General features: G+C 69.6%; 96 protein-coding genes and 1 pseudogene (1 of these 97 cut by a window edge). 58 read left to right on the top strand and 39 right to left on the bottom strand.

The window, feature by feature from the left end:
• On the bottom strand, positions 1-688 hold the 5' portion of the coding sequence (locus M1D55_RS14015; RefSeq protein ID WP_064575868.1) for a BaiN/RdsA family NAD(P)/FAD-dependent oxidoreductase. Its footprint begins 560 nt before the window's first position; the window shows 688 of its 1,248 coding nt (coding positions 1-688); the start codon lies at positions 686-688; its stop codon lies beyond the left edge, outside the window.
• Between the two features lie 238 nt (positions 689-926).
• On the opposite strand from M1D55_RS14015, the gene tsaD reads away from it, so the two are divergent.
• Complete coding sequence (gene tsaD, locus M1D55_RS14010; protein ID WP_064575865.1) at positions 927-1,961, top strand: tRNA (adenosine(37)-N6)-threonylcarbamoyltransferase complex transferase subunit TsaD; 1,035 nt, start codon at positions 927-929, stop codon at positions 1,959-1,961.
• A gap of 117 nt (positions 1,962-2,078) precedes the next feature.
• Here the strand turns inward: tsaD and folE2 are convergent, their stop codons facing one another.
• The 4 genes from folE2 to M1D55_RS13990 all read right to left on the bottom strand — a co-directional run bounded on the left by folE2 (position 2,079) and on the right by M1D55_RS13990 (position 6,264).
• A complete protein-coding gene (folE2, locus tag M1D55_RS14005; protein WP_456282421.1) occupies positions 2,079-2,882 on the bottom strand; it encodes a GTP cyclohydrolase FolE2 in 804 nt (267 codons plus the stop codon).
• 207 nt (positions 2,883-3,089) lie between these two features.
• Positions 3,090-5,027, bottom strand: a complete 1,938-nt coding sequence (gene dxs / locus M1D55_RS14000) for a 1-deoxy-D-xylulose-5-phosphate synthase (RefSeq protein WP_064575859.1) — start codon at positions 5,025-5,027, stop codon at positions 3,090-3,092.
• A gap of 71 nt (positions 5,028-5,098) precedes the next feature.
• The gene (locus M1D55_RS13995) at positions 5,099-5,983 is read right to left on the bottom strand and encodes a polyprenyl synthetase family protein (RefSeq protein WP_064575856.1); all 885 of its coding nucleotides are present in this window, start codon (positions 5,981-5,983) and stop codon (positions 5,099-5,101) included.
• Entirely contained in the window at positions 5,980-6,264 is a 285-nt protein-coding gene (locus tag M1D55_RS13990) for an exodeoxyribonuclease VII small subunit (RefSeq protein WP_006578972.1), read from the bottom strand. Before M1D55_RS13990 ends, M1D55_RS13995 begins: the two co-directional genes overlap by 4 nt.
• 337 nt (positions 6,265-6,601) lie before the next feature.
• On the opposite strand from M1D55_RS13990, the gene M1D55_RS13985 reads away from it, so the two are divergent.
• From M1D55_RS13985 to M1D55_RS13975, 3 genes are all read left to right on the top strand, one after another.
• Positions 6,602-7,705, top strand: a complete 1,104-nt coding sequence (locus tag M1D55_RS13985) for an aromatic ring-hydroxylating oxygenase subunit alpha (RefSeq protein ID WP_006578973.1) — start codon at positions 6,602-6,604, stop codon at positions 7,703-7,705.
• Between the two features lie 309 nt (positions 7,706-8,014).
• Positions 8,015-8,935: a DMT family transporter gene (locus M1D55_RS13980; RefSeq protein ID WP_006578974.1), complete on the top strand. Its 921-nt coding sequence runs from the start codon at positions 8,015-8,017 to the stop codon at positions 8,933-8,935.
• A 282-nt stretch (positions 8,936-9,217) separates the two neighbouring features.
• A complete protein-coding gene (locus M1D55_RS13975; RefSeq protein WP_064575849.1) occupies positions 9,218-10,096 on the top strand; it encodes a sulfurtransferase in 879 nt (292 codons plus the stop codon).
• A 50-nt stretch (positions 10,097-10,146) separates the two neighbouring features.
• Here the strand turns inward: M1D55_RS13975 and M1D55_RS13970 are convergent, their stop codons facing one another.
• From M1D55_RS13970 to polA, 4 genes are all read right to left on the bottom strand, one after another.
• Positions 10,147-10,971 carry a ZIP family metal transporter gene (locus M1D55_RS13970; protein ID WP_006579668.1) on the bottom strand — a complete coding sequence of 275 codons (825 nt, stop codon included), beginning with the start codon at positions 10,969-10,971 and terminating at the stop codon, positions 10,147-10,149.
• Between the two features lie 261 nt (positions 10,972-11,232).
• Positions 11,233-12,108, bottom strand: a complete 876-nt coding sequence (locus M1D55_RS13965) for a dienelactone hydrolase family protein (protein WP_064575847.1) — start codon at positions 12,106-12,108, stop codon at positions 11,233-11,235.
• Positions 12,109-12,259: 151 nt separating this feature from the next.
• A complete protein-coding gene (locus M1D55_RS13960) occupies positions 12,260-13,588 on the bottom strand; it encodes an NAD(P)/FAD-dependent oxidoreductase (RefSeq protein ID WP_064575844.1) in 1,329 nt (442 codons plus the stop codon).
• Positions 13,589-13,746: 158 nt separating this feature from the next.
• Positions 13,747-16,554 (bottom strand): DNA polymerase I, encoded by a 2,808-nt coding sequence (polA, locus tag M1D55_RS13955; RefSeq protein WP_064575841.1) that lies wholly within the window; start codon positions 16,552-16,554, stop codon positions 13,747-13,749.
• A gap of 4 nt (positions 16,555-16,558) precedes the next feature.
• Here polA and M1D55_RS13950 point away from each other — a divergent pair, with 4 nt between their 5' ends.
• The 4 genes from M1D55_RS13950 (at position 16,559) to M1D55_RS13935 (ending at position 20,172) form a co-directional block, all read left to right on the top strand.
• On the top strand, positions 16,559-17,527 hold the full coding sequence (locus M1D55_RS13950; protein WP_023263557.1) for an LOG family protein: 969 nt from the start codon (positions 16,559-16,561) through the stop codon (positions 17,525-17,527).
• A 178-nt stretch (positions 17,528-17,705) separates the two neighbouring features.
• Positions 17,706-18,146, top strand: a complete 441-nt coding sequence (locus tag M1D55_RS13945) for a hypothetical protein (protein ID WP_064576136.1) — start codon at positions 17,706-17,708, stop codon at positions 18,144-18,146.
• A gap of 179 nt (positions 18,147-18,325) precedes the next feature.
• Positions 18,326-19,309 carry a homoserine kinase gene (locus tag M1D55_RS13940; protein ID WP_064575838.1) on the top strand — a complete coding sequence of 328 codons (984 nt, stop codon included), beginning with the start codon at positions 18,326-18,328 and terminating at the stop codon, positions 19,307-19,309.
• Positions 19,310-19,377: 68 nt separating this feature from the next.
• Positions 19,378-20,172, top strand: a complete 795-nt coding sequence (locus M1D55_RS13935; protein WP_006579445.1) for a BPSS1780 family membrane protein — start codon at positions 19,378-19,380, stop codon at positions 20,170-20,172.
• 174 nt (positions 20,173-20,346) lie between these two features.
• Here M1D55_RS13935 and M1D55_RS13930 read toward each other — a convergent pair whose 3' ends face one another.
• Positions 20,347-22,707, bottom strand: coding sequence for a UvrD-helicase domain-containing protein (locus M1D55_RS13930; RefSeq protein ID WP_064575835.1), 2,361 nt, complete (start codon positions 22,705-22,707; stop codon positions 20,347-20,349).
• A 100-nt stretch (positions 22,708-22,807) separates the two neighbouring features.
• Complete coding sequence (locus tag M1D55_RS13925; protein ID WP_172682429.1) at positions 22,808-23,506, bottom strand: TetR/AcrR family transcriptional regulator; 699 nt, start codon at positions 23,504-23,506, stop codon at positions 22,808-22,810.
• A gap of 369 nt (positions 23,507-23,875) precedes the next feature.
• Here M1D55_RS13925 and M1D55_RS13920 point away from each other — a divergent pair, with 369 nt between their 5' ends.
• The 4 genes from M1D55_RS13920 to M1D55_RS13905 all read left to right on the top strand — a co-directional run bounded on the left by M1D55_RS13920 (position 23,876) and on the right by M1D55_RS13905 (position 28,682).
• Positions 23,876-26,743 carry a valine--tRNA ligase gene (locus M1D55_RS13920; protein ID WP_064575832.1) on the top strand — a complete coding sequence of 956 codons (2,868 nt, stop codon included), beginning with the start codon at positions 23,876-23,878 and terminating at the stop codon, positions 26,741-26,743.
• A 145-nt stretch (positions 26,744-26,888) separates the two neighbouring features.
• Complete coding sequence (galU, locus tag M1D55_RS13915; RefSeq protein WP_006578933.1) at positions 26,889-27,758, top strand: UTP--glucose-1-phosphate uridylyltransferase GalU; 870 nt, start codon at positions 26,889-26,891, stop codon at positions 27,756-27,758.
• A 160-nt stretch (positions 27,759-27,918) separates the two neighbouring features.
• Positions 27,919-28,257, top strand: a complete 339-nt coding sequence (locus M1D55_RS13910; RefSeq protein WP_064576133.1) for a nucleotidyltransferase domain-containing protein — start codon at positions 27,919-27,921, stop codon at positions 28,255-28,257.
• Complete coding sequence (locus M1D55_RS13905) at positions 28,254-28,682, top strand: HEPN domain-containing protein (RefSeq protein WP_231906425.1); 429 nt, start codon at positions 28,254-28,256, stop codon at positions 28,680-28,682. Before M1D55_RS13910 ends, M1D55_RS13905 begins: the two co-directional genes overlap by 4 nt.
• A gap of 67 nt (positions 28,683-28,749) precedes the next feature.
• Here the strand turns inward: M1D55_RS13905 and M1D55_RS13900 are convergent, their stop codons facing one another.
• From M1D55_RS13900 to M1D55_RS13875, 6 genes are all read right to left on the bottom strand, one after another.
• Positions 28,750-28,977, bottom strand: a complete 228-nt coding sequence (locus M1D55_RS13900) for a sulfurtransferase TusA family protein (protein ID WP_006578930.1) — start codon at positions 28,975-28,977, stop codon at positions 28,750-28,752.
• Positions 28,978-29,032: 55 nt separating this feature from the next.
• Entirely contained in the window at positions 29,033-29,620 is a 588-nt protein-coding gene (locus tag M1D55_RS13895; RefSeq protein WP_006578929.1) for an NUDIX hydrolase, read from the bottom strand.
• 70 nt (positions 29,621-29,690) lie between these two features.
• On the bottom strand, positions 29,691-30,722 hold the full coding sequence (locus M1D55_RS13890; RefSeq protein ID WP_006578928.1) for a threonine aldolase family protein: 1,032 nt from the start codon (positions 30,720-30,722) through the stop codon (positions 29,691-29,693).
• An 88-nt stretch (positions 30,723-30,810) separates the two neighbouring features.
• On the bottom strand, positions 30,811-30,999 hold the full coding sequence (locus tag M1D55_RS13885) for a 4-oxalocrotonate tautomerase (RefSeq protein WP_006578927.1): 189 nt from the start codon (positions 30,997-30,999) through the stop codon (positions 30,811-30,813).
• A 55-nt stretch (positions 31,000-31,054) separates the two neighbouring features.
• Positions 31,055-31,840: a class II aldolase/adducin family protein gene (locus M1D55_RS13880; protein ID WP_064576130.1), complete on the bottom strand. Its 786-nt coding sequence runs from the start codon at positions 31,838-31,840 to the stop codon at positions 31,055-31,057.
• Between the two features lie 122 nt (positions 31,841-31,962).
• Positions 31,963-33,219 carry a YbfB/YjiJ family MFS transporter gene (locus M1D55_RS13875; protein WP_440268233.1) on the bottom strand — a complete coding sequence of 419 codons (1,257 nt, stop codon included), beginning with the start codon at positions 33,217-33,219 and terminating at the stop codon, positions 31,963-31,965.
• A 209-nt stretch (positions 33,220-33,428) separates the two neighbouring features.
• Between M1D55_RS13875 and M1D55_RS13870 the strand changes: the two genes are divergently transcribed.
• Complete coding sequence (locus tag M1D55_RS13870) at positions 33,429-34,988, top strand: NfeD family protein (RefSeq protein WP_456282420.1); 1,560 nt, start codon at positions 33,429-33,431, stop codon at positions 34,986-34,988.
• Positions 34,985-35,722: pseudogene (locus M1D55_RS13865) on the top strand (slipin family protein); the annotation flags it as partial. The gene M1D55_RS13870 and the pseudogene M1D55_RS13865, both read left to right, overlap by 4 nt.
• Positions 35,723-35,916: 194 nt before the next feature.
• Here the strand turns inward: M1D55_RS13865 and M1D55_RS13860 are convergent.
• Together M1D55_RS13860 and M1D55_RS13855 are read right to left on the bottom strand one after the other, a co-directional pair.
• Positions 35,917-38,112, bottom strand: a complete 2,196-nt coding sequence (locus M1D55_RS13860; protein WP_064575826.1) for a hypothetical protein — start codon at positions 38,110-38,112, stop codon at positions 35,917-35,919.
• Positions 38,001-41,189, bottom strand: a complete 3,189-nt coding sequence (locus tag M1D55_RS13855) for a putative nucleotidyltransferase substrate binding domain-containing protein (protein WP_456282419.1) — start codon at positions 41,187-41,189, stop codon at positions 38,001-38,003. The genes M1D55_RS13860 and M1D55_RS13855 overlap by 112 nt, the downstream gene beginning before the upstream one ends.
• 313 nt (positions 41,190-41,502) lie before the next feature.
• Between M1D55_RS13855 and M1D55_RS13850 the strand changes: the two genes are divergently transcribed.
• The gene (locus M1D55_RS13850) at positions 41,503-43,074 is read left to right on the top strand and encodes an ankyrin repeat domain-containing protein (protein ID WP_456282418.1); all 1,572 of its coding nucleotides are present in this window, start codon (positions 41,503-41,505) and stop codon (positions 43,072-43,074) included.
• A gap of 42 nt (positions 43,075-43,116) precedes the next feature.
• Here the strand turns inward: M1D55_RS13850 and ppa are convergent, their stop codons facing one another.
• Positions 43,117-43,644 carry an inorganic diphosphatase gene (gene ppa / locus M1D55_RS13845; protein WP_006577062.1) on the bottom strand — a complete coding sequence of 176 codons (528 nt, stop codon included), beginning with the start codon at positions 43,642-43,644 and terminating at the stop codon, positions 43,117-43,119.
• 206 nt (positions 43,645-43,850) lie between these two features.
• On the opposite strand from ppa, the gene M1D55_RS13840 reads away from it, so the two are divergent.
• Positions 43,851-45,287, top strand: coding sequence for an aldehyde dehydrogenase family protein (locus M1D55_RS13840; protein WP_064576124.1), 1,437 nt, complete (start codon positions 43,851-43,853; stop codon positions 45,285-45,287).
• Positions 45,280-45,522, top strand: a complete 243-nt coding sequence (locus tag M1D55_RS13835; RefSeq protein WP_006577064.1) for a hypothetical protein — start codon at positions 45,280-45,282, stop codon at positions 45,520-45,522. Before M1D55_RS13840 ends, M1D55_RS13835 begins: the two co-directional genes overlap by 8 nt.
• Positions 45,523-45,632: 110 nt before the next feature.
• Here M1D55_RS13835 and M1D55_RS13830 read toward each other — a convergent pair whose 3' ends face one another.
• Positions 45,633-45,803: a rubredoxin gene (locus M1D55_RS13830; protein WP_006577065.1), complete on the bottom strand. Its 171-nt coding sequence runs from the start codon at positions 45,801-45,803 to the stop codon at positions 45,633-45,635.
• 202 nt (positions 45,804-46,005) lie between these two features.
• Between M1D55_RS13830 and hemL the strand changes: the two genes are divergently transcribed.
• From hemL to M1D55_RS13810, 4 genes are all read left to right on the top strand, one after another.
• A complete protein-coding gene (hemL, locus tag M1D55_RS13825) occupies positions 46,006-47,298 on the top strand; it encodes a glutamate-1-semialdehyde 2,1-aminomutase (RefSeq protein WP_023265209.1) in 1,293 nt (430 codons plus the stop codon).
• Between the two features lie 118 nt (positions 47,299-47,416).
• Positions 47,417-48,061: a LemA family protein gene (locus tag M1D55_RS13820; protein ID WP_006577066.1), complete on the top strand. Its 645-nt coding sequence runs from the start codon at positions 47,417-47,419 to the stop codon at positions 48,059-48,061.
• Between the two features lie 62 nt (positions 48,062-48,123).
• Positions 48,124-48,981 (top strand): TPM domain-containing protein, encoded by an 858-nt coding sequence (locus M1D55_RS13815; RefSeq protein WP_064576121.1) that lies wholly within the window; start codon positions 48,124-48,126, stop codon positions 48,979-48,981.
• 11 nt (positions 48,982-48,992) lie between these two features.
• Positions 48,993-49,526 (top strand): TPM domain-containing protein, encoded by a 534-nt coding sequence (locus tag M1D55_RS13810; RefSeq protein ID WP_064575815.1) that lies wholly within the window; start codon positions 48,993-48,995, stop codon positions 49,524-49,526.
• A gap of 12 nt (positions 49,527-49,538) precedes the next feature.
• Here the strand turns inward: M1D55_RS13810 and M1D55_RS13805 are convergent, their stop codons facing one another.
• Entirely contained in the window at positions 49,539-50,816 is a 1,278-nt protein-coding gene (locus tag M1D55_RS13805; RefSeq protein ID WP_064575811.1) for an MFS transporter, read from the bottom strand.
• A gap of 134 nt (positions 50,817-50,950) precedes the next feature.
• Between M1D55_RS13805 and M1D55_RS13800 the strand changes: the two genes are divergently transcribed.
• From M1D55_RS13800 to M1D55_RS13785, 4 genes are all read left to right on the top strand, one after another.
• Positions 50,951-51,901: a LysR substrate-binding domain-containing protein gene (locus tag M1D55_RS13800; protein WP_064575809.1), complete on the top strand. Its 951-nt coding sequence runs from the start codon at positions 50,951-50,953 to the stop codon at positions 51,899-51,901.
• A 905-nt stretch (positions 51,902-52,806) separates the two neighbouring features.
• Complete coding sequence (locus M1D55_RS13795; protein WP_456282417.1) at positions 52,807-54,183, top strand: sigma 54-interacting transcriptional regulator; 1,377 nt, start codon at positions 52,807-52,809, stop codon at positions 54,181-54,183.
• A gap of 52 nt (positions 54,184-54,235) precedes the next feature.
• Positions 54,236-56,587: a GtrA family protein gene (locus tag M1D55_RS13790; protein ID WP_456282416.1), complete on the top strand. Its 2,352-nt coding sequence runs from the start codon at positions 54,236-54,238 to the stop codon at positions 56,585-56,587.
• A 9-nt stretch (positions 56,588-56,596) separates the two neighbouring features.
• Entirely contained in the window at positions 56,597-57,373 is a 777-nt protein-coding gene (locus M1D55_RS13785) for a class I SAM-dependent methyltransferase (protein ID WP_456282415.1), read from the top strand.
• A gap of 80 nt (positions 57,374-57,453) precedes the next feature.
• On the opposite strand, the gene M1D55_RS13780 is transcribed toward M1D55_RS13785, so the two are convergent.
• Both M1D55_RS13780 and M1D55_RS13775 read right to left on the bottom strand, forming a co-directional pair.
• Positions 57,454-58,497, bottom strand: a complete 1,044-nt coding sequence (locus M1D55_RS13780; protein ID WP_023264417.1) for a glycosyltransferase family 2 protein — start codon at positions 58,495-58,497, stop codon at positions 57,454-57,456.
• 199 nt (positions 58,498-58,696) lie between these two features.
• A complete protein-coding gene (locus tag M1D55_RS13775; protein ID WP_456282414.1) occupies positions 58,697-59,989 on the bottom strand; it encodes a glycosyltransferase family 87 protein in 1,293 nt (430 codons plus the stop codon).
• Here M1D55_RS13775 and M1D55_RS13770 point away from each other — a divergent pair.
• The 16 genes from M1D55_RS13770 (at position 59,967) to M1D55_RS13695 (ending at position 75,067) form a co-directional block, all read left to right on the top strand.
• The gene (locus tag M1D55_RS13770) at positions 59,967-60,365 is read left to right on the top strand and encodes a hypothetical protein (RefSeq protein ID WP_456282413.1); all 399 of its coding nucleotides are present in this window, start codon (positions 59,967-59,969) and stop codon (positions 60,363-60,365) included. The genes M1D55_RS13775 and M1D55_RS13770 overlap by 23 nt on opposite strands.
• An 804-nt stretch (positions 60,366-61,169) precedes the next feature.
• Positions 61,170-61,343 carry a Flp family type IVb pilin gene (locus M1D55_RS13765; protein ID WP_456282412.1) on the top strand — a complete coding sequence of 58 codons (174 nt, stop codon included), beginning with the start codon at positions 61,170-61,172 and terminating at the stop codon, positions 61,341-61,343.
• 93 nt (positions 61,344-61,436) lie between these two features.
• Positions 61,437-61,607 (top strand): Flp family type IVb pilin, encoded by a 171-nt coding sequence (locus M1D55_RS13760; protein WP_082928505.1) that lies wholly within the window; start codon positions 61,437-61,439, stop codon positions 61,605-61,607.
• 53 nt (positions 61,608-61,660) lie between these two features.
• Positions 61,661-62,218, top strand: coding sequence for an A24 family peptidase (locus M1D55_RS13755; RefSeq protein WP_456282411.1), 558 nt, complete (start codon positions 61,661-61,663; stop codon positions 62,216-62,218).
• 25 nt (positions 62,219-62,243) lie between these two features.
• Positions 62,244-63,683, top strand: coding sequence for an ATP-binding protein (locus M1D55_RS13750; protein WP_456282410.1), 1,440 nt, complete (start codon positions 62,244-62,246; stop codon positions 63,681-63,683).
• A gap of 78 nt (positions 63,684-63,761) precedes the next feature.
• Positions 63,762-64,613 carry a Flp pilus assembly protein CpaB gene (gene cpaB, locus M1D55_RS13745; RefSeq protein ID WP_456282409.1) on the top strand — a complete coding sequence of 284 codons (852 nt, stop codon included), beginning with the start codon at positions 63,762-63,764 and terminating at the stop codon, positions 64,611-64,613.
• Between the two features lie 83 nt (positions 64,614-64,696).
• Positions 64,697-66,619 (top strand): type II and III secretion system protein family protein, encoded by a 1,923-nt coding sequence (locus M1D55_RS13740; RefSeq protein ID WP_456282408.1) that lies wholly within the window; start codon positions 64,697-64,699, stop codon positions 66,617-66,619.
• Between the two features lie 21 nt (positions 66,620-66,640).
• Positions 66,641-66,982, top strand: a complete 342-nt coding sequence (locus M1D55_RS13735; RefSeq protein WP_456282407.1) for a hypothetical protein — start codon at positions 66,641-66,643, stop codon at positions 66,980-66,982.
• A 67-nt stretch (positions 66,983-67,049) separates the two neighbouring features.
• Positions 67,050-68,315, top strand: coding sequence for a pilus assembly protein TadG-related protein (locus M1D55_RS13730; protein ID WP_006577578.1), 1,266 nt, complete (start codon positions 67,050-67,052; stop codon positions 68,313-68,315).
• Between the two features lie 104 nt (positions 68,316-68,419).
• A complete protein-coding gene (locus M1D55_RS13725) occupies positions 68,420-68,926 on the top strand; it encodes a TadE/TadG family type IV pilus assembly protein (RefSeq protein WP_006580052.1) in 507 nt (168 codons plus the stop codon).
• Positions 68,923-69,393 carry a TadE family protein gene (locus M1D55_RS13720; protein ID WP_456282406.1) on the top strand — a complete coding sequence of 157 codons (471 nt, stop codon included), beginning with the start codon at positions 68,923-68,925 and terminating at the stop codon, positions 69,391-69,393. Before M1D55_RS13725 ends, M1D55_RS13720 begins: the two co-directional genes overlap by 4 nt.
• A gap of 35 nt (positions 69,394-69,428) precedes the next feature.
• Positions 69,429-70,616: an AAA family ATPase gene (locus M1D55_RS13715; RefSeq protein WP_456282405.1), complete on the top strand. Its 1,188-nt coding sequence runs from the start codon at positions 69,429-69,431 to the stop codon at positions 70,614-70,616.
• Between the two features lie 61 nt (positions 70,617-70,677).
• Entirely contained in the window at positions 70,678-72,057 is a 1,380-nt protein-coding gene (locus M1D55_RS13710) for a CpaF family protein (protein WP_456282404.1), read from the top strand.
• 12 nt (positions 72,058-72,069) lie between these two features.
• Positions 72,070-73,083 carry a type II secretion system F family protein gene (locus M1D55_RS13705; RefSeq protein ID WP_456282403.1) on the top strand — a complete coding sequence of 338 codons (1,014 nt, stop codon included), beginning with the start codon at positions 72,070-72,072 and terminating at the stop codon, positions 73,081-73,083.
• 9 nt (positions 73,084-73,092) lie between these two features.
• Positions 73,093-74,076, top strand: a complete 984-nt coding sequence (locus M1D55_RS13700) for a type II secretion system F family protein (RefSeq protein WP_232205818.1) — start codon at positions 73,093-73,095, stop codon at positions 74,074-74,076.
• A gap of 190 nt (positions 74,077-74,266) precedes the next feature.
• Positions 74,267-75,067 (top strand): metallophosphoesterase, encoded by an 801-nt coding sequence (locus M1D55_RS13695; RefSeq protein WP_064575796.1) that lies wholly within the window; start codon positions 74,267-74,269, stop codon positions 75,065-75,067.
• Positions 75,068-75,281: 214 nt separating this feature from the next.
• Here the strand turns inward: M1D55_RS13695 and groL are convergent, their stop codons facing one another.
• The 7 genes from groL to M1D55_RS13660 all read right to left on the bottom strand — a co-directional run bounded on the left by groL (position 75,282) and on the right by M1D55_RS13660 (position 83,010).
• A complete protein-coding gene (gene groL, locus M1D55_RS13690; protein ID WP_023265060.1) occupies positions 75,282-76,925 on the bottom strand; it encodes a chaperonin GroEL in 1,644 nt (547 codons plus the stop codon).
• Between the two features lie 108 nt (positions 76,926-77,033).
• On the bottom strand, positions 77,034-77,324 hold the full coding sequence (groES, locus tag M1D55_RS13685) for a co-chaperone GroES (RefSeq protein WP_006578153.1): 291 nt from the start codon (positions 77,322-77,324) through the stop codon (positions 77,034-77,036).
• A 304-nt stretch (positions 77,325-77,628) separates the two neighbouring features.
• Positions 77,629-78,606, bottom strand: coding sequence for a TIGR03885 family FMN-dependent LLM class oxidoreductase (locus tag M1D55_RS13680; RefSeq protein WP_232205814.1), 978 nt, complete (start codon positions 78,604-78,606; stop codon positions 77,629-77,631).
• 40 nt (positions 78,607-78,646) lie between these two features.
• Positions 78,647-79,045 carry a sensory rhodopsin transducer gene (locus M1D55_RS13675; RefSeq protein WP_006578150.1) on the bottom strand — a complete coding sequence of 133 codons (399 nt, stop codon included), beginning with the start codon at positions 79,043-79,045 and terminating at the stop codon, positions 78,647-78,649.
• 48 nt (positions 79,046-79,093) lie between these two features.
• Positions 79,094-80,719 carry an alpha-amylase family protein gene (locus M1D55_RS13670; protein WP_232205813.1) on the bottom strand — a complete coding sequence of 542 codons (1,626 nt, stop codon included), beginning with the start codon at positions 80,717-80,719 and terminating at the stop codon, positions 79,094-79,096.
• Positions 80,720-80,782: 63 nt separating this feature from the next.
• Positions 80,783-82,420, bottom strand: coding sequence for an alpha-amylase family glycosyl hydrolase (locus M1D55_RS13665; protein ID WP_456282402.1), 1,638 nt, complete (start codon positions 82,418-82,420; stop codon positions 80,783-80,785).
• Between the two features lie 299 nt (positions 82,421-82,719).
• On the bottom strand, positions 82,720-83,010 hold the full coding sequence (locus M1D55_RS13660; RefSeq protein ID WP_006578193.1) for a helix-turn-helix domain-containing protein: 291 nt from the start codon (positions 83,008-83,010) through the stop codon (positions 82,720-82,722).
• A 224-nt stretch (positions 83,011-83,234) separates the two neighbouring features.
• Here M1D55_RS13660 and M1D55_RS13655 point away from each other — a divergent pair, with 224 nt between their 5' ends.
• Positions 83,235-85,154 (top strand): hypothetical protein, encoded by a 1,920-nt coding sequence (locus tag M1D55_RS13655; protein ID WP_456282401.1) that lies wholly within the window; start codon positions 83,235-83,237, stop codon positions 85,152-85,154.
• A gap of 141 nt (positions 85,155-85,295) precedes the next feature.
• Here the strand turns inward: M1D55_RS13655 and M1D55_RS13650 are convergent, their stop codons facing one another.
• The 3 genes from M1D55_RS13650 to M1D55_RS13640 all read right to left on the bottom strand — a co-directional run bounded on the left by M1D55_RS13650 (position 85,296) and on the right by M1D55_RS13640 (position 88,820).
• Positions 85,296-87,548, bottom strand: a complete 2,253-nt coding sequence (locus M1D55_RS13650; RefSeq protein WP_456282400.1) for a molybdopterin cofactor-binding domain-containing protein — start codon at positions 87,546-87,548, stop codon at positions 85,296-85,298.
• A gap of 25 nt (positions 87,549-87,573) precedes the next feature.
• On the bottom strand, positions 87,574-88,032 hold the full coding sequence (locus tag M1D55_RS13645; protein ID WP_023265065.1) for a (2Fe-2S)-binding protein: 459 nt from the start codon (positions 88,030-88,032) through the stop codon (positions 87,574-87,576).
• Positions 88,033-88,409: 377 nt separating this feature from the next.
• Positions 88,410-88,820 (bottom strand): hypothetical protein, encoded by a 411-nt coding sequence (locus tag M1D55_RS13640; RefSeq protein WP_006578197.1) that lies wholly within the window; start codon positions 88,818-88,820, stop codon positions 88,410-88,412.
• A gap of 511 nt (positions 88,821-89,331) precedes the next feature.
• Between M1D55_RS13640 and M1D55_RS13635 the strand changes: the two genes are divergently transcribed.
• Positions 89,332-92,778 (top strand): diguanylate cyclase, encoded by a 3,447-nt coding sequence (locus M1D55_RS13635; protein ID WP_456282399.1) that lies wholly within the window; start codon positions 89,332-89,334, stop codon positions 92,776-92,778.
• A gap of 28 nt (positions 92,779-92,806) precedes the next feature.
• On the opposite strand, the gene M1D55_RS13630 is transcribed toward M1D55_RS13635, so the two are convergent.
• Positions 92,807-94,609 (bottom strand): hypothetical protein, encoded by a 1,803-nt coding sequence (locus tag M1D55_RS13630; protein WP_456282398.1) that lies wholly within the window; start codon positions 94,607-94,609, stop codon positions 92,807-92,809.
• Between the two features lie 332 nt (positions 94,610-94,941).
• Between M1D55_RS13630 and M1D55_RS13625 the strand changes: the two genes are divergently transcribed.
• The 5 genes from M1D55_RS13625 to M1D55_RS13605 all read left to right on the top strand — a co-directional run bounded on the left by M1D55_RS13625 (position 94,942) and on the right by M1D55_RS13605 (position 101,160).
• Positions 94,942-95,454, top strand: coding sequence for a cupin domain-containing protein (locus tag M1D55_RS13625; protein WP_006578823.1), 513 nt, complete (start codon positions 94,942-94,944; stop codon positions 95,452-95,454).
• A 420-nt stretch (positions 95,455-95,874) separates the two neighbouring features.
• The gene (locus M1D55_RS13620) at positions 95,875-97,185 is read left to right on the top strand and encodes a dicarboxylate/amino acid:cation symporter (RefSeq protein ID WP_064575781.1); all 1,311 of its coding nucleotides are present in this window, start codon (positions 95,875-95,877) and stop codon (positions 97,183-97,185) included.
• A gap of 235 nt (positions 97,186-97,420) precedes the next feature.
• Positions 97,421-99,283, top strand: a complete 1,863-nt coding sequence (locus tag M1D55_RS13615; RefSeq protein ID WP_064575779.1) for a sensor histidine kinase — start codon at positions 97,421-97,423, stop codon at positions 99,281-99,283.
• On the top strand, positions 99,264-100,592 hold the full coding sequence (locus tag M1D55_RS13610) for a sigma-54-dependent transcriptional regulator (RefSeq protein WP_232205804.1): 1,329 nt from the start codon (positions 99,264-99,266) through the stop codon (positions 100,590-100,592). Before M1D55_RS13615 ends, M1D55_RS13610 begins: the two co-directional genes overlap by 20 nt.
• A gap of 196 nt (positions 100,593-100,788) precedes the next feature.
• A complete protein-coding gene (locus M1D55_RS13605; RefSeq protein ID WP_052511248.1) occupies positions 100,789-101,160 on the top strand; it encodes a hypothetical protein in 372 nt (123 codons plus the stop codon).
• A 112-nt stretch (positions 101,161-101,272) separates the two neighbouring features.
• Here M1D55_RS13605 and M1D55_RS13600 read toward each other — a convergent pair whose 3' ends face one another.
• Together M1D55_RS13600 and M1D55_RS13595 are read right to left on the bottom strand one after the other, a co-directional pair.
• On the bottom strand, positions 101,273-102,352 hold the full coding sequence (locus M1D55_RS13600) for an ornithine cyclodeaminase (protein WP_456282397.1): 1,080 nt from the start codon (positions 102,350-102,352) through the stop codon (positions 101,273-101,275).
• A 42-nt stretch (positions 102,353-102,394) separates the two neighbouring features.
• A complete protein-coding gene (locus tag M1D55_RS13595; RefSeq protein ID WP_456282396.1) occupies positions 102,395-103,315 on the bottom strand; it encodes a dimethylarginine dimethylaminohydrolase family protein in 921 nt (306 codons plus the stop codon).
• A gap of 175 nt (positions 103,316-103,490) precedes the next feature.
• On the opposite strand from M1D55_RS13595, the gene M1D55_RS13590 reads away from it, so the two are divergent.
• From M1D55_RS13590 to M1D55_RS13570, 5 genes are all read left to right on the top strand, one after another.
• A complete protein-coding gene (locus M1D55_RS13590; RefSeq protein ID WP_064575770.1) occupies positions 103,491-103,913 on the top strand; it encodes an Lrp/AsnC family transcriptional regulator in 423 nt (140 codons plus the stop codon).
• A gap of 199 nt (positions 103,914-104,112) precedes the next feature.
• Positions 104,113-104,802, top strand: a complete 690-nt coding sequence (locus M1D55_RS13585; protein WP_370646785.1) for a paraquat-inducible protein A — start codon at positions 104,113-104,115, stop codon at positions 104,800-104,802.
• Positions 104,799-105,602: a paraquat-inducible protein A gene (locus M1D55_RS13580; protein ID WP_456282395.1), complete on the top strand. Its 804-nt coding sequence runs from the start codon at positions 104,799-104,801 to the stop codon at positions 105,600-105,602. Before M1D55_RS13585 ends, M1D55_RS13580 begins: the two co-directional genes overlap by 4 nt.
• Positions 105,603-105,716: 114 nt before the next feature.
• Positions 105,717-107,366, top strand: coding sequence for a PqiB family protein (locus M1D55_RS13575; RefSeq protein WP_006577949.1), 1,650 nt, complete (start codon positions 105,717-105,719; stop codon positions 107,364-107,366).
• Positions 107,363-108,058: a PqiC family protein gene (locus M1D55_RS13570; protein WP_456282394.1), complete on the top strand. Its 696-nt coding sequence runs from the start codon at positions 107,363-107,365 to the stop codon at positions 108,056-108,058. The genes M1D55_RS13575 and M1D55_RS13570 overlap by 4 nt, the downstream gene beginning before the upstream one ends.
• Positions 108,059-108,071: 13 nt before the next feature.
• Here M1D55_RS13570 and M1D55_RS13565 read toward each other — a convergent pair whose 3' ends face one another.
• Positions 108,072-108,590, bottom strand: a complete 519-nt coding sequence (locus M1D55_RS13565) for a nucleoside 2-deoxyribosyltransferase (protein WP_456282393.1) — start codon at positions 108,588-108,590, stop codon at positions 108,072-108,074.
• 210 nt (positions 108,591-108,800) lie between these two features.
• Here M1D55_RS13565 and M1D55_RS13560 point away from each other — a divergent pair, with 210 nt between their 5' ends.
• The 5 genes from M1D55_RS13560 to M1D55_RS13540 all read left to right on the top strand — a co-directional run bounded on the left by M1D55_RS13560 (position 108,801) and on the right by M1D55_RS13540 (position 112,834).
• Complete coding sequence (locus tag M1D55_RS13560) at positions 108,801-109,742, top strand: 2-hydroxyacid dehydrogenase (RefSeq protein WP_023264046.1); 942 nt, start codon at positions 108,801-108,803, stop codon at positions 109,740-109,742.
• Between the two features lie 102 nt (positions 109,743-109,844).
• Complete coding sequence (locus tag M1D55_RS13555; protein ID WP_006579122.1) at positions 109,845-110,345, top strand: helix-turn-helix transcriptional regulator; 501 nt, start codon at positions 109,845-109,847, stop codon at positions 110,343-110,345.
• 205 nt (positions 110,346-110,550) lie between these two features.
• Positions 110,551-111,363: a molybdate ABC transporter substrate-binding protein gene (gene modA, locus M1D55_RS13550; RefSeq protein WP_456282392.1), complete on the top strand. Its 813-nt coding sequence runs from the start codon at positions 110,551-110,553 to the stop codon at positions 111,361-111,363.
• 26 nt (positions 111,364-111,389) lie between these two features.
• Positions 111,390-112,061, top strand: a complete 672-nt coding sequence (gene modB, locus M1D55_RS13545) for a molybdate ABC transporter permease subunit (RefSeq protein WP_006579124.1) — start codon at positions 111,390-111,392, stop codon at positions 112,059-112,061.
• A 92-nt stretch (positions 112,062-112,153) separates the two neighbouring features.
• Positions 112,154-112,834 (top strand): sulfate/molybdate ABC transporter ATP-binding protein, encoded by a 681-nt coding sequence (locus M1D55_RS13540; protein WP_064575757.1) that lies wholly within the window; start codon positions 112,154-112,156, stop codon positions 112,832-112,834.
• Positions 112,835-113,069: 235 nt separating this feature from the next.
• Here the strand turns inward: M1D55_RS13540 and M1D55_RS13535 are convergent, their stop codons facing one another.
• Positions 113,070-113,888, bottom strand: coding sequence for a TOBE domain-containing protein (locus M1D55_RS13535; protein WP_064575755.1), 819 nt, complete (start codon positions 113,886-113,888; stop codon positions 113,070-113,072).
• Positions 113,889-113,926: the final 38 nt, after the last annotated feature.

Here is a 113,926-nt window from a genome sequence, read left to right as displayed (position 1 = left end):
GCGTCCACAGCAGGTCCTCACGAAAGGCGCCGGCCTCCTTGCCCTTGCCGGTGGCGATATCGACCTCGCGGGACAGTCCCGCCAGCGGCGCGAACGGCTGCCAGGCGGCGCCGTCGAAGGTCAGCGGCACCAGCGCGGGCCGCGTTTCGACCACCGGCAGGCCGAACTGGCGAGCGATCCGGTAGCCGAAATCGGTGGCACCGATCTTGGGGATCGACAGCCCGCCGGTGGCGACCACGAGGGCACCCGCCCGCACCGGGCCATCGGGCGTCAGCAGCAGAAAGTCGTCGCCTTCCCGGCGAATCTCGGCGACCGTGCAGCCGGTGCGCCAATGGACCTGTCCCGCGCCGCACTCGGCCCGTAGCATCTCGATGACCTGCTCGGCGCTGTCGTTGCAGAACAGCTGGCCGCGATGCTTTTCGTGCCAGTCGATCTGATGGCGCCGCATCAGCGCGAGGAAATCCTGGGGCGTATAGCGCGCCAGCGCCGAGCGGCAGAAATGCGGATTGTCGGACAGGTAGTTGGCCGGCCCGGCGTGCAGATTGGTGAAATTGCAGCGCCCGCCGCCGGAGATGCGGATCTTCTCGGCGAGCCGCGTGGCATGGTCGATCAGCACGACGCGGGCGCCCTGCTGGCCCGCGACCGCGGCACACATCATGCCGGCCGCCCCGGCGCCGAGCACCGCCACGTCGTAACGTCCGGCCCCGGAGGACGGCGAGGACGGCGAGGACGGCGAGGACGGCGACGACGGCGACGGGCGGCGCGATAATGGGCGCGCCGCTGGCTGCGCTGCTGAGTGCGACTCTGACATGACGATCCTGCTGGAGAATCGGCGATTGTAGCGAAAAGCGCGCAGCGGCCCCCTGTGCTACCCTCGCAGGCTTTGCGCCGCGGCCCTGGCGCTTCGTCTCCATCCGCACCACACCATGCTCGTTCTCGGCATCGAATCCTCCTGTGACGAAACCGGCCTGGCCCTCTACGACACCGAGGCCGGCCTGCTCGCGCACGCGCTGCACTCGCAGATCGCGATGCATCGGGACTACGGCGGCGTGGTACCCGAACTGGCCTCGCGCGACCATATCCGGCGCGTGCTGCCGCTGCTGCAACAGGTGCTGGACGAGGCCGGACGCCAGCGCGGCGACATCGACGCAATCGCCTTCACGCAGGGGCCGGGACTGGCCGGCGCGCTGCTGGTCGGCGCCTCGGTGGCCAACGCGCTGGGATTCGCCCTCGATGTGCCGATGCTCGGCGTGCACCATCTGGAGGGCCATCTGCTGTCGCCGCTGCTGACGCCAAATCCGCCCGCCTTCCCCTTCGTCGCGCTGCTGGTATCGGGCGGCCACACGCAGCTGATGGAGGTGCGCGGCATCGGCGACTACGCGCTGCTCGGCGAGACGCTGGACGACGCGGCCGGCGAGGCCTTCGACAAGACCGCCAAGCTGCTGGGCCTGGGCTACCCCGGTGGCCCCGAAGTGTCGCGGCTGGCCGAGTTCGGGCTGCCCGGGGCGTACGAACTGCCGCGGCCGATGCTGCATTCGGGCAATCTCGACTTTTCGTTCGCCGGCCTGAAGACCGCGGTGCTGACGCAGGCGCGCAAGCTCGGCAACATCTGCGAGCAGGATCGCGCCAATCTGGCGCGCGCCTTCGTCGATGCGATCGTCGACGTGCTCGCGGCCAAGTCGATGGCGGCGCTGAAGGCAACCGGCCACAAGCGGCTGGTCGTCGCCGGCGGCGTCGGCGCCAATCGCCAGCTGCGCGAGCGGCTCGACGAACTGGCGGCCAGGCGGCGCGCGCAGGTCTTCTATCCGGACCTGGCCTTCTGCACCGACAACGGCGCGATGATTGCCTTCGCCGGCGCGATGCGGCTGCAGGCCGCGCCGCAACTGGCGCAGCGCGAATACGGCTACGGCGTCACGCCGCGCTGGGACCTGGCGGATCTGCGGCTGCCGGCTGCGCAGTGATCCGCGCCCTGGCCAGTTGACAGGGCAGGACGGCAAAAAAAGACGCCACCCATCGGGGTGGCGTCGTCTTTTGAAGTCCCTGGGTCCCCGCGTGCGCGGGGACGACAGGTTCGGCAACTAGCTCAGCCGCTTGTCGCGCTCGATCACCGCGTAGGCGCTGTGGTTGTGGATCGACTCGAAGTTCTCGGCCTCGAGCACGTAGGCCACGATGCGCTCGTCGGCATTGAGCCGCATCGCGATATCGCGCACCAGATCCTCGACGAACTTCGGATTCTCGTAGGCGCGCTCGGTCACGTACTTCTCGTCCGGACGCTTGAGCAAACCCCACAGTTCGCACGAGGCCTCTTCCTCGGCCATCCGCACCAGCGCCTCAACCGGCAGGTCGGCCGCCAGCTCGACGCACATCGTGATGTGCGAGCGCTGGTTGTGCGCGCCGTACTGCGAGATCTTCTTCGAGCACGGGCACAGGCTGGTGACCGGCACCAGCGCCTTCAGCCAGACCCGGGTGACGCCATCGCGCGCTTCGCCGATCAGCGTGACCTCGTAGTCCATCAGCGAAGCGACGCCCGACACCGGTGCGACCTTGTTGATGAAATAGGGGAAGGTGACCTCGATACGGCCGGCCTGCGCCTCGAGCCGCTGCAGCATCTTGCCGAGCAGTTCGCGGAACGACGCCAGGTCGAGCGGCTCGCGCTCGTCCTCGAGCAGCGCAACGAAGCGCGACATGTGGGTGCCCTTCTGGTCGGCGGGCAGGTGCACGTCGAGGTTGAAGGTGCCGACGGTCGGATGCACGCCGCTGGGGGTACGCATCGTGAGCGGATAGCGCACGCCACGCACGCCGACACGCTGGATCGGGATCTGGCGCGTGTCCAGGCTCGATTGCACGTCGGGCATCACGAAGGCCGGATTGATGTCATTCATGACGGATTTCCTCGGTTTCCTTTACGGTCGCGGCATCTTCGCAGTCCACCTTGCCGCGCAACGAGTGTGAAACCACGGGCGCGCCGGAAAACACGGCGGCGCCAGCCCGCAGCTGCGAACACGAAAACCAGCGATTCTAAGGGAATTCGGGTGATGCCGCCCGCACCGGGCTGGCAGCCGCCGGTGCGGGGGCGTGCGGACGACCGCTCAGGCGGCCTTGGTTGCCGCCGCGGATGCGGCGGACGCGGCCGTGGCGGCGGGCGTCGTCAGGCCGAAACGCTCGCGTACCGAGCGCTCGATGCCGGCCGCGTCGAGGCCGCATTGCGACAGCAGGAAGGCGGGGTCGCCGTGGTCGACGAAGTGGTCGGGCAGACCCAGCTGCAGCACCGGGATCTCGATGCCGGCCGCGGCCAGCGCCTCGAGCACCGCGCTGCCGGCGCCGCCCATCACGACGCCCTCTTCCACCGTGACCAGGTAGTCGTGCTCGCGCGCCAGCGTCTTCACCAGCTCCACATCGAGCGGCTTGACGAAGCGCATGTTGGCCACCGCGGCGTCGAGCTTGTCGGCCGCGCCCAAGGCGGGATGCAGCATCGAGCCGAACGCCAGCACGGCGACCCGCTGGCCGGCGCGCGCGCCGCAGCTGCGGCGCATCTCGCCCTTGCCGACCGGCAGCGTGTCGAGCGAGGCCTGCGTCGCCACGCCCGGGCCCGCGCCGCGCGGATAGCGCACCGCGGTCGGGCAGTCCTGCGCGAAGGCCGTGCTCAGCAGCTGGCGACACTCGTTCTCGTCCGCCGGCGTCATCACCATCATGTTGGGGATGCAGCGCAGATAGGGAATGTCGTAGGCACCGGCGTGGGTCGCGCCATCGGCGCCGACCAGGCCGGCGCGATCCAGTGCGAACACCACCGGCAGGTTCTGCAGCGCGACGTCGTGGATCAGCTGGTCGTAACCGCGCTGCAGGAAGGTCGAGTAGATCGCGACCACCGGCTTCAGGCCCTCGCACGCCATGCCGCCGGCGAAGGTCACCGCATGCTGCTCGGCGATGCCGACGTCGTAGTAGCGGTCCGGAAAACGCTGCTCGAATTCGACCAGACCCGAACCTTCGCGCATCGCCGGCGTGATGCCGATCAGCCGCGGATCGGCCGCGGCCTGGTCGCACAGCCATTCGCCGAACACCTGCGTATAGGTCTTGCGCGCCGGCTTGGCGGCCGGGCGGATGCCTTCGGCCGGATTGAACTTGCCGGGGCCGTGATACAGGATCGGGTCGGCCTCGGCCAGCTTGTAGCCCTGGCCCTTCTTGGTGACGACATGCAGGAACTGCGGGCCGGCGCCTTCCAGCGCGCGGCGGCGGATGTTCTGCAGCGTCGGTACCAGCGAATCGAGATCGTGGCCGTCGATCGGCCCGATGTAGTTGAAGCCGAATTCCTCGAACAGCGTGGCCGGCACCACCATGCCCTTCGCATGTTCCTCGAAGCGCTTGGCGAACTCGAGCACCGGCGGCGCGACCGACAGCACGCGCTCGATGCCCTTCTTGGTCGCCGCATAGAACTGGCCGCTGAGCAGGCGCGCCAGATGGCGGTTCAGCGCGCCGACCGGCGGCGAGATCGACATGTCGTTGTCGTTGAGCACCACCACCAGCGGCAGGTCCTTGTAGACGCCGGCGTTGTTCATCGCCTCGAAGGCCATGCCGGCGGTCATCGCGCCGTCGCCGATCACCGCGATCGACACGCGCTGCTCGCCCAGCGTGCGGGCGCCGAGCGCCATGCCGAGCGCGGCCGAGATCGAGGTCGACGAGTGCGCGGTACCGAAGGTGTCGTACTCGCTTTCGCTGCGGCGGGGAAAGCCCGAGATGCCGTTCCACTGGCGCAGCGTGTTCATGCGCTCGCGCCGCCCGGTCAGGATCTTGTGCGGATAGCTTTGATGGCCGACGTCCCACACCAGCCGGTCCACCGGGGTGTCGAACACATAGTGCAGCGCGATCGTCAGTTCGACCGTGCCGAGATTGGACGACAGGTGGCCACCGGTCTGCGAGACCGACTCCAGCACGAAGGCGCGCAGTTCGTCGGCCAGCGTGGCCAGCTGGCGGCGGTCGAGCTTGCGCAGGTCCGCGGGGTCGTCGATGGTATTGAGCAATGCGTAAGTCATGGTATCCGTCCTGCCGCCGGATTCTCCCGTCCGGCTCGTCGTTTTACGGCGATCGGTCGCGCGGCCCGCTGTCAATGCGTGCGCAGCACGATCAGGTCGGCCAGGTCCGCCAGCCTTGCCGCGCGGTCGCCGAATTCGCCCAGCGCCTTGCGGGCGTCGTCGCGCAGCCGGGCGGCCAGTTCGCGGGCCGGTTCCAGGCCAAGCAGCGACACATAGGTCGGCTTGTGGTGCTCGGCATCCTTGCCGGCGGTCTTGCCCAGTGTGGCGGTATCGGCGGTAACGTCCAGAATATCGTCTACCACCTGGAACGCCAAACCGATCGCGGCGGCGTAGCGGTCCAGCGCCGCCAAGCCCGCCTCGTCGATGCGGCCGCACAGCGCGCCCATGCGGATGCTCGCGCGCAGCAATGCGCCGGTCTTCATCCGGTGCATCGTCTCCAACTGGTCCAGCGACATCGCCTGGCCGACGTGCTGCAGGTCGATCGCCTGGCCGCCGGCCATGCCGACCGAGCCCGAGGCGCGCGCCAGTTCGCCGACCAGCCGCAGCCGCGCGGCCGGTTCCAGCGTATCCGCCTCGGCCAGCACGATGAACGCCTGGGTCTGCAGCGCATCGCCGACCAGCAACGCGGTGGCCTCGTCATAGGCCTTGTGCACGGTCGGCCGGCCACGGCGCAGGTCGTCGTCGTCCATGCAGGGCATGTCGTCGTGCACCAGCGAATACGCGTGGATCATCTCGACCGCGCAGGCCGCGGCATCGCAGGCGCGCGGGTCGGCGCCGCCAACCTCGCCGGCCGCATGGACCAGCAGCGGGCGCACCCGCTTGCCGCCGCCCATGGCCGCGTAGCGCATCGCCTCGTGCAGCCGCGCCGGCAGCCGGTCCGCGGCCGGCAACGCGGCCGCCAGCGCCGCCTCGGTACGGGCGGCGCGGTCCTGCATCCACTGCGCGAAGGCGGTCATTCGGTATCTGCCTGGCTGCCGGGCTCGGCCAGGGGCTTGAGCGCGTCGCCCTCGAGCACCTTGACCTGCTGCTCGATGCGCTCGAGCATCTGCTGGCAATACTTGACCAGTTCGGCACCGCGCCGGTAGGCCGCCAGCGATTCCTCCAGCGGCAACGCCCCGCTTTCCATGCTGGTGACCAGCGCTTCGAGCTCGGCCATGGCGGCCTCGTACGAGGCTGGCGGCGCGCTGGTGGGAACCTGGTCGCCGTCGCCGGCCGGCACGGTGGTTGTCTTTGGCATATGGGGTTTTGATCCAGAAACCGCGATTTTACGGCAAATCGTCCCGGCCAAGCCCGAACCGATGGGGGGATCGGCGCGGCCCGGCCGGCACACCGGGCGGCATCGCGTGTTCGTGAGCACAAAACGCCACATCGAGGCCGGCCAATGTTCGCGGCCGCGCCAAAAAGGCAAAAAAATCAGGCCCTTATCCCCGGGCTGGGGTACAATCCCCGGTTCGTCAGCGAAAACCGCGGCACCATGCCACGGGCTCCCGGTCTGACCGTCTTTCCCATATCGATTTCAATTTCGATGGTTGGGTTGTTCACTGCTTTCGCCTGTTTATTAGGGAGTGGGGATAATGTCCAATCTCAGCACCGCGCTGAAGCTTGCGCCGGCTGATACACAGCTGCCCGTCCGTGCGTACTTCGACGAGGCGTTGCATCAACAGGAACTGGATCTGCTGTTCAAGAAGGGCCCCGCCTATGTCGGCCACGCGCTGATGGTGCCCGAAGTCGGCGACTACCATACGCTGGCCGCCGAGGAAGAAGGCCGCATGCTGGTGCGCAATCCGGAGGGCATCGAGCTGATGTCCAACGTCTGCCGCCACCGCCAGGCCATCATGCTGAACGGCCGCGGCAACGCCTCCAATATCGTCTGCCCGCTGCACCGCTGGACCTACGATCTGAAGGGCGAGCTGCTCGGCGCGCCGCATTTCGCCCAGCAGCCCTGCCTGCACCTGAAACGTTCGCCGCTGCAGAACTGGAACGGCCTGCTGTTCGAGGGCGAGCGCGACGTGCGGGCCGATCTCGCACGCCTCGGCGTCTCGCAGGACCTGAACTTCGACGGCTACATGCTGGACCACGTCGAGGTCCATGACTGCGACTACAACTGGAAGACCTTCATCGAGGTCTATCTCGAGGACTACCACGTCGTGCCCTTCCACCCGGGCCTGGGCAGCTTCGTCTCCTGCGACGACCTGAAGTGGGAGTTCGGCGAGCAGTACAGCGTGCAGACCGTCGGCCTGCACGCCGGCCTGAAGCGGCCCGGCAGCGCGACCTACCAGAAGTGGCACGACGCGGTGCTGCGCTTCAACAACGGCGAGCTGCCCAAGCATGGCGCGATCTGGCTGACCTACTACCCGAACGTGATGGTCGAGTGGTACCCCAACGTGCTGGTCATCTCGACGCTGCACCCGATGGGCCCGCGCAAGACCCGCAACGTCGTGGAGTTCTACTACCCCGAGGAAATCGTGCTGTTCGAGCGCGAGTTCGTCGAGGCCGAGCGGGCCGCCTATATGGAGACCTGCATCGAGGACGACGAGATCGCCGAGCGCATGGATGCCGGGCGGCTGGCGCTGATGAAGCGCGGCGAGAACGAGGTCGGCCCGTACCAGTCGCCGATGGAAGACGGCATGCAGCACTTCCACGAGTGGTATCGGCGCGCGATGGGATCGGCTGCTTGAGCGTCAAATGAGCGTCGACGAGCGTCGAATGAGCGCCAAATGAGCATCAAATGAGCGGCGGGCACCGTGCCCCGCGCTCCGGCAAAACGGACCGCCACGGCGGTCCGTTTTCATTCGCGGCCGCGTAGCTGCCGCTTCCAAGCACGCAATGGGCGGTGACCGCCCACCGGGCTTTGGTGCAATGCATCAGCACTGCTACAATCGGCTCGCCAAAGCGGCTGCCACCTCACTTGCCGCCCGGCACGCTGCCGCGCCGCCAGGCGCCGCGCCGCGGTTCCCGAATCCCCGCTGTCCTCGCCTTCCCTCGCCATGCAATCGCTCTGGATGCTGTTCGCCGCCTTCTCGTTCTCGCTGATGGGGGTGGGCGTCAAGCTGGCTTCCGAGATGTACACCACCGGCGAGATCGTCTTCTACCGCAGCCTGATCAGCATGCTGATCATCTGGGCGATCCTGGCCTCCAGCGGCATCTCGGTGCGAACGCCGCATATGACCACGCATATCAAGCGCAGCCTGTTCGGCGTGACCGCGCTGATGCTGTGGTTCACCTCGATCAGCCTGCTGCCGCTGGCCACGGCGATGACGCTGAACTACATGTCGCCGGTCTGGATCGCGCTGATCGTCGGCGCCGGCGCGGCGCTGGCGGGCACCGCCGGCGGCGCGGACCGCAAGCTGATCGGCGCCATCGTGATGTCGTTCGCCGGGGTGATCTGCCTGCTGCAGCCGTCGGTCGGCAAGGATCAGCTGACCGGCGGCCTGGTCGGGCTGATCTCCGGCATGTTCACGGCCCTGGCCTATGTCGAGGTGCGGCAACTCGGCCAGTTGGGCGAGCCCGAAGGCCGCATCGTGTTCTATTTCTCGCTGGTCGGCACGCTGGCCGGGGTGGTCTGGATGATGTTCTCGGGCGTCAGCAGCCACACCTGGCACGGCGCCGGCCTGCTGCTTGGCATCGGCATCCTCGCCACCCTCGGCCAGACCGCGATGACGCGCGCCTACAAGCGCGGCAACACGCTGCTGACCGCCAATCTGCAATACGCCGGCATCGTGTTCTCGAGCCTGTGGGGCATGATGATCTGGGACGACGCGCTGAACTGGCTGTCGTGGCTCGGCATGGGCCTGATCATCGCCAGCGGCATCGCCACCACGCTGACCCGCGCGCGCGAGAGCACCAGCCAGCCGACGGCGGCGACGCCGGTCAAGTCGGCCGAGGCGGAGGTGCATCCCGAGGTGTAGGTCTCAAGGCCCTGGAACTCCCCTCTCCCGCTTGTGGCAGAGGGCTTGGGGGAGAGGGATGCGGCGGTGGATCCGCGAACGTCAGCGGCAATGGCCAACGCCCTGTCCCTCTCCCCGGCCCTCTCTCGCAAGCGGGAGAGGGAGAACACCCCGGCGAATGGGCTAGGCGAGCAGGCCTGCCCCCCCCCCCCCCGCGTCAGCCTCGCTCCGATGGCGGCAGGCGCCACTTTCGGCGATCATCGGGATTCCTCGACGATCCGTCGCCACTAGACAGGTTTTACGATGCCCCAAGCCGTTTGGACCACGCTGATCTCCTGCGCCGATCTGCAGGCGCTGCGCCAGGATGCGGGCCGGCACAGCGTGCTGATCGATTGCTCCTTCGACCTGGCCGATCCGGCCGCCGGCCGCGCGGCCTACCACCAGAGCCATCTGCCCGGCGCCTTCTACCTGCATCTGGACAACGAGCTGTCGGGCGAGAAGACCGGCCGCAACGGCCGTCATCCGCTGCCCGATCCCGACGCGCTGACCGCGCGCCTGCGCGCGCTCGGCGTCAACGACGACACCCAGGTGGTCGTCTACGACGCGCAGGGCGGCATGTACGCCGCGCGCGCCTGGTGGCTGCTGCGCTGGATCGGCCATCAAGCGGTGGCCGTGCTCGACGGCGGCAAGCAGGCCTGGGTCGCCGCCGGCCTGCCGCTGGAGAGCGGCACCACGCCGGAACCGGAAGCGCACGCGGGCGGCCATCTGACGCGCCGGCCGTCGCTGGTCGGCACGGTCGATGCCGATACGCTGATGGCCAATCTGCAGTCGCCGAGCCTGCAGGTGGTCGATGCCCGCGCGCCGGATCGCTTCCGCGGCGAGAACGAAACGCTGGACCCGGTCGGCGGCCATATTCCCGGCGCGGTCAACCGCTGCTTCAAGGACAATCTGCAGCCCGACGGCCGCTTCAAGCCGGCCGAGACGCTGCGCGGCGAATTTGGCGGCGTGCTGGGCGCGACCCCGGCCGAGCGCGCGGTGATGCAGTGCGGCTCCGGTGTCACCGCCTGCCACAACCTGCTGGCGCTGGAAGTGGCGGGACTATCGGGCGCGGCGCTCTACCCCGGCTCGTGGAGCGAGTGGTGCGCCGATCCGGCGCGGCCGGTCGCGACCGGCGAGCGGTAAGCCGGCGCTAGCGACGGCAGCCGCCCGCGTGGCGCGGCGGCTGCAACAGCTCAGTGGTCGGCATGCGCGTGCGCATGGCCGGCTCCGCCATGGCCCGCCTCGCCGTGGCCGTGGTGATCGTGGACGCCGTCGGTCACCCAGACGATCGCCGCGATGCCGGCGGCCACCAGCACCACCTGCACGATCGACTCGCGCCAGCGCGGCTTGCGCTGCATCTGCGGCATCAGGTCGCTGACCGCGATATAGAGGAAGCTGCTGGCGGCGATCACCAGCACATACGGCACCCAGCCGCTCATCTCGTCGAGCAGGAAATACCCGACCAGCCCGCCCGCCACCGCGGCCAGGCTCGACAGCAGATTGAAGGCAAACGCGCGCGCCTTCGAGAATCCGGCATTGAGCAGCACGATGAAGTCGCCGACTTCCTGCGGGATCTCGTGGGCGGCGATCGCCAGCGCGGTGACGATGCCGATCTTGGGATCGGCCAGGAACGCCGCGGCGATCACGATGCCATCGGCGAAATTGTGGAAGGTATCGCCGACCAGGATCGTCAGGCCGCTGCGGCCAGCCTCCTCGCGATCATGGCCGTGATGGTGATGATGGCCGTCGCCCTCGTGGTGGTGCGAATGGCGCAGCAGCGAGATCTTTTCCAGCAGGAAGAAGCCGAGCAGGCCCGCGAGCAGCGTGCCGAACAGCGCGCGCGGATCGGCGCCCGAGGCGAACGCCTCCGGCAGCGAATGCAGCAAGGCGGTGGCCAGCAGCACGCCGACCGAAAAGCTGACCATGCGCTCCACCGCGCGCGACGCCGCGGTCAGCGACAGCAAGGCGGCACCGAGAATGCTGCCCACGCCGGAAATCGTGGTGGCCAGCAGGATCAAGACGAGCGTGGAAAAGATGATGGGCTCCCGGAGGGTTCGCCCCTGCCCGTGTCGCGGACCGCGCGGCCAGGCCGCATCGGTCCGTATAAACGCAACACTGTTGCAAGAGGCGCAAAGCCCGCATTGTACGGAGGTCGGGGGATTTTGCAATGGGCCGGGCTTCCGTTGCGGAAGCCGGCGCGTCACCGGGAACCGCCTGCTGCCGCGGATATCCCCAAAATGGGTACGAACGTACCGAATCTGGGGATATGCCGGGAAGCGCTACGCCACCCCGTGCTCCTTGAACCACGCCAGGCACTTCTGCCATCCGTCCTTCGCGTCCGCCTCGCGGTAGCTCGGCCGGTAGTCGGCATGGAAGGCGTGGCCGGACTCGGGGTAGACGATGAACTTCGAGGCCTTGGCGGCCGGATTGCTGGCCGCCGCCAGCGCCGCCTTCATCCTGTCGACGGCTTCCAGCGGGATGCCGGTGTCCTTGCCGCCGTACAAACCCAGCACCGGCGCCTTCAGTTGCGCCGTGATATCGATCGGATGGCGGGGCTGCAGCGGCGTGGTGTCGCCGCCGAGCCGGCCATACCAGGCGACGCCGGCCTTCAGCTGCCTGCTGTGCGCGGCGTAGAGCCAGACGATGCGGCCGCCCCAGCAGAAGCCGGTGATGCCGAGCTTGCCGACATTGCCGCCGTTGGCGCCGGCCCATGCGACCGCCGCATCGAGGTCGCCCAGCACCTCGCTGTCCGGCGTCTTGGCGATGATCTCGCGCTGCAGTTCCTGGATCGTGCCGAAGCTGGTCGGATCGCCCTGGCGCGCGAACAGCTCGGGGGCGATCGCCAGATAGCCCTGCTTGGCCAGGCGCCGGCAGGTGTCGGCGATGTATTCGTGCACGCCGAAGATCTCGCTGATCACCAGCACCACCGGCAGGTCGCGCTTGCCTTGCGGCATCGCCCGGTAGATCGGCATCTTGAAGTCGCCGGACGGAATCGTGACCTCGCCGGCCGTCAGCCCTTCGAAATCGGTCTTGATCGCCTGCGCGGTGACCGGCAGCGCGGCGGCGGCGAAGGCCGAGCCGAGGGCGGTCTTGACGAAGCTGCGCCGGTCGAACGTCTGGCCGGGAACGAGGCTTTCCACTTCGGGCTTGAGCATGCGGGTCTCCTGATGTTGGCGAACGGGCGGACGCTGCGCCAGCGGACGGGCCGGGGCATCAGGAAGGCGATTCTAAGCAAACATGGTGTCCAGCGCACGCTGCGGGGCGGCGCGGCCGTGCCTGCACGGCCTCGGCCGGGCCGCGCGCCGTTCAGTGCAGCTTCACGCGCGGATGGGTCTTGCTGCGCAGCCAGTGGGCGACGGTATCGAGGCCCATGCGCACGGCGCCGTGCAGCGCCATCACATGCATCCGGTACAGCGAGGTGTACATCAGCCGCGCCATCAGCCCCTCGATGAACATCGAGCCGCCGATCAGCCCGCCCATCAGATTGCCGACCGCGGTAAAGCGGCCCAGCGACACCAGCGAGCCAAGATCCTTGAACTGGAATTCCGGCAATGGCCGTCCTTCCAGCCGCGCGCGCAGCGCGTCGTACAGGAAGCTGGCCTGCTGGTGCGCGGCCTGCGCGCGCGGCGGCACCGTGGTCTGCTTGGCGGGCCACGGGCAGCTGGCGCAATCGCCGAACGCAAAGATGTCCGGGTCGCCCTCGCTCTGCAGCGTCTGCTTGACGACGATCTGGCCCTGCCGGCTCAACGGCAGGTCGAGCGTCTTCAGCACCGGCGGCGCCGTGATGCCCGCCGCCCAGACCGTCAGCTCGGCGGGGATCCGCTTGCCGCTGGCCGTCAGTACCGCATCGGGCGCGATCTCGGTGACCCGCTCGCCGACCAGCATGCGCACGTCCAGCTTGCGCAGCAGCTCGGCGGTTTCCTTCGACACGCGCTCGGACAGCGCGGGCAGGATGCGCGGGCCGCCCTCGATCAGCGTGATATGGATGTCGCGGCGCGGGTCCAGGCGATGCAGCCCGTAGGCGTTCAGCACCTGCGCGGTGTTGCGCAGCTCGGCGGACAGCTCGACGCCGGTTGCGCCGGCGCCGACGATCACGACATCGACGTCGGGGCGTCCATCGCCATCGTCGTCGTTCCGCGCCAGCCCGTTCTGGGCCCGCACGCAGGCGGAAATCAGCCGGCGGCGGAAGCGCTCCGCCTGCTCGACGGTGTCGAGCGCGATCGCGTGCTCGGCCGCTCCCGGCGTGCCGAAGAAATGCGTGATCGATCCGATTGCCAGCACCAGCGTGTCATACGGAATCTCGCGCGCGGGCAGCAGTTCGATGCCGTCCTGGTCGACGCAGGCCGCGACCGAGATCGTCTTGCGCGTGCGATCGAGGCCGGTCAGCTCGCCCTGCTGGAACTCGAAGTGGTGCCAGAGCGCCTGCGCGGCATATTCGAGCTGGTGCGTGTTCTGGTCCATGCTGCCGGCGGCGACCTCATGCAGCAGCGGTTTCCAGATATGCGTGGGCGAACGGTCGACCAGCGTGACATGCGCGGCGCCGCGCTTGCCCAGCTTGTCGCCGAGACGCGTTACCAGTTCCAGCCCACCTGCTCCACCGCCGACTACGACAATCCGATGCGCGCTTGTTTGCATGTTCTATCCGTTCTGGATGGTCGGACCGCCGGCATGCCGGCGGGTACTGCCGCTTGCTTCCGTATTGCTTCCGTTTTGCTTCTGTCTCGCTTCCGTTTGCGTCAGTTTGCTGCAATGCAGCAAGATTGGCAAGGCGGGGCCCGGCAGGCCCCTTTCGCTCAGTGGGCTTCTTCCCAGTTCGCGCCGACGCCGGTTTCAGCGACCAGCGGCACGCGCAGCTCGGCCACACCGCACATCAGTTCGGGCAGGCGCGCACGCACCAGTTCCAGCTCGGCCGTCGGCACCTCGAGCACCAGCTCGTCATGCACCTGCATGATCTGGCGCGTGCCGAGCGACTCGCGTTCGATCCAGTCCTGCACGGCGATCATCGACAGCTTGATCAGGTCGGCCGCCGTGCCCTGCATCGGCGCGTTGATTGCCGCGCGCTCGGCGGCCTGGCGGCGCGGGCCGTTGCCGCCGTTGATGTCCGGCAGCCACAGGCGGCGGCCGAACACGGTCTCGACATAGCCCTGCTCGCGCGCCGTCTGCCGCGTTTCTTCCATGTAGCGCGCCACGCCCGGATAGCGCATGAAATAGCGGTCGATATAGTGCTTGGCCGCCTCGCGTTCGATGCCGAGATTGCTCGCCAGTCCGAACGCGCTCATGCCGTAGATCAGGCCGAAGTTGATGACCTTGGCATAGCGGCGCTGCTCGCTGCTGACCGCATCGGCCGCCACGCCGAAGATCTCGGCCGCGGTGGCGCGGTGGATGTCGTCGCCGCGCGCGAAGGCGCCGAGCAGGTTCTCGTCGCCCGAGATATGGGCCATGATGCGCAGCTCGATCTGCGAATAGTCGGCCGACACGATCGCATGGTCCGGCGACGCGATGAAGGCCTCGCGAATGCGCCGGCCCTCTTCGGTACGCACCGGGATGTTCTGCAGGTTCGGCTCGGTCGATGCCAGACGGCCGGTCACCGCGGTGGCCTGGCCGTAGCTGGTATGCACCCGGCCGGTGGCCGGATTGACCATGCGCGGCAGCTTGTCGGTGTAGGTCGACTTCAGCTTGGACAGCGCGCGATAGTCGAGCAGCAGCCGCGGCAGCGGATAGTCCTCGGCCAGCTTCTGCAGCACCTCTTCGTCGGTCGACGGTGCGCCGCTGCTGGTCTTCTTGACGACCGGCAGCTGCATCCGCCCGAACAGGATCTCGCCGATCTGCTTCGGCGAGCCCAGATTGAACGGCTGGCCGGCGGCCTCGTAGGCGCGCTGCTCCAGTTCCATCATGCGCTGACCCAATTCGGCGCTCTGCGCGGCGAGGCGCGGCGCGTCGATCAGCACGCCGTTGCGCTCGATCTTCTGCAGCACCACCGACACCGGCATCTCGATGCGCTCGTAGACGTAGCGCAGGCCGTCGGCCGCCTCCAGCTGCGGATACATCTTGCGATGCAGGCGCAGCGTCACGTCGGCGTCCTCGGCCGCGTACTCGGTCGCGCGCGCCAGATCGATCTGGTCGAAGCACAGCTGGTTGACGCCCTTGCCGCAGACCTCTTCGTAGGTCAGCGTCTTCAGGTTCAGCAGCCGTTCGGCGAGGCTGTCCATGCCGTGATTGCGGTGCGAGGCCAGCACGTAGCTCTGCAGCATCGTGTCATGGCGAATGCCGCGCAGCGCGATGCCGTGGTTGGCGAACACATGGACGTCGTACTTCAGATGCTGGCCGACCTTGTAGCGCGCCGGATCTTCGAGCCACGCGCGCAGCCGCGCCAGCACGACGTCGCGCGGCAACTGGCCGCGGCCTTCCATGCCGGCCACGTCGGGCCCCTGGTGCGCGACCGGGATATAGCAGGCGATGCCGGGCTCGACCGACAGCGAGATGCCGACCAGCTGCGCCTGCATCGGATCGATCGACGTGGTCTCGGTATCGATGCAGGTCAGCTCGGCGCGCTCGATCCGGCGCGCCCATTCCTCGAGCGCGGACTCGGTGACCACGGTCTCGTAGCGGATCTCGGCGGGGGGCGCTTCGGCCGGTGCTTGGTCTCCCGCTGCCGCGCCTGGACCATCGAACAGGCTGCCCTGGCCCGCGCCGTTGCGCGAGGCCGCGGCTTGCGCGCGCGCGTCGGGCAGCTTCTCGCCGGTCAGCTCGCGCAGCCAGGTCTTGAAGCCGTAGCGCGAGAAGAACGCGATCAGCTTCTCCTTGTCTTCGCCCATGTCGCGCAGCGCATGGAAGTCGGGGATCGGCTCGGACAGGTCGCAGTCGATCTTCACCGTCACCAGCTCGCGCGCACGCGGCAGCCACTCGAGCGTGTTGCGCAGGTTCTCGCCGACCACGCCCTTGATCTTGTCCGCATTGGCCATGATGCCGTCGAGCGTGCCGTATTCGGTCAGCCATTTGACCGCGGTCTTGGGACCGACCTTGGGCACGCCGGGCACGTTGTCGACCGCATCGCCGATCAGCGACAGATAGTCGACGATGCGCTCGGGCGGTACGCCGAACTTGGCCACCACGCCCGGCGGATCGAGGACTTCGCCGCTCATCGTATTGACCAGCGTGACGCTGTCGTTCACCAGCTGCGCCAGGTCCTTGTCGCCGGTGGACACCACGGTGCGGATGCCCTCGGCGGTGGCCTGGCAGGCGAGCGAGCCGATCACGTCATCGGCCTCGACACCATCGACCACGACGATCGGCCAGCCCAGCGCGCGCACCGCCTCGTGGATCGGCTCGATCTGCCTGGCGAGATCGTCGGGCATCGACGGGCGATGCTCCTTGTATGCGGGGTACAGCGCATCGCGGAAGGTCTTGCCCTTGGCGTCGAACACGCAGGCGCTATACTCTGCCGGGTAATCGTTGCGCAGCTTGCGCAGCATGTTGATCATGCCGTAGATGGCCCCCGTGGGCAGGCCTTCGCCGTTGCGCAGATCCGGCAGCGCGTGATAAGCGCGATACAGATAGCTCGACCCATCGACGAGCAGCAGTGTTTTAGGACTATCCGACATTCCCATGGACTCGAAATTGACTGGTGCCGCGGCAAGCGGTGATCCCACCGCCCCCGACCACGCCAACGGCGTGGCCGGCAGCCGCAGCAACCCCGTGACCGCGGCGGTCCGTGCCAACGAAGGCAAGATCACCACGGCTGCGGATATGGATGTGAACGTCACCGTCGGCCCCGCCGACGATGGCCCGGGCGATACCGCCTCGCCCGCCGATGCACCGGCGTCCGCCAAGGCGGCGCGGTCCAACCCGCGCAAGATGATTCCCAGCCTGCGTGCGCTGGCCGACGAAGACCGCGCGACCGCCAAGAAGGCGCGCGCCTCGTGGCAAATGTTCACGATTATGGCAGAGTTCATCGAGGCGACCGAGTACCTGTCCGAGGTCCGGCCGGCCGTCTCGATCTACGGCAGCGCGCGCCTGCGCGAGGATTCGCCGTACTACCAGCAGACCATCGATATCGCGCGGCTGTTCTCCGACGCGGGCTTCGCCGTGATCTCCGGCGGCGGCCCCGGCATCATGGAAGCGGCCAACAAGGGCGCGCACGCGGGCAAGTCCGCCAGCGTCGGTCTCAATATCGAACTGCCGCACGAGCAGCAGGGCAATCCGTATCAGGACATCGCCATGCGCTTCCGCCATTTCTTCACGCGCAAGGTGACCTTCGTCAAGAACTCGGACGCCTTCATCGTGATGCCGGGCGGCTTCGGCACGCTCGACGAACTGGCCGAGGTGCTGACGCTGGTGCAGACCGGCAAGTCGCGCGCGGTGCCGGTGGTGATGGTCGGCAGCCGCTTCTGGAAGGGCCTGCTCGACTGGTTCCGCTTCACGCTGCTGCCGATGGGCCTGATCGCCGAGCACGACCTCGATCTGATGCAGATCGTCGACGAGCCGCACGAGGTGCTCGAAGCGGTCTACGACTACTACGAGCGCCGCGGCGGCGATACGCCGATCCCGCCGAAGGAAGAGATGTTCTACCTGTGAGTGGCGCCGGCGGGCCGCTGCCCGCTTGCTCCGAGTGCCCGAACCGCCTCGCCACGGGCCCGCGGACGGCAGGAATTGCTAGAATGCAAGCCTGATGCCCGAGTCGCGCCTGGCCCTGCCGTCCGCGACGCCCATTCGGATGCGCCGGCACGCCGCGCGCATCGCACAGGAGCCCGAGATGACCTCCCAATCCTTTCCGGCCGCCGGCGCGGACGAGCCGGAGCCCCTGCCCGGGGTTGCGCGACGCGGCCTGACGTTGGCCGCGGCGGTGCTCGCGCTGATCGCCGCGCCGGCCGCGCTGGCCCAGCAGTCGTCCCAGCAGGCCGCCGACGACAACGGCGCGCTGTCCCAGCAGGAACTGAACGAGATCAACAACCAGCCCATCGCGCCGTCGGCGAAGACCCAGCTCAATCATCCGCGCGAGCCGAGCTTCCAGCTGAACGAGGCCGATGGCACGCAGGTGCGCGAATACCGCGACCGCCGCGGCCAGCAGGTCGATATCGAAGTGAGGTCCGGCGCGGGCACGCAGTACCAGATGAGCCGTCCCGAGGACAGCTCGCCGCGCATCCGCGAACGCGAAGTCAATCGCGTGCCTTCGGTGCGCGTGCTGCAGTTCTGAGCCTGCCGCGGACGGGGCCGCCCCATCCGCGCGCGCCATCCGACGTTTCACCGCTCCCGGCCCGGGGGTTCGCTTCCGGGCCGCGCCGGACGCCGCTGCCCGCGGCGCCACGGCATGCCGCGGGCCCTGCCCGCCGGCGCCATCCGGCTTTACATCCGGTTCCAACCAGACAAGACAGTATGGCTGTATTCACCACGGTCTCGCACGACGAGATCGCGCAATGGCTGCTCGACTATGACCTTGGTACGCTGCGCGCGCTGCGCGGCATTCCCTCGGGCATCGAGAACAGCAATTTCTTCGTGACGATGGAGCAAGACGGCCAGACGCGCGACTACGTGCTGACCATCTTCGAGCGCCTGCGCTTCGAACAGCTGCCGTACTACCTGCACCTGATGGCGCATCTGGCCGAGCGCGGCATCCGCGTACCGGCGCCGATGCCGGGCAAGGACGGCGAGATCCTGCGCGCGCTCAAGGGCAAGCCCGCCACCATCGTCACGCGGCTGCCGGGCAGCTCGCAGCTGTCGCCGAACGCGCAGCAATGCGCCGAGGTCGGCGACATGCTGGCGCGCATGCACCTGGCGGGCCGCGGCTATCCGCGCCAGCAGCCGAACCTGCGCAGCCTCGCGTGGTGGCGCGAGACCGAGGGCGAGATCCTGCCCTTCCTCGACGACAGCCAGCGCGCGCTGCTGCAGGACGAACTCGCGTTCCAGGGCGCGTTCTTCGGCGGCGCCGACTATGCGGCGCTGCCGGGCGGCCCCTGCCATTGCGACCTGTTCCGCGACAACGTGCTGTTCGAGGACGCCGGCAACGGCCAGTCGCGGCTGGGCGGCTTCTTCGATTTCTACTTCGCCGGCGACGACAAGTGGCTGTTCGACCTGGCCGTGACCGTCAACGACTGGTGCATCGACCTGGCCAGCGGCGAACTGGATGCGCCGCGCGCGACGGCGCTGCTGCGGGCTTATCATGCGGTCAGACCGCTGGACGCGGTCGAGGCCGCGCACTGGCAGCACATGCTGCGCGCCGGCGCGCTGCGGTTCTGGGTCTCGCGGCTGTGGGACTACCACCTGCCGCGCGAGGCCGACATGCTGCAGCCGCACGACCCGACCCACTTCGAACGCATCCTGCGCCGGCGCATCGCCGCCACCGCGCTCCCCTGGACCTGACGGGCGCCGCCGATGGCAGCCCCGCTTGTCGCACCTGATTGCCGCACCTGATTCGGACCCGATTCGTCATGCAACTACTGGAAGTTCCCGCCAAGGAAGGCTACGTCTGGTTTCGCCAGGGTCTGTGGCTGTTCCGCAAGAACCCGCTGACCTTCCTGATGCTGCTGTTCATTTATCTGATCGCCGCGCAGATCGCGATCTTCATTCCGCTGATCGGCATCGTCGCGCTGCTGGTGCTGACGCCTGGCCTGTCGGTCGGCATCATGACCGCGTGCCGCGAGGTGATCCAGAACCGCAAGGTCATGCCCACCGTGCTGCTGGCCGGCTTTCGCAGCAACGGCAAGCAGGCCGCGCGCCATCTGCTGATGCTGGGCGGCATCTATGCGGGACTGGTGTTCGTGCTCAGCCTGATCGCGGGTACGCTGGTCGACATGCGCGCGCTGCTGCCGGTGCTGCTCAAGGAAGAGCCGCCGACCGAGGAGGCGATCCGCCAGCTGTATTACGCGCTGCTGATCGGTGCGGCGCTGTACACGCCGATCGCGATGTTGTTCTGGTTCGCGCCGCTGCTGGCCGCCTGGCACAACGTGCCGCCGGTCAAGGCGCTGTTCTTCAGCTGGACCGCCTGCTGGCGCAACCGCGGAGCCTTCTTCACCTATGCGCTGCTGTTCGCGCTGCTGCTGGTGGCGGTGCCGTTCTTCCTGGAGGCGATCTTCAGCGCCTTCGGCGCCGAGGGCGTGCTGTCGTTCCTCGTCACGCCGTATTCGCTGCTGATGCTGGCGGTCCTGTACTGCTCGTTCTACGCGACCTATCGCGGCTGCTTCAATATCGCGCCGCCGGAGGGGAACGGCGAGGCGGCCGCCTGACTTTCGCTGAAACCACCCCCTCTCCCCAGCCCTCTCCCCCTGAGGGGGAGAGGGGGAACACCAGGGGCAAACTCAACGCCCGCGGATTTTCGGAGACCTCATGCTTGCTCCCCTCTCCCGCTTGCGCGGAGAGGAGCCGGGGGAGAGGGCAAGCGACGCCCGCCCGCCCCCATCTCAATCGATCGCGTCCAGCTTCGCCACCGACAGCGCCAGCCACTTGGCGCCGTGGCGCTTGAATTCGATGTTGGCGCGCGCGTCGGCGCCCTCGCCTTCCAGCGCCTTGATCACGCCCTCGCCGAACTTGTTGTGGAAGACCTGCTGGCCGATGCGCCAGCCCGATTCGGCCTGCCGCTTCTGGTCGGCGTAGCCGTTGCCGGTGTCCATGCCGCCGGTCGAGCGGCTGCCGGTATAGGGCACGTCCTCGGCGCGCTTGTACCAGTCGCGGCCCCACGCGCTTTCCGATGACTGGCGCCGCTGCGCGCCGTAGCTCTGCGCCGGCGGCGTCAGCCACTTCAGCGCGCCCTCGGGCAACTCGTCGAAGAAGCGCGAGCGGATGTGGTAGCGCACCTGGCCATGCAGCACGCGGCTCTGCGCGAACGACAGATACAGCCGCTCGCGCGCCCGCGTGATCGCCACGTACATCAGCCGGCGCTCTTCCTCGAGGCCATCGGCGTCGAGCATGCTGTTCTCGTGCGGGAACAGCCCTTCTTCGAGTCCGGTGATGAACACCACATTGAATTCGAGGCCCTTGGCCGCGTGCACGGTCATCATCTGCACCGCGTCCTGGCCGGCCTGGGCCTGGTTGTCGCCGGCCTCCAGCGACGCGTGGGTCAGGAAGGCGACCAGCGGCGTCATCACCTCGGGCAGCGCCTCGGGGTCCAGCACCTGCTGCTCCTGGTCGCCCTCGGCCAGCGCGGGCAGCGGACGATCGAGGCTCTGCCGGCGGCTGACCGGGATCGCGTTGGCCGGCGCGTCGAGGCCGTAGCCCTCCTCGACCACGAAGGCCTGCGCCGCGGTCACCAGTTCGCGCAGGTTCTCGATGCGGTCCTGGCCTTCCTTCTCGGCCTGGTAATGCGTGATCAGCCCGCTGGTATTGATCACGTATTCGACGGTCTCGGCCAGCGTCATCTGCCGGGTCTCGAAGCGCATCTGGTCGATCAGCCGGACGAACGACGCCAGCTTGCCGCCGGCCGCGCCGGCGACATAGGCGACCGCCTCCGACAGCGCGCAGTTGTACTGCCGCGCGGCGTCCTGCAGCGACTCGATCGAGCGCGCGCCGATGCCGCGGGCCGGGAAGTTGACCACACGGGCGAAGGCGGCGTCGTTGCGCGGATTCTCCAGCAGCTGCAGATAGGCCAGCGCGTGCTTGACCTCGGCTCGCTCGAAGAAGCGCAGGCCGCCATAGACGCGGTACGGAATGCCGGACGAGAACAGCGCGTGCTCGATCACGCGCGACTGCGCGTTGCTGCGATAGAGGATCGCGATCTCCGCGCGGCTGGCCCCCTGCGCGATCTGGTCGCGGATCTCCTCGACCAGCCAGCTGGCCTCCTGCCCGTCGGTGCCGGCCTGGAACACCCGCACCGGCTCGCCATGGCCCGCGTCGGTACGCAGGTTCTTGCCGAGCCGGCGCGCATTGTGGGCGATCAGGTGGTTGGCCGAGTCGAGGATATGGCCGTGCGAGCGGTAGTTCTGCTCGAGCTTGATCAGATGGCGCACGCGGAATTCGTGCTCGAAGTCGCGCATGTTGCCGACATTGGCGCCGCGGAACGCGTAGATGCTCTGGTCGTCGTCGCCGACCGCGAACACCGCCGCGGCATTGCCGGTGCCGAAGCCCGCCAGCAGCTTCAGCCACTGGTACTGCAGCACGTTGGTGTCCTGGAACTCGTCGACCAGCACGTGGCGGAAGCGGTGCTGATAGTGCTGGCGGATCGCGTCGTTGTAGCGCAGCAGCTCGTAGCAGCGCAGCAGCAGCTCGGCGAAATCGACCACGCCCTCGCGCTGGCACTGCTCGTCGTAGGCGGCATACAGATCGACGAAGCGGCGGTTGAAGTCGTCGTTGGCCTCGACGTCGGCCGCGCGCAGGCCCTGCTCCTTCGCGCTGTTGATGAAGTACTGCAGGTTCTTGGCCGGGTACTTCTCGTCGTCTACGTTCAGCGACTTCAGCAGGCGCTTGAGCGCGGACAGCTGGTCCTGGCTGTCGAGGATCGAGAAGGTCTGCGGCAGGCCGGCATCGCGGAAATGCGCGCGCAGCATGCGGTTGCACAGCCCGTGGAAGGTGCCGATCCACATGCCGCGCGTATTGATCGGCAGCATCGACGACAGCCGCGTCTGCATCTCCTTGGCGGCCTTGTTGGTGAAGGTCACCGCCAGGATGCCCGCAGGCGACACCCGGCCGTTCTGGATCAGCCACGCGATGCGCGTGGTCAGCACCCGCGTCTTGCCGCTGCCCGCGCCCGCCAGGATCAGCGCCGGTTCGTCCGGCAGCGTGACGGCGGCAAGTTGTTCGGCGTTCAGATTGGCAAGCAGGTCGGACATCGGGAGGGGCCTTGAGGAATCGGGCCATTATAACGGCGCGACCTTCCCCGGACCCTCGGGTCCCCTGCCCGTCGCGCCGGCCCCGGCCCTGCCCTGTGCCCTATGGCACCGCGGCGCCGTCGCGCTCCCGCGGCTCGAAGCACGGCGCCAGGCAGGCCTTCAACAGGCGCCGGGCCTCGCCGTGGATGCGCTCGCGCACGGCCTCGTCCTCGCCCTCGCCCAGGTCCATCAGCGCGGTCAGCACCTCGATCGCGCAGCGCGCGGTCAGCCGTGCGTCGTCCTCGGCCACCTGCTGGTTCTGCATCAGCCAGCGCGCCAGCAGTTCGGCGACCTCGCGGCTGGTGGCATCGTGGATCCGGCGCAGTTCCGGCGACGACTGCATCGCCCGGCGCAGCGCGATGCTGCCCGGCTGGCGGCTGCGCGCGCTGCGCACCTGGTCGAACACCGCATCGACCACGGCGCGCCAGTCCGCCACCGTCCCCGCCGACGGCAGCACCGACAGCGAATCGGCGGCGCGCTGGCGCATCTGGTGCTCGAACAGCGCGTTGATGACCGACAGCTTGTTCGGAAAGTACTTGTACAGCGTGGCGATATTGATGCCCGCGCGGCTGGCGATCAGATTGGTGGTGATTCGCTCGACGCCGACCTCGTCCAGCAGCGACGCGGTGGTATCGAGAATGCGTTCGAAGGTGACCCGGCCGCGCGCCCGCACCGGAGCCCGGCGCAGGCGCAGCAGCAGCGGCGCCAGGCTGTGGCCGGCGGCGCCTCCCTGATTGTGTTCGTTTTCGTTCTGGTTCATGTCCACGACCCGGCCGTCGGCCGACTGCACCGCCGGGCCCGCCCGCGCCCCGGCAACCCGCCCGGACCGCCATGCGGCGTCCCCTGCCCGAGCCCCCAACGCAGACGATAGGCCCCGCGGCGTGCCGCGACCGTGCTCTAGCGAACGCATCGGCCGCCGCGAAGCCGCCATACTGCGGTTCGTCCTGCGGTGGATACGAGGCGGCGCGCGGCGGGCAGGCGCGCCCCGCATGGGCATTTTGGGCGTCACCGAGCGGGCTCCCCTATAATTTAGGGCTTGTCTCCCTTTGGCCGCGCCCTGCAGGCGCGCACCAGACCGCAAGAGCCGCACCGGCTCGCACGGCCTTCACGCATCGATCGACATCCCAGCATGACCGCCCAAGACCAGTCCCTAGCCAAGAGCTTCGAACCCGCCGCCATCGAGGCCAAATGGGGCCCCGAGTGGGAAAAACGGGGCATCGCCAAGCCCACCCTCGACCCGGACCGGCCCGATTTCGCCATCCAGCTGCCGCCGCCCAACGTCACCGGCACGCTGCACATGGGACACGCGTTCAACCAGACCATCATGGACGGCCTGGCGCGCCACGCGCGCATGCGGGGCGCCAACACGCTGTGGGTGCCGGGCACCGACCACGCCGGCATCGCCACGCAGATCGTGGTCGAGCGCCAGCTCGACGCGCAGGGCGTCTCGCGGCACGACCTCGGCCGCGAGGCCTTCGTCGAGAAGGTATGGGCCTGGAAGGAGGAGTCGGGCTCGACCATCACGCGGCAGGTGCGGCGCATGGGCGCGTCGATCGACTGGAGCCGCGAATATTTCACGATGGACCCGAAGATGTCGCGCGTGGTCACCGAAGTGTTCGTGCGGCTGCACGAGCAGGGGCTGATCTACCGGGGCAAGCGGCTGGTCAACTGGGACCCGGTGCTGGGCACCGCCGTGTCGGATCTGGAGGTCGAGAGCGTCGAGGAGGAAGGCTCGCTCTGGCATATCCGCTATCCGCTGGTCGAGGCGGACACGCGCACCGGCCTGACCCATCTGACGGTCGCCACCACGCGTCCGGAAACGATGCTGGGCGACGTCGCGCTGATGGTCCATCCCGAGGACGAGCGCTACGCGCACCTGATCGGCAAGATGGCCAAACTGCCGCTGACCGATCGCGAGATCCCGGTGATCGCCGACGACTACGTCGACCGCGAGTTCGGTACCGGCGTGGTCAAGGTCACGCCGGGCCATGACTTCAACGACTATGCGGTGGGCCTGCGCCACCAGCTGCCGCAGCTGTCCGTGCTGACGCTCGACGCGAAGATCGCCGACAACGCGCCGGCGCAATACGTCGGCCTGGACCGTTTCGAGGCGCGCCGCCGCATCGTCGCCGACCTCGACGCCCAGGGCCTGCTGGCCGAGGTCAAGAAGCACAAGCTGATGACGCCCAAGAGCGAGCGCACCGGCAGCGTGATCGAGCCGATGCTGACCGACCAGTGGTTCGTCGCGATGAGCAAGCCGGCGCCCGAGGGCACCTTCTACCCCGGCCGCTCGATCGCCGAGGTCGCGCTCGATGCCGTGCAGAGCGGCGAGATCCGCCTGATCCCCGAAAACTGGGTCAGCACCTACAACCAGTGGCTGGCCAATATCCAGGACTGGTGCATCTCGCGCCAGCTGTGGTGGGGCCACCAGATCCCGGCCTGGTACGACGAGGCCGGCAACTGCTATGTCGCGCGCACCGAAGAGGAAGCGCGCGCGCAGGCGCGGGCGGCCGGCTTCGAAGGAACGCTGCGCCGCGACGAGGACGTGCTCGACACCTGGTTCTCGTCGGCGCTGGTGCCGTTCTCCTCGCTGGGCTGGCCCGAGCAGACGCCCGAGCTGCAGCACTTCCTGCCGTCGTCGGTGCTGGTCACCGGCTACGACATCATCTTCTTCTGGGTCGCGCGCATGGTCATGATGACCAAGCACTTCACCGGCCAGGTCCCGTTCAAGGACGTGTACGTGCACGGCCTGGTGCGCGACTTCGAAGGCAAGAAGATGAGCAAGTCCGAGGGCAACACGCTCGACCCGGTCGACCTGATCGACGGCATCGAGCTGCCCGAACTGCTGAAGAAGCGCACCACCGGCCTGCGCCGGCCCAAGGATGCGCCGAAGATCGAGGCCAAGACGAAGAAGGAATTCCCCAACGGCATTCCGGCCTTCGGCGCCGACGCGCTGCGCTTCACCTTCGCCTCGCTGGCCACGCTGGGCCGCAACGTCAACTTCGACACCGGCCGCTGCGAGGGCTACCGCAACTTCTGCAACAAGCTGTGGAACGCGACCCGCTTCGTGCTGATGAACACCGAGGGGCACGACTGCGGCATGGGACCGTGCAACCAGGACTGCGGCCCGGACGGCTATCTGGACTTCTCGCAGGCCGACCGCTGGATCGTGTCGCTGCTGCAGCGGGTCGAGGCCGAGGTCGACAAGGGCTTCGCCGAATACCGCTTCGACAATATCGCCAACGCGATCTACAAGTTCGTCTGGGACGAGTACTGCGACTGGTATCTGGAGCTGGCCAAGGTGCAGATCCAGAACGGCACGCCGGCGCAGCAGCGCGCCACGCGCCGCACGCTGCTGCGCGTGCTCGAGACCGTGCTGCGGCTCGCCCATCCGATCATCCCGTTCATCACCGAGGAACTGTGGCAGAAGGTCGGTCCGCTGGCCGGCCGCGGCAAGGGCGACGGCAGCGAATCGATCGCGCTGCAGCCCTACCCGCTGGCGGCCGCCGCGAAGATCGACGAAACGGCCGAGGCCTGGGTCGCGCAGCTCAAGGCGATGGTCGATGCCTGCCGCAATCTGCGCGGCGAAATGAACATCTCGCCGGCGCAGCGGATCCCGCTGTACGCGCACGGCGACAACACGTTCCTGCACGCGGCGAAGGACTATATCCAGGCGCTGGCGAAACTTTCCGAGGTTCGCGTCTTCGAAGACGAGCAGACCTTGATGACCGAAGGCGCCGGTGCACCGGTCGCCATCGTCGGCGGCAGTCATCTGCTGCTGAAGATCGAGATCGACATTGCCGCCGAACGCGTCCGTCTGGGCAAGGAGATCCAGCGCATCGGCGGCGAGATCGCCAAGGCCCGCGGCAAGCTGGCCAATGAGAGCTTCGTGGCCAAGGCGCCGGCCGCGGTGGTCGAACAGGAAAACCAGCGGCTGGCCGACTTCGAGCAGACGCTGGCCAAGCTGCAGGACCAGTTGCAACGGCTACCGGCATGAGGTTGGCCGCCTGCGCCGGTGACGGCGTCGGCGGCGATCTCGATGTCGGTGTCCGGGCGGCCTCGAGGCCGGCAACGTGGTTCAGGGCATGCGCCTTGCTTTGAGGCAAGGTTGACGACATCAAAACTGAGAAGGAGCCTCTTTTATGGAAACCCGCGTCACCAAGGCCGTATTCCCGGTAGCCGGGCTCGGCACCCGTTTCCTGCCCGCTACCAAGGCGAGCCCCAAGGAAATGCTGCCCGTGGTGGACAAGCCGCTGATCCAGTATGCGGTCGAAGAGGCGATGGCTGCCGGCATCACGGAGATGATCTTCGTGACGGGCCGCTCCAAGCGTGCGATCGAGGACCATTTCGACAAGGCCTACGAGCTCGAGGTCGAGCTGGAGGCGAAGAACAAGCAGGCACTGCTCGAGGTCGTCCGCTCGATCAAGCCGTCGCATGTGGAATGCTTCTATGTGCGCCAGCCCGAGGCGCTCGGTCTGGGCCATGCGGTGCTGTGCGCCGAGAAGCTGGTCGGCGACACCCCGTTCGCCGTGATGCTGGCCGACGACCTGCTCGACGGCCAGCCGCCGGTGATGAAGCAGATGGTCGACCTCTACAACCATTACAACTGCTCGATCCTCGGTGTGGAAGAAATTGCACCCGAGCAAAGTAAATCTTACGGCGTGGTCGACGGCCGCGAGTGGGACGAAGGCGTGATCAAGGTCGCCGGCATCGTCGAGAAGCCGGATCCGGAAGTGGCACCGTCGAACCTGGGCGTGGTCGGCCGCTACATCCTGACGCCGCGCATCTTCGAACATATCCGCAACCTGAAGCCCGGCGCCGGCGGCGAATTCCAGCTGACCGACGCGATCCAGTCGCTGCTGGGCCAGGAACAGGTGCTGGCCTACCGCTACCAGGGCGTGCGCTACGACTGCGGCAGCAAGCTCGGCTACCTGAAGGCGATGGTCGAATTCGCGCTGAAGCATCCCGAGGTCCGCGACGAGTTCGGCAGCTATCTGCGCGAGCGGATCTGAACGAATCGCAAGTCAGCGTTGTCCCGGCCGCCGTGGCACAAGGGACGCGCAAGGGCGGCAGCGCATGCTGTCGCCCCACCCATGGGCCATATGGTCCAGCGGATGGCATTGCACTATCATGGCTGCGGTATGCGAGCAGTATTTGCCGTGGGAGCCCCTCGTGAATCGCCTCGACCATGACACCGAAGCCGCCGTCCGGCACTTCCTGCGCCTGATATCCCGCCGTTATCCGACCGCGGGCGCCATCGTGTACGGCAGCCGCGCACGTGGCACGCACCGCCCGGACAGCGATGCCGATGTAGCCGTTCTTCTCGCCGGCGAACATCAACGATTTCTGCCAACCAAACTGGCGATGGCGGACGTGGCCTTCGATGTCCTGCTCGAAACGGGCGTCAATATTTCGCCGTTACCGGTCTGGCTGGACGAGTGGGAGCATCCTGAGGCGTACGACAATCCGGCCCTGCTGCGGAACATCGCGGCCGAAGGTGTCCGCCTGTGAACGGAAAACTGACGCCTGCCACATTGATGGCAAAGGCAGATCGTGCCTGCGCATCGGCCCGCGCGCTGCTGGAGCTGGGCGACATGGACGGAGCATGCAACCGCGCCTACTACGCCATGTTCGACGCAGCTCGAGCCGCGCTGCTGGCCTCCGGCGCCGCGGTAAGGGCCGACATCGGCAAAACGCACAGCGGTCTGATCAAGGCCTTCGGCGAGCACCTGATCAAGCATGGGCCGATACCGAAGGAGATGGGGCGTTTGCTGAAACGGGCCGAGGAAGTCCGCTTGGTGGCCGACTACAAGAGCAACTCGGTCGAACTGGCCGACGCCGCGGAACTCGTTGGCCAAGCGGAATTGTTCGTGGGCGCCATGCGCGCCGCATTTCCGTCGGCGGGCTTCGAGGATGGCCAGGCAAAGGCCAGGTGACCTGGGCCGTCGAATGGCAAAACAAAAGCCGCCCGAGGGCGGCTTTGTCGTCTGCAACGCGGTCTGCTTACCGGCGCTTCATGTAGAACACGAAGACCTTGTCGACCTCCTGGTGCGACAGCAGTTCGTTGCCGGTCTGCTTGGCGAAGGCCTGGAAGTCGCGGGTCGCGCCGGGATCGGTGGCCAGCACCTTCAGCACTTCTCCGCTCGCCATATCGGCCAGCGCCTTCTTGGTCCGCAAAATCGGCAGCGGGCAGTTCAGCCCGCGCGCGTCCACTTCCTTCTGGAACTCCATGGTCTCTTCCTTGCTTCCTTGGTATGGGCGATGTCGGCAAGCCTTCCGTGAGGCTTCATGGCCGGTATTGTAGCGTCGCGCCCGCCCCCGCCGCCCGGGCGGCTTCGCGCGGGTCGGGGATGTCCTCGCCGGTCTGGCGGTCGAAGAAGCGCACCGGATAGCCGCGCGCGGCCAGCCAGTCGGCCACCGCGAAGCCGGTGCCGGCATTCCAGATCCGCATCTTTTCGGGGGCCACCAGCTTGTAGTCGGCCAGTTCCTCGGACAGCGCGATGGTGCCGGTGGCACGCACGTGGTAGGCGATGATCAGCTCGTTCTTGCGCATGAATTCGTAGACGCCGATCAGCGACACCGACTGCGCGTCGAGATTGGTCTCTTCCTTCAGCTCGCGCGCCACGCCGGCCTCCGGCGTCTCGTCGCGCTCCAGAAAACCGGTGACCAGCGCGTACATCGACGCCGGCCACGCGGCATTGCGCGCCAGCAGCAGCTTGCCCTCGTACTCGACGACCGCGGCCAGCACCGGCAGCGGGTTGTCCCACTGGACGAAATGGCAATCGTCCTGCACGCAGGCCATGCGTTCGCGCCCGGACATCGGCAGCGCCATCAGCGGCGTGCCGCAATGGGGACAGTAGCGATAGGAGGGCATGGCTCGATTCCTGTTTGCGGTTTGCGCTGATGGCTGTTCGATGGCGCGAGGCGCCGGATTCAGGCGGCGATCATGCGGCGCAGACCGCCCGCATGTCCGCCGCCAGCGCCTCGACGGTCTCGGGCTGCAGATCCCACGAGCACATGAAGCGGCAGCCGCCGGCGCCGATGAACGTATAGAAGCGCCAGCCGCGCGCGCGCAGCGCCTCGATCGCCGGCAGCGGCAGCTCGGCGAACACGGCATTGGCCTGGGTCGGGAACATGATCCGCACGCCCGGAATGCTGGCGATGCGATCGTGCAGCAGCTGCGCCATCGCATTGGCATGGCGCGCGTTGGCCAGCCACACGTCGTTCTCCAGCAGGCCCAGCCACGGCGCCGAGATGAAGCGCATCTTCGAGGCCAGCTGGCCGGCCTGCTTGACGCGGTAGGCAAAGTCCTCGGCCAGCTTGCGGTCGAAGAACACCACCGCCTCGCCGACCGGCAGGCCGTTCTTGGTGCCGCCGAAACACAGCACGTCGACGCCGGCGCGCCAGGTGATCTCGGACGGATGCACGCCAAGCGACGCCACCGCGTTCGCGAAGCGCGCGCCGTCCATATGCACCCGCAATTGCCGCCGCTTGGCGATCGCTGAGATCGCGCGCACTTCCTCGACGGTATAGACGGTGCCGACCTCGGTCGATTGCGTCAGCGATACCACCTTGGGCTTCGGATAGTGGATGTCGTTGCGGCGCGTGACCAGCGCCTCGACCGCGTCCGGCGTCAGCTTGCCGTTCATGCCGGGCGCGGTCAGCAGCTTCGAGCCGTTGGAGAAGAACTCCGGCCCGCCGCATTCGTCGGTCTCGATATGCGCCAGCTCGTGGCAGATCACCGAGTGGTACGACTGGCACAGTGCCGACAGCGCCAGCGAATTGGCCGCGGTGCCGTTGAACACGAAGAACACTTCGCAGTCGGTCTGGAACAGGTCGCGGATCCGATCGCAGACCTTCTGCGTCCACGAATCGTCGCCGTAGGCCTGCTCGTGCCCGCTGCCGTTGGCTTCGAGGAAGTACTTCAGCGATTCCGGGCAGAAGCCGGCGTAGTTGTCCGAGGCGAAATGCTGCATGACGGTTCCGTACAGGGGCGCGAGGCGCCGGTTCGTGGATGCCCGGGGAAAGGAACGAGGATGGCGAGGATGCCGAGGATTGCGCGTGTTACTTCTTGTCGGCCCACAGCTCGCCGCCGGTGGCCCAGTTCTCGCGCTTGACGTCGGTGATGATGATGTCGACCGCGCCGGCCGAACAGCCGAGGGTTTCGCAGGTGACACGGGTCACTTCCTCGACGAACTTGCGCTTCTGCTCGACGGTGCGGCCCTCGAACATCTCTACGTGGAAAGTCGGCATGGATGGCTCCTGTTGTTATCGATGGATGGTGCGCAGACTGATGCGGCCGCGGCCGTCAGTCCCGATAGGAAGGATCGATTTTATCGAGTTTGCGCAGCAGCGACGGCCATTCCAGCGCGCCCTCGACGGCGCCGCCGTCGTCGAGCTGCGCCGAGGTCCGCGTCGCGACCTCGACCGTGGGCAGCACCACGCGCGTCGCGGTCAGCGCGCCGAGCTGGATTTCGCAGGCCTTGATCAGCGTGGCCATCAGCACATAGGCCTCGGCCACGGTACGGCCGACCGTCAGGGTGCCGTGGTTGCGCAGCAGCATCGCGGGATGGCCGCCCAGCGAGGCGGTCAGCCGCGCGCCTTCGGCCGGCGTGAAGGCCAGGCCCTCGTAGTCGTGATAGGCGAGCCGGCCGTGGAAGCGCATCGCATGCTGCGACAGCGGCAGCAGCCCGTCGGCCTGGGCCGATACCGCGACGCCCGCGGTATTGTGCAGGTGCATCACGCAGACCGCGTCCGGACGCGCCGCGTGCACGGCCGCATGCAACGCAAACCCGGTGACGTTGACCGGATGCGGGCTGTCGCCGACGACCTCGCCGCGCCCGTTGATCTTGACCAGGTCCGATGCGCGGATCTCGTCGAACGCATGGCCGAACGGATTGATCAGGAAGTGGTCCGGCTCGCCCGGCACCGTGGCCGAGATATGCGTGTAGATCAGGTCGTCCCAGCCGGCCTGCGCGCATAGCCGATACGCCGCGGCGAGGTCGACGCGCATGGTGCGCTCCGCTTCGGACATGGTGGCCGGAGCGTTGGCGGAAGCGCCGGTGGCGCGGGCGGGTTGCAGGGCGAAGGACATCGATGGCTCCTTGCGCGTTCGGCGATGCCGGCCCGGAAGCCGGCCGCCGATGACGGCGAAGGCGATACTGTAGCCGAAGCGCGCGGGCGCGTGGACCGCCCCAGCCGGCTCAGGTGACCGGCTCAGGCGTGCGGCGCCGCGGCGGACGGCAGCGGCGCGATCCGGCGCAGCCACAGGTAGATCAGCGCGCCGACCAGCAGCGCCAGTGCCGCTCCAGCCAGCGACGCGGCAAAGCCGCCGGTGCGGGCCACCAGCGCGGTCGCGAACGGCGGCCCGACGATCTGCCCGAGCCCGTAGGCCGCGGTCATCAGGCCGATCAGCCGCGGCGCCTGGTCGCCGGCAAGCCGGCGCGCCTCGTGCATGGCGAACAGCACCAGCGCGGTGAACGGCAAGCCGGCCAGCAGGCTGCTCAGCGCGAAGCCGGCCAGCGTCGGCCACACCGCCGCGATTGCCACGCCCGTCGCCTGCATGCCATAGGCCAGCGCCAGCAGCACGCGGTTGTCGTGCCGCACGCCGATGCGCACGGCCGTCAGCGCGCCGAGCGCCACCGCGGCGCCGAACAGCGGCCAGAACAGGTCCGCCCACAGTGAGCCGGGCATCGCCTCGCGCGCGATCACCGGCAGGAAGGTCGCGGTGATGATGTAGCCGAAGCCGGCCAGCCCGTAGGCCACGGTCAGCGCCCACGCCTCGCCCGACATCGCCGCCATCCGGGCCGGTGCGGCGGTGGCCGAGGCCGGCGCCGCCCCGGCCCGGGGCGCCGCGTCGGGCCGGAAGATGCGCCATACGGCCGCGACCAGCAGCAGCGCCAGCACGCCGAACGCGATCCAGCCCCACGCCGCGCTCCAGTCCATGCCGACCATGCCGAAGGCCGATACCCCGGTGGCGACGATGCCGATGCCCGGTCCGCAGAAGATCAGGCCGCCGAGCGCCGGCTTGCCGGCCTCGGCCAGCCGCTGCATGCACCAGGCCGCGGTATAGACCAGCACGAAGGCGCTGGCGACGCCGGCCGCGGCGCGCCACAGCGACCACGACAGCATGCCCAGCGGCAGCGCCATCGCCAGCGTCAGCGCGACGGTGGCGGCCAGCCCCCAGCGCACCATGCGCGCCGCATCGGGCCGGATCAGCAGGCAGGCCAGCGCGCCGGCGAAATAGCCGATGTAGTTCCAGGTCGCGATCCAGCCGCCCTGGTGCAGCGTCACGCTGCCGTCGTGCAGCATCATCGGCAGCAAGGGGGTGAAGGCGAAGCGGCCGATGCCCATGGCGACGGCCAGCGAGACCAGGCCGCCGAGCGCGACCGCCCAGGCGCCGGGGCGACCGGCTTCGCTGCCGGCGAGCGCGCCGTGGACCAGCTCGGGATTGCGGGAGGGCGAGACTGACACGATGCGGATTCTCCGTTCTGGCGCGTCGGCAACCCCGCCATCGTACCCGCAGCCGGCAAGGCGCGACGGCGCCGCCCCGAAGACCACGCCACCGTCCCGGGCAAGCGGTGTCGTGTCGCCTACACTGGAATCGGGTCGCGACGTGCCTCGGACGGCTGTGACCGCCATGTCCGGCCCTCCCCCCTTTCGCCTTTCGCGAGCGCAGACCCATGAACGCCCAGGCAAGCTTCGCGCGGCGGCTCGCCGCCGTCCTGCTGCTGATTGTCGGCATGACGCTGGCCCTGGCCCAGCCCGGCGGCACGGCGGACCGTGCGCGCGCGCAGCCCGCGGCGGCCGCGCCGGTCTACCTGATTCCGCTCAAGGGCGCGGTGGGCCCGGCCAGCGCCAGCTTCGTGCGGCGCGGCTTCGAGCAGGCGCGCCAGGCCGGCGCCCAGTTGATCGTGCTGGAGATGGACACGCCCGGCGGCCTGGACCCGTCGATGCGGCAGATCATCCAGGACATCCTGGCCAGCCCGGTACCGGTGCTCGGCTATGTCTATCCGGGCGGGGCCCGCGCCGCCAGCGCCGGCACCTACATCCTGTACGCGAGCCATCTGGCCGCGATGGCGCCGGGCACCAATCTGGGCGCGGCCAGCCCGGTGCGGCTCGGCATCGGCGGTCCGGAGCGAGAGCGGGAACGGGAGCTGGAGCGGCGCCAGCGCGCCGAGCGGCCGGCCGACCGCGGTCCGGCTTCCGCGGGCGCCGCCAGCGCGCCGGCCGGCGCCGCCTCGGAGCGCAAGGACAAGGACAGCAGGGACGACGACAGGCTCGACACCCTCGAGCGCAAGCAACTGCACGATGCCGCCGCCTATATCCGCGGCCTGGCGCAGCTGCGCGGGCGCAATGCCGAATGGGCCGAGCGCGCGGTGCGCGAGGCGGTCAGCCTGTCGGCCGACGAGGCCGCGGCGCAGCGCGTGGTCGACCTGATCGCGCCCGACGTGCCGGCGCTGCTGCGCGCGGTCGACGGGCGCGCCGTGGTCGCGGCCGGCGCGTCGCGCACGCTGCGCACCGCGCAGGCCAGCGTGGTCGAGCTCGAACCCGACTGGCGCTACCGGCTGCTGGCCGTGCTGACCGAACCGAGCGTCGCGCTGATCCTGATGATGATCGGCATCTACGGGCTGATCTTCGAGTTCTCCACGCCCGGCATGGTGCTGCCCGGCGTGGCCGGCGCGATCTGCCTGCTGCTGGCGCTGTTCGCGCTGCAGATGCTGCCGATCAACTACGCCGGGCTGGCGCTGATCGCGCTCGGCATCGGCTGCATGGTCGCCGAGGCCTTCCTGCCGAGCTTCGGCGCGCTCGGCCTGGGCGGCATCGTCGCGTTCGCGCTGGGCGCCGTGATGCTGATCGACACCGACATCCCGGGCTTCGGCGTGCCGCTGTGGATGATCGGCACGCTGTCGCTGGCCGCCGCCGCGCTCAGCTTCGGCGTGTCTGCCGCCGCCGTGCGCGCGCGCCGCCAGCCGGCGGTGATCGCCGACACCCGCGTGGTCGGCAATGCCGGCCGCATCATCGATGACGGCTGGGCCGAGGTGCAGGGCGAACGCTGGCGCGTGCGCAGCGCGGCGCCGCTGCAGACCGGCCAGGCCGTGCGCGTGACCGGCCGCCAGGGGCTGGTGCTCGACGTCGAGCCGGCCGACGGTGTGCCCATGGACGAATCGCCCGCGCGGCCACCGCCGCCCTCTTCCACGTCGCCCACGACACCCACGTCCCCACAAGGAGACCGACCATGATCTTCAGCCTCAGCGCCGGCACCCTCGTCATCCTGCTGGCCCTGCTGATCTTCTCCGCCTTCCGCGTGCTGCGCGAGTACGAACGCGGCGTGGTGTTCATGCTGGGCCGCTTCTGGCGCGTCAAGGGACCGGGGCTGGTGCTGGTGCTGCCGGTGATCCAGCAGATGGTGCGGGTCGACCTGCGCACCGTGGTGATGGACGTGCCGGCCCAGGACGTGATCTCGCGCGACAACGTCTCGGTCAAGGTCAACGCGGTGGTCTACTTCCGCGTCGTCGATCCGCAGAACGCGATCATCCAGGTGGCCAACTTTCTCGAGGCCACCAGCCAGCTCGCGCAGACCACGCTGCGCGCCGTGCTCGGCAAGCACGATCTGGACGAGATGCTGTCCGAACGCGAGAAGCTGAACCTGGACATCCAGAAGGTGCTGGACGCGCAGACCGACGCCTGGGGCATCAAGGTCTCCAACGTCGAGATCAAGCATGTCGACCTGAACGAATCGATGGTGCGGGCGATTGCGCGCCAGGCCGAGGCCGAGCGCGAGCGGCGCGCCAAGGTGATCCACGCCGAGGGCGAGCTGCAGGCCTCCGAAAAGCTGCTCGAGGCGGCGCAGATGCTGTCCCGGCAGCCGCAGGCGATGCAGCTGCGCTATCTGCAGACGCTGACGCAGGTCGCCGGCGATCGGAGCTCGACCATCGTGTTTCCGGTGCCGATCGAGATGATGGAGGTGTTGCGGCCGCACCTGCGTGGCGTCGGCGCTGGAACGGGCGCGGACGCGAAGGCGGGGACAGCGGCGGCGGGTACTGGCGCGGCAGTGGGCCCCGCCACCCGCGCGGCGGACAGCAACGAGCCGCCGCATTGACCCGGCGCGGCCGGCCCCGCACCGCTACCGCACCACTACCGCACCACTACCGTACCGCTACCGCACCGCTACCGCGACGCGGCATCGCGCTGCGCCCACCGCGCGACATCGTCGCGCGAAGGGATGGCAATCAGGCCGCCGAGCGCGGCCGCCGCGGCGGCGCGGCTGGCCTCGCTACCGGCAGCAGACAGCGCCGGCAGCAGCATGGCGATGCCCAGCGCCGGCTGCGAATCGGTGGCATTGCCGATCAGCGTGGCGGCGGCCTGGCCCGCCTCCCGCTGGGCCACGCTTTCGCGGCCGAGCAGCGCCGCTTCGGCGGCCTCGCGCAGCCGCCGCGGCGTGCTCGCGTCGCGATAGACCCGGTTCAGCGCCTGCACCGCCCGTTCGCGTTCGCGCAGCCACTCGTTGACCTGCCGGACCACGTAGCGCGGCATCGGCCGGTAGGCGCCGCCGTCGGGCCGGGACAGCGACTCGCGCAGCCGCGCGAGGCCACGTTCGGTCCAGCCGTCCCATGGCCACGCCAGCAACCAGGGATGCGCCTCGCACAGCGCCGCATGGCGCAGCTGGCCGCAGCCCGCGAGCTGCACCTCGTCGAGCGCGGGGTTGTCGCGCGCCAGCGCGCGCAGCGCCGCCTCGGGCAACGCGATGCATCCGCGCGCGTCGAGCCAGCTCAGCCGCCGTGCGCCATCGAGCCGCAGTTCGCGCAGCGCCGCGCAGCCGTCCAGCCGCAGCACGCGTAGCGCCGGCGCGTCGAGCCGCACGGTCTGCAGCGCGCCGTTGTCGCGCAGATCGAGCGCCTCGAGCGCGGGCAGATGCAGCAGCGGCGATTGCGGCGGGCCGGGCTGCGCGACCAGCGGCGCGGCGGCCCGCTCGGCCAGCGTCGGTTCGCCCGGCATCCAGTCGCCCGGCATCCGCATCGCGCGCACGTCCAGCGTACGCAACGCCGGCGCATACGCCTGCACGTGACGCAGCGCCTGCGGCGTCAGCCGCGAGCAGCCGCTCAGGTCCAGCCGACGCAGCGACGCGCCGGTGCCGGCCAGCAGGGTCTCCAGCAGCGCGTCGGTCAGCGCCCCGGCGAAGGGGCTCAGATCCAGGCAGGCCAGCGGCGTGCCGGCCAGCGCCGGCAGCGCGGCGAAGGTCCGCGCGGCGCCATCGCGTCCGCTCAGCACGCCGAGCACGATCGCGGCGAGATCGCGCGCGGGAGATTGGGCCAGCCGCGACAACGCGCGGATGGCCGACATGGTGCCGCCCGGCGCGGTCTGCATCGCATCGGCGGGCCGCCACGGCAACGGATCGGGCCGCGGATGGATCGCCGTCAGACCGAAGCGGGCGGCATGCGTGGCCGCATCCGTGGCGCCATAGCGTCCATTCGCGTTCCGGCGGGCAAGCGCCTCGTCGAGACAGGCAAAACGCAAGGCTGGCGCCGCCGGCTCGCTGGCGCGCACCGGATGGCGCTCGAACGCCGCCACATAGGGCGCCGCCAGTTCCGGCTCGAGGCTGCGCAACCATGCGATGCCGGTGGGCGCAATGCGCAGGCGCGCGGCAAGGGCGGCCATGCCGACGATGGTCTCGACACGCTGGCGCAGCGCCGGCAGCGCCTCGGCCGGAATCGCCCCCACCAGGCCCGCGTGCGGCCACATCTCGTTCGCTCCTGCACCGTCCGCGCCGGCAAACAACGCCCCAAGGTCCTGCTGCAGGCGTGCCGCATCCTCGAGCCAGCCGCGCAGCACCGCGTCCGGCTGCAGCCGGCCCACCTCCTCGAGCACCGCAAGGTCGAGCGGCTGCATCATCTGGTCCAGGCACAGCAGATGGCTGCGCACCGGCAGCGTGCTCTGCCCCGGTGCGGCCAGCCCCATCGCGGCCAGCGCGGCCCGCCCGTTGCCGATCCGCTTCAGCAGTTGCCGGGAGCCGCGCTCGACCACGACATGGTCGTCCGCTGGATCGCCGGCCTGCTCGCCGGGCCCGCCGGCCAGTTCGCGCAGCAGCGCCCGCGTGAACGAGGCGGGATGGATCGCGCGCAACGCGGTGGGCTCCTCGCGCAGCAGCTGTGCCAGCGAGCGGCCAGCGACATCCTCGATGACCTGCACATCGAAGATCCGCGTGCCGCTGCACAGCTGCATCGGCACGCTGGCCGGCATGCCCCGCCCACCGGTCAGGCGGCGGTCCAGCGCATGCCAGATCGCCTCGCTGCCCGCCGCCTGCGCATCGAACTTGACCCAATAGACGTGCTCGCGTCCGTCCGCCTCGAAGCGGACCGGCAGCACGCGATGCGTGCCCGCTGGCCGGCGGGCTTCGGCAGGACATTGCCGTGCTCGTCGAACAACTGCCGCGCGATCTCCGGCGCCAGCGTGCGTTCCACGATGGCCCGCGACGCCAGCACACGCACCTGCACGGCGTCCCATGCGGCGCCCCACGCCGCCCTTGCCTGATTCCCGCCATCGACCAGCCAGCCGTCCAGCCGTCCGCGAAAGGCGGCCTGCCGTTCCGCCCATTGCGCGCGCCAGCCGTCGGGCCACGGCACGATCCCGAGCGCGCGCATCCGGCCTTCGTTGCCCGGCACCGCGCACAGCGCATCGCGCCAGACGCCCCAGCGCCCCATAGCGTCCTCGCGCGGCACCGCTGCCATGGCGGCCTCGTAATGACGGCGCATTTCGGCTGCCGGCGCACGCCGCACCGCCAGCGTGGCGGCCACACTTCGCGTTGTCTCCAGCGACGGCGGCCGGGCCGCCGCAGCGAGCAGGAGCGGATGCAGCGCCGGATCGCAGTCGTCGAGCCGGCGCAGCGCACGCACCGCCTCGCCGACCGGCCACGCAGGTACCTGACCGATGCCGGCGAGCATCGACAGCGCCGCCCGCAGCGGCCCCACCACGCGGTCCTGCACGGCCTGCAGCAGGCGGCGCTCCGACTGGCTCCATGCCGCATCGGCCAGTTCCTCGCGCCGGTGCGCCCGCAGTTGCAGCCGCCAGCGCAGCGTCTGTACCACCGCCATGGCCCAGCGCCAGTCCGCCAGGAACGGTGCCGAGAATCGCTTGAGCGCATCGAGCCGTTCCAGCGCCGCGCGCGGCGGCGTTTCATGGCGGCCGAACAGCAGCGACAGCGAGGTCAGCGTGTGCACCAGCGGTCCCCGATAGCCATGCTTGAGGTCGACGCCGCTGTCGGCATGATGCGTCTCCGCGTCGCCGAGCCGCATCATGTCGGCCTGCAGCTGGCGCAGCGCCAGATCCTCGCGCGCGCACAGCCGCCCGGGGTCGTCCACGCGCAACGGCACGTCCAGCACAGCGGCCATCGCCAGCGACAGCCGCTGCATCAGTGCGGGCTCGCCATGCGCAAGGCAAGGCGTCAGCAGCGAGAAGTGCAGGCCCTGGTCCGCATCCGGATGAGCGTTGGCGTTGGCCGCGCTGCGCTGGCGCAGCATGTCGGCAAGCTGCTCCGGCGTGCCGGTCCAGGCCAGCGCCGACGCTGCCACGCGCACGCCCGCATCGACCTCGAATCCGCCCGGCGCCGGCAACGGATGATCGGCGCCCGGCGCCGTTTCGCCGAGACTGCGGACGGCCAGGTCGAACAGCCGCCGGAACCGGATGAACCATGCCTGCGCGAGGCTGTCGGCCGGCGCGGGCTCGGCCAGCAGCAGCGCATACTCGAAGTCCGAGTACGGACTCATGTCGCCGCGGCTCATCGAGCCCAACCCGACGATCGCGAACGCGCACGGCGGTTCGGCCAGCATCCAGTGCCGGCAGGCGCGCGCGATCTGCGCGACCAGCGTCCTGTAGCGCGCGGTCAGCCGTTCCTGCAACGCCTCGATGGGCAGCGGGGTCTGCCAATCGCACAGTGCCGCGCGATCGCTTGCCTCGGGCAGTTCCGCTTGCGCCAGATCGGCCGCTGCCTGCGCCCGCAACGCATCGAGGCTGTCGCGCAGCGCGCGCCACAGCGCCCGCGGCGGCTCCGCGGGTGCCGCCACTGCCGCCGCGCTGCTGCGCAAGGTCTGCGCCATCCGCCGATGCGCGCCACAGTCGTAGCTCTTGAGCGCGGCTACGCACTCCTCCTGCACGACGTTGCGCACCACGCTGTCGCACCATGCCGCGCCATGCGCATGCAAGCCGATCGCGCCGGCCGATTCCGCCAGCAGCAGCACACGCTGCGCGACCTCGATGAATTCGGCGGCGCCTTTGGCGGTCCGGCGCAGGCTGTCCAGCGCCGTGGCGATCGCGTCGGACAGTTGGCGTGTCGGCAGGGCCTCGCGCGGGTCCTCCTCCGGCGCGAGCGCCATGCCGTGCACGGCCATCAGCGATTCCATGCGCGCGAGCGCCTGGAACAGACAATGCGCGCGCTCGAGCATGCGCAATGGCGAGGCTTTCGACACGCAGTGCGTGCCGAGATCGAACAGCGCGGCGCGCAGCAACACCTGCGCCCGCGGCGCCCACTGCGACAGATGCTCGCGCACCATCGCCGCTTCGAGCCGATCGATCGCCGCATCGAGTACCGCGCCACCGCGCCCGCCGGCGGGCAGCAGGCGCCGTGCATGATGTGCGTAGCAAAAGCCCTCCTTCCAATGGCTGCCGCGCATCCACACGCGCACCAGCGCCTCGTACAACGCGACCATGTCGTCGCGGCGGGTCTGGTCCAGCGCCGGGTACCGCTGCAGCAGCAGGCGCAGGCAGGACAGGCAGGCCTTGGCGCAGTCGGCATCGGCGTCCCGATACAGCGCGGACAGCTTGCGCAGCAGCCGCGCCTCGCCACCCGCCGGTGGTACTTGCGCGCGCAGCATGGCCGCGATGCCTTGCAGGCCTTGCTGGACCGTCATGCTGTCGCGGTCGGCGGCGCCGCCCTCGCCGATGCGGCCCTCGGCGTCGGCAGCGTCGGTGGCATCGCTGACGCCGGTGGCGATGCGCTGCGCCGCACGCGGACCGCCGGCCCGCAGCACGCCCAGCACGGCCGGGTCGTACGGCACCTGCGCGGCGAGCTCGAGCGGCGTCAAGCCCTGCCGGTTCCTGGCCGTGCCATCGGCGCCCGCCTCCAGCAGGCAGGTCACGATCACGCGCCAATCGTCGGCGTCGTGGCGCGCCGCGGCGCGCACGGCCCAGTGCAGCGGCGCGTCCCCTTCGTCGTCGGCGGTGCGTGCCAACGCGGGCCTGCCGGCCAGCAGATCCTTGACCCGCCGCCGGTCGCCGGCGAAGACGGCTTCGCGCAGCGCTTGCGGCTCGATGTCGCGCCCGGGGTCGCGCCCGGGGTCGCGCTGACCGTTGCGCTGCAGGTTGTTCTGAATCTCGCGCTCGATGTCTCGCGCCAGGCCGGCCCCGAGCTGGACCAGCGTGCCGATACGTGTGCCGACGGTGCTCAACATGGCGATGGACCTCCGGGACCCGCTCCGTTTGTCGTTCGCTCCACCGGCCTGCGGACACCGGCGGCGCAGCGAACGGTAGGCGATGCCATCGCCGCCAACCAGTTGGCACTGACCATTCGCGACAGAGACGATGCCAATTCCGACAGGGCGGCACACCGGGGCCGTTAGATTCGGCCCCATTCGGTCGCCCCTGCGCGGGTCGCCCGGAATGCGCAACCGTAATGCGCGCCCGTATTGCGCGCCCAACTTGCGCGCCCATCTTGCGCGCCCGTATTGCACCTCCGTATTGCGCCCGTCTCAGCCGGAGATCGCCATGCTGTCCATATCCGCTCACAACGCCCTGAGCGCGCGCGCCGACGCGCTGACGCAGCAGATGGCGCAGGCCGCCATCGCCCACCATCCGGTGGTGTCACCGATCGAGGAACTGGAGCGATGGCTGAGCCGGCGCTCGCAGGTGCTGCATCTTCAGTTGACGCTGCTGCGCGATGCCGAGGCCGAGACCGAGGCCGCCGAAAGGACCGCCGAACGGGCCATCGGCACGCAGCAGGCGCAGCAGGCTTTGACGCAGCACTATCTCACCGAGCTGGACGCGCTGGCCGCGACGATCGCAGCCCGCTATCGCGAAACCATCGAGGCGCGCATGCCCGATACGAAGACCGCGCAGGTCGTGGCCGAGGACGGCAGTGGCTTCGTCCCGCTCGACGCCGGCGAACTGGCGCGCCGGGTCGCGCGCTTTGGCCAACGTCTGGACGACGAGATGGCCGTGCACCGGCGCTTCGCCTTCGGGCCGCCGCAGCGGTGGGCGGCCTTGCGCGCGGATCTCGAGCACGAATGGAGCGCGCTCGAAGCGATGCTGTGCGAGCTGAAGGAACAGCTCGACGCCTTGAACCTGCCCACGGTCGAGCAGCAGGCGCGCATTGCACAGGCGGTGGCGCGGCTGCGTGGCGAGCGCCATGCCGGCGTGGTCGATGCGGGGCTGCATCAGGGCTGGCTGCAGGCCTGCCGCGAGGGCCGGCTCGATGTGGTTCAGGCGGTCGTGCAGACCGTGCCGCAAGGCGAGCGCCGCGCCTTTGTCGACCGTGCCGGCCCCGACGGCCGCAACGCCTTCCATCTCGCCTGCGAGCATCACGAATTCGCGCTCGCGGTATCGCTGTCGAAGCTTGGCGCCGATCCGCACAGGCCGACTGACGCCGGCCGCCTGCCGATGCAGCTGGCCACGCACGAGGACCATGGCGAACGCACGCGCACGCTGCTGGCGTGGCTGAAGATCCAGGGCGCCGACCCCTTGGCGCGCGACGACAATGGGCGCAGCGCGCTGAACGAGGCCGCCTATCACGGCAACCGCGCGGCGATCGGCTGGCTGCTCGAACAGGGCGCGAGCCTGGCCGAGCGCGACCGGCAGCAGCGCACGCCGCTGCATGCGGCCGCCGCCGCGGGCCATGCCGCCACGGTGTCGCTGCTGCTGTCGCGCGGCGCCGACCCGCAGGCGCGCAACGGCGCGGGCGAGCGGCCGATCTTCGAGGCCTGCAGGACGGGACGGGTCGATGCGATGCGAGCCTTCCTCGACGCCGGCCTGTGGCTCGACGCGGACGAGCGCCGGCAGTTGCAGCAAGGCGGGATGGTCGGCGAGACCGCGGTCGCGCAAGCCTGCGGGGCGCCGCTGCGGGCCGCGCTGGCGCAGACGGTGCCGGCCGTGCATGCCCGAGTCCATGCCGCGGTCAACGCCGCCGCGATGGGCGCCCACGGGACAACGGCAGGGGAAGCAATGAAAGGGAAGGCGGAGCAGCGGGTCGCAACGGCGGCCGCTGCCGCGGACCTGACCTCGAAGGCGAGGCCGGTGCCGCGTCTGCCGCCGGCGCTGCGGCGCCTGCGGCAATGGTTCTGATCGCTGCGCGCCGGGGGAGCGCGCAGCCCGGACAGCAGACGCTTACTTCTTGTAGTTGGCCACGCCGTCGGTGATTTCCTTGTGCGCTTCCTCGATGCCGCCCCAGCCCTCGACCTTGACCCACTTGCCGGCCTCGAGCGCCTTGTAGTTCTCGAAGAAGTGCTTGATCTGGTCCAGCGTGTTCTGCGGCACGTCCGACAGGCCCTTCATGTAGGCCGTGGCCGGCGACAGCTTGTCGACGGGCACCGCGACCAGCTTGGCGTCAACGCCGGCTTCGTCGGTCATCTTCAGCATGCCCAGCGCGCGGCAGCGCACCACGGCGCCGGCCAGGATCGGGAACGGGGTGATCACCAGCACGTCGACCGGGTCGCCGTCGCCCGACAGCGTCTGCGGAATGAAGCCGTAGTTGGCCGGATAGCGCATGCCGGTGCCGATGAAGCGGTCGACGAACAGCAGGCCGGTTTCCTTGTCGGCCTCGTACTTGACCGGATCGCTCTGGGCCGAGATCTCGATGATCACGTTGAAGTCGTTCGGGATGTCCTTGCCCGGCGGGACGAGATTGAAGCTCATGCGGTTCTCCAGATGCCTGTGTTCGGCCGGTATTTGGCCAAGGTTTGACGATGGCCGGCATTATAGCGGCTCGGTCTGACCCGGAACCGACAGGCGGACGACACGCGGCAACCGGCCTGCGCAGGCCTGTGCCGGCGCCGTGCGTTGCGGTTACCCGGTCCGGCTGGGCGATAATGCCGGCTTGGAATTTCAGCCGGAGCATGACGATGCACGCCCAGCACTTCGTTGCCAACCGCCTGATGGCGCCGGATTCCGGCATGCGCATCAAGGTGTTCGACCCCTCCACCGGCGCGCCCTTCGCCGAGATTGCGCGCGGCAACGCGACCGATATCAACGCCGCCGTCTATGCCGCGCGCCAGGCCTTCGATGGCGCCTGGGGCGCGTTGGCCGCCGCCGAGCGCGGCCGGCTGCTGACCGATCTGGCGCGCAAGCTCGCCGAGCACGAGGCCGAACTGGCCGCGCTCGAGGCGCGCGACACCGGCAAGCCGCTGAGCCAGGCGCACGCCGACGCGCGCGCGATCGCCCGCTATTTCGAGTTCTACGCCGGCGCGGCCGACAAGCTGCACGGCCAGACCATCCCGTATCAGAACGGCTATACGGTGCTGACCGTGCGCGAGCCGCATGGCGTCACCGGCCATATCGTCCCGTGGAACTATCCGCTGCAGATCTTCGGCCGCAGCGTCGGCGCGGCGCTGGCCGCCGGCAACGCCTGCGTGGTCAAGCCCGCCGAGGACGCCTGCCTGTCGCTGCTGCGCGTGGCGGAACTGGCCGCCGAGGTGGGCCTGCCCGAGGGCGCGCTGAACGTCGTGACGGGCTATGGGCACGAGGCCGGCGCGGCGCTGGCGCGCCATCCCGGCATCGACCACCTGTCGTTCACCGGCTCGCCGCAGACCGGCAGGATGGTCGCGCAGATGGCCGCCGAGAACCATGTGCCGGTCACGCTCGAGCTGGGCGGCAAGTCGCCGCAGATCGTGTTCGCGGACGCCGATGTCGATGCGCTGGTGCCGGTCGTGGTGCGCGGCATCGTGCAGAACGCCGGGCAGACCTGCTCGGCCGGCAGCCGGCTGCTGGTCGAGCGGCCGCTGTACGACGCGCTGCTGGACCGGCTGGCGATGGTGTTCGAGTCGCTGCGGGTCGGCCCCGCCGAGCAGGACCTCGAATGCGGACCGCTGATCAGCCGCAAGCAGCAGCAGCGGGTCTGGGACTTCGTCTCCGACGCGCAGCACGCCGGCATTCCGGTGATGGCGCAGGGCCAGATCGTCGCCGACGCGCCGGAAACCGGCTACTACCAGGTGCCGATGCTGCTGCGCGACGTGCCGGCGACGCACCGGCTGGCGCAGGAAGAGGTGTTCGGCCCGCTGCTGGCGGCGATGCCCTTCGACGACGAGCAGGACGCGATCGCGCTGGCCAACGGCACGCCCTATGGGCTGGTCGCCGGCATCTGGACGCGCGACGGCGCGCGCCAGCTGCGCCTTGCCCGCAAGGTGCGCGCCGGCCAGGTCTTCATCAACAACTATGGCGCCGGCGGCGGCGTCGAATTGCCGTTCGGCGGCTCCGGACAGTCGGGCCACGGGCGCGAAAAGGGTTTCGAGGCGCTATACGGCTTCACCACCCTCAAAACCATCGCCATCCACCATGGGTAATATCAATTTCCTCTCGGTCGCCTTCGCCATCTTTTTTTTCTGGATGGCCTGGCACGTCAACCACAAGCGCGCCACCAATCCGTCTGGCATGCCGCGGCTGCAGGTGTTCAAGCGCAAATGGGGCGAAACGATCGGCGACCGGGTCCACTGGTGCCTGTATGTGGCGCTGCCGTTCCTGCTGGCGCTGATGATGGTGGCCAATGCGCTGCGGGGGCGCGGGCCGTTCTCGGGCTAGGCTGGCCGCGGCCGGACGGTGGCGGCGATGGCCGCCGTCGGCTGGTTTCTTGTGCGGGGATCCGTGCGTAATACCGGACGAATATCAAGGGCGGGAACGTCGAGCTTCCCTCAGATCGCCACCATCTCGAAGTCTTCCTTGCGGGCGCCGCATTCCGGGCAGGTCCAGTTGATCGGCACATCCTCCCACTTGGTTCCGGGCGGGATGCCGTCTTCGGGCGCGCCGGCGGCTTCATCGTAGATCCATCCGCAAATCAGGCACATCCAGGTCTTGTATTCCATAGGGTGGTGACGTCTCGATTAAAATTCAGCGCAGATGGTACCGAATCGACGCGCGGCGCGCCACCGGCATCCCGGTATTTGGCGCCGATATCGATGGCGATTGACGCGGATTGCGGCCGATCGCATACGGTTCGCGCGAATTGGCGTCCGCCCGCATCCGTCCCCGGCAGCGCCGCCCCTCCTCCTCCAGGCAGATCACGACATGTCACGAAACCAGCAGCTTTTCGACCGCGCCCAGCAGACCATTCCCGGCGGCGTCAATTCGCCGGTGCGGGCGTTCCGCTCGGTCGGCGGCACGCCACGCTTCATCCAGCGCGCCGAAGGTCCCTATATGTGGGATGCGGACGGCCAGCGCTATATCGACTACATCGGCTCGTGGGGCCCGATGATCGTCGGCCACGCCCATCCGGACGTGGTCCGGGCCGTGCAGCAGGTCGCCGCCGGCAGCTTCTCGTTCGGCGCGCCGACCGAGGCCGAGATCGAGATGGCCGAGGAAATCTGCAAGCTGGTGCCGTCGATCGAGCAGGTGCGGCTGGTGTCGTCGGGCACCGAGGCAACCATGAGCGCGCTGCGGCTGGCGCGCGGCTTCACCGGGCGCGATCTGATCATCAAGTTCGAAGGCTGCTATCACGGCCATGCCGACAGCCTGCTGGTCAAGGCCGGCTCGGGCCTGCTGACCTTCGCCGACACCACGCAGAACGCGCCGTCGTCGGCCGGCGTGCCGGCGGACGTCACGCGCCACACGATGGTGCTCGAGTACAACAACGTCGAGCAGCTGGAACAGGCCTTCGCCACCCACGCCGGCGAGATCGCCGCGGTGATCGTCGAGCCGGTGGCAGGCAACATGAACCTGGTGCGCGCCAGCGATGCCTTCCTGCAGGCGATGCGCAAGCTGTGCAGCGCCGATGGGGCCGTGCTGATCTTCGACGAGGTCATGACGGGCTTTCGCGTCGCGCTGGGCGGCGCGCAGGCGCACTACGGCATCACGCCGGACATGACGTGCCTGGGCAAGGTGATCGGCGGCGGCATGCCGGCGGCGGCCTTCGGCGGCCGGCGCGACATCATGGCCAAACTGGCGCCGCTGGGCGGCGTCTACCAGGCCGGCACGCTGTCGGGCAACCCGCTGGCGGTGGCGGCCGGCATGGCGACGCTGAAGCTGATCCAGGCGCCGGGCTTCCACGACCGGCTCGCCGCGCAAACCCGCAAGCTCGCCGATGGCCTGCTAGAGGCCGCGCGCGCCGCGGGCGTGCCGTTCGCCGCGGATTCGGTGGGCGGCATGTTCGGCCTGTATTTCCGCGAGGGCGTGCCGGCCAGCTTTGCAGAGGTCACGCAATGCGATACCGCGCGCTTCAACCGCTTCTTCCACGCGATGCTCGACAACGGCGTCTACCTGGCACCGTCCGCCTTCGAGGCGGGCTTCGTCGGCGCGCAGCACGACGACGCGATCCTCGAGGCGACCTTCGAGGCCGCGCGCCGGGCGTTCGCCGCGCTGTAAGGCCGCGGCCAGCCTGAAGGCCCTGCGCAAGGGCCCTGCGCAAGGGTCCGCTCCGTGGATGCATCAAGCGGCTGGTGCGCTACACTGCTGGCGTTCCGATGATCCACGGAGTTTTCCGATGCGCGCCTTCCTTTCTTCGTCGCCGACCTTCGCTTCGTCGCGATTTTCCCTGTCGTCGCTGCGGCCGCTGCGCTGGCTGCTGCTGGCCTGGCTGGCGAGCCTGCTGAGCGCCTGCGGCTACAACGACTTCCAGGCCAAGGACGAAGCCATCAAGGCGGCCTGGGGCGAGGTCGTCAATCAATACCAGCGCCGCGCCGACCTGATTCCGAACCTGGTCAATACCGTCAAAGGCTACGCCTCGCATGAGCGCGAGACGCTCGAAGCCGTGACCCGCGCGCGCGCCACCGCCACCAGCATCCAGGTCACGCCCGAGACACTGAACGACCCGCAAGCGTTCCAGCGCTTCCAGCAGGCGCAGGGCGAACTGAGCGGCGCGCTGTCGCGGCTGCTCGCGGTCGCCGAAAACTATCCGCAACTGAAGGCCGACGCCGCCTTCCGCGACCTGCAATCGCAGCTGGAAGGAACGGAGAACCGCATCACGGTCGCGCGCCAGCGCTATATCGCCGCGGTGCGCGACTACAACGTGCTGGCCCGCAGCTTCCCGACCAACCTGACCGCGATGATCTTCAACTACGAGGTCAAGCCCTCGTTCACCGTCGAGAACGAAAAGGCGATCTCGACCCCGCCCGCGGTCAAGTTCTGATTCTCGTGCCGATGATCTTCGCCGCAGGACTCTGGCGCTGGCTGCGCGTATCGGCGGCGTCGATGCTGATGCCGGTGCTGGTGCCGGTGCTTGCGCCGGTGCTGGCGCTGGCGATGCTGCTCGGCGTGGCCGGCGCGGCGCACGCACAAGCGCAGGCCGACGGCTTCGTTGCCGTGCCGCCGCTGACCCAGCGCGTCACCGACCTGACCGGCACGCTGGCGCCGGCGCAGCGCAGCGCGCTGGAAAACGTGCTGGGCGAATACGAGCGCACGCGCGGCAGCCAGATCTTCGTGCTGATGGTGCCGACCACCGATCCGGAAACGATCGATGCCTACGGCATCCGCGTGGCGGACGCCTGGCGCGCCGGCCGCCAGGGCATCGATGACGGCGTGATCGTGCTGATCGCCAAGGACAATCCGCCCGGGCTGCGCAAGATGCGGCTCGAAGTCGGCCGCGGCGTGCAGGGCTCGCTGACCGATGCGATGTCCAAACGGATCCTGCAGGACATCATGGCGCCGCATTTCCGCCAGAACGATTTCTATGGCGGCCTGGCGGCCGGCATCTCGGCGATCCAGGCGACCATCGACAAGGAAGGCTTGCCCGGGCCGCAGGCGCGCAAGCAGGCTCGGCAGAGCGGACTGGACGACTGGCTGCCGGTGCTGTTTCCGCTGCTGATCATCGCCTTCTTCCTGTTCTCGGCGACGCGCGGACGCCGGCGCCAGATCGTCGTCGGCCGGCGCGGCTGGGATACGGCTGCCGGCACGCTGGGGGGACTCGGCGGGCTCGGTGGCCTCGGTGGCGGCTGGGGCCGCCACCATGGCGGCGGCGGCTTCGGTGGTGGTGGCTTTGGTGGCGGTGGCGGCTTCGGCGGTGGCGGCGGCGGCGGCTTCGATGGCGGCGGCGCCTCCGGCAACTGGTAAGGGAACGACTCATGCCCACCCCTTCCGGCTCACCCTCCCCCTGGCGCGGCCTGCGGCGCGCGCTGCGCCATGCGCTGACCCCGGTCTCGTTCGCGCACCGGCACTTCCCGCCCGATGCCTTGTCGCGGCTGCAACGCGCGGTGCGCGACGGCGAACGGCAGCATCGCGGCGAAGTGCGCGTGGTCATCGAATCGAGCCTGCCGGCGGCGCAGGCCTGGGCCGGCGTGACGCCGCGCGAGCGCGCCCGCGCGCTGTTCGCCGCGCTCGAGGTCTGGGACACCGCCGACCACACCGGCGTGCTGCTCTATATCAACCTGGCCGATCATGCGGTCGAGCTGCTGGCCGACCGCGGCATCGATGCGCGCGTGGACCGCGAGACCTGGGCCGCGCTGTGCCAGTCGCTGGCGCACGGCCTCGCCACCGACCTGTCGATCGAGCCGGTATTGGCCACCGTGGCGCAGGTCCACGCGCTGCTGGCCCGGCATTTCCCGCAGCACGGCGACGGCAATCCGAACGAGCTCGACGACCGGCCGATCGTGCTGTAGCGCGGCGCTACGCTAGGCCGCGGTCGCGCCGCGATGCCGCCGCGCGCCCATCCAGTACCAGATCGCCGCCAGCACCTGCAAGCCGACGAGCACGGCCCATGCCGCCAGATGGGCGCGCACCGGATAGCGACCCTGCACCGCCGGCCACAGGTCGAGCACCATGCCGATGCCGAGCTGGCAGACGAAGATCGCCAGGAATACCGTCAGCGTCAGCGCGGTGGTCGCACGCCCAATCATCGCGCCGTCGAACTGGCGCGCCAGCACCGCGTAGGTCAGGATGCCGGTCGAGCCGAACACGCCGTAGCCGGCCCACAGCAGCCAGGCCGGCAACGGCGCGCCGGCCATCAGCAGCGCCTGCACCACGATGAACATCGTCATGCCGGCCCCGGCGAACACGTAGAGGCTGACGCCGAGCCGCTCCAGATGGCGTGCCGCCCAGCCGGTTACCACGCAGCCGCCCATCATCGCGAAGCCGATCAGCGAAACCAGCCGCGCCGCCTGCGCCGGCCCGACGCCGCCGACATCGCGCAGGAAGGCGCCGACCCACAGGCTCTGCACCGCCAGGAATACGCCCTGGTTCAGCAGCGTCAGCGGCACCACGCGCCAGAACGGCGCGCTGCGCAGGATCGCGACGGTGCCGCGCCATTGCGCGCCGAGGCTTTCGCGCGCGCCGGGCCGCGCCGCCTCCGGTGCGCCGAACCACAGCAGCAGCGCCATCGCCAGCGTGACGCCGCCCAGTCCCATGCAGACCGCGCGCCAGTCGACCAGCGACAACAGCCAGTCGAGCGGCATACCGACGACCACCGCGCCGAGGCCGCCGATCGCCATCACCAACCCGTTCAGCAGCGGCATGCGCGACAGCGGAAACCACATCGACAGCGCCTGGATCGCGGCCCCCAGGCAGACCGACACGCCGACGCCGATCAGCATGCGCCCGGCCGCCAGCGCCGCCATGCCCTCGCCCAGCGCGAACAGCAGCGTGCCGGCCGCCGCCACCAGCAGCAGCGCGGCCTCGGTACGGCGCGGGCCGAAGCGGTCCAGCAGCAGGCCGGCTGGCAGTTGCGCGCAGGCAAAGCCTAGGAAATAGCAGCTGGTGAGCAGGCCGAGATCGGCGGCAGACAGCCCCAATTCCCGCGACAGATACGGCGCGAAGCCGAAATTGACGCCGCGGTAGACGTAGGAAACGAAGAAGCCGAGCGAGAAGATCGCCAGCACGCGCCAGCGCAGGGCGCTGGCGGCGGCGGGAAGGCCCGACGGGAGGCCGGAAGGAGAATGCGTTGCGGTTGTCATGCGCGGATTGTCCGCGCTCCGGCGTGCCGGCACCAACGAAGAATTCCCGCCCGGATTGTGAGTAGAATTTGACGGCGCGCGTCCGATTGTGCCGCTTCCTCCATCTCTTTTTCCCTCGTCTCTTCCATCGACCCATGGCCCAGGTTCCGCATCTTCCCCCGCTGCAGGCGCTGCGCGCGCTGGAGGCGGCCGCGCGCCATCGCAGCTTCTCGCGCGCCGCCGAGGAACTGGCGCTGACGCACAGCGCGATCAGTCACCATGTGCGCGCGCTGGAGCAGAGCCTGGGCACCAAGCTGTTCCAGCGCGCTGGCGCCCGCATGCTGCCGACCAGCGTCGGCGCGCGGCTGGCCGAGCGGGTCCGCGCCGCACTGGACGGGCTGCAGCAGGCGCTGAACGAGGCCGGCGGGGAGGGCGAGCAACCCGCGGTCCGGCTCGAGGTCAGCGTGATGGCGGACCTCGCCAACGCCTGGCTGATCCGCCGGCTGCCGAGCCTGTACGAGGCGATGCCGATGCTCGACGTGCACCTGCGGCTGCACGCCGAGATCCCGCCGCCGGACCCGTATTCGGTCGACGTCGGCATCTGGCACCAGCGCGTCGACCTGCCCGGCTTCGAATGCCACCGGCTGATCGAGGACACCGTGATCGCGGTGGCCAGTCCCGCGCTGCTGGCCCGCTATCCCGGCTTCACGGTGACGGACCTGCCGCGCCTGCCGATGCTGCGCTTCGCGCTGCGCTCCTGGCGCGACTGGCTCGAGCAGGCTGGCCTGCCGACCCACGAGCCGGAGCGCGGGCCGATCTTCCAGGATGCCGGCATGCTGCTGCAATCGGCGGTCGCCGGCGTCGGCGTGGCGACGGCGCGCGCGTTGCTGGCGCACGACTACCTGGTCAGCGGCGCGCTGGTGCAGATTGGCGCCACGCGGATTCCGTCGACGCTGCAGTACTGGATGATCTGGCGCGAAGGCCATCCGCACGAAAGCGCGATCCGGCGCATGCACGCGTGGCTGCGCCAGCAGATCGAGGCGTCGCGCCTGCCCGACGGCAATGCCGATGCCGGTGCCGATGCCGATGCCGGTGCGCTCGACTGACACAGCGGCGTATCGGCGGGGGCCAGCCAGGTAACCCTTTCGCGTCGCGTGTTTCACAGCCGGAACACTTCGGCCGGGCGCGGATCCGCGGCGCCGTAGGCGCCCCGCTTACGTCAAATGGATGAGTCTTGCGCCCTTATGTGGCACACATGCGCAGCCGGTGTCACCAGTTCGCCCTCACCGGCTCATGCGCACGCCGCCCATCCAGCCGATGCCACCATGCCGCGGCGCATGCAGCGCTCCGAGTCGCCGTTTCCCCGGTAGTGCAGTGCTGTAAAGGTTTTGCAACCATTTTGGCTCGGCTGGCGGACCTGCTGCCCCATCGGAGAAAACCCTTCCCCGCTGCCAGTGCGGATGAAGTCATGTGCCAGGTGTCCGACGAAAACTGCCTTTTTCGCTACTTTCGGACCGAAGAATAAGAATCGTTCGCCTCATCCTTCGCGCCTTATGCACTGGAGTGCATCGCCCCGCGGCCGGGCCTCGTTCCATGCCGGATACAAGGTGTTACAAGATCCCGTCGATGTAACAAGTGCACGAAAGTAAACGTCATAAAAATCAACGCCTTATGGCGCGTGGCACGCTCATCGCTGAGCGAATCGTTACAAAACGCGTGCGGCCTCATGCAAGGCACGCCGCAACGCCGGGCAGATAAAGGCGGCACCACGACCGCCATGCGCGGCGCCACAACACAGGCGATGCGCCACTGGCCACTGGTCATTTCGAAGCAGCGGTCGGGCAATGGGAGGGTCTGCTCATTGCCTGGTTGGGGATGGGCGTCTTCGCGCAAGCGGAGAGCGGCGACGGGCACGTCTGTCTGGGACGGCTTGGCGCCGGCCGGAACCGAGGCGGGCGCGGGACCTTTCCCGCGCCCGCCTCGGCAATAAGAAGAATCCGGGGGAATCATCATGAGCGGCTCCATCACCCGCCCGCTGCTGTTCGTATCGCAGCACCACGAGGCCAATCTTTGCCGCTTCCTCAGCCAGCGTGGCTGGAAGCTGCTGTTCGCCGCCAACGCGCACGAAGTCGAAGCGCACCCGCTCGAGGAGCAGCCGATCGCCGGCCTGCTCGACCTGAGCGGCGAGATCGACGACATCGAACTGGAGGCGCTCGAGCCCTGGTTCGCGCAGCCCAATGTCGCGTGGATCGCGATGGTCGACTGCCGCGACCGGCTGACCCCGACCGCCCGCCGGCTGCTGGGGCTGTATTTCATCGACTATCTGACCGCACCGTTCGAATCGGTGACACTGGCGCAGCGGCTGGGGCACGCCTGGGGCATGGTGCAACTGCGCCAGGACAGCCAGGCGCCCAATGCGCGTGCACTGGGTCCATCGGGCATGGTCGGCGAATGCGAGGCGATGCAGGCGCTGTTCCGCGGCATCACCAAGGTCGCGCGCTGGGACGCACCGGTGCTGATCGGCGGCGAATCGGGAACCGGCAAGGAACTGGCCGCGCAGGCGATTCATCGCGCCTCGGCGCGTGCCGCGCAGCCCTTCGTCGCGCTGAACTGCGCGGCGATCCCGCCCGCGCTGCTGCAGTCCGAGCTGTTCGGCTACGAGCGCGGCGCGTTCACCGGCGCGCTCAAGCGCAAACCCGGCCGCATCGAGCTGGCCCAGGGCGGCACGCTGTTTCTCGACGAGATCGGCGACATGCCGCTGGAGAGCCAGACCAGCCTGCTGCGCTTTCTCGAGACCGGCTGCATCGAGCGGTTGGGCGGCACCGAATCGGTCGCCGTCGATGCGCGCATCGTGTCGGCCACGCACGTCGACCTCGAGGCCGCCGTGACCGCCGGCCGCTTCCGCCAGGACCTGTATCACCGGCTGTGCGTGCTGCGCATCCGTCAGCCCGCGCTGCGCGAGCGCGGCGGCGACATCGTGCTGCTGGCCGAACACATCCTGAACGAGATTCGCCGCCAGTCGCCGGCCCGCATCAAGGGCTTTTCGAACTCGGCGATGCGCGCGCTGACCGTGCATCGATGGCCAGGCAATGTGCGCGAACTGATCAACCGGATCCGCCATGCCTCGGCGATGTGCGAGGGCGGCGTGATCCGCCCCGCCGATCTCGACCTGCAGCCGCCGGCCGAGACGCATCCCTGCACGCTGGCCGCGGTGCGCGAGGCCGCCGAGTGCAACGCGATCCGCGAAGCGCTGCAACGCCATCACGAGCGGCTGATCGATGTGGCGGCCGAACTCGGCGTATCGCGCGTGACGCTGTTCCGGATGATGCGCGACTACAAGCTGCAGGTACGCCGGCAGGACCTCGGACTGGTGGTGCGCGAGGGCTGAGCGCCCTCGCACCATCGCGTCCCGTGACCGATCGCGCCCGGAGGCCGCCCGCATGCCATCCGCCAGCCCGCGGCCGCACGCCGCCGTCCGCCACACCGGCCTGCGCTACCTGCTGGTCGGCGCCAGCAATTCCGCGCTAGGCTTCGCCGCGATCTGGCTCGCGCTGCGCGGACTGGACTGGCAGCCGGCCGCGGCCAACGCGGCCGGCTATGCGGTGGGCTTCCTGTGGAGCTACGCGCTGAACCGGCGCTGGACGTTCGCGCATCGCGGCGATGTGCCCGCCAGCCTGTGGCGGTTCGGCATCGTTTGCGCGCTCGGCTACGCGGCGAACCTGGCGATGGTACTGATGTTGTCCGGCGAGCTGGGACCGCACAGCCTGCTCGCGCAATGCGGCGGCATGATCGTCTATACCGTGCTGACGTATCTGGGCGCGCGGCATTGGGCGTTTCCGCAGAGGCGGACGATGCAGGGACGAACGACGGCGGCCATGCGAGCGCCCGGCCCTTTCCCCGGCCCTTTCCCCGGCCCTTTCCCCGGCCCTTTCCCCGGCCCTTTCCCCGGCCCTTTCCCCGACCCTTTCCCCGACCCTTTCCCCGACCCTTTCCCCGACCCTCTCCCCGACCCTCTCCCCGACCCTCTCCCCGACCCTCTCCCCGACCCTCTCCCGCAAGCGGGAGAGGGAGAACACCATACGGGCGAGGAAGAACACCATGCGCCCGGTCGTGGCTCGGCAGGCGCCGGCCCCCGCGCGTCCCCTCTCCCGCTTGCGGGAGAGGGGTTGGGGGAGAGGGCAACAGGCGTTCGCCCCACGCGCACGCGCGCCGCTGGCCTTCGCGCCATTGCCAATCGGCTGCCGCTGCTCGCGCTGGTCGCCGCGGGCGCGACGCTCCCCTGGCTCGCCCCGTATCCCGCGATGATCGACCTGCCGCAGCATGCCGGCCAGGTCGCCGCGCTGCGCGATCTGCTGGCCGGCACCTCGCCATGGCGGCACGAGCTGCGCATCAATCCGTTCACGCCCTATCTGCTCGGCTATGGCGCCGGGCTGGCGCTGTCGTGGTGGATGCCGGTGACGGCCGCGCTGAAGCTGCTGCTGTCGGCGGCATACCTGGCCTATGTCGGCGCCGGTATCGCGCTGCGCCGGCGCGTCGGCGCCGATGCGCGGCTCGACTGGCTGTTCGTGCCGGGCTTCTTCGGCTTCGCCTATGAATGGGGCTTCCTGACCTTCCTGCTGGCGGTGCCGCTGGGCCTGCTGTTCCTGCTGCCCGCCTGGCGTCACGCGCGGACGCCGACGCTGCGGACCGGCGCGGCGATCGTGCTCGGCGGCGCGCTGCTGTTCGTCGCGCATGGGCTGGTGTTCCTGTTCGCCGGCGCGGTGGGCGCTGCCAGCGTGCTGTTCGCATTCGCCCGCCATGACGGCTCACGACCGACGACCCCGGCACCACCGACGCCGCGCAGCTTGCTGTTCGCGCTGATGCCCTACGCGGTGCTGGCGCTGCTCGCGCTGCTGTATGCCGGCCATGCGCAGCGGCTCGAAGCCACGCTCGACTACGCATGGCCGGCCATCGAATGGCGCTGGGACTGGATGCGCTTGCCGCTGCTGCTGGTGTCGCCCTGGGGCGCGTGGTCGACGCATCTGCCCTTCGCACTGGCCACACTGCTGATGCTGGCGGCGCCGTGGGCGATGGGCCTGCGGCCGCGCTGGCATCTGCCGCACGCCTGGCTGCCCCTCGCCGCCGTGCTGCTGATCTGGCTGTGCGTGCCGCACTACGCGATGCGCACCGCCTTCCTGTTCCAGCGCTTCGGGATCCTGCTGCTGCCCTGCTATGCGTTGCTGTTCGCGATGCCGGCCGGCACCGCCGGCCCGACCCGCGCGATGCGCGCGCGTTGGTGCGCGGTCGCGCTGTGCGCGGCGTGCGCGCTGCACCTGGGCTGGCAGGCGCGGCGCGCGCTGGCCTTCGCCGACGAGACGCGCGATTTCGACGCGGTGCTCGCCGCGGCCGCGCCCGGCCAGCGCGCCCTGATGCTGATATTCGAGGCCGGCAGCAAGGCCGCCGCGCATCCCGGCGCCTATCAGCACTTCCCGCTGTGGTACCAGGCCCGGCGGCAGGGGCTGGTAGATTTCAACTTCGCCTGGTTCCTGCCGCAGATCGTCCGCTATCGCGGCGGCCATGCGCCGCCCCTTGGCCCCGCCGAGGTGCTGGACAACGCCTTCCCGGCCAGCTTCGACTGGCACCGCCACGGCGCCGGACGCTATCGCTATCTGTTCGTGCGGCGCGCGACGCCTCTGCCCACGGGCTTTTTCGCCACGGCGGACTGCCGTGTCGAATCGGTGCGCTCCGCCGGGCACTGGTCGCTGTACGCCACGCGCGATTGCCCGCCGCGACCCGAGCGGCCTCTACCCTAGGAGAGCATCATGTCGCCGCAAGCCTATCTCGAAATGGCGCAGACCGAAGCCGACCACTGGTGGTTCCGCGCGCGCCGCGACATCGTCGCCGCGGTGCTCGCGCAGCTGGCGCTCCCGCCCGGCGCGGCGATCCTCGAGATCGGCGCCGGCACCGGCGGCAATCTCGACATGCTGGCGCGCTTCGGCACGGTCAGCGGACTCGAAATGGACGCGATGGCGCGACGGCTGGCCGTGGCCAAGACGGCCGGCCGCTATCCGATTGCCGACGGCCGTTGTCCCGACACGATGCCGTTCCGCCCGGGCAGCTTCGATCTGGTCTGTCTGCTCGACTGCCTCGAACACATCGGCGACGATGCCGGCGCGCTGCTGGCGGTGCGTGGACTGCTGCGGCCTGGCGGCGCAGCGCTGATCACCGTGCCGGCACATCCGTGGCTCTGGAGCCGCCATGATGTCTTTTTGCACCATCAGCGCCGCTATCGCCGTACCGCGCTGAGCACGCGCCTCGGTAACGCCGGGCTGCGCGTGGAAACGCTGAGCTACTTCAACACCGTGCTGTTTCCGCTGGCGGTGGCGGCGCGCTGGCACGACCGTTTGCGCGACGCGCTGCATGCGCGGCACCCCGAGCATGGCGTGCCCGGCGAGGCCGGCGGCTCGACCGGCACCGCGATGCCGCCGGCGTTGCTGAACGCACTGCTGTACGCGCTGTTTCGCAGCGAGCGGCTCTGGCTGCGGCATGGCACCTTGCCGTTCGGGGTATCGCTGCTGGCGGTGGCGCGCGCGGTCTAGCGGACGGCCGCCGCCGACAGGAAAACGCCGCGGCCGTCGCCTGCCGCGGCGCAATTGGCGCTGATCGATGGGGCCAAGCGTCAGCGCGTCCGCGCGCCGCGCTGCACCGCCGCCAGCTCGATCACGCGGCGGCCGCCGATCCCCTGCGTGGCGGGACGCTCCTGGTAGCGCCGGCGCACCAGATAGATCGGACGGCCCTTGGTCTCGTGATAGATCCGGCCGACGTATTCGCCGACCACGCCGACGCCGATCAACTGCAGTCCGCCAAAGAACAGCAGCGCGCACAGCAGCGAGGCGTAGCCCGGCACGTCGACGCCGAGCCACAGCGTGCGGCCGATGATGAAGCTGCCATAGCAGAAGGCGGCGAAGGCGACCGCCAGGCCGATATAGGTCCAGCTGCGCAGCGGCACCGTGCTGAAGCTGGTGATGCCCTCGAGCGCGAAGTTCCACAGCCGCCAGCCGGAGAACTTGGACTGCCCCGCGCTGCGCGGCTCGCGCGTGTACGGAACGGTCACCGTATGGAACCCGACCCAGGCGAACAGTCCCTTCATGAAGCGGCGCCGCTCGGGCAGGCTCTTCAGCGCGTTGACGACCGCGCGGTCCATCAGGCGGAAGTCGCCGACGTTCTCCGGCAGCCGCAGTTCCGACATGCGGTTGTGCAGCCGGTAGTAGGCGCCGGCGGTCACGCGCTTGAGCCACGAATCGCAGGCACGGTCGACGCGCTGGGCCAGCACCACCTCGGCGCCGTCGCACCAGCGCGCCACCATCTCGCCGATCAGTTCGGGCGGGTCCTGCAGATCGACATCGATCGGCACCACCGCATCGCCGAACGCCTCGTCGATGCCCGCCGTCAGGGCAGCCTCCTTGCCGAAGTTGCGGGTCAGGTCGATCACGCGGATGCGCGGATCGGCGCGGGCCTGCGCCAGCAGCCGCGGCAGCGTGTCGTCGCCGCTGCCGTCGTTGACGCAGACGATCTCGAAGCGGATGCCGGGGATCGCTTCGAGCACCGGGATCACGCGCGAGAAGAACGGCACGATCGCGTCGCTCTCGTTGTAGCAGGGCGCGACCAGCGACAGCAGGCGGGTATCGCGCTGCCAGGGCGTCCGGCGATCGCGGGACGCCATCAACGGGGAAGTGAAGGAAGCGCTGGGCGATGCATCGCCCGCGACATCGCCATCCGGGCCGGCAGATGAAGCACAGCACCGACCGTCCTCCGCGGCGCCATGCTGGCCGCCTTTGGGGGCGCCCTCCCCGGCGCCCCCGGCGGTTCTCCTCCCCGCTCCAGCAGGGTCGCGGCGGCGCGCGGCCGCTCCGCCGATCCTGTCATGTCGTGACATGTCCATTTCCCCCGTCGGTGGCGACATCGGCGGCAACATCGGTGCCGCTGCGCCATGCACGGCGCAATACCGCGGCCATGCCCAACGCCAGCAGCTGCACCCCGCCCTGCCACTGCTGCGCCAACGCATTGGCGAACATCAGCAGCGGCATGCACCACAGCGCGACCAGCAGCAAACGCTCCCCCGGCATCCAGCCGCGCCGTACGCCTTCCACCGCGAGCCCCGCCACCGCCATGCCCAGCCACGCGAGCTCGTAGTACCAGAGATACGGCGTGGCCAGCATCGCCGCCAACGCCAGCGCGGCGGTTCGCAGTCCGGTGTCGCGCTGGCGGCGCCATACGCAGGCCAGCGCCCCGATCGTCGCCAGCGTCAGCGCCGCCTGCAACGCGTAGGCCAGCGCCGGCGCGCCGCCGGCAAGCCGCACCGAGGCCAGCAGCGTCGGGCTGACGTACCAGGCGCGAATGCCTTCATGAATCAGCATGTCACCGACATCCGCGGTCGCGGTCAGGAAGGCCGGCACCGTATGCCAGCCGAACGCGGCGATGCTGGCCGCCGCCAGCAGGGCCGCGGTCAGCGCCGCGGCGGCCAGCGCCCGCCATTCGCGCCCGGCGATCAATGCCACCGGAAACATCAGCGCCAGCTGCGGCTTGATCGCCAGCAGGCCGATCAGCACACCGGCCAGCACCGGCCGGCGCGGCAGCAGCACCAGCGCCCATGCGGCGAGGGCCGCGGTCAGCAACGCGTTCTGGCCGATGGTGGCGGCGAGGAACAGGCCGGGAAAGGCCAGCAGTGACAGCAGCACCGCGCCGCGCGCGGCCCTTGGCGGGGCAGCCAGCGCGGTCACGCGCAACAGCGCCGCGAGATAGCCGGCCGCCGACAGGCCGATGAAGGCGGCATAGCTCCATGCGAACGGCAACCACGCCAGCGGCAGCACCACCCACAGGAAGGTCGGCGGATAGAGCCAGGGCAGATAGAAGCCGGAGTCGGGCGGCACCGAGCCATGCGCAGCGATCACCGGCTGCAGCTGCGCGTAGTCGTAGACCGCGAGCGCCCCGGCGCCGCGCAGCAGGTGCGACGCGCTCCAGAACACCGAGAAGTCGGCACCGGGCCGAACGATCGTATCGAGCGTGAAGCCCTGCGTGATCCACGCCCACGCACAGACGATCGACAGCTGCGCGACCAGCATCGCACCTGCATACAGGCGCATGCGCTCCAGCGTCAGCCAATGCGGGCGTGCGCGCGGCGGTGTGGCGGCAATGGAAGCGGAGTGGACGGTCATCGGGTCGCTCTCGTTGGCGTCGAACGGCGACACGCGGTCGCCTTGCTCTTCGTTCTATCAGACGCTGTCCGCGGCGCAAGGCGGGCCGGCCGCCGCAACGACGGCGGCGCGGGCGCTGTGCACGCCGACGTTTCCGCGCGGAAGCACGACGCACCGGCGCGCCGTGCCGCCTGCGATTGCCGCGTCCGGCGCCGCTTTGCGCGTTGTCGGCAGGCCGCCGATCGACGGCCATCGGGCAACGCCGCCGGCGCGGGACAGCGCCGTGTCGAGCGGCAACGTTTCAAACGGGAAACACGGTACCGGCGTGGAACAGCCGCGCCAGATGGATGAGCGCGGCGGCGATGCGGGAGCGCGCCGCTCTCGTGCAAAAGGATGAGCTTCGCCTGCACGCGCACCGCGACGACATCGGCGCCGGATGGCCAGCCTCATCCATTGCGGCGAGGACCGCCGCCGGAATCACGGGACCAGCGCGGCTCCACCACACCCCCACCGCGCCCCCACCTCGCCACGCCCGCGTGCCACACCATCGCCCGGCGTTTCCGCGCGGAAACGATCGCCGGTTCGCACCCCTGCCGCCCAGCTTGCCGGCAAGCGCCGGCCGACCGCACGGCCTTGTGGCGCAAGGCATTGCAGCGGGCTGGCAAAGCTCTTGCCTTATGTCGGCGACAAGGCAGCCGGCGACAAGGCAGCCGGCGACAACGCCGCCCGCAACCGCCGCCGCAGCCCGGACCGCAAAGCGAACCACGCGGCGACGACGCGAGCGACCTCGACCCGCGGACGCACCGCACAGCGACAGGACACCGATCATGCTGACCAATCCGCATCGCCTCACGCAGCGCCCCGCCTCGCGGGGATCGCGTCCGCATCGCGCGCCGCTGTCGCACGGCTCGCGCCGCGGCGAGGCTTCGGCACCGCCGCATGCCACGCCGCGCCATGCACGGCGCGAGCACACGCACCGCCGCGTGCGCCGCCCGGCGGCGGGGGAAGCGGAAGGTCACCACAGCGGCCGCCGCGACAGCCGTCCGCCTGGACACGGCGGCGGACACGGCCGCTGGCCCTTCGATGCCTGCGCCGCCTGCGGTCCTCCGCGCGCCGCGGCCCCCCGCAGTTCAACCGCAGCAGTTCAACCGCAGCAGTTCAACGCAAGTCGTGCCCTGCATTCCAACCGAAGGAGAGCGCCATGCAAGACCTGATTCAACAAGCCAAGCTGTTCGTCCAGGACGATGACGGCGTCACCGCCATCGAGTACGGCCTGATCGCCGCGCTGATCGCCATCGTCATCATCGCCGGCGTCAAGCTGGTCGGGCAGAACCTGAGCACCGTGTTCGACAAGGTGCAGTCCGCGCTGAAGTAAGGCGAGCCACGCGCCGATGTGCTCGGCGCGATCGATACCCGCGGAGGCCGGCGTTCCGGCTCCGCGGGCCCGCGCCACCTACTGGAGACACCGATGCGCGCGCAAGCGAATTCCCTCCGCGGCTTCGTCGACGACGATCACGCGGTCACCAGCATCGAGTACGCGCTGATCGCGATGCTGATCGCGCTGGTGATCATCGTCTCGGTCAAGGCCGCCGGCGAGGCCCTGAGCAATATCTTCGACAAGGTCGCGTCCTCGTTCTGACGACGCGGCCCTGCCCCGACCCAACGCCCTGCACCGTGCGACCGGAGCCCGCCATGCCGAACCCGCATCTCGCCACGATGATCGGACCCGCCGCGATGATCGGACCCGCCGCGATGCTGCTGGTGCTGGCCGCCGCGGCCAGCGATCTGCATTGCCGCCGCATTCCCAACTGGCTGACCTTCGGCGCCTGGCTGCTGGCGCTGCCGGTACAGCTGGCGCTGTCCGGCCTCGGCGCCGGTGCGCTGTCCTGGGCCACCGGCTGGCTGACGGGGCTCGCGATGTTCCTGCCGATCTATCTGCTGCGCGGCATGGCCGCCGGCGACGTCAAGCTGATGGCCGCGGTCGGCGCCTGGCTGGGCGCGGGCATGGCCTTCGACATCGCGCTGACGGCCTTCGTGCTGGGCGGCGTCTGGGCACTGGGCTGGACGCTGTGGCACGGCAATCTGCGCCAGCTGCGCGAGAACGTGGTGCGGATCGTGCTGGCGCCTGGCGCGTTCAACCCGGACCGGCGCAAGCCCGCGGTACTCGACGCGTCGGTGTCGGTCGGCGCGATGCCCTACGGCGTGGCCATCGCCGCCGGCACGATCGCGATGCTGTTCGCGTCGGCATAGCCACCAGCACAGAGCGGGGGATCCCATGATCGAGCAAACACCGAATGCGCCGATACACGGTCTGCCGGGCGTGGCCAATGCCGCGGCCAATGCCGGCGGCCATGGCCACTCGCGCGCGCCGGCCAACGCCGCCACGGGATGCGCCACAGAATGCGCCCAGCCGCAACCATGGCATGTGGCCCCGCGCACCGTTGCCGATACGGGCATCGACATCACGATGCTCGGCACCCTGCTGATGAAGGCCGCCTATCTGTACCGCAACGTCACGCTGCTGCAGCTGGCCGAGACGCTGCGCCTGCCCGGCTCGGTGATCGGCGAGATCGCGACCGCCTGCGTGCGCGAGAGGCTGCTGGAGATCGCGCATCGCGGCGCCAGCGACCTGGACGTGCGCTACCGGCTGACCGACGCCGGCTATGCGCGCGCCGCCGAGTTCGCCGCGCGCTGCAGCTATGCGGGCCCGGCGCCGGTGACGCTGGACGCCTACCTGGAAGCGGTGCGGCACCACTCGGTGCGCGACGCCAGCGTGTCGAAGGCCGATGTGGCCGCCGCGCTCGGCGACATGGTGGCCGCGCCCCATATCGTCGACGAGGCCGGCATCGCGTTGAACTCGAGCACCGCACTGCTGCTGTACGGTCCGCCCGGCAGCGGCAAGACGTTCCTCGCGCGCCGGCTGCGCGAACTGATGCCGGGCGCGGTGCCGGTGCCGCACGCGATCACCGTGGCCGGCGAGATCATCCAGGTGTTCGATCCGCTGGTGCACGTGCCCTTCGACGAGGGCGGCTACCCCGGCTGGGGGCGCGGCGCGGACCGGCGCTGGATCCTGTGCCACCGCCCCGCGGTGCTGACCGGAGGCGAGCTGACGCTGGACATGCTGGACCTGCGCTACGACGCGGTCGCCGGCTACTACCAGGCGCCACCGCACATGAAGGCCAACAACGGCGTCTACATCGTCGACGATCTCGGCCGCCAGCTGGTCGGCGTCAACGAGCTGCTGAACCGGTGGATCGTGCCGCTGGACCGCGGCGTCGACATGTTCACGCTGCACAGCGGCGTGCGCTTCTCGGTGCCGTTCGACGTATGGCCGGTGTTCTCGACCAACCTGGACCTGGGCGCGCTCGGCGACGACGCCTTCCTGCGCCGGCTCGGCAGCAAGCTGTTCGTCGGCCCGCTCGCCGAGGATGACTACCGCGAGGTCTATGCGCGCGCCGCCCGCGCGCTTGGCCTGCACGGCGCCGACGACGTGTTCCGCTTCCTGCTCGAGGGCTTGCACCTGGCCGACGGCATTCCGCTGCTGGCCTGCATCCCGGGCGACCTGCTCAAGCTGGTCGACTCGGCCAGGCGCTATCACGGCGGCGAGCCACGCGTCAGCGAGGAAGCGCTGCGGCGCGCCTGGCACGCGTATTTCGGCCGCGAGATCGGCGACGGCATGCGCTGGCGCAGCGGCTCGCGCGCTACGGCGCGATAGCTTCGTCGAGCTCGGACGACGGACAAGGAAACAACGAAAAAACGAGGGAAACGAGGGCAACTTCAGGGGAGAGCTTCCATGAAAAACGCACGGGCAATGTTGATGCTTCTGGTCGCACTGGCCGCGGGGGTAGCGGCCGTGGTCGCGGCCTCGCGCTGGCTGATGCAGCAGTCATCGAACTCGGTCGCGCAGGTGGTGGTCGCCGCCAGCGACATCAACCTGGGCCAGCCGATCGGCCCGGAAAACCTGCGGCTGGTCAGCTGGCCCAGCGCCAGCGTGCCGCCCGGCGCCTTCACCAACGCCGCGCTGCTGCAGGGCCGTGTCGCGCGCACCAGCGTGCTGCGCGGCGAACCGGTGCTCGAGGCCAAGCTGGCGCCGCAGGGCACCAAGGGCGGCCTGTCGGCGGTGATCGGCGAAGGCAGGCGCGCGATCACGGTGCGCGTCAACGACGTGGTCGGCGTGGCCGGCTTCGCGCTGCCGGGCAATCTGGTCGACGTGATCGTCAACACCGCCGCCGACGCCAGGCGCAACGGCGCGGGCAGCGGCGACGCCAGCATCTCGAAGATCGTGTTGGAGAAGATCCTGGTGCTGGCGGTCGCGCAGCAGGTGAGCCGGGACGATACCCAGCCCAAGGTGGTCAACGCGGTGACGCTGGAGGTCACGCCCGAACAGGCCGAGAAGCTGGACGTCGCGCGCAGCGTGGGCACGCTGTCGCTGGTGCTGCGCAATCAGGTCGACCTGGCCGCCGTCGACACCGAGGGCGCCACCAAGACCACGCTGCTTGGCACGCCCGCCGCCGCACCGGTGCCCGCGCCGCTCAAGGCGGTCAAGGTCAGCGCACCGGCGCGCCCGCGTCCGGCCGCGCCGGCCCGCGCCGGCCACTGCATCGGCGTGTTGTCCGGCGTGCAGGGCAGTCTCGAATGTTTCTGACGCCGAAGGTTTCCGGCAGCACGGCAACGGCATGACTGGGCATGCCGCGAATCACGCAGCACCAATTCTCTCCGGGGGGAGATATGAAAACGAACCATAAGCAGAGGGACGGCGCGCGCAACGCGCGCACGCTGGGCGGGGCCGGCACGGCGTGCCTGCTGCTGGCGCTTGCCGGCAATGCGGCCAGTGCCGGCGCGCAGCCGGCGGCCGAGGCCGGCGCGGTTGCCAAGGGCACGGCGCCCGCGGCCGGGGCCCGCCCGGCCGGCAATGCCGGCGCGGCCGCAGCGTCCGGCGCGCCGATGCAGATGACCATCAGCATGGCGCCGGCGCGCGCACCGGTGCCCGCCGCCGACACGCGCGGGCCGAACTGCAGCGGCGCGGTACGCGAGGAAAGCCATGTGGTGGTGCCGATCGGCAAGTCGACGCTGATCCCGCTGCCCGAGCCGGTGCGCAACCGGACCGTCGGCAACCCCGAGGTCGTGCAGGCGACCATGGTGTCGCCGCAGACGATGTACGTGCTCGGCCGCAGCCTGGGCACCACCAACATGATCGTGCAGGGTCGCAGCGGCGCCTGCAGCGTGATCAATATCGCGGTCAACGTCGATGCCGGCGGCCTGCAGGGTTCGCTGGCGCAGCTGATGCCCACCGAGCGCGGTATCCGCGTCGCCACCGCGGCCGACAACCTGGTGCTGACCGGCAGCGTGTCGAGCGCGCAGGCGGCCCAGCAGGCGGTCGAGATCGCGCGCGCCTATGCCGCGGTCGCGCAGGGCGACAAGGAGGCGAAGAACGGCGGCGTGCTGAACATGCTGAGCGTCGACACGCCGCAGCAGGTGATGCTCGAGGTCAAGGTCGCCGAAGTCTCGAAGACGCTGCTGAACCAGCTCGGCTCGCAGCTGAACCTGCAGGGCGGCATCGGCTCGTGGACCGGCGGCCTGGTGACCTCGCTGCTGACCGGCTCGCGCACCGCCATCTTCGGCAGCAAGGCCAACAACCTGCCGCTGGACATCGCGATCGATGCGCAGAAGAACGACTCGCTGGTCAAGATCCTGGCCGAGCCGAACCTGGTCACGCTGAGCGGCCAGGAGGCGAGCTTCCTCGCCGGCGGCAAGATCTATATCCCGGTGGCGCAGAGCAACGCGGTGGTGGGCGGCGTGCCGACCATCACGCTGCAGGAAGAGGAATTCGGCGTGGGGCTGAAGTTCACGCCGACCGTGCTGGCCAACGGCCGCATCAACCTGAAGGTCGCACCGGAAGTGTCCGAGCTGTCGCCGACCGGCGCCACCGTCACTGGCGCGACGCTGACGGGCCAGACCATCCTGCCGGTGATCACCACGCGGCGCGCGTCCACCACCGTGCAGATGCGCGACGGCGAGAGCTTCGCCATCGGCGGGCTGCTGCAGAACAACGCGCGCGGCGCGCTGAAGGCGCTGCCCGGTGCCGGCGAAGTGCCGGTGCTCGGTGCGCTGTTCCGCAGCACGTCGTTCCAGCAGGACATGTCGGAGCTGATCTTCATCATCACGCCGCGGCTGGTGCAGCCGATGCAGCAAGCGGGCGCCCCGCTGCCGACCGACAGCTTCTCGACGCCGAATCCGCTCGAGCTGTACCTGCTCGGCAATATGGAGGGCTCCACCGGCAAGCCCGCGCCGGCCGCACCGCAATCGCCCGCGCCCGCACCCGCGCCGCAAGCGCCGGCCCCTCGCTCCGCGCCGCAACCGGCCACGCTGGCGCCGCCGCCGTCCTCTCCGCCGGCCTCCCCCTCTCCGGTGCCGCGCACCGCGCTGCCGGTAGGCCGGCCGCTCGCGGAAGCGCCCACGGCGGCGGAAACATCGGCCTCGCGTACCACGCCATCCGCGGCGCCGTCCGTCGCAAGCGCTGCCGCACCGGCGGCGCGCGAGGAGTCGCAGGCCCAGCGGATCGCCCGGATCGAGGCGACCGCCGCGCGGCTCGCCCGTGCCCGTGCGGCAACGCCCGCGGGCGCGGACGGCAAGCCCGCCGCCCTGAACTGAGCGCACCGTCAGGAGAACGCCATGAACAAGCACGCCATTCACAAGCCCTCGCCATCGTCGCGCGTACGCGCCGCGCTCGCTGCCCTGCTCGCCGCACCGCTGCTGGCCGCCTGCATCAGCACCACGCCGGTCTGGGACAGCCGCTTCGGACAGTCGGTCCATGCGGTCAAGCAGGCCCAGATCATCAACCCGAATGCACCCGCGGGCCTGCCTTCGCTGACCGGCGTCGACGGCAAGGCCGCCGTCGCGGCGATGGGCAACTACGACCGCTCGCTGCAGCGGCTGTCGCCTGGCGGCGCCTATGGCAACGGGGCCGGCATGCAGGGCGGCATCGGCATGTCGGGCGGCATCGGCACGCGCTGACGCGCAGCGGCGCGGTGCAGCGCAGCGAGTCAGTTCGCCAGCCAGTTCGCAAGCCAGGGAGAGAGCCATGATGCAGCCGAACACAGCGAGACCGCGTCCACGCCGGCGGGCCGCGACGCCGCGGCGCCAGCAAGGCGCCGTCGCGATCGTCGTCGCGCTGGCGCTGGTCGCGATGGTGGGCTTTCTCGGGCTGGCGCTCGACCTCGGCAAGCTCTACGTGGCCAAGAGCGAGCTGCAGAACGGCGCCGACGCCTGCGCGCTGGCCGCTGCGCGCGACCTGACCGGCGCCACGCCGCTGGCGGTGTCCGAGGCAGCGGGCATCACCGCCGGCTATCGCAATCTGGCGCTGTTCCAGAGCGAATCGGTGCAGTTCGCCGCGGACAGCAGCGTCACCTACAGCGACGCGCTGGCCAATCCCTTCTACCCGAAGAGCAGCGTGCCGTACGCGCTCGACACCATCAAGTACGTCAAGTGCGCGGCCTCTCGCGCAGGCATCGCCAACTGGTTCGCCCAGGTGCTGAACCTGCTGCCGGGCGGCAACGTGGGGCCGAGCACGGTGTCGTCATTCGCGGTGGCCACCGTCGGCGCCGCGCAGACCGCATGCGCGATCCCGGTGTTCGTCTGCAAGCCCGAGACCCTGGACCCGCCGGAGCCGCCCTACACCGTGGGCCAGTGGCTGGTCTCCAAGCTCGATGCGGGCAACAAGGGCGAATATGGCGGCGGCAATTTCGGCTGGGCCGATCTCGGCGGCGGCAGCGGCACCAAGAGCCTGGCCGAACAGCTGAAGGGCTCGGGCCAATGCAACCTGCCCTCGCTCGGCACCGAGATCGGCACCACCGGCAACAAGTCGTCGCTGGCGGACGAGTGGAACAGCCGCTTCGGCATCGTCAAGGCGGGCAAGGTGGCCGGCGTGCCGGACTTCACCGGCCATGCTTACAACGACACCACCTGGCCGGCCAAGGCCAACGCGTATCCGGACTTCACCGCCAGGCGCAAGGCCTATGCGCCGTACCAGGGCGACAGCGTCGCGATGATCGATACCAAGGGCTCGCCGTCCAGCACCGCCGCGCATCAGGGCGGTGCCGACCGGCGCATGGTGCTGGCGCCGGTGGTCGACTGCAGCGGCTTCGCGGTATCCGGCACGCACAAGGCCAGCGTGCTCGAGTGGGCCTGCCTGCTGATGATCGAGCCGATGCAATGGGGCGGCAACATCAACTCGGTGCGGCTCGAATACCGGGGCGCATCGAGCTCGCTGGGCAGTCCTTGCGCGACGCAAGGCATCCCCGGCCTGGGCAGCGGGCCTGGCCCGCTGGTGCCGGTGCTGGTGCAGTAGCGGCGGCCGCATCTACACAGCAGCGACGCAATCAGGAGGCCATCGTGAACACGCCGATCCCCCGCTCCGCCACCGGCATTGCCGCGCGCCAGCACCGGCTCGCGCTGCGCCGCGCCGGCGCGCGCAAGCGCCAGCGCGGCGTGGCCGCGGTCGAATTCGCGATCCTGCTGATCCCGCTGTTGCTGATGCTGTGCGGCGTCGCCGAGTTCGGCCGCGCGATCTACCAGTACGACGCGCTGACCAAGGCCACGCGCGGCGCCACGCGCTACCTGTCGCAGTTCTCGCCGGACGACGCCGGCTATCCGGCCGCGCAGGCCAAATGCATGGCGGTCCATGGCAACACCGGCTGCACCGGTGCGCCGCTGGTCGGCGGCCTCAGTACCGCGATGGTGGTGATCTGCGACCGCGTCGATGCGGGCGGCTGTCCGGGCATGGCCTTCGCCAACGTCAATACCTACGACAACGGCGCCGGCGCCGGTGTGCCGGCCGGCACGGTCAACCTGGTGGCGGTCAAGATCACCGGCTTCGCCTACTCGCCGATCCAGCCGCTGATCGATGTCAGCGGCCTGGTCTTTTCCGATGTGATGACCGTGATGAGGCAAGTGCTATGAATCCCGCTCTCCCCCGTCGCGCCATGCGCATGCGGCGCGCGCGCCAGCGCGGCGCCACCGTGGTCGAGTTCGCGATCGTCGCGATGCTGTTCTTCACGCTGCTGATCGGCGTGGTCGAGATGGCGCGCGTGCTGTTCCACTGGAACACCGCCAGCGAGGCGACGCGCTGGGGCGCGCGCATGGCCGTGGTCTGCGATGCCAATGCCGCGATCATCAAGACCCGCATGGCGACGCTGATGCCGCAGCTGGCGCCGTCGAACATCGCGCTCGACTACGAGCCTGCCGGCTGCGACAGCGATCCCGATACCGCGCGCGCCAGCTGCGCCAGCGTGACGGTCAGCGTCACCGGCCTGACCGTGCAGACGCTGGTGCCGATGATTCCGATGACGCTGCCGGTGCCGCCGTTCGCCACCACGCTGTCGCGCGAAAGCATGAACAGCGCGACCGGCGGCCCCGTCTGCAGCTGAACATGCGCACAGAACAACGAACAGGAGAAGCCGCCATGCTGACGATTCTGATCGCCTCCGAGCAAACCGACCGGCTGTCCGAGATCACCCGGCTATGCACGCAGTGCGGCTCGTTCCAGACGCTGGCGCTGGCCGAGGCGCCGGCGCGCATCGCGTCCCATGCAAGCCAGCTGGCGCTGGCGGACATGCTGGTGATCGCGCACGGCAGCATGGGACCGGCGCAGATGCAGGGCATCGAGGCGATGCGGCAGCAGCATCCCGAGCTGCCGTGCATCCTGATCACCGACGCGGTCGACCCCGATTTGCTGATCAAGGCGCTGCGCAGCGGCATCCGGGACGTGCTGGCATGGCCGCTGGAGCAGGGCCAGCTCGGCGACGCGCTGCGCCGGCTGCAGGCCGCCGGCACGCTGCGGCGCCGCCGCGCCGCGCGGCTGATATCGCTGCTGTCGTGCAAGGGCGGCGCCGGCGTGACCTTCCTGACCGCCAACCTCGGCCATGCGCTGGCCGCGCAGGGCAAGCGCGTGCTGGTGCTGGACCTGAACCGGCAGTTCGGCGATCTGGTGCATACCATTTGCGACCGTACGCCGCCGGCGACGCTGCCGGACGTCTGCGCGCAGATCGACCGCATGGATGCGGCCTTCCTCGAAGCGTGCCTGACGCCGGTGGCCGACGGCCTGGACGTGCTGGCCGGCGCGGCCGATCCGATCAAGGCGGCGTCGGTGCGCAAGGAACAGGTCGAGTGGATCCTGTCGCTGGCGCTGCCCCACTACGACTTCGTGCTGGTCGACGCCGGCCAGGCGATCGATCCGGTGTCGATCGGCGTGCTCGACCGCAGCGACCGCATCGGCGTGGTGCTGCAGCCGACCATCGCCTACGCGCGCACCGGCCGGCGCCTGCTCGACATCCTGCGGGCGCTGCGCTACCCCGACGACAGGATCCGCGTGCTGCTGAACCGCGACGATCGCCGCAACGAGCTGGACCGGACCTCGCTCGAGCAGATCTGCGGCACCCCGGTCTGGCAGGCCCTGCCCGAGGATGCCGCCACGGTCGCCGCGGCGATCAGCCACGGCGAGGCGGTACTGGCGATGCACCGGCGCAGCGCGATCGCGCGCGCGCTGCAGTCGCTGGCCGCGCAGCTGGCCGCCGCGGAACCGGAAGCGCAGGCAGGCGGCAGCGAGCCGTCGTCGCTGCGCCGGCTGCTGCTGCGGGTCAAGGCCGCCTGAGCGGCGCCGATCGCTCGCCAACACGCAACGCGCACGCCAACCACTCTAGCCGGAGACCGCCATGTCGATCCGCGAACAACTGTCGAACGCCAGCCCGGGCTTTGCCGCCCTGTCCGTCAACGGCCACGCGGCCACCGCGCTGCCCGCCGGTACCGGCTACCGCGCGCTCAAGCGCACCGTGCACGAGACCGTGCTCGAACGGGTCGAACTGGAACGGCTTGCGCATATTCCGCTCGATCAGGTCCGGCACGAGATCGGCCTGCTGGTCGGCGCGATCGTCGACGAGGACAAGGTCCTGCTCAACGATGCCGAGCGCCGCCAGCTGATCGGCGAGATCTACGACGAAATGTTCGGCTTCGGTCCGCTCGAGCCGCTGCTGCGCGATCCGACGGTGTCCGACATCCTGGTCAATACCGCACGCCAGACCTATGTCGAGCGCCGCGGCAAGCTGGAACTGACCGACATCACGTTCTACGACGACGCGCATCTGATGAAGGTCATCGAGAAGATCGTGTCGCGCGTCGGGCGCCGCATCGACGAGACCAGCCCGATGGTCGATGCGCGGCTGCCCGACGGCTCCCGCGTCAATGCGATCATTCCGCCGTCGGCGATCGACGGGCCGCTGCTGTCGATCCGGCGCTTCGCCGTCAATCCGCTGCAGGTCGCCGACCTGGTCGCGTACCAGAGCCTGACGCCGCCGATGGCCCAGCTGCTGCAGGCGCTGGCGCACGCCAAGGTCAACCTGCTGGTATCGGGCGGCACCGGCAGCGGCAAGACCACGCTGCTGAACATCGTGTCCGGCTTCATCCCGATCGACGAGCGCGTGGTCACCATCGAGGATGCCGCCGAACTGCAATTGCGCCAGCCCCACGTGCTGCGTCTGGAGACGCGCCCGCCCAATATCGAGGGCAAGGGCGAGATCACGCAGCGCTCGCTGGTGCGCAATGCGCTGCGGATGCGGCCTGACCGGATCATCCTCGGCGAGGTGCGCGGCGCCGAGGCGCTGGACATGCTCAATGCGATGAACACTGGCCACGAAGGTTCGCTGACCACGATCCACGCCAACACGCCGCGCGATGCGCTGACGCGGCTCGAGAACATGGTCAGCATGGCCGGCATGAACGTGCCGCCGAAGGCGATCCGCCACCAGATCGCGTCGGCGATCACGGTGATCGTGCAGGCGGCACGGCTAAGCGACGGCAGCCGCAAGATCGTCAGCATCCAGGAGATCACCGGCATGGAGGGCGACGTCATCAACATGCAGGAGATCTTCACGTTCCAGCGCACCGGCGTCGGCCAGGACGGCACCGTGCGCGGCCATTTTCGCGCCACCGGCGTCTATCCGAAGTTCGCCGAGCGGCTGCGCGTCTATGGCGTCGCACTGCCGGACGAGACCTACGATCCGTCGCGGCGCTTCGAGATCCAGGGCACCGCGGCCTGACGGAGAGCGATCATGAACCTTGGCGAATTCGCACAGTGGGGACAGCTGGGACACTATGCGCTGTACGCCTTCGGCGTGTTGCTGTTCATCGCGGTCGTGCTGGCCATCGAGGCCGTCTACCTGTGGTGGAACAGCCATCATGGCGCATCGGCACGGCGCATCGACGCGCGTATCCGCGCGTTGTCCGCTGGCGGCCAGATCGGCCGCGAGCAGATGTCGATCCTGAAGGAACGGATGCTGGCCGGCAGCCCCCGCTTGCAGCGCCTGTTGATGCGGGTGCCGCGCGTGGCCGCGCTGGACCGCTGGCTGCAGCAGTCGGGCAGCACCTGGTCGGTCGGCCAGCTGCTGGGCTTCAGCGCCGCCAGCCTGCTGATCGCGTTCGCCGTGCTGTCGGTGCTGCCGCTGCCGTTCTGGCTGGCCGCCGGCGGCGCGCTGCTGGCCGCCGCGCTGCCCTGCCTGCGCACGCTGGCGCAGCGGCAACGGCGCCTGAAGCGCATGGAGGCGCAGCTGCCCGATGCGATCGACATGATCAGCCGGTCGCTGCGCGCCGGGCACTCGTTCGCCGGCGCGCTCGGCACCGTCGGCCAGGAAATGAAGGCCCCGCTCGGGCCTGAATTCCGGCTTGCCTTCGAAGAGATCAACTACGGCGTCTCGCTCGACGATGCGCTGACCAGCCTGGCGATGCGGGTGCCGGTCGGCGACCTGCGCTACTTCGTGATCGCCGTGCTGATCCAGCGCGAAAGCGGCGGCAACCTGGCCGAGGTGCTCGACACGATCAGCCGGCTGGTGCGCGAGCGGCTCAAGCTGTTCGACAAGATCCGCGTGCTGTCCGCGGAAGGCCGGCTGTCGGCGTGGATCCTCGGCCTGCTGCCGTTCGGCACGGCCGGGCTGATCTCGGTGCTGAACCCGGGTTTTCTCGACGTGCTGTGGCAGGACCCGGCCGGCATCCGCATGGCGGGCACGGCGCTGGTCATGATGGCGTTGGGGGTGTTGTGGATGCGCAAGATCATCCGCATCCGGGTATAGGGAGGAATCATGCAAGCCATGCAGACACAACAATGGCTGTTGCTCGGTCTGGTGTTCGTCGCCGCGTTCGGTGCGGCGCTCGGCCTGATGCTGGTGTGTTCGCCGAACCGGCTGCGCGCGCGGCTGGAGCGGCTCGAACGGCTTGGCGGCGCGGGCACCGCGGGATCGGGCGCCGCGTCGGGCGCGGCGCAGGCCGGCGGCGGCTGGAGTGCGCGGCTCAGCGAATGGGCCAGGCCGGTGTCGCGCTTGGCGCTGCCCCGGGAAGGCTGGGAGAATTCCGCGCTGCGGGTACGCTTCATGAACGCCGGCTGGCGTGGCACCGCCGCGCCGACGCTGTACTTCGCCGCCAAGACCGTGCTCGCGCTGGCACTGCCGCTGGCGGCGCTGGTGGCGACCGTCGGCACGCCGCTGGCCAGCGACGGCGCGCTGCTCGCGATGCTGCTGATCGCGATCTGCGCGGTCGGCTACTACCTGCCCAACGCGGTGCTGGCACGCCGGATCGTCCAGCGCAAGCGCGCCGTGTTCGAGGAGTTTCCCGATGCGATCGACCTGCTGACGGTCTGCGTCGAGGCCGGGCTCGGGCTGGACGCGGCGCTGATGCGGGTCGCCGGCGAGCTGTCGCTGCGCTGCCCGGTGCTGGCCAACGAACTCGAGCTGATGCTGCTGGAGATGCGCTCGGGCTTCTCGAAGGAGAAGGCGCTGTCCAACCTCGCGCTGCGTACCGGCGTCGACGACGTCGAGCGCTTCGCCGCGATGCTGGTGCAGGCCGACCGTTTCGGCACCAGCCTCGGCGAATCGCTGCGGGTGCTGTCCGACATGCTGCGCACCAAGCGGCGGATGCTGGCCGAGGAACAGGCGGCCAAGATCGCGCTGAAGCTGCTGTTCCCGCTGATCTTCCTGATCTTCCCCTCGCTGCTGGTGGTGCTGCTGGGACCGGCTTTCATCCAGATTGTGCGGGTGCTGCTGCCGACGATGACCGGACAGGGTGGCTGACCCGCAAGTCCCTCGGCTGCCCGCCATCACACCCAGGCAAAGCGGACAGCCTTCGCCCGGATTCGTCCGGGCTTTTTTCGCTGGCGCGTATGTTCGCCGTGCCGGTCCGCCATGTCCGCACTTGACCGTCCCCGCTGCATGCTGAACACTCCGATGGCACAGGCCCGTCTGGAGGCCAGCTGGAGGCGGCATGAAGCTACGCGTTCTGAGCGATCTGCATCTGGAACACCATACCCCCGAGTCGGTCCCCGACTGCGATGCCGACGTGGTCGTGCTGGCCGGCGACATCGCCAACGGCCGCGACGGCATCGACTGGGCGGCCCGTCATCTGCGCGGGCCGATCGTCTATGTGCCCGGTAACCACGAGTACTACGACAGCACCTTCACGCGGGTCGATGCGCAACTGGCCGCCGCCGCGGCCGCGCATCCGCAGGTGCATCTGCTGACCGCCGGCGTGGCGGTGTTCGAACTGCCGGGCGAGGCGCCGGTCCGCGTGCTCGGCACGACCTGGTGGGCCGACTACGCGCTGTTCGGCCGCGAGCGCATCGACGACGCGATGCAGGCCTGCGCCAAGGTGATGCTCGACCATCGGCTGATCTCGGTGGAAGCAGACAGCGATGATGGTGAAGGCGGCCTGCGGCGCTTCACGCCGGCCGATGCCCTGGCGCGGCACCGGGCCGAGTCCGCGTGGCTCGCCGCCGAGCTGGAAACGCCGTTCGACGGCGCGACCGTGGTGGTCACCCACCATGCGCCGGACCTCGGCAGCCTCGACCCGCGCTATGCGCACGATCTTGCGTCGGCCGGCTTCATCTCGCGCCGGCCCGACCTGGTCCAGCGCGCCGACCTGTGGATCCACGGCCATACGCACACCAGCTTCGACTATCGCGTCGACGGCGCCCGCGTCGTCTGCAACCCGCGCGGCTATGTGCGGCGCGGCGACGGGGCGCTGGAGAACGCGAAGTTCGATTGGGGGTATGTGGTCGAGGTGTGAGCGCTGTCCCTTCCTCCGGTGGTTTGGCTACCCTCTCCCCCACCCCTCTCCTGCAAGCGGGAGAGGGGGAGAAACCCATCGCCCGAAGGCGCCCCACCGCGAGCCCAAAACAAAAACCCCCCACGGGCTTGCACCCGTGGGGGTTTCGACTGAGGCGACGACTCACGCCGTCTCGGCAGTCAGGGCAGTCGGCCGAAGCCGACGGCCGGCGTGATTACATCATGCCGTCCATGCCGCCCATGCCACCCATGCCGCCCGGCATTGCCGGCGCCGACTCTTCCTTCGGCGTTTCGGCGATCGCGCAGTCGGTGGTCAGCATCAGCGATGCGACCGAAGCGGCGTTCTGCAGCGCGGTGCGGGTCACCTTGGTCGGATCCAGCACGCCCATCTCCACCAGGTCGCCGTACTCGCCGCTGGCGGCGTTGTAGCCGAAGTTGCCGTTGCCTTCGATGACCTTGGCCACGACGACCGAGGCTTCCTCGCCGGCGTTCAGCACGATCTGGCGCAGCGGCTCTTCCATCGCGCGCAGCACGATCTTGATGCCGGCGTTCTGGTCGGGGTTCTCGCCGGTCAGGCTCGAGATCGCAGCGCGGGCACGCAGCAGGGCCACGCCGCCGCCCGGGACGATGCCTTCTTCAACGGCAGCGCGGGTGGCGTGCAGCGCGTCTTCGACGCGTGCCTTCTTTTCCTTCATTTCGACTTCGGTGGCGGCACCAACCTTGATCACCGCAACACCGCCGGCCAGCTTGGCCACGCGCTCTTGCAGCTTCTCGCGGTCGTAGTCCGAGGTCGCTTCCTCGATCTGGGCGCGGATCTGCTTGACACGGCCTTCGATCGCGGCGGCGTCACCGGCACCGTCGATGATGATGGTGTTTTCCTTGCCGATCTCGACACGCTTGGCTTGACCCAGGTCTTGCAGCGTGGCCTTTTCCAGCGTCAGGCCGACTTCCTCGGCGATCACGGTGCCGCCGGTCAGGATGGCGATGTCTTCCAGCATGGCCTTGCGGCGGTCGCCGAAGCCAGGCGCCTTGACGGCGGCGGTCTTCAGGATGCCACGGATGTTGTTGACCACCAGGGTCGCCAGCGCTTCGCCTTCGACGTCTTCGGCGATGATCAGCAGCGGACGGCTCGACTTGGCCACTTGCTCCAGCACCGGCAGCAGGTCGCGGATGTTCGAGATCTTCTTGTCGAACAGCAGCACGAACGGGTTGTCGAGCTGGACGACTTGCTTGTCCGGGTTGTTGATGAAGTACGGCGACAGGTAGCCGCGGTCGAACTGCATGCCCTCGACGACTTCCAGCTCGTCGGCCAGCGACTTGCCGTCTTCAACGGTGATCACGCCTTCCTTGCCGACCTTGTCCATCGCTTCGGCGATCAGCTTGCCGATCACTTCGTCGCTGTTGGCCGAGATCGCGCCAACCTGGGCGATTTCCTTGCTGGTCGTGGTCGGCTTGCTCAGCTTCTTCAGCTCTTCGACGGCGGCGCCCACGGCCTTGTCGATGCCGCGCTTCAGATCCATCGGGTTCATGCCGGCGGCAACGTACTTCATGCCTTCGCGCACGATCGACTGGGCCAGCACGGTCGCGGTGGTGGTACCGTCACCGGCGTTGTCGCTGGTCTTGGAAGCGACTTCCTTGACCATCTGGGCGCCCATGTTCTGCAGCTTGTCCTTCAGCTCGATTTCCTTGGCGACCGACACGCCGTCCTTGGTCACGGTCGGGCCGCCGAAGCTGCGCTCGAGCACCACGTTGCGGCCCTTCGGACCCAGGGTCACCTTGACCGCGTTGGCCAGGATGTTCACGCCTTCGACCATCTTGTGGCGAGCGCTGTCGCCGAACACTACGTCTTTAGCTGCCATGTTCTAGATCTCCAGAATTCTGTACGGGAAAAGTCCCGGGCGCGATCGCCGCAGCGGCGAAACCGTGCGCCCCGGGGGTTCCGGACGCGCGGCGCCCGGACAGCGACATCACTTGTTGATGACCGCCATGATGTCTTCTTCGCGCATGACCAGCAGTTCCTGGCCATCCACCTTCACGGTCTGGCCGGCGTACTTGCCGAACAGCACGCGGTCACCCACCTTGACGTCGAGGGCGATCGACGCGCCCTTGTCATCCTTCTTGCCCGGGCCGATGGCCAGCACTTCGCCCTGATCGGGCTTCTCGGCAGCATTGTCGGGAATCACGATGCCGGAAGCGGTCTTGGTTTCGTTGTCCAGACGCTTGACGATCACGCGGTCGTGCAAAGGACGCAGATTCATACGGACTCCTTAGTACAAGTGAGCATTTATTTGCAAAGTGGCCGCCGCGGGACTGCGGAGGCCCTTGAAATCGGACGCCGGATGGAGATTACAGCACGCTGTTAGCACTCGCACCCGGCGAGTGCTAATTATAGGGACGGGGTTTCGGGTTTTCAAGACGAGGCCTGAATACGGGTTTACCCGCACAAAAGCAGGGAATTTGCCCCGGGCCCGCGCGGTGCAAGGCCCGGCGGGCATTGTCTCTTATATTGTGCGGCCCGGTTTTTTCAGGCGAATGTCGCCAGCGGGTGCCAACGAGGCGGGTTCAGACCCCGCCCCGCAGTTGCGGCAGCACCGTCTGCGCGCAGGCGTCGAGCCAGGCCTGCTGGTTGCCGCAGACGTTGTGCAGGAAGACCGCGTCGGCGCCCATCGCCAGGTCTTCGGCAAGCCAGGCGGCCTGCTGCGCGGCGTCGCAGGAGATCCGGACCGCGCGCTCGATGTCGTCCGGCGACACCGTGCGGGCGCGGGCATCGAACTCGGCCGGGGTCGCCAGGTTCGCCGCGGTCTCGCTGTCGAACACATTGGTGCGCCACTGCTCGTAGGCCATGCGGCGCGCGGCCTCGTCGCCCTGCGTGGGGTCGGCGTAGGCGATCTTGGCCTGGATATGCACCGGTTTGCCTCCGCCGCCGCCCTCCCGAAAGGCGTCGATGACCGCGCGCATGGTCTCGCGCGGCGCCGAGATCGTGATCAGGCCGTCGGCCCACTGTCCCGCCCAGCGCGCGGTCTGCTCGGTCAGCGCGGCGGCGAAGATCGGCGGCGGACGCTGCGGCAGCGTGTACAGCCGGGCGCGATCGACGACGATGCTGCCCCGGTGCGTCACCTCCTCGCCGCGCCACAGCGCGCGCATCACGTCCACCGACTCGGACAGCATCGCCTGCCGCTCGGGCTTGGGCGGCCACGGCCGGCCGGTGATGTGTTCGTTCAGCGCCTCGCCGGTGCCCAGCGCGATCCAGAAGCGGCCCGGGAACATCGCCTCCAGCGTCGCGGCGGCCTGGGCCACCACGGCCGGGTGGTAGCGCCCGAACGGACAGGCGACCACGCCCGTCGGCAGGTCGACGGTCGCCATCGCGGCGCCGAGCCAGGACCAGGAATGGCCGCTCTCCCCTTGCCGCTCGCTCCACGGATGGAAGTGGTCGGAGCTGCTGAGCGCGGTAAAACCGGCCAGCTGCGCGGCGCGCGCATAGCGCAGCAGGTCGCCCGGCGAGAACTGTTCGTGCGAGGCGTGATAGCCGATCAAGGGCATGGCGGACTCCTGGGCGAAATGGGGATCGGGTGCGGCGCGGTCAGCCGGACGCCGCGGACACCGAGGCCGGGACCGGATAGGCCAGCGTGGTCATCAGCGCGAGCGCGGCCTGGCGCGAATCGAGCCGGGTGTGCTGCACGACGATCGGCACATCGGACTCGATCACGCTGGCGTAGTCGGTGTCCTCGGGGATCGGCTCGGGGTCGCGCAGATCGTTGAAGCGCAGATGCAAGGTGCGGCGCGCCGGCACCGTGAGCCGGTACGGACCGACGGGTTCGCGGTCCGCATAGAAGATCGTCACCGTGACATGGGCCGGGGCATCGCCGGTATTGAGCAGGCAGGCCGCTTCATGGCTGTTCAATTGCCTGCTGGCGGCCGGGTCGGTCGGCGGCAGATAGCCTTCCGCAATGACCCAGCGCCGTTGTCCGATCGCTTCCATCGCGTTTCTCCCTGGTTGTCGCTGTCTTTGCCGGACTGATGCTGCCGATCACGGCCCGAAGCACGGCCGCTGCCGCAGCCATCGGTAGCCGTAGGCGCGCAGCTTCAGCGTATGCGCGGTCTGCGCCGGCGGGTACGGGCCATCGACCAGCATGTCGCGCAGCTCGCCGACCTCGACCTCGGGCAGCTTCACCTCGACGTCCTTGTCCGACAGATTGGCGAACGTGAACACCACCTGCCCGTCCAGCTCGTGCCGCAGCGCCAGCACCGACGGACAGCCGACCTCCATCACCGTGCATTCGCCATAACCGATCTCCGGCATGCCAACGCGCGCGCGGATCATCTTGCCGGTCTTCGCCAGCAGTGAATCGTCGCGCAGCAACTGGTCGTAGATATTGACCTGGTCGTAGCGGAACGGGCCCTCGCGGATCACCGGCACCGGCAGCGATTCGGGATCGGCGGGCGAGAAGCCGCCATTGACCTCGTCGGACCATTGCATCGCCGTGCGCACCGCGTGGCGCTCCTTCAGCGACAGGTCCTCGCCCATGCCGATCTCCTCGCCGTAGCGCAGGATCGGCGTGCCGGGCAGCGAGAACAGCAGCGCATGGACCTGCGCGATGCGGCGCTGGTCGCCGTCAAGCATCGGCGGCAGCCGGCGGCGGATACCGCGGTTGTAGACGCGCATGTCCGGATCCGGCGCGAAGCGCTGCATCACCTCTTCGCGCTCGGCCTCGCTGAGGCGCTCCAGATCGAGCTCGTCGTGATTGCGTACCCACACCGCGTATTGCGCGCGCTCGGGCGGATCGGGCTGCTCGCGCAGCGCGCGTTCGATCGGCTCGGCGCGCTCGCGCGCCAGCGCCAGGAACAGCAGGTTGTTCAGGAAGAAGTTCGACACCAGCGTCAGCCGGTGGCCCTTGCCGAAATAGCGCGCGTAGTCCTCGACCGGCACGTCGACCTCGCCAAGCAGCACCGCGTCGGAGCGGCGCAGCGTCGCGAACGCGCGCAGGTCGTTCAGCAGCCAGAAGCCGTCGTCGCGCGGGTCCGCTTCCTTGGCCCCATCGATCATGTGCCCCGCCGCATCGATGCGGAAGCCGGATACGCCGAGCCGCAGCCAGAACGACATGATCTCCTCGATCTCGGTACGCACCGCTGGATTGGCGATGTTCAGATCGGGCTGGTGCGAATAGAAGGCATGCCGATAGTATTGGCCCGCTTCCTCGTCCCAGGTCCAGACGCTGTCCTCGACGGTAGGGAAGATCGGCTTGACGTGGGTCTCCTCCGGTTCGTCGGCCCAGACGTAGTAGTCGCGGTACGGCGAATTGCGGTCGCGCCGCGCTTCCTGGAACCAGCGATGCTGATCCGATGTGTGGTGCGCCACCAGCTCCACCATCACGCGGATACCGAGCTCTTCGGCCTTCTCGAGCAGCGCCACCATGTCGGCCAGATTGCCGAAGCGCGGATCGACGGCGAGATGGTCGGTGATGTCGTAGCCGCCATCGAGAAACGGCGACTGGTAGAACGGCGACAGCCAGATGCAGGTCACGCCGAGTCCGCGCAGGTATTCGAGATGCGCCGTCAAGCCCTGGAGATCGCCCCATCCGTCGTTATTGCCGTCGCGAAATACGCTGACGTCGATTTGGTAGATGATCGCATTGCGGTACCAGAGCGAACGCATGGGTCCTCCTCCTGACGGTTGAACGGCGGCAGCGGGCGGTCCGGGCTGCACCGCCCGCAGCGCTTACGGCTGCGATGGCTGCGATGGCTTCGGCAGCGACAGCGGCTCCAGCAGCACGGCCTGCTCGGGCTGCAGCATGCCGTCGAAACGCCGGTCCGCCCCTTCGGGCAGGCTGTCGATCGCGACGCGCCAGTCGCCGTCGAGATCGACCGGCAGCGGCCGCTCGGCAAAGTTGATGCAGACCACGCGCTCGTCCTCGCCATGCCGGCGGCGATAGGCCAGCACCTCGGGCGGCGACCGCAGTTCTTCCCAGCTGCCCAGCCGCAGCGCCGCACTGGCGCGGCGCGCGGCGATCAGCGTGCGGTACAGATGCAGCATCGACGAGGGCTGCGACCATTGCGACTGCACCGACAGCGTGGCGGCCTCGGGCGGGAACGGCAGCCAGGTCCGGGCCGCGCGCCAGCCATGCGGCGGCGCGAAGTCCCAGGGGATCGGTCCGCGCGGACCGTCGCGCCCGCCCGGATCGACGCGCTGGCCCGCTTCGACCACCACGTCCTCCAGCCCCAGTTCCTCGCCCTGGAAGATGAACGGCGTGCCGCGCAGCGTCAGCAGCATCACCGCCGCGGCGCGGGCGCGGCGCATCGAGCCGCCGTAGCGGGTGCGATGGCGCTCGTTGTCGTGGTTCGACAGCACCCAGGTCGGCCAGGCCTCCGCTGGCTGCAGCAGCGCATCGACCTCGCGGATGCAGGTGCGGAACACCACCGGGTCCCACGGCGCATCGAGCGGCGGGAAGTTGAACGACATGTGCAACTCGTCGCCGGCGCCGTAGTACTGCACCACGGTGGCGGTCGAGCGGATATTGACCTCGCCGACCAGCACGCGGTCGCCGGGATAGCTGTCGACCAGCTTGCGGATGCCGCGCAGCACCTCGTGGCTGTAGGGATCGTCGTTGAAGTCGGCCAGCGGCTCGCCGGCCAGGCAGCGCGGATGATCGGCGAAGGTCGGGTCCTTGCCGGTGCAATGGGCGACGTCGATGCGAAAGCCGTCGACGCCGCGGTCGAGCCAGAAGCGCAGCACGCCGTGCATCGCCTGCACGACCTGCGGATTGCGCCAGTTCAGGTCGGGCTGCTGCGGCAGGAACAGATGCAGATAGTACTGGCCGGTAGCCTCGTCCCATGTCCATGCGCTGCCGGCGCCGAGCGCCGCGCGCCAGTCGTTCGGCTGGTCGCGCCAGATGTACCAGTCGCGCTTGGGGTTGTCGCGCGACGAGCGCGATTCGATGAACCACGGATGCTGATCCGACGTGTGGTTCGGCACGAAGTCGAGCAGCACGCGCAAGCCGCGCGCATGGGCCTCGCCGATCAGGCGGTCGGCATCGGCCAGCGAGCCGAACACCGGATCGACGTCGCAGTAGTCGCTGATGTCATAGCCCGCATCGGCCATCGGCGAGCGATAGATCGGCGAAATCCAGATCGTGTCGGCGCCCAGTGCGCGCACATGATCGAGCCGCTCGATGATGCCGGCCAGGTCGCCGACGCCGTCGCCATTGGCATCCGCGAAGGAGCGCGGGTAGATCTGGTAGACCACGGCGCTCTTCCACCAGACCGAGGTGTCGCGCGTTGCTTCGACAGTCTGCGAGGGATCGGGCGGAGGGCCGGGCATGGCGCCGGCCGGTGCGGTGGCACGGACATTCACATTCATGGGCTCGCGGGCGAAGACGGTTGTCATCCGCCCGTCGATGCAGCTTCCATGCCCGTCTGGCGGCATCCGCGGTGTCGTCCACGGTGTCGTCCATGGTGTCGTCCGATGGCGAACCGATATGGGCGCGGCGCCGCCAGCGCCACGATGCGCAAATCCTGCGCGGCCGCGGTAATTTTTTCCGACAAGCGGTCGGCGTGACGGCCCGGGAAGCGAAAAGAGTGCCCGGCGGAAGCGAAGAAGGCTGGGAAGGGAGAGAAGGGAGAAGCTGGCGGTGCGGGGCTTCGACAAGCGTCAGGACGCTAGGACAACAGCCCCGAGTCCTCGATATAGCCAAGGGCCTGCCGTATCTCGCGGCGTGCCTTCAGGCTGTAGCAGACCTGCCGGTCCTGCACGGTCAGCGCCACGATGTCGGCCTGCAGCAGTTCCTGGAAGATCCGCCCCGCGCGGCGCAAGGTCAGGCCCGCGGCGGCGGCCAGGTCCGCGGCCGGCACGCAGACATCGCCGGCCTCCAGCAGCGCGCGGCAGATGTCGGCGCGCGCCGGATCGGCCAGCAAGGCATAGCTCAAGGTGGCTTCCTGCTTGGGGTCCATGTCCGTACATTAGGCGCCACATCCTGCAATGGCAAGCCGCGTTCGGGGGATGACACACGCAACCGTTGTGCTAGCCTACGCGGCGCCGGTGCGCGGCGCGAAATGGCGGCGCACCGGGGACGCAGAGCCATACAGAGCCACACACAACCACACACAACAACGGGTCGGCATCGGGCCGTCGCCCCCGGCGGGCGCGCACCGATGCCTTGGACGGGAGAAGGGAAATGAATCGAGGCAGGACAGCGCGCATCGCGCTGCGGGCGCTGGCGGCCGTCGTCGCCGGCACGCTGGCGGCTTGCGGCGGCGGCGATGATGGTGGCGGCGGCCAGGCCGGTAATGGCAACACCGGCGGCAACAACGGCACGCCAAGCGCGCCGGCCACCTATTCGCTGACGGTACAGCCGCATCTGGGTACGGTGTTGCATGGCCTCGTCACGGTGGGTGGACTGGACGGCAAGGGCGTCATCGCCTCGGGGACGATCGGCGACGTCGGCCAGATCACGCTGACGATCCCCGCCGCGAATTGCGGCCCGGGGCTGATCACGGTCAGCGGCGGCCCCTCCGCGGTCTTCTTCGACGAGGCCACCGGAAAGCAGCAGGCGCTAAGCGCCGCCGACAAGGTTCGCGCGCTGGTCCCCGACATCTGCAAGGTCGAGGGCACCAAGCCGGTCAGCATGCTCGACGAGCTGTTGCTGCACCTGCCGTCGCCGGTGGTCGGCTCGCTGCGCGCCAACCAGGAAGCGATCCAGAGGGCGAACGAGGCCGAGGCCGCGCGCCTCAAGCAGGAAATGACGGCCGCGATCGACCAGCTGAAGCAGGAACTCGAGGCGGAGATCGCCAAGGCGTTGCTGCTGCCGGCCGACTATGCGCGCGTCGTTCCCACGCCGATCTCGCAACCGCTGTCGGGCAATTCGGCGCTGCCGTCCGACACCCGCGGCGTCGTCGCCGCCACGCTGCATGCGCTGCGCGAGCGGCAGTTCGCGGCCACCCCCGGACTGTCGCCGATGTCCGACAACAGCTTCGAGAACTTCGCGGTCTGGGCCGCCAGGGCCATCCGGGAAAGCCAGGCGTCCCGCACGGCGGCGGGAATCAGCGACTGGACGCAGGCCTATGTCGCGCAAGCCGTCGCCCAGGGCATCGATCTACTCGCCGCGCAAGGCGCGATGGACATTCGCGCGGTCGCCGACCGCGCCACGGTGCTGATGCAGGCCCATATGACCAGTCCTCCGGATCCGACAGCGCGCGCCCGGGAAAGCGCCAGCCAGGCGCCGGTCGACAGCGAAGACCTGACCGCGACGATGCGCGCCGCCGCGCTGCCGCTGCTGCTGCGCGCCGAAACGCCGGCGCGACTCGACGAGGCGCGGACCAGGGGCTCGGTGACCTATGCCTGCGCCGCCGGCGAGCGCACGCAGGGCGAGGTCACGATCGCCTACGAGGACGCCACGCCCAATGGCGTGCTCGACCACGGCGACATCTTCACGCTGGACTATCGCCAGTGCCTGACGCGCGAACCGCTGTCCGGCCTGGTGCTGGCGCGCTCGGGCCGGATGACGGTGACCTATTTCGCCGGAGAGCCCGGCGTCTTCGGCGCCAGCGGTCAGGTGCAGTTCGACATCGCGCTGTCGCGGCCGGACCCGACCAAGGCGACCGACGCGCAGCCGCTGCTGCAGGCGGCCGGCATGTGGACCGACTGGCTGGCTTTCGGCGATCCGCTCAGCGCGAGCGGGCCGCTGCTGGCGGGCACCACGCCGCTGGTGCGCATCGACAGCCAGTACTTCATGACGACGCCGCCCGGCGGCGCCACGGCGATGACGCAGGGCATGCAGGTGCGGCTCGATGCCAGCAGCGACTTCGGTTCGGGTTCGGTCACAGGCAGCGGCAGGGCGGCGCTGAAGCTGCGCGGCATGAGCATGGCCGTCGAGATCGATACGCCGCAGCCGCTGGTGATCGAAGATGCGGCCGCCGGGCAGCGCGCGGTGTCCGGCTCGGTCTCGCTGACGCGGCACACCCCGGTCGCACGCCAGGGCGCACTGTCGGCTGACCAGTCCGGCCTGATTCGCGTCGCCCTGCCAGGCACGGACGGCGCGGAAACGGTGCGGCTGATGTCGATGCCGCGGCTGATGGCGCATTACCTGGCGCTGTAATCCACGCACCTACGGCGTCCCGAGCGCCATCATGTCGTTCCCGCGCAGGCGGGAACCCAGCGTCTTTCAAAGCCACTGGGTCCCCGCATGCGCGGGGACGACAACCCGCGATGCCGCGACAGCCAACGCCAACGTCACCCTCTACGCCATCACGAACGGCAACTGCCGCTGGCGCTTGCCGGTCAGCTTGAACACCGCGTTGGCGACCGCCGGCGCGATCACCGGCACGCCGGGCTCGCCCAGTCCGGTAGGCGGATCGTCGGACGGCACGAAGTGCACCTCGACCGGCGGCGCATCATTGATGCGCACCGGCGGGAAGTCGCCGAAGTTGCTGTTCCTGACCGCGCCATTGTCGATCTCGATCGCAAAGCCCGGCCGGATCATCGCCAGCCCGAACACGCAGCCGCCCTCGATCTGCGCGCGCGCCGACAGTGGATTGATCACGCGGTTGGCATGCACGCCGGCGGTCACGCGATGCACGTGCGGTTGCCCGTTCTGCAGCGAGACCTCGACCACATAGGCCACCGCCGAATCGAAGGACTGGTGCACCGCGACGCCCCAGGCGCGTCCCGCCGGCAACCTGCGCTTGCCGTAGCCGGACTTGTCCACCGCCAGCTGCAGCGCCGCGCGTTGCCGCGCACCCTTGACCGGATCGAGCCGTGCGAGCCGGTAGGCGACCGGGTCCTGTTTCGCCACCGTCGCCAGTTCGTCGATCAGCGTCTCCTTGACGAAGGCGGTGTGCGTATGGCCGACCGAGCGCCACCACAGCACCGGCACCTGCACCTTCGGGTGATGGACCGACAGCCGCAGCGGGAAACCATAGTCATGGTCGACGATGCCCTCGGTCATCGTGTGGTCGACGCCGTCCTTGACCAGGAAGGCCTCGAACGGCGACCCCATCGTCAGCGACTGGCCGACGATCGCGTGCTCCCAGCCCAGCACCCTGCCCTGCGCATCGATGCCGATGCGCGCATGGTGCAGATGCAGCGGCCGGTAGTAGCCACCGCGGATATCGTCCTCGCGGCTCCAGATGACCTTGACCGGCTCTCGATGACCCTTGGCGACCCAGGCGCGCATCAACTGCGCGGCCTCCACCAGATAGTCCGCGGTCGGCACCGCGCGCCGGCCAAAACCGCCGCCGGCCATCATCGTCACGATCGAGACCTGCTCGGGTGGCAGGCCAAAAGCCTTGGCCAGCGCGCCGTGGTCGACGGTCTGGAACTGCGTGCCGGCCCAGACCTTGACGCGGGTCGGCTTGCCGCCGGCCACCTCGGCCTGCATCGTGCAGTTCAGCGGCTCCATCGGCGCGTGCGCCAGATAGGGGAAGCGGTACTCGGCCTCGACGGTGCGCGCGGCCCCGGCCAGGTCGAAGGCGTCGGCGCGCGGCGTTCTACCGGGCTGGCGTGCCAGCTTCGCGTACTCCTCGAACAGCGCCGCGCTCGACACCGTCGAGCCGCTGTCGTCCCATTCGGCCTGCAGCGCATCGCGCCCCTGCTTGGCCGGCCAATAGCCATTGGCGACCACGGCGACGCCGGTGCCGCCGCCGTCGGTGGGCACCTCCAGCACTTCGATCACGCCCTGGATCGCCCGCGCCGCCTCGGCATTGAAGCGGCGCACCCTGCCGCCGAAGCGCGGCGGCCGCGCGACCACGGCGACCCTTAGGTCGTCGAGCTGCGTATCGATGCCGAAACCGACCGAGCCGTCGAGCTTGCCGCGCGTATCAAGCCGCGGCGTCGGCTTGCCGATCAGCGTGAAGCGCGACGGATCCTTGAGCGCGACCTGCTGCGGCACCGGCATCTCCATCGCGGCCTGCGCGAGCTCGCCATAGGTCGCGCGGCGGTTGCCGGCCGTCACCACGCCGTTCGCGGCGGTGCACGCCGACGGCTCGACCGCCCACCGCTGCGCGGCCGCGGCGATCAGCATCGCGCGAGCACGGGCACCGAGCTCGCGATACTGCTGGTACGAGTGCTTGACCGCGGTCGAGCCGCCGGTCATCTGGATGCCCATCGCCGGGTCCTTGTACGGATCGCCGGCCGGCGCCAGCACCGCGCGCACGTTGCGCCAGTCGGCGTCGAGCTCCTCGGCCAGCATCATCGGCAGCGCGGTATGCACCCCCTGGCCGAATTCGAGCCGGTTGACCGCGATCGTCACGGTGTTATCGGGCGCGATCACGATGAAGGCCTGTGGCGCCGCGGCTGGGCCCTTGGCCGCGGGCACGGCCGCTTCATCGGCATGGACCGCTGCCAGCGGCGCGATGCCCAGCGCCAGTCCGCCGCCCGCGATGCCGCCCAGCTTCAGGAAGGTGCGCCGGTCGATGCCGGCTGCCGGCGCATCGTGCGAGCCCGAGGCGGCGGCACCGGACAGCGCGGCTATCCGCGCTCCAAGTCGTTGCATTTGCATGATGTCTCCCGGCCCCGGATCAGCCCAGCGTGCGCGCCGCGTCCTTGATGGCGGCGCGGATGCGTTGATAGGTGCCGCAGCGGCACAGGTTGCCGGCCATCGCCTGATCGATATCGGCATCGGTCGGCTTGCGCTTGTTGCGCAGCAGCCCGATCGCGCTCATCACCTGCCCGTTCTGGCAATAGCCGCACTGCGATACGTCGTTCCTGACCCAGGCATCGAGCACCGCCCGGCCGACCTTGTCGGTGCCGGCGCCTTCGATCGTCGTGATACGCGCGCCCTGCAGCGCGGAGATCGGCGTCACGCACGCGCGGATCGGCTGGCCGTTCATGTGTACCGTGCAGGCGCCGCAGGCCGCGATGCCGCAGCCGAACTTGGTGCCGGTCATCCGCAGCTGATCGCGCAGCGCCCACAGCAGCGGCGTGCTCGGATCGGCGTCGACCTGCATCGGCTTGCCGTTGATTTCCAGCGTCGTCATGGGGATCGTTCCTTGTCGTGCCGCCCCTTTTTGGGACCGCCAGCAACGCGCGCCGCGAAAGGGGGCAGAGAAAGAGGCAGAGAAGGGGCGGAATGCCGGGCGCGCGAAAACCACGCAAGCATAGTGCAAAGTTTCGCGTTTGTTGGGACCGAAATCGGCGCTGTCAGCGCGGTGCAAGGCTGCTGACAGCTTCGTGTCAGATTGGGCCTCTCCCGGGGAGAAAGACGCTGGGTCCCCGCCTGCGCGGGGACGACGTGACCGCGATACCGTCGTCCCCGCGAACGCGGGGACCCAGTGACTTCACGGATCGCTGAACAAGGAAAGCCGCCCGCATGCGCGGGCGTTGTTCGAGGCCGGTGCGAGCCAAGCTTCGTCGCTCAGGCCATCGCGCTGCGCTGGCCCTGCGCGCGGCGCAGGCCGACCCACTGCAGGCAGGCAAACACCGCCACGCCCCAGGCCTGCAGCAGCACGAAGGCGCTGCCCAGCCAGGTCGGCGACAGCCAGCCGGTGACCAGCAGCAGCATGCAGTCGATCGCCCACAGCGCGTTGCAGACGATCACGGCCAGCACCAGCGCGCGCGGCATCGGGTTGCGGGTCGCCAGCAGGCCGACGATCGCGGCATAGGGCAGCAGCACCAGGCCGGCATAGCGCAGCCACGACGCCGGAATCGCGAACCAGTTCGACAGCACGTTGGCGTCGAACACCATCAGCAGGCCCATCAGGCCGCTGACGATGGCGTCGGCGAGAAGAACATGGCGCAGCAGGCGGGTCGGTTGGACGGTTTGCATGGTCGATCTCCGTAGGGGTCAGGGAAAAGGCGAAGGGAAGAAAAAGAGGAAGCGGTTGCGATGGCTTCATCATCGTCGCCGGCCGTGCGCAATGCGATGACCTGCGAGGTAATCGCCGCGCCAATCTCCGCCCAAACGCCGCACCAATCCCCACGCCAAACGCCGCCCCAATCCCCGCCCCAATCCCCGCCCCAATCCGCGCCCCAATCCGCGCCCCAATCCGCGCCTCAATCCCTGCCTCAATCCCTGCCTCAATCCCTCCACTCGCCGCACTACCGGGCCCGCCTACCTCAAAACGCCGCTCAACGCCACCCCCAAATGCGCCCCGACTTTGCGCCTGATCGGCGCATGGCCGGCATCGGCCCGGCGCTATAGTCGCCCGATGCTGCCGGACCCGCGTCCGGCATGGTCCCCTTTTGCCCGGCACCGCGCCGCATGGCGGGGGACACCCCTGGCCCCGCACCTTGTCCGCCCGCCGCCGGCACCACGCCATGCGCCCATCCACGTTCCCATGACGTCCGATCCGGAACCGCCCCTGCCCGCCCTGCCCCGCTGGCAACGCGTCTCGCTTGTGTCCGCGCTGTTCTTCCTGCTGGCCGTCGCCGGCATCGCGCTGACGCGCTATCCGGGCAACGCCGCCATCGTCTGGCTGGCCACCGCCTTCGGTGCCGGCGTGACGCTGCACCAGCCGCCGCGCGAGCGTGCCTGGATGCTGGCCGGCATGCTGGTGGCGGGCATTGCCGCCAACGCGATGTTCGGCGACCCGTGGTGGCTCGCGCTGGTGCTGGGCGCCTCGAACATCGCCGAGATCCTGTTCGTCGCGTGGCTGGCGCCGAGCATCAGCGGCGGCATCGGCCGCGCCAGCGCGGTGCCGCTGGCCCGCTTCGCGCTGATGCTGGGCGCGACGTGCACGCTGGCCCCGGTGATCGGCGCCACCATCGGCTCCGCTGCAATTTCGCTCGCCTATGGCCGGCCCATCGGCGACATCTGGTCGACCTGGTGGAGCGCCGACGCGATGGGCATGCTGATGCTGGTGCCGCTGTCGGTGACCTACTCGCGCGAGCGACTGCGCGACACCTTCCCCCGCACGCGGCTGCCGCGGGTGGCCGGGCTGCTGCTGCTGACCGCGACCGTCGGCGGCGTGGCGGTGGTGCAGACCCACGATCCGTTCGGCGTGCTGTCGCTGCCGCTGGTGGTCGCCGCGCTGTTTACCAACCCGTTCGCCACCGCATTGCTGACGCTGCTGTCGATGCTGGTCACGGTGATGCTCGGACTGGCCGCTGCACAGGCCGGGCTGGTCGACGCGCCGCAGTTCCTGACCCACGCGATGAAGCTGTCGACCAGCCTGATCCTGGTGTTCCCGGTCTGCATCGCCTATCTGAGCGAACAGAACCGCCGCGACCGCAGCGAGTTGCGCGGCAGCGAACGGCGCTTCCGCCAGGCGATGCACCATTCGGCGATCGGCATGGCGCTGGTCAGCGTCGATGGCCGCTGGCAGCAGGTCAACCGCGCAATCTGCGAGCTGTTCGGCTACAGCGCGACCGAGCTCAGCCGCATTCCGTTCCAGGACATCACGCATCCGGACGACCTGGCCGCCGATCTGGCACAGCTCGAACGGCTGGTTGCCGGCGACATCGACAGCTACCGGATGGAAAAGCGCTACCGGCGCAAGGACGGCAACTTCATCTGGGCGCTGCTGGCGGTATCGCTGGTGCGCGACGAGGCCACGGGCGCGCCGCTGCATTTCATCGCGCAGGTCGAGGACATCCACGAACACAAGCTCGCGCAGCAGCGGCTCGAGGCGCTGTCGCGGCGCACCGAACTGGCGGTCGAGGCCGGCCGGGTCGGCATCTGGGAATGGGACATCGCCGCCGGCACGCTGTCGTGGGACCGCCGCATGCACGCGCTGCACGGCACCGCGGCCGCCGACGGCGCACCGGACCTCGACGGCTGGATCGCGCTGGTGCATCCCGACGACGTGGTACGCGCCCGGCACGAGATGCGCCAGGCGGTCAAGGGCGCGCAGCCCTTCGATACCGAGTACCGGATCCTGCGGCCCGACGGCGAGGTGCGGCATATCCGCGCGATGGCGGTGGTGTCGCGCGCCGACGACGGCACCGCGCTGTCGATGGTAGGCACCAACTGGGACATCACCGAGCACCATCGGCTGACCGAGGCGCTGTTCGAGGAGAAGGAGCGCCTGCATATCACGCTGCGATCGATCGGCGATGCGGTGATCTGCACCGATGCGTCGCTGCGCATCACCTTCATCAATCCGATCGCCGAGCAGCTGACCGGCTGGACCATGGCCGAGGCCGACGGCCGGCCGCTGGCCACGGTGTTCCACGTGGTCGACGAAACCAGCGGCCAGCCGATCGCCTGCCCGGTCGCCAAGTGCCTGCAGACGCTGCGGCCGGTCTATCTCGAGGATGGCGCGGTGCTGATCAGCCGCCATGGCGAGCGCCACGACGTGCAGGACTCCGCCGCGCCGGTGCTGACGCCGCGCGGCGACGTGATCGGCGCGGTGCTGGTGTTCCAGGACATCACGGCGGCCCGCGCGCTGCAGCGCAAGCTCGCGCATTCGGCGATGCACGACGCGCTGACCGGGCTGCCCAACCGCATCTGGTTCGAGCAGCGCCTGCGCGAGGCCTGCGAGTCGGCGCGCGAGTTCGACCAGCACCATGCACTGTGCTTCATCGATCTGGACCGCTTCAAGATCGTCAACGATACGGCGGGCCATGCCGCCGGCGACGTGCTGCTGCGCGAGCTGGGCCACGTGATCCGCAGCCAGGTGCGGCCGGACGACCTGCTGGCGCGCCTGGGCGGCGACGAATTCGCGCTGCTGCTGCGCAACTGCTCGGTGGACCAGGGCGAGCGCGTCTGCCTGAAGGTCATCGACGCGATCCGCGCGCGGCGCTTCCCGTGGGAAGGCCGGGTCTACGATGTCGGCGCCAGCGTCGGCATCACCGCGATCGATCGCGAGGCGCCGCCGCTGGGCGAGCTGATGAGCCGTGCCGACGTGGCCTGCTACGCCGCCAAGGCCGCGGGGCGCAACCGCGTGTCGGTCTATCGCCGCGACGAGAGCGACGCGCGCCGCCACCATCGCGAGCTGCAGGTCGCCGCGGGCATCCATTCGGCGCTGGAGGCCAACCGCTTCCGGCTGTTCGCGCAGGAGATCCGCGCGCTGGCGCCCGGGTCCGGACCGGCGTCGCCAGCCTCGTCGCCTGCACCGTCGCCTGCATCGCCGGCATCGGCACCTGCGTCCCATATCGAAATCCTGGTGCGCATGGTCGACGAGCAGGGCAGCCTGGTGATGCCCGGCGCCTTCATTCCGGCGGCCGAGCGCTATGACCTGATGGGCCATGTGGACCGCTGGGTCATCCAGCATGTGCTGCGCGATTTCGGCGCGCGGCTGCTGGCGGTGCCCGGGCTGTCGGTGTCGATCAACCTGTCGGCCAATTCGTTGGGCGAGCCCTTCCTGCTGCCGTTCCTGCATGCCGAGCTGTCGAACTCGGTGCTGCCGGCCAGCCGCATCCGGCTGGAGATCACCGAGACCGCGCTGATCAACAACATGGCCGCGGCCAACCGGCTGGTCGCCGACATGCGCAAGGCCGGCTGCACGATGGCGCTGGACGACTTCGGCGCCGGCCTGTCGTCGTTCGCCTATCTGAAGCAGTTCCCGGTGGACTACCTGAAGATCGACGGCAGCTTCATCCGGCATCTGGCCAGCAGCGCCGTCGATCGCGAGATCGTCAGCTCGATCAACGACATCGGCCACCGGCTCGGCATCCTCACCGTGGCCGAATCGGTCGAGGACGAAGCGACGCTGGACGTGCTGCGCGAGATCGGCGTCGACTATGCGCAGGGCTATGCAATCGGGCGGCCGATGCCGCTGGAAGACTACCTGGCGCGCTGCGCGAGGGGCGTGCCAGGCGGGACCGCGCAGCCGTCAAGGTAGCGCCAGCGCGCCGCCGCTACCCGGCGGTTCAACCGTGGCTGGCAGCAAGACCGGCACCGGCGCTGTCGGCCATCCGGCGCAACAGCGGCGTGCGGGCGTCGTCTTCCTGGGCATCGCGATTTGCGTCGTGATCTGCATCATGATTTGCCTCGTACCGCGCCGCCTCCGGCGACGTCGACGCGCCATCGGCTTCGCGCATCGGCGCTGCCTGCTGCGCGCGCGCCGGATCGATGCAGCGCCCGTCGAGATGGCGCTGCACCAGCTTCAACGCCAGCCGGCATTGCTCGGGCGTCTGCGCGGCCTCGATCGCGGCCACCACTTCGGCATCGGCACCGAGCGTGCGCATCAGCGCGCGCGCCATGCTGCGTTCGGCCAGCGCCTGCGCGGAACCGCGCGCCTGCAGATGCTGGATCACGCGCGTCGCGATCAGATGACGATGCGTGTTGGCGTTGCCGGCATCGAGTTGCGCGCAGGCGGTGCCGATCGCCTTGGCGGTGGCGGCGTCGTTGCCGCCGGCGGGCCGCAGCGTCCGCCGGGCCGTCCGCGCGGCGGCCTGCAACGCCCGCCGGCACTTGTACCAGCGATACATCTTGTACACCGCGAAGCCGAGCCAACACATGCCCAGGGCCGCGCCGGCCACCGCCAGTCCCATACCGGCCGTGGCCGCGGTCAACGTGGTCAGCGCGGCCACCGTCAGGCCGAGCACCGTGCCGTTGACCGCCAGCGTGCCGGCGCCGTAAGCGATCCGAAACTTCGCGTTGCGGCCCTCCCGGTTGGCGTTGTCGATGGCCTCGCCGAGCCTGCCGTCGCAGTACTGCATCGCAGTGCGATAGAACGCCGCCGTCTGGCGTAGCTGCCCGGGGTTCGCCTCGCCGACGATGGCCTGCTGCCGCGCCGACAGCGGCTGCGCCTTGCAGACGGTGGCCGCCGCGCCGTTGCGCTCGAGGCCGGCCAGCGCGGCCGCGAGCGGGGAGCGCCGCAGCAGCTCGCGCCGCCGATGCAACGCCGCGCGCTGCTTGCCGCTGTCGCGCAGCTGCAAGACCCCGGTGACGACATGCGCCGCCGACATGGCCATCGACGCCGCGCATCCCGCGATACCCGTCCAGGGCAAGGCGGTCGCGATCAACGGAAACAGGTGGCCGAGCACCTGGATCGCGGAGAACCCGGCCGCGCCGCTCTGCACGATGCCGTCGCGCGCCATGGTCAGGCCGCTGTGGAACAGTTTGCCGCCGCAGTCGCCGCGCTCGGCCCGTGTCTGACGATGCGCGAGGAACGCGTCGAGGTAGCCGTCGTCGCGCAGTGCCTGCCGCTGCTGCCGCCGCATCGCGCGCTCGGCCGGCGGCGCCGCCTCGGTGCGCGATGCCAGCCGCCGGCGCAACGCCGCCTCGCACAGCTTGTGATCGGCCGCGCTGTCTCGCAGGCGCGCGTCCAGGCGCCCGCGCTTGGCGACCGCCCCGCGGAATCGTCCAAACGCCACGGCGATCTCCACCGCCGCCAGCAACGGCATTGCGGCGCCGATCTTGAAGCTCAGCGTGGCGAAGAAACCGGGGGGCACGCCGTCGCGCAGCATCGCGGGCAGTTGCGCGGCGCGCGCCGAGGTCAACGCGACCGCCACGGCGTCCCAGCACACATAGAGCGCGGCCTCGAGTTTGCCGAGCCGGGAAAACGGCCGCTTGGCCTTGTGCGCGGTGATGCGGCACACCACACCGCCGAGCACCGCGGCGTCGGCGCCGACCTTGCCGACTGGCCGGGGCGGCGGCAGCGGGCCCTGCCGCCAGGGCGTCGTCAGCGGTGAACCCGCAAAGGAGGATGCAAAACCGGTTGGAGGCATGATGGTCTTCCCCGCAACGGTCGCCGGCGTCGGCGGGCGACACGTTGCAAATACACTGCAGACACAAGACCGACGCACCGCATGGTGCGGCGCACTATCGAACTCGGGATGGCGGGAATGTACGACGTGTGCAACTGCAAAAGTCACGCGGAATGCGTGCTTCTTTAGTTTCCGGGCAAGCGAATCGGAAGAACCTCGGCTCGATCTTGGTCCGCAACGGCGGGATGGCATCGTGCGTGAACGCACAGAGACCGGGTATGCGGCCTGGCTACGCTGGGCCAACGCCCGTCCCGGACGCTTTCGCGCTACCGCAACAGACAGGAGACCGCGCCATGCCGCCACGCAGGTCCGCCCCCGCGCACGACGCGCGCACCGAAGGCGTGTTCAGCCGCGTCGACGCGATGACGCTGGAGGACTGCCCGATCGAACCGGACTGGGTGCGCGCCGGCCAGCCGCACGCGCGCGCCGCGACGCATGCGATGGCGCGCGACGGACTGGCGTCCACGCATCTGTGGGAGTGCAGCGCCGGGGCCTTCGCCTGGCGCTTCAGCGTCGAGGAGACCGTGCTGATCCTCGACGGCGAGGTGCGCGTGACCAGCCCTGGCGGACAGGTCCGCACGCTGCGCGCCGGCGACGTCGGACATTTCCCGGCGCATACGACCTGGCTGTGGGAGGTCGACGGCCATGTGCGCAAGATCGCCTTCTGCCGGCGCGAGGTGCCGTGGCCGCTGCGGTTGGCGACGCGGGCGCTCGATCGGCTGCTGGAACGGGCACGCGCGCTCAGACCCGCGGGCGGCGCGTGGCGGCGCGCAGGCGGCGACGCCGGCATGTCCTCGGCCCCGTGACCATCGGGATCGGCTGACGCGCCGTTCGGAAATCCGAACACGCCGACGGCACGCGCACCCGGAAATCCGAACGCCGCCGCCGAACCACCAAACTTTTTCCTTTCGTTTCAAGCACTTGCACGGCACCTTCCGCCTTCGCAAGCTGGCACGCCTCGTGCGAACTAGGGCCCCCATCTATAGCGCCGCCGCCCCCCGGCTGCGCCAGAACGATGGAGGAAACGAGATGGCTGCCCCCACCCCGCCTGCCTGGCCCACACAGCGTTCCCGACCGCGTCCGCGCCCGTTGCCCTGAAGCGGGCGCGCGTCGCCGCGCGGGCGCCTCGGCGTCCGTCGACCTGTGCGGGGCGGTGCGCCGCCTTGCGCGTCTTTCGTTTCCCAAGCTGTCCGGCCCCGTGCCGGACGCCTCAGGTTTGAATCACGATGAAACTGAACCGACTGCCTACCCTGATCCTGTTCGCCATGCTGCTCGGCCTGCTGGCCGGCACCGCCGCGCACCACCTGGCGCCCGACGCCGCCGCGGCCAAATCGATCGCCGGCCATCTGTCGATCCTGACCGACGTGTTCCTGCGGATGATCAAGATGATCATCGGCCCGCTGGTGTTCGCCACGCTGGTCAGCGGCATCGCCAGCATGGGCGACGGCAAGGCGGTGGGCCGGATCGGCATGAAGGCAATGGGCTGGTTCGTGATCGCCTCGGTGACCTCGCTGCTGCTCGGGCTGGTCATGGCCAACCTGCTGACGCCGGGCCATGGCATGAACCTGCCGCTGCCGCCCGCCGACGCCACCTCGAACCTGAAGACCGGCGCGCTGAACCTGCGCGACTTCGTCACCCACATGTTCCCGAAGAGCATCGCCGAGGCGATGGCGAGCAACGAGATCCTGCAGATCGTGGTGTTCTCGCTGTTCTTCGGCTTCGCGCTGGGCGCCGTCAAGGACGGTCCCGGCAAGCCGCTGCTGGCGGCGATCGAGGGCCTGGCCAAGGTGATGCTGAAGGTCACCAACTATGTGATGGCGTTCGCCCCGGTCGGCGTGTTCGGCGCCATCGCCGCGGTGATCACCGCCGAAGGCCTGGGCGTGCTGACGGTCTACGCCAAGCTGCTGGGCAGCCTGTATCTGGCGCTGGCGCTGCTGTGGGTCGCGCTGATCTTCGGCGGCTATCTGTTCCTCGGCCGCGACGTGTTCCGCCTGCTGAAGACGCTGCGCGCGCCGCTGATGATCGGCTTCGCCACCGCCAGCAGCGAGTCGGCCTATCCGAAGGTGATCGACCAGCTGACCCGCTTCGGCGTCAAGGAGCGCATCACCAATTTCGTGCTGCCGCTCGGCTACTCGTTCAACCTCGACGGCTCGATCATGTACACCTCGTTCGCGGCGCTGTTCGTCGCGCAGGTCTACGGCATCGAGCTGACGCTGACCCAGCAGATCACGATGCTGCTGGTGCTGCTGGTCACCAGCAAGGGCATCGCCGGCGTGCCGCGCGCCTCGCTGGTGGTCGTCGCCGCCGTGCTGCCGATGTTCGGCCTGCCGGAGGCCGGCATCCTGCTGGTACTGGGCATCGACCATGTCCTCGATATGGGCCGTACCGTCACCAACGTGCTCGGTAACGCCATTGCCACGACCGTCGTCGCCAAAAGCGAAGGCGCGATCGGCGCGCCGGTGCCGGAAGAAGCGGACGACACCGCTGATGACGGCGCTACCGACCTGGCACCCGTCCAGGTCCTCGCGAGCAAGTAGCCTCCCTGCCTGCTCCACGGGGCGTGCCAGGGGCCCGACCGCCAATCCGGCGGCCGGGCCTTTTTCTTTGGCGATGGCATTCCCGAGCTGGCTCACCGGGTGTGATAAAAGGAAGCGCATGCAGACAACCGCAATGCCGAATCGCCAGTCCTCCGCCGTGTCGTCTTCGTCCCCTTCCGCCCCTTCCCGACCGGCCCGATCTCCGCACCCTCGCCCGCCCCGCCGCCAGCGCGGCATGGCGGCCGCCGCGCAGCTGCTTGCGCTGCTGGCGCTGGCAGGGCTGGTCGGCCTGGCCGGCTGGCTGGGCTACCGCTATACGTTCGACGCCGCGCTGGCCCGCCAGGCCGAGCGCGGCCAGGTGCAGCTGCGGCTGTACGGCCAGGCGCTGTCGAGCGAACTGGCGCGCTACGACTTCGTGCCGAGCCTGCTGTCGCTGGACGACGAAATCAGCGCGCTGCTGGCCCGCCCCGACGATCCGGCCCGCGTCGCCGCGGCCAATGCGCACCTGGCCGCGGTCAATGCGCGCGCCGGCACGCTGGCGGTGTTCGTGCTCGACCGCCAGGGACGCGTGCGCGCGACCAGCAACTGGCAGCGCCCCGACAGCTATCTGGACGAGGACCTGAGCTTCCGCCCCTACTTCCAGGCCGCGATCGACGGCCAGCTCGGCCGCTTCTACGGCGTCGGCACCACGCGCGACGAATCGGGCTACTACCTGTCGGCGCCATTGGGCAACGGCAACGGCCAGCGCCCGGGCGGCGTCGCCGTGGTCAAGGTCGGGCTCGAGCCGCTGGAACAGCGCTGGCAGAGCGCCGACATGCAGATGCTGCTGTCCGACGAGAACGGCGTCGTGATCCTCGCCTCCGAGCCGTCGTGGAAATTGCGCGCTCGCCGCGAGCTGAGTGCCGCGCAGCGCGAGCGGCTGAACCGCAGCCTGCAGTACAACCGCGCGCCGCTGGCGCCCCTCGAGTTCACCCGCGTGCGCGCGATGAACAACGGCGACGCGCTGGTGCGCATGCGCCGCGGCCCGTCGATGCTCGAACAGAACGCGATGCTGCCCGGCACCGAATGGCAGCTGACGCTGCTGACCGATACCTCGCAGGCGCGCATGGCCGCGCTGAACACCGCGGCGCTGTGCGGCGTGCTGACCGCCTTCGTGCTGCTGCTCGGCGCCGCCTGGAACGTGCGCCGGCGCATCGTCAGCGAGCGGCTGGCCGCGCGCGCCGCGCTCGAGGCCGCCAACAGCGAGCTCGAACGCAAGGTCGCCGAGCGGACCGCCGACCTGACCAGCGCCAACCATCTGCTGCAGACCGAGATCGCCGAACGGATCCGCACCGAGCGCGAGTTGCGCCAGGCGCAGGACGGCCTGCTGCAGGCTGGCAAGCTGGCCGCGGTCGGACAGATGTCGACCGGCATCGCGCACGAGCTGAACCAGCCGCTGGCCGCGCTGCGCACGCTGTCGGGCAATACGCAGAAATTCCTCGCGCGCGGCGACCTGGCCACGGCCCAGGACAACCTCGGCACCATCATCGGCCTGGTCGAGAAGATGGGCCGCATCACCGGCGCGCTGAAGTCGTTCGCCCGCAAGCCGGGCCGCAACGGCAAGGGCAGCGCGCTGCTGGCCGATGCGGTCGACAACGCGCTGTTCCTGCTGGAGACGCGCGTGCAGGCGGTGCGGCCCGAGATCGTTCGCGATGTCGACCGCACGCTCGCGGTCGCCTGCGATCCCAACCGGCTCGAGCAGGTGCTGGTCAATCTGATCGGCAATGCGCTCGACGCGATGGCGGCCGGGCCGGCGCAACGGCCGCAGCCGCCGCGGCTCGAACTGCGCGCGGCCGTGGCCGAAGGCATGGTCCGATGCACCATTCGCGACAATGGTCCCGGCCTGTCCGAGGAAGCGTTCGCGCGGCTGTTCGAACCGTTCTTCACGACCAAGCCGGCCGGACAGGGCCTGGGCCTGGGCCTGACGCTGTCGGCCGGCATCCTCGACGAATACGGCGGCACGCTGGTCGCCAGCAATCATCCCGACGGCGGCGCCTGCTTCACGATGGTGCTGCCGATGGCCGGCAAGGAGACGCACGATGGCGCCCAAACTCAATGACCTGTCGGTGCTGATCGTCGAGGACGACCCCGACGTCCGGCTCGGCTGCGAACAGGCGCTGCGCCTCGAAGGCATCGCCACGCGCGCCGTCGGCACCGCCGAGGCCGCGCTGCAGGCGGTGGCCCCGCACTTCCCCGGCATCGTCGTCAGCGACATCCGCCTGCCCGGCATCGACGGCATGGCGCTGCTGACGCAGCTGAAGGCGCGCGATGCCGCGCTGCCGGTGATGATGATCACCGGCCATGGCGACGTCGGCCTGGCGGTGCAGGCGATGAAGCAAGGCGCCTACGACTTCCTGGAGAAGCCCTTTGCCCCCGAGCGGCTGGTCGAGGTCGCGCGCCGCGCGCTCGAACAGCGCCGGCTCGCGCTCGAGGTCGCCGAACTGCGCGACCGGCTGGCGGGCCGCGAACGGCTCGAGGCGCGGCTGATCGGCGTGTCGCCGGCGATGGAGCGGCTGCGCCGGCTGATCGCGGATCTCGCCGACACCAGCGCCAACGTGCTGATCCACGGCGAGACCGGCACCGGCAAGGAACTGGTGGCGCGCTGCCTGCACGACGCCAGCACCCGCCATGCGCGCAACTTCGTGCCGATCAATTGCGGCGGACTGCCCGAGCAGCTGTTCGAGAGCGAGATCTTCGGGCACGAGGCCGGCTCCTTCACCGGCGCGGCCAAGCGCCGCATCGGCAAGATCGAACACGCCGAGGGCGGCACGCTGTTCCTCGACGAGATCGAGAGCATGCCGATGTCGATGCAGATCAAGCTGCTGCGCGTGCTGCAGGAGCGCGTGGTCGAGCGGCTCGGCTCCAACACGCCGGTGCCGGTCGACGCGCGCGTGGTGGCGGCGACCAAGGCCGACCTGAAGGCGCTGTCCGACGCCGGCCAGTTCCGCGCCGACCTCTACTACCGGCTCAACGTGATCACGCTGGAACTGCCGCCGCTGCGCGAACGGCGCGAGGACGTGCCGCTGCTCTTCGACCACTTCGTCGCGCAGGCAGCGCTGCGCTTCGAGCGCGATGCGCGGCCGGCCTCCCCCGCCGAGCTGGCGCGGCTGGTCGCCTATCCGTGGCCGGGCAATGTGCGCGAGCTGCGCAACCTGGCCGAGCGGCATGTGCTGGGACTGGGCTGCAATCCCGAACAGGGCACGGATGAGCCGGCGCTGCTGCCGCTGGCGCAGGCGGTGGAGCAGTTCGAGCGCGCGCTGATCGCCGATGCGCTGCGCCGGCATGAAGGGAACCTGAGCCGGGCCAGCGAGGCGCTGGGCGTGGCCAAGACGACGCTGTTCGACAAGGTCAGGAAGTACGGGCTGTAGGCGAAGGCAGCGGGGCCGTGCCGGCGCCCTGCCGGGCCGGTTCCGGCCCCGCTGCCTCTGTCCGCTAGCGAACAGAGCAGCGCCCGCCGCAACGGGGATACTCAGCGCAAAGCGCCGCGGCCACGATTCGCGGCACGATGCCCGGAGCGGCCGCACGGCGGCCGGCCCGGCCCGTTCCCTGCCAGGAAGCCCCGCGATGAAGCCCGATCCCAGATCCTGCGCCGGCATGTCGAGCCACCGGTCGCCGTTCGAGAGGACCGTGCTGACGCGCGGCAAGGCGACCCTGATTACCTATATGGGCGCCGGCGATTCGCACCCCACGCTGGTGCTGTGCCAGGTCGAGCGCCTGCGTGAAAGCGATCTCGAGCCGCTCGAGAAGCTGCAGTCGTTCTGCACCGCGCGCCATGTGCTGTTCGCCGTCGTTGCGCCCGACGAGGCGGCGCGCGGCATGGCGGAGACCTTGCAGCGCTGGGGCATCATGGTGTTCCTGAAGGCACCGACCGACGACGAAGTCGAGGCCTTCGTGCGGGTGCAGCGATTGATGCGCCATCCGGCGGTGTGGGTGTAGCCCCCCGGTTTCTATTGGGTCGTTCCCGCGCAGGCGGGAACCCAGTGTCTCTGAACGCCGCTGGATCCCCGCGTACGCGGGGACGACAGGTTTGCGTCTACGAACGATGGCGTCACGCCGCTACCCGGCGCGCGCCGCGCTGCATTTCGTCCTGCCGCATCAGCCAGCCATACAGATCGCGGGTATCGTCGGGCGTGGCGACCAGCTCCACAAAGCGCCCCGCATGGCGTGCACAGGCGGCGGCATGGAGCCAGCGCAGCGTCGAATAGTCTTCCAGCGCGAAGCCGACCGAATCGAACAGCGTGACATCCTCGACGGCGGTGCGGCCGGGGACCTCGCCGCTCAAGATCCGCCACAGTTCGATGACCGGGAAATCGGCCGGCATCTGCTGGATCTCGCCTTCGAGCCGCGACTGCGGCTCGTACTCGACCGCAACGCGCGCGCGCCGCAGCAGGGCCGGGGCCAGCTCGGTCTTGCCGGGGCAGTCGCCGCCGACCGCGTTGATATGGACGCCCGGCGCGATCTGCTCGTCGCGCAGGATCGTCGCGCGGGTCTTGTCGGCGGTCACGGTGGAGACGATATGCGCGCCGGCCAGTGCCTCGTCGACCGACGCCACCGGCAGGATGTGCAGCGCGCCGCTATCGGTCAGGCCCGCCAGGTTGCGCCGCAGCTTGGCGGTCGCCGCCGGGTCGACATCGTAGGCGCGGATCTCGCGCACGCCCAGCATCGCGTGGAAGGCCAGCACCTGGAATTCGGCCTGCGCGCCATTGCCGATCAGCGCCATCGTCGTGGTGCCGTGCGAGGCCATGGCCCTGGCCGCCACCGCCGAGGTCGCCGCGGTGCGCAGCGCGGTGGCGAGCGTCATGTCGGCCAGCAGCACCGGAAAACCAGTCGACACCTCGGCCAGCGCGCCGAACGCCATCACGGTCGGCATCGCGTGCGCGGCGTTGCGCGGATGGCCGTTGACGTACTTGAACGCGTATTGCTCGCCGTCGGTGACCGGCATCAGCTCGATCACGCCGACCGGGGAATGGCTGGCCAGCCGGGCGGACTTCTCGAAGCGCTGCCAGCGCAGGAAGTCCTGCCGCACGTGTTCCGCCAGCTGCCGCAGTGCGGTCGGCACGCCGATGCTGCGCACCAGGGCCGCGACTGCCGTCGCGTCCAGGAAGCGGGTCATCGCGGTTTCCTTCATCGTCGTCTCCTCGTCGGTATGCTCTGAAGCGGTGTGCGTGCGTCAGGCTGCGGCGACGGTGGCCTGCCCGCCCGCTGCTTCGTCGCCGGCTACGCCGCTCCCTTGCTGCAGTCCACTGCTGCGATCGAGCCGCAGCGTCATGCAATAGGCGCCGCCGCCCGACAGCAAGAACGGCGCGAGATCGACCTCCTGCACGCGATAGCCGCGCTTGCCCAGCGCATCGCGCAGCCGCGGCGTGGTGCGCGCCATCACGATGCGGTCGTGCAGATTGACCGCATTGACGCTGAAGTGCCGCAGGTCGTCGGCGCTCGCCTCGATGCGCTGGCTGGCCGGCAGGCGCGCGTGCAGCTCGCGCAGCGAGGCCTCGGTGAAGGCCGGCGGGTAGTACAGGATCTCGCCGCCGGCCAGCGGGCAGAAGCAGACGTCCAGGTGGTAGCTCTGCGCGGTGGCCAGTTCCAGCGCGACGACCTCGCGGCCGAAGTACGCGCTCACCGCGTCGGCCGCGCAGCGCGCCGAACGCGGGCCGAAGCCGGCCCAGAAGTGGCCGCGCACCGCGTCCCAGATGCAATCGCCCGCACCCTCCTGGTAGCAGCCGTCGCCTAGCGTCGCGACCTCGTCGAGCAGGCCGCGCTCGCGCAGCCCGGCAAAGATCCGCGCGAACGGCGCCTCCTCGCCCTGCCGCTGCGGATAGCGGAAGCGCGCCAGCAGCGCGCGGCCGTCGAGCACCACCGCGGCATTGGCGGGAAACACCATGTCGGGCAGGCCGGGCTCGCCGCCCGCGACCTCGACCGCGAAGCCTGCCGTTTGCAGCGCTTCCCGCAGTTCTGCGAAGGCCCGCAGCGCGCCGCGATGCATGCCATGCGGATCGGCGGCCCAGCGCAGCGGGTCCATCCATGGATTGATGCTGTACGACACGTCGTAGTGGGTCGGCTCGACGAGCAGGATGGTGGGTTCGGTGATCACGCCGGCGCTCCTTCCATTTCGGGTTGTTGTCAGTTGTTGTCGGAATGGATTGTGGTGCACATGGACGCCAGCGGATAGCGCACAAAATGCGCAAAAAGCGCGGTGACCATGACAGAATGCCGGCACGGGCTAGCGTTATGCCAACTCCCTTTTTCCGCACCAACAGCGAGCCGCCATGGACGACATCGACCGCCAGTTGCTGGCGCTGCTGCGCGACAATGCGCGCACCCCGACCACCGCGCTGGCCAAGGCGCTGCGGCTGTCGCGCGCGACCGTGCAGAACCGGATCGACAAGCTGCAGGAGGCCGGCGTGATCGTCGGCTATACCGTGCGGCTCAAGCCCGAGGCGGAGCCGCATCGCATCCGCGCGCTGACGACGATTGCGGTGGAAGGCAACCGCATCGGCAAGGTGCTGCAGGCGCTGCGGGGCGAGCCGAACGTGCAGACGGTCCATACGACCAACGGGCGCTGGGACATCATCGCGGAGCTGCGCGCCGACACACTGGAGGCCTTCGACCGGACGCTGGACCGGATCCGGCTGATCGAGGGGATCGCGGCGACGGAGACGAGCATCCTGTTGTCGACTTACAAGCTGTGAGGGCGGTCGAAGGTGGATGGGCCGGCGATTGGAGCTGCCCTCTCCCCCGTGATGGGCGGAGGAACAAGGATGGAAGAAGGAAAGCACCGTCCGACATTCGACAGCGATGTACGGCGCCGTGATTCCAAAGCCACATTTCGAAATTCCGATATATTGACGTGTTTCCCGCCCCAGGGCGGGCAGTTGGAGATCTGTTCGAATGACGTCCGGCAATCCGGTTGAGAAGTCGATGGAGCGGGTCCCGCCGGGCCCTGCCGTCCCCGACCGCGCGGAGCTGGACCGGCTGGTGGCCTGCGAATATTGCGATGCGGTCTACCGCCGCATGGTGCTCGGCCCCGGCGAGCGCGCGCAGTGCCTGCGCTGCGGCGGCGAGCTGTACCACGAGAGCCGGCGCGCCTATCGGCGGCTGCTGCCGCTGGTGCTGACCGCGCTGATCCTGTTCGTCGTATCCAACGCCTATCCGATCGTCGAGATGGACCTGCAGGGCGTGCGCACCCAGACCACGCTGTGGGGCGCGGTGCAGGCGCTGCATGCCGACAACATGACGCTGGTGGCACTGCTGGTGTTCGCCACCACCATCGTGTTCCCGCTGACCGAGATGCTGATGATGGCCTATCTGCTGGTCCCGCTGATGCGCGGCACCGTCCCCCCGGGCTTCGAACGGATCATGCGCGGCATCCGCCAGACCCGCCCTTGGGGCATGCTCGAGGTCTTCATGATGGGCGTGCTGGTCACGCTGGTGAAGCTGTCGACGATGGCCCAGGTGCTGCCCGGCGTCGCGCTGTGGTCGTTCGGCGCGCTGGTGATCGTGCTGGCGACGATGCTGACCTACGATCCGCGCGACCTGTGGCGCCACGCCGAGCGGCGCCAGGAGGCCGGCCAGCGATGAACCCAGCCGATCCCAAACCCTCGGCGCGCCAGCGCGCGCTGCGCCGCTCGCGCGAGGTGGTCGCCGGCGTGGTGCACGAGCTGGCCGACGACGACGAGCGCACGCCGCTGCCGGAGGTGCCCACCGCGACGTCGATGGGCCTGCTGTCCTGCCATGCCTGCGACGCGCTCAGCCCGCTCGACCAGGAAGGCGAGCCGTGCCGCCGCTGCGGCGCGACGCTGCACCATCGCAAGCCGGCCAGCCTGTCGCGGACTTGGGCCTTTCTGCTGGCGGCCTACATTCTGTACATTCCGGCCAACGTGCTGCCGATCATGATCACCCGCTCGATCCTCGGCACGCAGGAGGACACGATCCTGTCGGGGATCATCTATCTGTGGGTGTCGGGCTCGCGCATGCTCGCCATCGTGGTGCTGATCGCCAGCATCGTGGTGCCGCTGCTGAAGATGATGATCCTGACCTTCCTGCTGCTGTCGGTGCATCTGCGCTCGACCTGGCGGCTGCGGCAGCAGACGAAGCTGTACGGTCTTGTCGAGCTGATCGGCCGCTGGTCGATGCTCGATATCTTCGTGGTGGCGCTGCTGGCCGCGCTGGTGCGCGCGGGCGCGCTGGCGCAGGTCGACCCGGGCACCGGCGCGGCGGCGTTCGGCATGGTGGTGGTGCTGACCATGCTGGCCTCGCTGTCGTTCGACCCGCGGCTGCTGTGGGATGCGCACGACCACGTGGACGGTCACGCGAACGACCACGGGGAAGGAAAGGCGCCCGGCGGTGCGGCCCCTGCTGCGGCACGGGTGAACCACTAAGCCGCCGAGACGGCTACCGAATACCGGCACCGATCCGAACACCGAACCGATCACCGAACCGATCACCGAACCGATCACCCATACCGAACACCGACGTACGCTGGACTTTTTTCGATGCCCGATCCGGACAACCTTTCCTCCTCCCCTCCTCCGCCGCAGCCGCCGCAGCCCCGGGAGCCGGCGCGCCGGCGCCGCGCGCGCTGGCTGCCGTCGGTGGTCTGGCTGATCCCCATCGTCGCCGCCGTGGTCGGGCTGTCGCTGCTGTTCCATACGCTGTCGCAGCGCGGCCCCGAGATCCAGGTGACCTTCCGCACCGCCGAGGGGCTGGCCCCGGGCAAGACGCCGGTGCGCTACAAGGACGTCGATATCGGCCTGGTCAAGCAGGTACGGCTGGCGCCGGACCGCTCGCATGTGGTCGCCACCATCGACCTGTCCAAGGACGCCGAGAACTTCGCGGTCAAGGACACGCGCTTCTGGGTCGTGCGCCCGCGGCTGGCCGTCAGCGGCGTGTCGGGACTGGAGACGCTGCTGTCCGGCTCCTATGTCGGCGTCGATGCCGGCAAGTCCGAGGAAACCCAGCGCGAGTTCGTCGGCCTGGAAACCCCGCCGGTCGTCACGACCGACTCGTCGGGCAAGCAGTTCGTGCTGCGCGCCGCCGACCTCGGCTCGCTCGACATCGGTTCGCCGGTCTACTACCGGCGCGTGCAGGTCGGCCAGGTGGTCGCCTACCAGCTGGAACCGGCCGGTCGCGACATCACGTTGCGGGTCTTCATCAACAAGCCCTACGACGAACTGGTCACCGCGGACACGCGCTTCTGGCATGCCAGCGGCGTCGACCTGAAGCTCGATGCAGGCGGCTTCAAGCTCAATACGCAGTCGCTGGTGACGATGCTGCTCGGCGGGGTCGCCTTCCAGGCGCCGCCCAATTCGTACGTGACCGAGGCCGCCAAGGAGAACACGCAGTTCCTGCTGGCCGGCGACCAGGCCGACGCGATGAAGGAGCCGGAGGAGCTCGCGCCGACGCTGGCGGTGTTGAACTTCGAGCAATCGGTGCGCGGCCTCGCCCCGGGCGCGCCGGTGGACTTCCGCGGCGTGGTGGTCGGCCAGGTACGTTCGATCGGCATCGACTACGTGCGCGAAACCCGGTCGTTCCGGCTGCCGGTCGTGGTCGAGCTCTATCCGTCGCGGATGGGCTTCCGCGAGCGTGACCTGGCCGACCGCGAACGCGCACGCCAGCTGATGCTGGGGCTGATCGAGCGCGGCCTGCGCGCGCAGCTGCGCACCGGCAACCTGCTGACCGGTCAGCTGTACGTGGCGCTCGACTTCTTCCCCAACGCCAAGCCGGTCAAGGCGCCGCCCGATACGGCGATCGCCGAGCTGCCGACCATGCCGGGCGCGCTGGACGAACTGCAGGCCAAGCTGGGCAGCATCGTGGGCAAGATCGAGAAGGTGCCGTTCGACCAGATCGGCCAGGATCTGCGCAAGACCGTCGCGCAGCTGAACACCACGCTGGCCAGCGCCGACAAGCTGGTCGCGCAGCTGCAGGGCGACGTCGCGCCGGAAGTGCTGGCGGCGCTGCAGGATGCGCGCCGCACGATCCAGTCGGCCAACGGCACGCTGTCGTCCGACGCGCCGCTGCAGCAGGACACGCGCCGCATGCTGCAGGAGCTGACGCGCACCGCGGTCTCGCTGCGCACGCTGACCGACTATCTCGAACGCCATCCCGAAGCGCTGCTGCGCGGCAAGACGGAGACTCAACGATGAAGGGCCCGCTAATCCTGTCCCGCCGGCTGCGCGCCGCGATGTTTGCCACGGCCTGCGCCGGCACGCTGCTGCTGGGCGGCTGCGCGTCGTCGTCGGAGCCGCGCTATTACACGCTGGCGCATGGCGCCGAGGCGGGCGCCGCACTGCCCGCCACCGCGGTGCCAGGCGCTGCCGCCTTGCCCGCAGCGGCCACCTCCACCAGCCAGCCGCTGTGGATCGAGGTCGCGCCGGCGCGCGTGCCCGAGCGGCTGAACCGCCAGCAGATCGTCATCGGCGGCGCGGACGGCCGGGTGACGCCGCTGGACATGGCGCGCTGGTCGGCGCCGCTGCCCGACGAGTGGCGCGATGCGCTGTCGCAGCGCCTGCAGATCGTGCTGGGCGCCGTCGACGTCTATCAGCAGGGATTGAGCGGCGTGCAGCCGCTGTACCGGATCACCACCGAGGTGGTGCGCCTCGATGCGCAGCCGGGCGCGCGCGTCGGCGCGACAGTCAACTGGACCGTGCGCCGCCTGCCCGATGGCCGCACGCTGGCCGGCCGCACGCAGGCGGAACTGCCCGCCACCGGCAGCGGCGACGACGTCGCCGGCGTGGTCGCGGCGATGCGGCAGGTGGTGGCCGATACCGCCACGCAGATCGCGGCCGGCGTGGCGTCGCTGCAGGCCGAGCCGGCGACGGCCAGCCGCCGGCCTTGAGACGTCCGCGCCTTCAGTCCTGGGCGCCGGCGCCCGCCGCCGCCATCGCCATCGCCTCCAGGCACTGCGCGGGCCCGCCCTGCACCAACTGCACCGAGCAGGCCAGCATCAGGTTCTTGCCGAGCCCGAAGTCCTCGACATGAAAGCCGCGCGCGTCGAGCGGCCTGCCTTGCGCGTCATGGCCCGCCGTGGCGCGCTCGACGATGGTGCCGCGATCGCCGGTATAGGCCCACACCGGCTTGCCCAGCGCGACCGCGAAGCCCACCTCGAAGGCCGTGCCGGAATCCGGCTCTCCCGGCCCGCGAAAGTCGTCCAGATTGGCCATCACCAGATCGGCGCGGCGGATCAGCGCGGCATTGGCCTGGTAGATCCAGCGCGCCGCTGCCTCGCCGGCCAGGCCGGCCGGCAGCTGGTGGTCCAGCGGAAACAGGCCGGTAAAGCCGTGCTGCGCGCACAGTGCCTTCAGCGCCTGGCCATGGGCCATCGCATCGGGGCGAAACACGTCGGGGCCGGCGAGGTAGACGGTGGGCATGGTGTTCGGATTCCAGATTGGCGAGGTGAAAAAACATCGTCGTTCCCGCGAACGCGGGGACCCAGTGGCGCTTGAAGACGCTGGGTTCCCGCCTTCGCGGGAACGACATCGTGGCCGTGCCCAGCGACCGCCGGCACGGACAAGACGCCGTCCGGCAGGATACACTCTGCTGTCTTTTCCCCGCCTTGCCCTCAACAAGAAGCTGACATCATGCCCGCCATCGACCTGATCCAGATCGGCCCGCTCGCGCCGCACCTGAACGCCACGCTGCAGCAACAACACGGCGCGGCGGCGCTGTGGGAGCAGGACGACTGGCCCGCCTGGCTGCGCGAGCACGGCGCACAGGCACGCGTGGTCGTGACCTCGGCCCGGCACGGCTGCAGCGCCGCGGTCATCGACGCCCTGCCGCAACTGGCGGCGATCGTCAGCTTCGGCGTCGGCTACGACAGCATCGCGCTCGATGCGGCCCGCGCGCGCGGCATCCAGGTCAGCAACACGCCCGACGTGCTCAACGACTGCGTCGCCGACCTCGCCTTCGGCCTGATGATCGATGCCGCCCGTGGCATCTCGCACGGCGACCGCTTCGTGCGCGCCGGCCGCTGGCATCAGGGGCCGTTTCCGCTGACCAGCCGCGTGTCGGGCAAGCGCCTGGGCATCCTTGGCCTGGGCCGCATCGGCGAGAAGGTCGCGCGGCGCGCGCAGGGCTTCGACATGGAAGTCGCCTACAACAACCGGCGTCCGCGCGAGGGCGCGCCGTGGCGCCATGAGCCCGACCTGCTGGCACTGGCCGCGTGGGCGGACTTCCTGGTCGTGACCTGCGTCGGCGGCCCGGAAACCGAAGGGCTGGTGTCGCGCCAGGTCATCGAGGCGCTCGGGCCGAAGGGCGTGCTGGTCAATGTCGCGCGCGGCAGCGTGATCGACGAGGACGCGATGGTCGAAGCGCTGCGCGATGGCCGCCTCGGCGCCGCCGGGCTCGACGTGTTCCGCGACGAGCCGCGCGTGCCGCCCGTGCTGACCGAGCTGGACAACGTCGTGCTGGCCCCGCATATGGCCAGCGGCACGGTCGAGACGCGCGGCGCGATGCAGGCGCTGATGCTCGACAATCTGCGCGCCTTCCTCGATACCGGCAAGGTGCTGACGCCCATCGTGTAAGTCTCCCCGGCGAGCCTGCCCCATCCCATGCCGCGGCGCGGCGTTCCTCGCGAACGTCGCGCCGCGCGATTTCCGTTACCACGCCCTGCCCTCGTGACAGCCATGCCACGGCATTTTCTCTACCTGTTCGTCTTCATCGCGCTGTACGCCTGCTTCGACCTGGTGTTCGACTACAACGAGGCCGAAGGGCTGCAGCACGTCATCATCGATGCCATCGGCACCTCGATCACGCTGGCCGGCGTGTTCGTGCTGGCGCGCGAGCGGCTGCGCACCGATCAGGAGATCCGCCAGTTGCGCGCCTCGCTGGGCGAGGCCGAGCGGACGCTCGCGCAACGCGACGCGGCCGCGCATCAGGCAGGCCTGCAGATGCGGCATGCGATCAGCAGCCAGTTCGACCGCTGGAACCTGACCACCAGCGAGCGCGAGGTCGCCTACCTGTTGATCAAGGGGCTGTCGCTGGAAGAGATCGCCGGCGTGCGCGACAGCAAGCCCAAGACCGTGCGCCAGCACGCGACCAACATCTACGCCAAGGCCGGCCTGCGCGGCCGGCACGAACTGGCGGCCTACTTTCTCGAAGACCTGCTGGTGCCCGAAGTGCCCTGAGCGGGTATCGCCGATATTGCCGTTCGCGGAGATTGCCGGTATCGGCTGCACTGCGTCCGGGTGCATTGACGCGTCGTTATATACCGCCGTATATTGCGCTCGATGTGACTCGGGTGTCCCCCAGCGGCGCCCCTTCGCTGCGGCACGGCGCCTCTGATGGCCCCGCCCGTTCCCCGACCCAATCCGTCAACCCGGACAAGCTGCCATGCGTGCTAGCCGTTCTCCCGCCCTCGCCACCGCGCCGGTCCGCGCGCGCTCGCGCCTGTCCGGCGCTATCGCCGCGGCGGTGCTTGCCACGCTGGCGTTGCTGCCAGCCGGGCCGGCGGCGGCCGCCGAACTGGTGGTCTCGGCCGCGGCCAGCCTGACCAATGCCTTCCGCGCGGTCGCGATCGCCTATGAGCAGGCGCATCCGGGTACGAAGCTGGTCCTCAACTTCGGCGCATCCGACGTGCTGATGCAGCAGATCGTCCAGGGCGCGCCGGCCGACGTGTTCGCCTCGGCCGACCAGCAGGCGATGGACAAGGCGCAGGCCGAACACATGATCGTGCCGGGCTCGCGCCGCGATTTCGCCGCCAATGCGCTGGTGATGATCGAGCCGGCCGACAGCGCGCTGAAGCTCGGCGCGCCGCGCGACCTGTTGCGCGACGACGTGCGGCGCGTCGCCTACGGCAATCCGGCCTCGGTGCCGGTCGGCCGCTACACCCGCGACGCGCTGGAGGATGCGCGGCTGTGGCAGGCCGTCTCCGCCAAGGGCGTGCCGGCGCAGAACGTCCGGCAGGCGCTCGACTATGTCGCGCGCGGCGAAGTCGATGCGGGCTTCGTCTTCGCCACCGACGCGGCCGCGATGCCGTCGAGGGTCCGCATCGTCGCGCAGGTGCCGACGCGCACCGCGGTCACCTATCCGATCGCCGTGACCGCCCGCTCCCGCCAGAAGGACGAGGCGGCCCGCTTCGTCGACTTCGTGCTGTCCGCCGAAGGCCAGGCGCTGCTGGCGCGCCACGGCTTCCGGACGCGCTGAACGCCCGCCGTCCTTCGATGACACCGATGGAATCGGTCTGGGTCCCGCTGGCGCTGTCGCTGAAGGTGGCCGGCTGGGCCACCGCGATCAATGCGGTGCTCGGCGTTGCCGCCGCGGTGGCGCTGTCGCGCTGGCGCTCGCCGCTGCGCGATCTGGTCGACGCGGTGCTGACGCTGCCGCTGGTGTTGCCGCCGACCGTGCTCGGTTACTACCTGCTGGTGCTGGTCGGACGCCGCGGCGTGTTCGGCGAATGGCTGTCGTCGCTGGGCATCGAGCTGGTCTTCACCTGGCAGGGCGCGGTGCTGGCCGCGACCATCGTCGCCTTTCCGCTGGTGCTCAAGTCCGCCCGCGCGGCGATCGAGGGCGTCGATCCGCAGCTCGAGCATGCCGCGCGCGTGCTCGGCGTCAGCGAGGCCGGCATCGTGTTTCGCGTGACGCTGCCGCTGGCGGTGCGCGGCATCGCCGCCGGCGTGCTGCTGGCCTTCGCTCGCGCGCTGGGCGAGTTCGGCGCGACGCTGATGGTCGCGGGCAACCTGCCCGGCCGCACGCAGACGCTGTCGGTGGCAATCTACGAGGCGGTGCAGGCCGGCGACGACAATACCGCCAACCTGCTGGTGCTGGTCACCTCGCTGACCTGCGTGCTGCTGCTGGTGATCGCCGGCCGCCTGGTGCCGAGCACGCGGCAGCCGGTGCGCTGAATCGCCGAATGGACGACGCCATGCCAGTCCCGCTGCCTGCGACCCCGGCTGTCAATCCTTCTGCGAGCCCGCCTGTCGCCGGATCCAACGCCATGACGCTGCAGGTCCAGGTCAGCAAGCGGCTCGATACCGCCGACCGGCATTTCGCGCTGGATATCGGCTTTTCGTCCGCCAGCCGCCGCATCGCGCTGTTCGGCCCGTCGGGCGCCGGCAAGACGCTGACGCTGCGTGCGATTGCGGGCCTGCTGCGGCCCGACCACGGACGCATCGTGCTCGGCGAGCGCACGCTGTTCGACGAAGCGGCGGGGATCGACGTGCGGCCGCAGCAGCGGCGCGTCGCCTATCTGTTCCAGGACTATGCGCTGTTCCCGCACCTGACCGTCGCGCAGAACGTGGCCTTCGGGCTGGCGCGCGGCTGGCGCAACCCGCCGCGCGGCAAGAGCCACGACGATGCCGAGCGCTGGCTCGACGCCTTCGGTCTGCAGGAGGTTCGCGGGCACTATCCGGCCGAGATTTCCGGGGGCCAGAAGCAGCGCGTGGCGCTGGCCCGGGCGCTGGCGACCCGGCCCGATATCGTGCTGCTCGACGAACCGTTCTCGGCCCTCGATCCGGCGCTGCGCGCGCGCATGCGGGCCGAGCTGCGTGCGCTGCAGACCAGCCTGGAAGTGCCGATGCTGGTGATCTCGCACGATCCGGACGATGTCGCGGCGCTGGCGGACCATGTGATGGAGATCCGCGATGGGCGGATTTATGGGGCGGAGGCGGGACGATAGCGAGCCTGGTCAAATCGGCGTGCCCCGCGCTTGACCACGCCGCGCGGTGTTCTCCCTCTCCCCCTCACGGGGGAGAGGGTTGGGGAGAGGGGGTGGTTTCAAACCGCGACGGCATAACGTCCGCCCACTGCCCTCTCCCCCGCCCCTCTCCCGCAAGCGGGAGAGGGAAGCAAGCCGTGGACTTCAGGTGTTCTCCCTCTCCTGCAAGCGGGAGAGGGGTGCAAACCCGTGGACCTCAGTCCATCGTCCCCAGGATCACGCTCGACGCCTTGAAGATCGCCAGCGCCGGCGCGCCCTCGGCCAGGCCCAGCTCGTCGAGCCCGGCATGCGTGACGATCGCCGCGATGGTGGCGCCGCCATCGAGCGCCAGCACGACCTCGGCATTGACGGCCCCCGGCACGATGCGCGCCACCGTGCCCGGCAGCTGATTGCGCGCGGACAGCCGCAGGCCGGGCGACGGCACGCCGATCATCACCGATGAGGCCTTGACCAGCGCGAACGCCTCGCTGCCCGGCGCCAGGCCCAGCGTCTCGACGCTCTCGTGCGTGACCGTGGCAACCACCTGTTGCCCGCCGGCCAGCGCCAGCGTGATCTCATCGTTTACCGCGCCGGTCCGCACCCGGGTCACGGTGCCGAACAGCCGGTTTCGTGCACTGGTCTTGATCATCAGTCGCCGGATCAGATGGATATCGTGTTGCAGCGCGTCGGCGGCCGTCGCGTCGAGCTGCTCGCTGACGCGCGACAGCTGCGCGACGAAGGCGCGGTGCTCGGCCTCGAGCGCGCGATAGGTGCGCACCAGCCCTTCGCCGCGCGGCGTCAGCATCGTGCCGCCGCCGCCCTTGCCGCCGGCGGCGCGCACCACCAGCGGCTCGCCGGCGCTGTTGTTCATCGCGTCGACCGCGTCCCACGCCGCCTTGTAGCTGAGCCCGACCGCCTTGGCGGCCGCCGTGATCGAACCGTGTTCGGCGATCGCGGCGAGCAGCGCGATGCGGTCCTTGCCGCCGAGGTCCTGGCTGCCGGCGCGAAACCAGATCGCGCCCTGAAGTTCGAGCATGAGGCATGGCGCCGCCACAGGGCGGCGTATCGGTATCG

This window comes from Cupriavidus sp. JZ107 (genome assembly GCF_053903255.1).
Note: the sequence above shows the minus strand (reverse complement) of the source record. Positions and strands in the feature narration are given on the sequence as shown.

Excerpts from the sequence above, each read along its gene's own strand:
- tsaD (WP_064575865.1), top strand. The coding sequence starts at position 927 with ATGCTCGTTCTCGGCATCGAATCCTCCTGTGACGAAACCGGCCTGGCC.
- folE2 (WP_456282421.1), bottom strand. The coding sequence starts at position 2,882 with ATGAATGACATCAATCCGGCCTTCGTGATGCCCGACGTGCAATCGAGC.
- dxs (WP_064575859.1), bottom strand. The coding sequence starts at position 5,027 with ATGACTTACGCATTGCTCAATACCATCGACGACCCCGCGGACCTGCGC.
- M1D55_RS13995 (WP_064575856.1), bottom strand. The coding sequence starts at position 5,983 with ATGACCGCCTTCGCGCAGTGGATGCAGGACCGCGCCGCCCGTACCGAG.
- M1D55_RS13990 (WP_006578972.1), bottom strand. The coding sequence starts at position 6,264 with ATGCCAAAGACAACCACCGTGCCGGCCGGCGACGGCGACCAGGTTCCC.
- M1D55_RS13985 (WP_006578973.1), top strand. The coding sequence starts at position 6,602 with ATGTCCAATCTCAGCACCGCGCTGAAGCTTGCGCCGGCTGATACACAG.
- M1D55_RS13980 (WP_006578974.1), top strand. The coding sequence starts at position 8,015 with ATGCAATCGCTCTGGATGCTGTTCGCCGCCTTCTCGTTCTCGCTGATG.
- M1D55_RS13975 (WP_064575849.1), top strand. The coding sequence starts at position 9,218 with ATGCCCCAAGCCGTTTGGACCACGCTGATCTCCTGCGCCGATCTGCAG.
- M1D55_RS13965 (WP_064575847.1), bottom strand. The coding sequence starts at position 12,108 with ATGCTCAAGCCCGAAGTGGAAAGCCTCGTTCCCGGCCAGACGTTCGAC.
- M1D55_RS13960 (WP_064575844.1), bottom strand. The coding sequence starts at position 13,588 with ATGCAAACAAGCGCGCATCGGATTGTCGTAGTCGGCGGTGGAGCAGGT.
- polA (WP_064575841.1), bottom strand. The coding sequence starts at position 16,554 with ATGTCGGATAGTCCTAAAACACTGCTGCTCGTCGATGGGTCGAGCTAT.
- M1D55_RS13950 (WP_023263557.1), top strand. The coding sequence starts at position 16,559 with ATGGACTCGAAATTGACTGGTGCCGCGGCAAGCGGTGATCCCACCGCC.
- M1D55_RS13945 (WP_064576136.1), top strand. The coding sequence starts at position 17,706 with ATGACCTCCCAATCCTTTCCGGCCGCCGGCGCGGACGAGCCGGAGCCC.
- M1D55_RS13940 (WP_064575838.1), top strand. The coding sequence starts at position 18,326 with ATGGCTGTATTCACCACGGTCTCGCACGACGAGATCGCGCAATGGCTG.
- M1D55_RS13935 (WP_006579445.1), top strand. The coding sequence starts at position 19,378 with ATGCAACTACTGGAAGTTCCCGCCAAGGAAGGCTACGTCTGGTTTCGC.
- M1D55_RS13930 (WP_064575835.1), bottom strand. The coding sequence starts at position 22,707 with ATGTCCGACCTGCTTGCCAATCTGAACGCCGAACAACTTGCCGCCGTC.
- M1D55_RS13925 (WP_172682429.1), bottom strand. The coding sequence starts at position 23,506 with ATGAACCAGAACGAAAACGAACACAATCAGGGAGGCGCCGCCGGCCAC.
- M1D55_RS13920 (WP_064575832.1), top strand. The coding sequence starts at position 23,876 with ATGACCGCCCAAGACCAGTCCCTAGCCAAGAGCTTCGAACCCGCCGCC.
- galU (WP_006578933.1), top strand. The coding sequence starts at position 26,889 with ATGGAAACCCGCGTCACCAAGGCCGTATTCCCGGTAGCCGGGCTCGGC.
- M1D55_RS13900 (WP_006578930.1), bottom strand. The coding sequence starts at position 28,977 with ATGGAGTTCCAGAAGGAAGTGGACGCGCGCGGGCTGAACTGCCCGCTG.
- M1D55_RS13895 (WP_006578929.1), bottom strand. The coding sequence starts at position 29,620 with ATGCCCTCCTATCGCTACTGTCCCCATTGCGGCACGCCGCTGATGGCG.
- M1D55_RS13890 (WP_006578928.1), bottom strand. The coding sequence starts at position 30,722 with ATGCAGCATTTCGCCTCGGACAACTACGCCGGCTTCTGCCCGGAATCG.
- M1D55_RS13885 (WP_006578927.1), bottom strand. The coding sequence starts at position 30,999 with ATGCCGACTTTCCACGTAGAGATGTTCGAGGGCCGCACCGTCGAGCAG.
- M1D55_RS13880 (WP_064576130.1), bottom strand. The coding sequence starts at position 31,840 with ATGTCCTTCGCCCTGCAACCCGCCCGCGCCACCGGCGCTTCCGCCAAC.
- M1D55_RS13870 (WP_456282420.1), top strand. The coding sequence starts at position 33,429 with ATGAACGCCCAGGCAAGCTTCGCGCGGCGGCTCGCCGCCGTCCTGCTG.
- M1D55_RS13855 (WP_456282419.1), bottom strand. The coding sequence starts at position 41,189 with ATGTTGAGCACCGTCGGCACACGTATCGGCACGCTGGTCCAGCTCGGG.
- M1D55_RS13850 (WP_456282418.1), top strand. The coding sequence starts at position 41,503 with ATGCTGTCCATATCCGCTCACAACGCCCTGAGCGCGCGCGCCGACGCG.
- ppa (WP_006577062.1), bottom strand. The coding sequence starts at position 43,644 with ATGAGCTTCAATCTCGTCCCGCCGGGCAAGGACATCCCGAACGACTTC.
- M1D55_RS13840 (WP_064576124.1), top strand. The coding sequence starts at position 43,851 with ATGCACGCCCAGCACTTCGTTGCCAACCGCCTGATGGCGCCGGATTCC.
- M1D55_RS13835 (WP_006577064.1), top strand. The coding sequence starts at position 45,280 with ATGGGTAATATCAATTTCCTCTCGGTCGCCTTCGCCATCTTTTTTTTC.
- M1D55_RS13830 (WP_006577065.1), bottom strand. The coding sequence starts at position 45,803 with ATGGAATACAAGACCTGGATGTGCCTGATTTGCGGATGGATCTACGAT.
- hemL (WP_023265209.1), top strand. The coding sequence starts at position 46,006 with ATGTCACGAAACCAGCAGCTTTTCGACCGCGCCCAGCAGACCATTCCC.
- M1D55_RS13820 (WP_006577066.1), top strand. The coding sequence starts at position 47,417 with ATGCGCGCCTTCCTTTCTTCGTCGCCGACCTTCGCTTCGTCGCGATTT.
- M1D55_RS13815 (WP_064576121.1), top strand. The coding sequence starts at position 48,124 with ATGCTGATGCCGGTGCTGGTGCCGGTGCTTGCGCCGGTGCTGGCGCTG.
- M1D55_RS13810 (WP_064575815.1), top strand. The coding sequence starts at position 48,993 with ATGCCCACCCCTTCCGGCTCACCCTCCCCCTGGCGCGGCCTGCGGCGC.
- M1D55_RS13805 (WP_064575811.1), bottom strand. The coding sequence starts at position 50,816 with ATGACAACCGCAACGCATTCTCCTTCCGGCCTCCCGTCGGGCCTTCCC.
- M1D55_RS13800 (WP_064575809.1), top strand. The coding sequence starts at position 50,951 with ATGGCCCAGGTTCCGCATCTTCCCCCGCTGCAGGCGCTGCGCGCGCTG.
- M1D55_RS13795 (WP_456282417.1), top strand. The coding sequence starts at position 52,807 with ATGAGCGGCTCCATCACCCGCCCGCTGCTGTTCGTATCGCAGCACCAC.
- M1D55_RS13790 (WP_456282416.1), top strand. The coding sequence starts at position 54,236 with ATGCCATCCGCCAGCCCGCGGCCGCACGCCGCCGTCCGCCACACCGGC.
- M1D55_RS13785 (WP_456282415.1), top strand. The coding sequence starts at position 56,597 with ATGTCGCCGCAAGCCTATCTCGAAATGGCGCAGACCGAAGCCGACCAC.
- M1D55_RS13780 (WP_023264417.1), bottom strand. The coding sequence starts at position 58,497 with ATGGCGTCCCGCGATCGCCGGACGCCCTGGCAGCGCGATACCCGCCTG.
- M1D55_RS13770 (WP_456282413.1), top strand. The coding sequence starts at position 59,967 with ATGGAAGCGGAGTGGACGGTCATCGGGTCGCTCTCGTTGGCGTCGAAC.
- M1D55_RS13775 (WP_456282414.1), bottom strand. The coding sequence starts at position 59,989 with ATGACCGTCCACTCCGCTTCCATTGCCGCCACACCGCCGCGCGCACGC.
- M1D55_RS13765 (WP_456282412.1), top strand. The coding sequence starts at position 61,170 with ATGCAAGACCTGATTCAACAAGCCAAGCTGTTCGTCCAGGACGATGAC.
- M1D55_RS13760 (WP_082928505.1), top strand. The coding sequence starts at position 61,437 with ATGCGCGCGCAAGCGAATTCCCTCCGCGGCTTCGTCGACGACGATCAC.
- M1D55_RS13755 (WP_456282411.1), top strand. The coding sequence starts at position 61,661 with ATGCCGAACCCGCATCTCGCCACGATGATCGGACCCGCCGCGATGATC.
- M1D55_RS13750 (WP_456282410.1), top strand. The coding sequence starts at position 62,244 with ATGATCGAGCAAACACCGAATGCGCCGATACACGGTCTGCCGGGCGTG.
- cpaB (WP_456282409.1), top strand. The coding sequence starts at position 63,762 with ATGAAAAACGCACGGGCAATGTTGATGCTTCTGGTCGCACTGGCCGCG.
- M1D55_RS13740 (WP_456282408.1), top strand. The coding sequence starts at position 64,697 with ATGAAAACGAACCATAAGCAGAGGGACGGCGCGCGCAACGCGCGCACG.
- M1D55_RS13735 (WP_456282407.1), top strand. The coding sequence starts at position 66,641 with ATGAACAAGCACGCCATTCACAAGCCCTCGCCATCGTCGCGCGTACGC.
- M1D55_RS13730 (WP_006577578.1), top strand. The coding sequence starts at position 67,050 with ATGATGCAGCCGAACACAGCGAGACCGCGTCCACGCCGGCGGGCCGCG.
- M1D55_RS13720 (WP_456282406.1), top strand. The coding sequence starts at position 68,923 with ATGAATCCCGCTCTCCCCCGTCGCGCCATGCGCATGCGGCGCGCGCGC.
- M1D55_RS13715 (WP_456282405.1), top strand. The coding sequence starts at position 69,429 with ATGCTGACGATTCTGATCGCCTCCGAGCAAACCGACCGGCTGTCCGAG.
- M1D55_RS13710 (WP_456282404.1), top strand. The coding sequence starts at position 70,678 with ATGTCGATCCGCGAACAACTGTCGAACGCCAGCCCGGGCTTTGCCGCC.
- M1D55_RS13705 (WP_456282403.1), top strand. The coding sequence starts at position 72,070 with ATGAACCTTGGCGAATTCGCACAGTGGGGACAGCTGGGACACTATGCG.
- M1D55_RS13700 (WP_232205818.1), top strand. The coding sequence starts at position 73,093 with ATGCAAGCCATGCAGACACAACAATGGCTGTTGCTCGGTCTGGTGTTC.
- M1D55_RS13695 (WP_064575796.1), top strand. The coding sequence starts at position 74,267 with ATGAAGCTACGCGTTCTGAGCGATCTGCATCTGGAACACCATACCCCC.
- groL (WP_023265060.1), bottom strand. The coding sequence starts at position 76,925 with ATGGCAGCTAAAGACGTAGTGTTCGGCGACAGCGCTCGCCACAAGATG.
- groES (WP_006578153.1), bottom strand. The coding sequence starts at position 77,324 with ATGAATCTGCGTCCTTTGCACGACCGCGTGATCGTCAAGCGTCTGGAC.
- M1D55_RS13680 (WP_232205814.1), bottom strand. The coding sequence starts at position 78,606 with ATGCCCTTGATCGGCTATCACGCCTCGCACGAACAGTTCTCGCCGGGC.
- M1D55_RS13675 (WP_006578150.1), bottom strand. The coding sequence starts at position 79,045 with ATGGAAGCGATCGGACAACGGCGCTGGGTCATTGCGGAAGGCTATCTG.
- M1D55_RS13670 (WP_232205813.1), bottom strand. The coding sequence starts at position 80,719 with ATGCGTTCGCTCTGGTACCGCAATGCGATCATCTACCAAATCGACGTC.
- M1D55_RS13665 (WP_456282402.1), bottom strand. The coding sequence starts at position 82,420 with ATGAATGTGAATGTCCGTGCCACCGCACCGGCCGGCGCCATGCCCGGC.
- M1D55_RS13660 (WP_006578193.1), bottom strand. The coding sequence starts at position 83,010 with ATGGACCCCAAGCAGGAAGCCACCTTGAGCTATGCCTTGCTGGCCGAT.
- M1D55_RS13655 (WP_456282401.1), top strand. The coding sequence starts at position 83,235 with ATGAATCGAGGCAGGACAGCGCGCATCGCGCTGCGGGCGCTGGCGGCC.
- M1D55_RS13650 (WP_456282400.1), bottom strand. The coding sequence starts at position 87,548 with ATGCAACGACTTGGAGCGCGGATAGCCGCGCTGTCCGGTGCCGCCGCC.
- M1D55_RS13645 (WP_023265065.1), bottom strand. The coding sequence starts at position 88,032 with ATGACGACGCTGGAAATCAACGGCAAGCCGATGCAGGTCGACGCCGAT.
- M1D55_RS13640 (WP_006578197.1), bottom strand. The coding sequence starts at position 88,820 with ATGCAAACCGTCCAACCGACCCGCCTGCTGCGCCATGTTCTTCTCGCC.
- M1D55_RS13635 (WP_456282399.1), top strand. The coding sequence starts at position 89,332 with ATGACGTCCGATCCGGAACCGCCCCTGCCCGCCCTGCCCCGCTGGCAA.
- M1D55_RS13630 (WP_456282398.1), bottom strand. The coding sequence starts at position 94,609 with ATGCCTCCAACCGGTTTTGCATCCTCCTTTGCGGGTTCACCGCTGACG.
- M1D55_RS13625 (WP_006578823.1), top strand. The coding sequence starts at position 94,942 with ATGCCGCCACGCAGGTCCGCCCCCGCGCACGACGCGCGCACCGAAGGC.
- M1D55_RS13620 (WP_064575781.1), top strand. The coding sequence starts at position 95,875 with ATGAAACTGAACCGACTGCCTACCCTGATCCTGTTCGCCATGCTGCTC.
- M1D55_RS13615 (WP_064575779.1), top strand. The coding sequence starts at position 97,421 with ATGGCGGCCGCCGCGCAGCTGCTTGCGCTGCTGGCGCTGGCAGGGCTG.
- M1D55_RS13610 (WP_232205804.1), top strand. The coding sequence starts at position 99,264 with ATGGCGCCCAAACTCAATGACCTGTCGGTGCTGATCGTCGAGGACGAC.
- M1D55_RS13605 (WP_052511248.1), top strand. The coding sequence starts at position 100,789 with ATGAAGCCCGATCCCAGATCCTGCGCCGGCATGTCGAGCCACCGGTCG.
- M1D55_RS13600 (WP_456282397.1), bottom strand. The coding sequence starts at position 102,352 with ATGAAGGAAACCGCGATGACCCGCTTCCTGGACGCGACGGCAGTCGCG.
- M1D55_RS13590 (WP_064575770.1), top strand. The coding sequence starts at position 103,491 with ATGGACGACATCGACCGCCAGTTGCTGGCGCTGCTGCGCGACAATGCG.
- M1D55_RS13585 (WP_370646785.1), top strand. The coding sequence starts at position 104,113 with ATGACGTCCGGCAATCCGGTTGAGAAGTCGATGGAGCGGGTCCCGCCG.
- M1D55_RS13580 (WP_456282395.1), top strand. The coding sequence starts at position 104,799 with ATGAACCCAGCCGATCCCAAACCCTCGGCGCGCCAGCGCGCGCTGCGC.
- M1D55_RS13575 (WP_006577949.1), top strand. The coding sequence starts at position 105,717 with ATGCCCGATCCGGACAACCTTTCCTCCTCCCCTCCTCCGCCGCAGCCG.
- M1D55_RS13570 (WP_456282394.1), top strand. The coding sequence starts at position 107,363 with ATGAAGGGCCCGCTAATCCTGTCCCGCCGGCTGCGCGCCGCGATGTTT.
- M1D55_RS13565 (WP_456282393.1), bottom strand. The coding sequence starts at position 108,590 with ATGCCCACCGTCTACCTCGCCGGCCCCGACGTGTTTCGCCCCGATGCG.
- M1D55_RS13560 (WP_023264046.1), top strand. The coding sequence starts at position 108,801 with ATGCCCGCCATCGACCTGATCCAGATCGGCCCGCTCGCGCCGCACCTG.
- M1D55_RS13555 (WP_006579122.1), top strand. The coding sequence starts at position 109,845 with ATGCCACGGCATTTTCTCTACCTGTTCGTCTTCATCGCGCTGTACGCC.
- modA (WP_456282392.1), top strand. The coding sequence starts at position 110,551 with ATGCGTGCTAGCCGTTCTCCCGCCCTCGCCACCGCGCCGGTCCGCGCG.
- modB (WP_006579124.1), top strand. The coding sequence starts at position 111,390 with ATGGAATCGGTCTGGGTCCCGCTGGCGCTGTCGCTGAAGGTGGCCGGC.
- M1D55_RS13540 (WP_064575757.1), top strand. The coding sequence starts at position 112,154 with ATGACGCTGCAGGTCCAGGTCAGCAAGCGGCTCGATACCGCCGACCGG.
- M1D55_RS13535 (WP_064575755.1), bottom strand. The coding sequence starts at position 113,888 with ATGCTCGAACTTCAGGGCGCGATCTGGTTTCGCGCCGGCAGCCAGGAC.